The organism is Aquimarina gracilis, assembly GCF_035285365.1.
GTDB lineage: Bacteria > Bacteroidota > Bacteroidia > Flavobacteriales > Flavobacteriaceae > Aquimarina > Aquimarina gracilis.
On the sequence record NZ_JAYKLX010000010.1, the window covers coordinates 115,344 to 230,686 of the forward strand.

Annotated in this window: 94 protein-coding genes and 1 tRNA gene (2 of these 95 cut by a window edge); 41 read left to right on the forward strand and 54 right to left on the reverse strand. The window is 35.1% G+C overall.

Annotated elements, in window-relative coordinates; all coding sequences use genetic code 11:
* The 9 genes from U6A24_RS20055 to U6A24_RS20095 all read right to left on the reverse strand — a co-directional run.
* A protein-coding gene (locus tag U6A24_RS20055; protein ID WP_324181802.1) for a T9SS type B sorting domain-containing protein crosses the window boundary here: on the reverse strand, positions 1–7,752 show its 5' portion. It extends 3,870 nt beyond the left edge of the window; the window shows 7,752 of its 11,622 coding nt (coding positions 1–7,752); it begins with the start codon at positions 7,750–7,752; the stop codon falls past the left edge of the window.
* A 19-nt stretch (positions 7,753–7,771) separates the two neighbouring features.
* Positions 7,772–11,401 carry a PorP/SprF family type IX secretion system membrane protein gene (locus tag U6A24_RS20060; protein WP_324181803.1) on the reverse strand — a complete coding sequence of 1,210 codons (3,630 nt, stop codon included), beginning with the start codon at positions 11,399–11,401 and terminating at the stop codon, positions 7,772–7,774.
* Positions 11,402–11,405: 4 nt separating this feature from the next.
* Complete coding sequence (locus tag U6A24_RS20065) at positions 11,406–13,511, reverse strand: T9SS type B sorting domain-containing protein (protein ID WP_324181804.1); 2,106 nt, start codon at positions 13,509–13,511, stop codon at positions 11,406–11,408.
* Between the two features lie 570 nt (positions 13,512–14,081).
* Entirely contained in the window at positions 14,082–14,612 is a 531-nt protein-coding gene (locus U6A24_RS20070; protein ID WP_324181805.1) for an OmpH family outer membrane protein, read from the reverse strand.
* A 229-nt stretch (positions 14,613–14,841) separates the two neighbouring features.
* The gene (locus tag U6A24_RS20075; RefSeq protein WP_324181806.1) at positions 14,842–15,693 is read right to left on the reverse strand and encodes a class I SAM-dependent methyltransferase; all 852 of its coding nucleotides are present in this window, start codon (positions 15,691–15,693) and stop codon (positions 14,842–14,844) included.
* A gap of 297 nt (positions 15,694–15,990) precedes the next feature.
* Entirely contained in the window at positions 15,991–16,470 is a 480-nt protein-coding gene (locus U6A24_RS20080; protein WP_324181807.1) for a hypothetical protein, read from the reverse strand.
* Positions 16,470–18,341, reverse strand: a complete 1,872-nt coding sequence (gene mnmG / locus U6A24_RS20085) for a tRNA uridine-5-carboxymethylaminomethyl(34) synthesis enzyme MnmG (protein ID WP_324181808.1) — start codon at positions 18,339–18,341, stop codon at positions 16,470–16,472. Before mnmG ends, U6A24_RS20080 begins: the two co-directional genes overlap by 1 nt.
* An 88-nt stretch (positions 18,342–18,429) precedes the next feature.
* Positions 18,430–18,849 (reverse strand): rRNA maturation RNase YbeY, encoded by a 420-nt coding sequence (ybeY, locus tag U6A24_RS20090; protein WP_324181809.1) that lies wholly within the window; start codon positions 18,847–18,849, stop codon positions 18,430–18,432.
* On the reverse strand, positions 18,842–22,282 hold the full coding sequence (locus U6A24_RS20095) for a DUF4175 family protein (RefSeq protein ID WP_324181810.1): 3,441 nt from the start codon (positions 22,280–22,282) through the stop codon (positions 18,842–18,844). Before U6A24_RS20095 ends, ybeY begins: the two co-directional genes overlap by 8 nt.
* Before the next feature lie 312 nt (positions 22,283–22,594).
* Between U6A24_RS20095 and gltX the strand changes: the two genes are divergently transcribed.
* The 4 genes from gltX (at position 22,595) to U6A24_RS20115 (ending at position 26,219) form a co-directional block, all read left to right on the forward strand.
* Positions 22,595–24,106 carry a glutamate--tRNA ligase gene (gene gltX, locus U6A24_RS20100; protein ID WP_324181811.1) on the forward strand — a complete coding sequence of 504 codons (1,512 nt, stop codon included), beginning with the start codon at positions 22,595–22,597 and terminating at the stop codon, positions 24,104–24,106.
* A 128-nt stretch (positions 24,107–24,234) separates the two neighbouring features.
* Positions 24,235–24,414, forward strand: coding sequence for a DUF4177 domain-containing protein (locus U6A24_RS20105; protein ID WP_324181812.1), 180 nt, complete (start codon positions 24,235–24,237; stop codon positions 24,412–24,414).
* A 66-nt stretch (positions 24,415–24,480) separates the two neighbouring features.
* Positions 24,481–25,431: an SPFH domain-containing protein gene (locus U6A24_RS20110; protein WP_324181813.1), complete on the forward strand. Its 951-nt coding sequence runs from the start codon at positions 24,481–24,483 to the stop codon at positions 25,429–25,431.
* Positions 25,432–25,709: 278 nt separating this feature from the next.
* Positions 25,710–26,219 (forward strand): hypothetical protein, encoded by a 510-nt coding sequence (locus U6A24_RS20115; protein WP_324181814.1) that lies wholly within the window; start codon positions 25,710–25,712, stop codon positions 26,217–26,219.
* A 58-nt stretch (positions 26,220–26,277) separates the two neighbouring features.
* Here U6A24_RS20115 and U6A24_RS20120 read toward each other — a convergent pair whose 3' ends face one another.
* Positions 26,278–28,320, reverse strand: a complete 2,043-nt coding sequence (locus tag U6A24_RS20120) for a glutamine--tRNA ligase/YqeY domain fusion protein (RefSeq protein ID WP_324181815.1) — start codon at positions 28,318–28,320, stop codon at positions 26,278–26,280.
* Between the two features lie 115 nt (positions 28,321–28,435).
* On the opposite strand from U6A24_RS20120, the gene folB reads away from it, so the two are divergent.
* Positions 28,436–28,792 (forward strand): dihydroneopterin aldolase, encoded by a 357-nt coding sequence (gene folB, locus U6A24_RS20125; protein WP_324181936.1) that lies wholly within the window; start codon positions 28,436–28,438, stop codon positions 28,790–28,792.
* A gap of 95 nt (positions 28,793–28,887) precedes the next feature.
* A tRNA-Cys gene (locus tag U6A24_RS20130) sits at positions 28,888–28,958 on the forward strand.
* A 36-nt stretch (positions 28,959–28,994) separates the two neighbouring features.
* On the opposite strand, the gene U6A24_RS20135 is transcribed toward U6A24_RS20130, so the two are convergent.
* From U6A24_RS20135 to rnr, 3 genes are read right to left on the reverse strand one after another with little or no spacing between them, the layout of a single operon-like run.
* Positions 28,995–29,690, reverse strand: coding sequence for a LysE family translocator (locus U6A24_RS20135; RefSeq protein ID WP_324181816.1), 696 nt, complete (start codon positions 29,688–29,690; stop codon positions 28,995–28,997).
* A 37-nt stretch (positions 29,691–29,727) separates the two neighbouring features.
* A complete protein-coding gene (locus U6A24_RS20140; RefSeq protein ID WP_324181817.1) occupies positions 29,728–30,402 on the reverse strand; it encodes a head GIN domain-containing protein in 675 nt (224 codons plus the stop codon).
* 59 nt (positions 30,403–30,461) lie between these two features.
* The gene (rnr, locus tag U6A24_RS20145) at positions 30,462–32,660 is read right to left on the reverse strand and encodes a ribonuclease R (RefSeq protein WP_324181818.1); all 2,199 of its coding nucleotides are present in this window, start codon (positions 32,658–32,660) and stop codon (positions 30,462–30,464) included.
* Positions 32,661–33,131: 471 nt separating this feature from the next.
* Between rnr and U6A24_RS20150 the strand changes: the two genes are divergently transcribed.
* The 4 genes from U6A24_RS20150 (at position 33,132) to U6A24_RS20165 (ending at position 35,734) form a co-directional block, all read left to right on the forward strand.
* The gene (locus tag U6A24_RS20150; RefSeq protein ID WP_324181819.1) at positions 33,132–33,371 is read left to right on the forward strand and encodes a DUF2007 domain-containing protein; all 240 of its coding nucleotides are present in this window, start codon (positions 33,132–33,134) and stop codon (positions 33,369–33,371) included.
* A gap of 564 nt (positions 33,372–33,935) precedes the next feature.
* Positions 33,936–34,370 carry a ribose 5-phosphate isomerase B gene (gene rpiB / locus U6A24_RS20155; protein ID WP_324181820.1) on the forward strand — a complete coding sequence of 145 codons (435 nt, stop codon included), beginning with the start codon at positions 33,936–33,938 and terminating at the stop codon, positions 34,368–34,370.
* A gap of 3 nt (positions 34,371–34,373) precedes the next feature.
* Positions 34,374–35,285 carry a cation diffusion facilitator family transporter gene (locus tag U6A24_RS20160; RefSeq protein ID WP_324181821.1) on the forward strand — a complete coding sequence of 304 codons (912 nt, stop codon included), beginning with the start codon at positions 34,374–34,376 and terminating at the stop codon, positions 35,283–35,285.
* A 2-nt stretch (positions 35,286–35,287) separates the two neighbouring features.
* Complete coding sequence (locus U6A24_RS20165) at positions 35,288–35,734, forward strand: GNAT family N-acetyltransferase (RefSeq protein WP_324181822.1); 447 nt, start codon at positions 35,288–35,290, stop codon at positions 35,732–35,734.
* Positions 35,735–35,810: 76 nt separating this feature from the next.
* On the opposite strand, the gene U6A24_RS20170 is transcribed toward U6A24_RS20165, so the two are convergent.
* Both U6A24_RS20170 and U6A24_RS20175 read right to left on the reverse strand, forming a co-directional pair.
* Positions 35,811–37,214: a DUF5689 domain-containing protein gene (locus tag U6A24_RS20170; protein ID WP_324181823.1), complete on the reverse strand. Its 1,404-nt coding sequence runs from the start codon at positions 37,212–37,214 to the stop codon at positions 35,811–35,813.
* A gap of 11 nt (positions 37,215–37,225) precedes the next feature.
* On the reverse strand, positions 37,226–40,084 hold the full coding sequence (locus U6A24_RS20175) for a TonB-dependent receptor (protein ID WP_324181824.1): 2,859 nt from the start codon (positions 40,082–40,084) through the stop codon (positions 37,226–37,228).
* 154 nt (positions 40,085–40,238) lie between these two features.
* Between U6A24_RS20175 and U6A24_RS20180 the strand changes: the two genes are divergently transcribed.
* On the forward strand, positions 40,239–41,285 hold the full coding sequence (locus U6A24_RS20180) for an endonuclease/exonuclease/phosphatase family protein (protein ID WP_324181825.1): 1,047 nt from the start codon (positions 40,239–40,241) through the stop codon (positions 41,283–41,285).
* 40 nt (positions 41,286–41,325) lie between these two features.
* Here the strand turns inward: U6A24_RS20180 and U6A24_RS20185 are convergent, their stop codons facing one another.
* Positions 41,326–41,577, reverse strand: coding sequence for a hypothetical protein (locus U6A24_RS20185; RefSeq protein ID WP_324181826.1), 252 nt, complete (start codon positions 41,575–41,577; stop codon positions 41,326–41,328).
* A gap of 111 nt (positions 41,578–41,688) precedes the next feature.
* Positions 41,689–43,524 carry a cation:proton antiporter gene (locus U6A24_RS20190; RefSeq protein ID WP_324181827.1) on the reverse strand — a complete coding sequence of 612 codons (1,836 nt, stop codon included), beginning with the start codon at positions 43,522–43,524 and terminating at the stop codon, positions 41,689–41,691.
* Between the two features lie 347 nt (positions 43,525–43,871).
* Here U6A24_RS20190 and U6A24_RS20195 point away from each other — a divergent pair, with 347 nt between their 5' ends.
* From U6A24_RS20195 to U6A24_RS20230, 8 genes are all read left to right on the forward strand, one after another.
* A complete protein-coding gene (locus U6A24_RS20195; RefSeq protein ID WP_324181828.1) occupies positions 43,872–44,732 on the forward strand; it encodes an MBL fold metallo-hydrolase in 861 nt (286 codons plus the stop codon).
* A 13-nt stretch (positions 44,733–44,745) separates the two neighbouring features.
* Positions 44,746–46,419: a S8 family peptidase gene (locus U6A24_RS20200; RefSeq protein WP_324181829.1), complete on the forward strand. Its 1,674-nt coding sequence runs from the start codon at positions 44,746–44,748 to the stop codon at positions 46,417–46,419.
* A gap of 8 nt (positions 46,420–46,427) precedes the next feature.
* Positions 46,428–48,260 carry a M1 family metallopeptidase gene (locus U6A24_RS20205; RefSeq protein WP_407654075.1) on the forward strand — a complete coding sequence of 611 codons (1,833 nt, stop codon included), beginning with the start codon at positions 46,428–46,430 and terminating at the stop codon, positions 48,258–48,260.
* Positions 48,261–48,308: 48 nt separating this feature from the next.
* Entirely contained in the window at positions 48,309–48,686 is a 378-nt protein-coding gene (gene rnpA / locus U6A24_RS20210) for a ribonuclease P protein component (protein ID WP_324181830.1), read from the forward strand.
* 43 nt (positions 48,687–48,729) lie between these two features.
* Positions 48,730–50,352, forward strand: coding sequence for a S41 family peptidase (locus U6A24_RS20215; protein ID WP_324181831.1), 1,623 nt, complete (start codon positions 48,730–48,732; stop codon positions 50,350–50,352).
* A 339-nt stretch (positions 50,353–50,691) separates the two neighbouring features.
* Positions 50,692–53,661, forward strand: a complete 2,970-nt coding sequence (locus U6A24_RS20220) for a carboxypeptidase-like regulatory domain-containing protein (protein ID WP_324181832.1) — start codon at positions 50,692–50,694, stop codon at positions 53,659–53,661.
* A 225-nt stretch (positions 53,662–53,886) separates the two neighbouring features.
* A complete protein-coding gene (locus U6A24_RS20225) occupies positions 53,887–54,402 on the forward strand; it encodes a CPBP family glutamic-type intramembrane protease (RefSeq protein WP_324181833.1) in 516 nt (171 codons plus the stop codon).
* 152 nt (positions 54,403–54,554) lie between these two features.
* A complete protein-coding gene (locus U6A24_RS20230) occupies positions 54,555–54,809 on the forward strand; it encodes a hypothetical protein (protein ID WP_324181834.1) in 255 nt (84 codons plus the stop codon).
* A gap of 56 nt (positions 54,810–54,865) precedes the next feature.
* Here the strand turns inward: U6A24_RS20230 and U6A24_RS20235 are convergent, their stop codons facing one another.
* Positions 54,866–59,482: a T9SS type A sorting domain-containing protein gene (locus U6A24_RS20235; RefSeq protein ID WP_324181835.1), complete on the reverse strand. Its 4,617-nt coding sequence runs from the start codon at positions 59,480–59,482 to the stop codon at positions 54,866–54,868.
* A gap of 334 nt (positions 59,483–59,816) precedes the next feature.
* Here U6A24_RS20235 and U6A24_RS20240 point away from each other — a divergent pair, with 334 nt between their 5' ends.
* Positions 59,817–60,542, forward strand: a complete 726-nt coding sequence (locus tag U6A24_RS20240) for a hypothetical protein (RefSeq protein ID WP_324181836.1) — start codon at positions 59,817–59,819, stop codon at positions 60,540–60,542.
* 93 nt (positions 60,543–60,635) lie between these two features.
* On the opposite strand, the gene U6A24_RS20245 is transcribed toward U6A24_RS20240, so the two are convergent.
* Together U6A24_RS20245 and U6A24_RS20250 are read right to left on the reverse strand one after the other, a co-directional pair.
* A complete protein-coding gene (locus tag U6A24_RS20245; protein WP_324181837.1) occupies positions 60,636–61,121 on the reverse strand; it encodes a hypothetical protein in 486 nt (161 codons plus the stop codon).
* A 144-nt stretch (positions 61,122–61,265) separates the two neighbouring features.
* Complete coding sequence (locus U6A24_RS20250; protein WP_324181838.1) at positions 61,266–62,237, reverse strand: endonuclease/exonuclease/phosphatase family protein; 972 nt, start codon at positions 62,235–62,237, stop codon at positions 61,266–61,268.
* Between the two features lie 124 nt (positions 62,238–62,361).
* Between U6A24_RS20250 and hflX the strand changes: the two genes are divergently transcribed.
* Positions 62,362–63,570 carry a GTPase HflX gene (gene hflX, locus U6A24_RS20255; protein ID WP_324181839.1) on the forward strand — a complete coding sequence of 403 codons (1,209 nt, stop codon included), beginning with the start codon at positions 62,362–62,364 and terminating at the stop codon, positions 63,568–63,570.
* Positions 63,571–63,573: 3 nt separating this feature from the next.
* On the opposite strand, the gene U6A24_RS20260 is transcribed toward hflX, so the two are convergent.
* Positions 63,574–64,599 (reverse strand): DUF3078 domain-containing protein, encoded by a 1,026-nt coding sequence (locus U6A24_RS20260; RefSeq protein WP_324181840.1) that lies wholly within the window; start codon positions 64,597–64,599, stop codon positions 63,574–63,576.
* Between the two features lie 128 nt (positions 64,600–64,727).
* Between U6A24_RS20260 and U6A24_RS20265 the strand changes: the two genes are divergently transcribed.
* Complete coding sequence (locus tag U6A24_RS20265) at positions 64,728–65,168, forward strand: GNAT family N-acetyltransferase (RefSeq protein WP_324181841.1); 441 nt, start codon at positions 64,728–64,730, stop codon at positions 65,166–65,168.
* A 47-nt stretch (positions 65,169–65,215) separates the two neighbouring features.
* On the opposite strand, the gene U6A24_RS20270 is transcribed toward U6A24_RS20265, so the two are convergent.
* The 9 genes from U6A24_RS20270 to U6A24_RS20310 form a co-directional block, all read right to left on the reverse strand.
* Positions 65,216–66,136, reverse strand: coding sequence for a DUF3078 domain-containing protein (locus U6A24_RS20270; protein WP_324181842.1), 921 nt, complete (start codon positions 66,134–66,136; stop codon positions 65,216–65,218).
* 221 nt (positions 66,137–66,357) lie between these two features.
* A complete protein-coding gene (locus tag U6A24_RS20275) occupies positions 66,358–66,867 on the reverse strand; it encodes a DUF2480 family protein (RefSeq protein ID WP_324181843.1) in 510 nt (169 codons plus the stop codon).
* The gene (locus U6A24_RS20280) at positions 66,867–67,304 is read right to left on the reverse strand and encodes a PaaI family thioesterase (RefSeq protein ID WP_324181844.1); all 438 of its coding nucleotides are present in this window, start codon (positions 67,302–67,304) and stop codon (positions 66,867–66,869) included. The genes U6A24_RS20275 and U6A24_RS20280 overlap by 1 nt, the downstream gene beginning before the upstream one ends.
* Before the next feature lie 28 nt (positions 67,305–67,332).
* Entirely contained in the window at positions 67,333–67,659 is a 327-nt protein-coding gene (locus U6A24_RS20285; protein ID WP_324181845.1) for an SUF system Fe-S cluster assembly protein, read from the reverse strand.
* A gap of 51 nt (positions 67,660–67,710) precedes the next feature.
* Positions 67,711–68,133: a SufE family protein gene (locus U6A24_RS20290; protein WP_324181846.1), complete on the reverse strand. Its 423-nt coding sequence runs from the start codon at positions 68,131–68,133 to the stop codon at positions 67,711–67,713.
* Between the two features lie 40 nt (positions 68,134–68,173).
* Positions 68,174–68,884, reverse strand: coding sequence for a DUF4377 domain-containing protein (locus U6A24_RS20295; protein WP_324181847.1), 711 nt, complete (start codon positions 68,882–68,884; stop codon positions 68,174–68,176).
* Between the two features lie 39 nt (positions 68,885–68,923).
* Entirely contained in the window at positions 68,924–69,937 is a 1,014-nt protein-coding gene (locus U6A24_RS20300) for a zinc metalloprotease (protein ID WP_324181848.1), read from the reverse strand.
* Positions 69,938–70,155: 218 nt separating this feature from the next.
* Positions 70,156–71,301 (reverse strand): poly(ethylene terephthalate) hydrolase family protein, encoded by a 1,146-nt coding sequence (locus U6A24_RS20305; protein ID WP_324181849.1) that lies wholly within the window; start codon positions 71,299–71,301, stop codon positions 70,156–70,158.
* Positions 71,302–71,613: 312 nt separating this feature from the next.
* Positions 71,614–72,828: an aminotransferase class V-fold PLP-dependent enzyme gene (locus U6A24_RS20310; RefSeq protein ID WP_324181938.1), complete on the reverse strand. Its 1,215-nt coding sequence runs from the start codon at positions 72,826–72,828 to the stop codon at positions 71,614–71,616.
* A gap of 78 nt (positions 72,829–72,906) precedes the next feature.
* Between U6A24_RS20310 and U6A24_RS20315 the strand changes: the two genes are divergently transcribed.
* Positions 72,907–74,259 (forward strand): serine hydrolase domain-containing protein, encoded by a 1,353-nt coding sequence (locus tag U6A24_RS20315; protein ID WP_324181850.1) that lies wholly within the window; start codon positions 72,907–72,909, stop codon positions 74,257–74,259.
* 54 nt (positions 74,260–74,313) lie between these two features.
* Here the strand turns inward: U6A24_RS20315 and sufD are convergent, their stop codons facing one another.
* The 5 genes from sufD to U6A24_RS20340 all read right to left on the reverse strand — a co-directional run bounded on the left by sufD (position 74,314) and on the right by U6A24_RS20340 (position 78,783).
* The gene (sufD, locus tag U6A24_RS20320; protein ID WP_324181851.1) at positions 74,314–75,627 is read right to left on the reverse strand and encodes a Fe-S cluster assembly protein SufD; all 1,314 of its coding nucleotides are present in this window, start codon (positions 75,625–75,627) and stop codon (positions 74,314–74,316) included.
* Positions 75,628–75,720: 93 nt separating this feature from the next.
* Positions 75,721–76,473, reverse strand: a complete 753-nt coding sequence (sufC, locus tag U6A24_RS20325) for a Fe-S cluster assembly ATPase SufC (protein WP_324181852.1) — start codon at positions 76,471–76,473, stop codon at positions 75,721–75,723.
* Positions 76,474–76,510: 37 nt separating this feature from the next.
* A complete protein-coding gene (locus tag U6A24_RS20330; RefSeq protein ID WP_324181853.1) occupies positions 76,511–76,927 on the reverse strand; it encodes a hypothetical protein in 417 nt (138 codons plus the stop codon).
* A 27-nt stretch (positions 76,928–76,954) separates the two neighbouring features.
* Entirely contained in the window at positions 76,955–78,400 is a 1,446-nt protein-coding gene (gene sufB, locus U6A24_RS20335) for a Fe-S cluster assembly protein SufB (protein ID WP_324181854.1), read from the reverse strand.
* Positions 78,401–78,453: 53 nt separating this feature from the next.
* Entirely contained in the window at positions 78,454–78,783 is a 330-nt protein-coding gene (locus U6A24_RS20340) for a HesB/IscA family protein (protein ID WP_324181855.1), read from the reverse strand.
* 271 nt (positions 78,784–79,054) lie between these two features.
* On the opposite strand from U6A24_RS20340, the gene U6A24_RS20345 reads away from it, so the two are divergent.
* Together U6A24_RS20345 and thiL are read left to right on the forward strand one after the other, a co-directional pair.
* Positions 79,055–79,573, forward strand: a complete 519-nt coding sequence (locus U6A24_RS20345; protein WP_324181856.1) for a PPC domain-containing protein — start codon at positions 79,055–79,057, stop codon at positions 79,571–79,573.
* Between the two features lie 80 nt (positions 79,574–79,653).
* A complete protein-coding gene (thiL, locus tag U6A24_RS20350; RefSeq protein ID WP_324181857.1) occupies positions 79,654–80,700 on the forward strand; it encodes a thiamine-phosphate kinase in 1,047 nt (348 codons plus the stop codon).
* 1 nt (position 80,701) lies between these two features.
* On the opposite strand, the gene U6A24_RS20355 is transcribed toward thiL, so the two are convergent.
* Together U6A24_RS20355 and U6A24_RS20360 are read right to left on the reverse strand one after the other, a co-directional pair.
* Positions 80,702–80,971 (reverse strand): hypothetical protein, encoded by a 270-nt coding sequence (locus tag U6A24_RS20355; protein WP_324181858.1) that lies wholly within the window; start codon positions 80,969–80,971, stop codon positions 80,702–80,704.
* A gap of 209 nt (positions 80,972–81,180) precedes the next feature.
* On the reverse strand, positions 81,181–81,960 hold the full coding sequence (locus U6A24_RS20360) for an alpha/beta fold hydrolase (RefSeq protein ID WP_324181859.1): 780 nt from the start codon (positions 81,958–81,960) through the stop codon (positions 81,181–81,183).
* A 37-nt stretch (positions 81,961–81,997) separates the two neighbouring features.
* On the opposite strand from U6A24_RS20360, the gene brnQ reads away from it, so the two are divergent.
* Both brnQ and U6A24_RS20370 read left to right on the forward strand, forming a co-directional pair.
* Positions 81,998–83,272, forward strand: coding sequence for a branched-chain amino acid transport system II carrier protein (brnQ, locus tag U6A24_RS20365; RefSeq protein ID WP_324181860.1), 1,275 nt, complete (start codon positions 81,998–82,000; stop codon positions 83,270–83,272).
* 116 nt (positions 83,273–83,388) lie between these two features.
* The gene (locus tag U6A24_RS20370; protein ID WP_324181861.1) at positions 83,389–84,732 is read left to right on the forward strand and encodes a cytochrome-c peroxidase; all 1,344 of its coding nucleotides are present in this window, start codon (positions 83,389–83,391) and stop codon (positions 84,730–84,732) included.
* On the opposite strand, the gene U6A24_RS20375 is transcribed toward U6A24_RS20370, so the two are convergent.
* The 9 genes from U6A24_RS20375 to U6A24_RS20415 form a co-directional block, all read right to left on the reverse strand.
* The gene (locus tag U6A24_RS20375; RefSeq protein ID WP_324181862.1) at positions 84,729–85,112 is read right to left on the reverse strand and encodes a VOC family protein; all 384 of its coding nucleotides are present in this window, start codon (positions 85,110–85,112) and stop codon (positions 84,729–84,731) included. The two genes, U6A24_RS20370 and U6A24_RS20375, sit on opposite strands and share 4 nt — an antisense overlap.
* Before the next feature lie 72 nt (positions 85,113–85,184).
* Positions 85,185–85,844: a hypothetical protein gene (locus U6A24_RS20380; RefSeq protein ID WP_324181863.1), complete on the reverse strand. Its 660-nt coding sequence runs from the start codon at positions 85,842–85,844 to the stop codon at positions 85,185–85,187.
* 157 nt (positions 85,845–86,001) lie between these two features.
* Positions 86,002–86,640 (reverse strand): hypothetical protein, encoded by a 639-nt coding sequence (locus U6A24_RS20385; RefSeq protein WP_324181864.1) that lies wholly within the window; start codon positions 86,638–86,640, stop codon positions 86,002–86,004.
* A gap of 46 nt (positions 86,641–86,686) precedes the next feature.
* Positions 86,687–88,543 (reverse strand): hypothetical protein, encoded by a 1,857-nt coding sequence (locus U6A24_RS20390; RefSeq protein WP_324181865.1) that lies wholly within the window; start codon positions 88,541–88,543, stop codon positions 86,687–86,689.
* Positions 88,544–88,588: 45 nt separating this feature from the next.
* Positions 88,589–90,502 (reverse strand): hypothetical protein, encoded by a 1,914-nt coding sequence (locus U6A24_RS20395; RefSeq protein WP_324181866.1) that lies wholly within the window; start codon positions 90,500–90,502, stop codon positions 88,589–88,591.
* A gap of 52 nt (positions 90,503–90,554) precedes the next feature.
* On the reverse strand, positions 90,555–92,003 hold the full coding sequence (locus U6A24_RS20400; protein WP_324181867.1) for a hypothetical protein: 1,449 nt from the start codon (positions 92,001–92,003) through the stop codon (positions 90,555–90,557).
* Positions 92,004–92,162: 159 nt separating this feature from the next.
* A complete protein-coding gene (locus U6A24_RS20405) occupies positions 92,163–92,480 on the reverse strand; it encodes a hypothetical protein (RefSeq protein WP_324181868.1) in 318 nt (105 codons plus the stop codon).
* Between the two features lie 97 nt (positions 92,481–92,577).
* Positions 92,578–94,242, reverse strand: a complete 1,665-nt coding sequence (locus tag U6A24_RS20410) for a tetratricopeptide repeat protein (protein ID WP_324181869.1) — start codon at positions 94,240–94,242, stop codon at positions 92,578–92,580.
* Between the two features lie 144 nt (positions 94,243–94,386).
* On the reverse strand, positions 94,387–95,682 hold the full coding sequence (locus U6A24_RS20415; protein WP_324181870.1) for an aminopeptidase P family protein: 1,296 nt from the start codon (positions 95,680–95,682) through the stop codon (positions 94,387–94,389).
* 133 nt (positions 95,683–95,815) lie between these two features.
* Between U6A24_RS20415 and U6A24_RS20420 the strand changes: the two genes are divergently transcribed.
* On the forward strand, positions 95,816–98,668 hold the full coding sequence (locus U6A24_RS20420; RefSeq protein ID WP_324181871.1) for a VPS10 domain-containing protein: 2,853 nt from the start codon (positions 95,816–95,818) through the stop codon (positions 98,666–98,668).
* Positions 98,669–98,776: 108 nt separating this feature from the next.
* Here U6A24_RS20420 and U6A24_RS20425 read toward each other — a convergent pair whose 3' ends face one another.
* Positions 98,777–98,953, reverse strand: a complete 177-nt coding sequence (locus U6A24_RS20425; protein WP_324181872.1) for a hypothetical protein — start codon at positions 98,951–98,953, stop codon at positions 98,777–98,779.
* A 116-nt stretch (positions 98,954–99,069) separates the two neighbouring features.
* Positions 99,070–100,722: a helix-turn-helix domain-containing protein gene (locus U6A24_RS20430; RefSeq protein WP_324181873.1), complete on the reverse strand. Its 1,653-nt coding sequence runs from the start codon at positions 100,720–100,722 to the stop codon at positions 99,070–99,072.
* A gap of 295 nt (positions 100,723–101,017) precedes the next feature.
* Here U6A24_RS20430 and U6A24_RS20435 point away from each other — a divergent pair, with 295 nt between their 5' ends.
* The 5 genes from U6A24_RS20435 (at position 101,018) to U6A24_RS20455 (ending at position 105,364) form a co-directional block, all read left to right on the forward strand.
* Positions 101,018–101,956, forward strand: coding sequence for a helix-turn-helix domain-containing protein (locus U6A24_RS20435; RefSeq protein WP_324181874.1), 939 nt, complete (start codon positions 101,018–101,020; stop codon positions 101,954–101,956).
* A 297-nt stretch (positions 101,957–102,253) separates the two neighbouring features.
* Positions 102,254–102,823 carry a hypothetical protein gene (locus U6A24_RS20440; RefSeq protein ID WP_324181875.1) on the forward strand — a complete coding sequence of 190 codons (570 nt, stop codon included), beginning with the start codon at positions 102,254–102,256 and terminating at the stop codon, positions 102,821–102,823.
* 206 nt (positions 102,824–103,029) lie between these two features.
* The gene (locus U6A24_RS20445; RefSeq protein WP_324181876.1) at positions 103,030–103,425 is read left to right on the forward strand and encodes a DUF2721 domain-containing protein; all 396 of its coding nucleotides are present in this window, start codon (positions 103,030–103,032) and stop codon (positions 103,423–103,425) included.
* Between the two features lie 45 nt (positions 103,426–103,470).
* A complete protein-coding gene (locus tag U6A24_RS20450) occupies positions 103,471–104,925 on the forward strand; it encodes a PAS domain-containing sensor histidine kinase (RefSeq protein WP_324181877.1) in 1,455 nt (484 codons plus the stop codon).
* A gap of 25 nt (positions 104,926–104,950) precedes the next feature.
* A complete protein-coding gene (locus tag U6A24_RS20455; RefSeq protein ID WP_324181878.1) occupies positions 104,951–105,364 on the forward strand; it encodes a response regulator in 414 nt (137 codons plus the stop codon).
* A 46-nt stretch (positions 105,365–105,410) separates the two neighbouring features.
* Here U6A24_RS20455 and pyk read toward each other — a convergent pair whose 3' ends face one another.
* The 5 genes from pyk to U6A24_RS20480 all read right to left on the reverse strand — a co-directional run bounded on the left by pyk (position 105,411) and on the right by U6A24_RS20480 (position 109,755).
* Positions 105,411–106,838: a pyruvate kinase gene (gene pyk, locus U6A24_RS20460; RefSeq protein ID WP_324181879.1), complete on the reverse strand. Its 1,428-nt coding sequence runs from the start codon at positions 106,836–106,838 to the stop codon at positions 105,411–105,413.
* Positions 106,838–107,329 carry an IPExxxVDY family protein gene (locus U6A24_RS20465; protein ID WP_324181880.1) on the reverse strand — a complete coding sequence of 164 codons (492 nt, stop codon included), beginning with the start codon at positions 107,327–107,329 and terminating at the stop codon, positions 106,838–106,840. Before U6A24_RS20465 ends, pyk begins: the two co-directional genes overlap by 1 nt.
* Before the next feature lie 181 nt (positions 107,330–107,510).
* Positions 107,511–108,251 (reverse strand): ribonuclease III, encoded by a 741-nt coding sequence (gene rnc, locus U6A24_RS20470; RefSeq protein WP_324181881.1) that lies wholly within the window; start codon positions 108,249–108,251, stop codon positions 107,511–107,513.
* Complete coding sequence (gene fabF, locus U6A24_RS20475) at positions 108,251–109,504, reverse strand: beta-ketoacyl-ACP synthase II (protein WP_324181882.1); 1,254 nt, start codon at positions 109,502–109,504, stop codon at positions 108,251–108,253. The genes rnc and fabF overlap by 1 nt, the downstream gene beginning before the upstream one ends.
* Before the next feature lie 17 nt (positions 109,505–109,521).
* Entirely contained in the window at positions 109,522–109,755 is a 234-nt protein-coding gene (locus tag U6A24_RS20480; RefSeq protein ID WP_024768509.1) for an acyl carrier protein, read from the reverse strand.
* Between the two features lie 181 nt (positions 109,756–109,936).
* Between U6A24_RS20480 and purN the strand changes: the two genes are divergently transcribed.
* On the forward strand, positions 109,937–110,509 hold the full coding sequence (gene purN, locus U6A24_RS20485; RefSeq protein WP_324181883.1) for a phosphoribosylglycinamide formyltransferase: 573 nt from the start codon (positions 109,937–109,939) through the stop codon (positions 110,507–110,509).
* A 147-nt stretch (positions 110,510–110,656) separates the two neighbouring features.
* On the forward strand, positions 110,657–111,292 hold the full coding sequence (locus tag U6A24_RS20490) for a ribonuclease H family protein (protein WP_324181884.1): 636 nt from the start codon (positions 110,657–110,659) through the stop codon (positions 111,290–111,292).
* 77 nt (positions 111,293–111,369) lie between these two features.
* On the opposite strand, the gene U6A24_RS20495 is transcribed toward U6A24_RS20490, so the two are convergent.
* Complete coding sequence (locus U6A24_RS20495; protein WP_324181885.1) at positions 111,370–111,741, reverse strand: helix-turn-helix domain-containing protein; 372 nt, start codon at positions 111,739–111,741, stop codon at positions 111,370–111,372.
* 304 nt (positions 111,742–112,045) lie between these two features.
* Here U6A24_RS20495 and U6A24_RS20500 point away from each other — a divergent pair, with 304 nt between their 5' ends.
* The 6 genes from U6A24_RS20500 to U6A24_RS20525 all read left to right on the forward strand — a co-directional run.
* On the forward strand, positions 112,046–112,225 hold the full coding sequence (locus U6A24_RS20500) for a hypothetical protein (protein ID WP_324181886.1): 180 nt from the start codon (positions 112,046–112,048) through the stop codon (positions 112,223–112,225).
* A 74-nt stretch (positions 112,226–112,299) separates the two neighbouring features.
* Positions 112,300–112,902 (forward strand): hypothetical protein, encoded by a 603-nt coding sequence (locus U6A24_RS20505; RefSeq protein ID WP_324181887.1) that lies wholly within the window; start codon positions 112,300–112,302, stop codon positions 112,900–112,902.
* A 19-nt stretch (positions 112,903–112,921) separates the two neighbouring features.
* The gene (gene gwsG / locus U6A24_RS20510) at positions 112,922–113,902 is read left to right on the forward strand and encodes a grasp-with-spasm system ATP-grasp peptide maturase (RefSeq protein ID WP_324181888.1); all 981 of its coding nucleotides are present in this window, start codon (positions 112,922–112,924) and stop codon (positions 113,900–113,902) included.
* On the forward strand, positions 113,892–114,107 hold the full coding sequence (locus tag U6A24_RS20515; protein WP_324181889.1) for a hypothetical protein: 216 nt from the start codon (positions 113,892–113,894) through the stop codon (positions 114,105–114,107). Before gwsG ends, U6A24_RS20515 begins: the two co-directional genes overlap by 11 nt.
* Positions 114,088–115,164, forward strand: coding sequence for a grasp-with-spasm system SPASM domain peptide maturase (gene gwsS / locus U6A24_RS20520; protein WP_324181890.1), 1,077 nt, complete (start codon positions 114,088–114,090; stop codon positions 115,162–115,164). Before U6A24_RS20515 ends, gwsS begins: the two co-directional genes overlap by 20 nt.
* Positions 115,165–115,293: 129 nt before the next feature.
* Positions 115,294–115,343: the 5' end (the start) of a PfkB family carbohydrate kinase gene (locus U6A24_RS20525; RefSeq protein WP_324181891.1), read on the forward strand. It continues 880 nt past the right edge of the window; the window shows 50 of its 930 coding nt (coding positions 1–50); it begins with the start codon at positions 115,294–115,296; its stop codon lies beyond the right edge, outside the window.

A 115,343-nucleotide genomic window follows, 5' to 3' on the forward strand; every position in this document is an offset into this window, starting at 1 on the left:
AATTCCCGAAGTAAGTTCAACTTGAACAACACCGTCGGGATCGTTACACGTTGGTGGTGTTATAAATTCTGCATCAAATTCAAGAGGATCATAAACTCTTATCGTATCACTATTTCTACAACCATTGGCATCTATAATAGTTACTCTATACAAACCTGCCGAAGTTACGGTAAACTGGAACGTACCCGCATCGGTATCTGTAAACGTTCTTGGTACATCGGTAGGATCTTCAGAGTCATCGATTTCTATTTCATAGGTATACGAAGTACCTCCTATTAAAACTCCATCGATACCAGATACCGTAAACGTGTAGTTATTATCATAATTACATGGATCATCTACAAACGGCCCTGGTGGCGGTGGCGGTACAAAACTAATCGTTGGTTCTGTATCCATTGCTGCAACAACTCTTTCGTATCCGACAATACAATCATTATCATCTATCGCCGCAATATAGAATGCAGTACCTGCTGTACTTCCTAAGTCAATTGTATTAGTAGTACTAATCACCGTATTTGCCGCTGCTGGCGCCGTAAAATTGGCAGCAGTCAAAGCAGCAAATGCAATAGCCGGAGATCCTGCTATTTCATCAACTCTTAAATATAGGTAACCGTCTGTTGTTCCACTAGTAAAAGGATTACCTCCGGTTGTAGTCATTGTAACTCTAGAAGGTTCATTACAGTTACCTTGTAATTCTGTTCCTGCTGTAAGGTCAAGTGGTTCTGCTTCTTCAATAAGAAAATCAGCAGAAGCTGTAGAACATCCACGTCCCCCTCCGGCATCCTCGGTTACTCTAATATAATATCGCCCTGGGGGTAAACCTGTAGCGCCTATAGGTGCTGTAAAAGTGTTAGTGTTTATTGGTACCGGTCCTCCTGGAGCCGCAACTGGTCCTCCCGAAAGTACAATTGCATTGTCAGAAAGTTGACGCACTTCCCAGGTTAATGTTGTTGGTATGGGGCTATAATTATCTACTGTAAATTCTATTTCTCCGTCATCTGCATTTTCACATTGCTCTGGTACTGGAGTTCCCAAAACAATTGTTGGTGCAGCTGGTGGTGGAACCTGTCTGGTTATAAAGAAACGACATCCTGATCCGCTGGTATCCACTACTTCAAAAGTATAAAATATTCCGAAATCAAGTTCGCCTGCTAAAGTTGTGTAGGTGTTTCCTGCTAATAATATTGGTCCAATAGGTCCTAATTCACTATTGTATGAAAGTTCATAAGGTCCTGTACCTCCAATAATTGTAAGATCTACTATAGCTCCGGTAATACAATCAGAACCAACTGCCAAGTTTAGGTTTAAATCATTAGCAATATCTGCAATAGTAAAATCGAAATCTTGAGAACATCCATTATCATCGGTTACTATAACTGTGTAAATTCCAGGATCCAAATTTGGATACTGAATTTGATCTACTGCAGTTGGATTGGCTGGCGGAGGAGATACTGGCAGTATAGCCGTTGTAACCCCATCTTTAATCAGCTCATAGGTTATAAGTGGATCATCTGCATCTAATGAGGCATCCGGATTACCTCCATCTATTGCCAAGGTAATTTGCCCAGGAGTTCCAATATTTCCTCCCATTCCGTCAGGGATACAATCAAGATCATCTCTTGATACTTCGGAAATTGTTATAGGTTCTGGTGAAGTAACATTTACAGTTCCATTATATATACATCCCTTATCACTTGTAATCGTATAGCCATAAGGTGCTAAATTATTAGGAGCAATACCACTAAAGCTCGTCTGAGCAGAAGTAACTGGTATGGGGGGATCACTGTTAAAACTAATTGTATAGTTATCAGGACCATTTATGTTAACAATAACTTCTCCCGTATCATCCGCACATAATAGCGCTACATCTGCTGCACTAAATATTGGATCTACCGGAGCAGTAAGCTCTACAGGCTCTGAGATTGCCTTACACCCACGCCCATCAGAAATTCTAAATCTATAGATTCCTGGAGTCGCAGTATTAAAAGTAAACGTTAGTCCGGGTCCAGAGATGGTTGTTGGATTAAACGTTGCTCCATTATCTGTAGAAACCTCAATAATATAATTTGTTGCCGGAGAAATTGGTGCGTAACCGTTCGAGCGTGTCAACAATATTTCTCCTGCTTGATCTGGATCTCCCGGATCACCAGAAGCATTACACAGAATATCTCTCACAAAAGCAGCGGTTAATTCTATAGGCTCTTCTATAGTAATATCTACCGGCGTAGAAGCACATCCTTTACTATCGGTAACTATAAATTGATACACCCCGGCCTGATCTAATGCAGGTGGTGGCGTCGTGCTAAATGTTGTAGGCGCTGCTATTACCCCTAAACTAGTAGAGGGGATTACTAATGTTCCATCTCTTGTAACTGTATAGAAATGCTCACCTGTTCCTGGAGTAGTAATATCAATCTCGAAACTTACTGTATTGTCTGGGAACGTTTCATCGGCATTGATACCTAAACAGTAATCTACAGTCCCTTCGGCTATTACAGGATCTGTTAATGCAATAATATCAGGAACTGTTTGTTCTGCAGAAGAACAAGTAGTTGTGCCATCGGTTACAATAATAACATATCCTGTTCCTGCAGGTACATTTTCATAAGGTTGATTTATCGGTCTTGATGGTCCTATTGGTGTACCTCCTGTTGTTGGCGAATCATCATATAAGATGTATGTATATCCTGTACCACTTCCTCCTTGAACATTACTTATAGTAACTGTATTTCCTGTTGGACAGGTTTGTTCTACTGGGTCTATATCAAAAGTTATTGGATCAGGTTGTGTAATGGTAACTTCTCTTTCAGCAAAACAAGAAGTTGCCACGGTAGCACCACTAGCAGGGTCTATTACTCTAATAGTATAAGTTCCTGCATCTAAAGCCACATCACCACTATCAACTGTTGTGGTTGCCGTACTTGAAGAGCCTGTGAATATAGGTGTTGCTGTACCAGGTACTGGAATCGCACTATCATATATTTCAAAATTAAAGGTCGGGAACAATGAAGTATCCACTGTAAAAGAGAACGCTCCGTCGCTGCCTCCATTACAACTTACTTGGCTATCTTGTGCCGCATTTAAAATTGCAATTTCATTAATTAAATCTCTAAATAGTGTTGTATTTGCAGAACACTGATTATCTGTTCTAGTAGCTGTAATTGTATACGTAACATCTCTATTAAAAGTAAGTGCTTGCACTCCTGCCGATGTGGTGATGCTGAAGGTTGCAGGACCCGAAGCTGGTGCAGGGCTTACTGTAAAATCAATTTCCACTCCATTGGTTACATCTGCAGCAGATAGGGCTGGACTGGCAGAAACATCGACCACAAACGTTTGGTTAATACAATCTGCATCTCTCTCGTTGGCTACAACTACACTATCAAGATCCAATAACGGATCGATATCTACGGATTCTGGTACTGCACAATTAATAGCAGCTGGATCTCTTACATAAACAGTAAAACCTGTTTGAGCAGTAGCAACATTGATTGTTACCGTTCCCGAACCTGGAACCGCGTTCCACGTTGCCATTGGATCTGGGTCCAAAGACCATTCCCATGTTCCGGTGCTTCCTCCCGCAAAATTGTTTATGGTTACTTGTGCATCTTCATCTCCTGTAACACAAGTCAACGGTTTTGTTACATTGGCATCAAAAGAGACTGCGGTAACGCCACCAATATCATAGGTTCCATCTTCAATTGGACAAATATCGGCTGCAGTAGGATCTGTTGTGTTGTTATGCGACACTCGTACCGTATACCCCGTTCCACTAGGTACATTGGCAAACGTAAATGGTCCAGGAGAAGGGAAAGTCACTCCTGTTGCAGTTTGTGTAGCGATGGGAGTGTTTGTATTATCTAATAACTCGAAAGTAAAGGTTCTTCCGGCTACATCTGATGCTGGATCAAGTGTTACTTCTATTCTTCCTAAATCTGTTGGACATAAAGGATCTACCGGATTTACACTTTGAATCACTATAGGTTGATACGGTTCTGGGCCTCTTACTTCAACTTCAATAATACATCCATCGGTTACACTAGTATCACTTACCTGGTATGTAAATATATCTGCCGTTGTAGCCGTATCTGGAAGCGTAAATGTATTATTTGTGCTAAACACACCTCCCAATTCTGCAAATTGATAAGGTCCGGTCCCTGATGAAGTCACTACAATCTCGACAATGGCTCCAGAGGTACACGTTGGCGGAGCCGTAATTCTAGCTTCAGCAGTAAAAGCAGGAGCTGAGTCAATTATAACTTTTGGTAAAGTTGGATCGTCTAGTGTTGAATATACACACTCTGGATCTGGGTTTCTGTTGGAAACGATTTCGATATCATACGTTCCCGGATCCAAATCTCTAAATGCAAAGTCTCCGTTTGATGCATCACTGTTACCACTAACAAGGTCAACATTATTTGGTCCTCCAACTAATCGATATTCATATTGAGGAATACCTCCAATAACTTCAACAAATACATCTCCCAGCCCATTACCGTTATCATTATTAACACAGGTTGGATCTACAACCCTGATTCTAAATTCAGGATCAAATGATCTTACAGTACCATCTATTTCATACACACAGTTAGGGAACGCTGTATCTATTGCATAAACTGTGAAATCAAATGGATTTGTTTGAAAAGTAATAGGAAAAAGACCATCACTATTTGTAAATAAAGCCACATCTGCCACTGTAGGTGCGGGGTCGCCTTGAGGTCTAATTAAAAATCTATAGGTGTCGCCAGGTGGTATGTTATTTACCTGTACCGATCCATCATTATCACACTCCATATCAACAACATCTACAAGTGGTTGATAATCATTTTTGTTAACATCAAAATAGAATACCTGCGTACATCCACCATCAAACTCTACCACCACTCTATATTCTCCCGCGGTATCAAAATCAAGACTTGTTGTTAATGGTGGAGTAGCAATGTTTGTCCAATTTGCAATAGCATCACAACCACCCGTAATAGCAGGACAGTTGTCGTCTCTATCCAAACAAGCATTATTGGTAAGTTCTTGCCACGTAATATTAATAAGGTTGCCTGGCACAAAACCAGTATTTAATGTATATGTTTGATCACCACACAAGTTAATTTTGGCAAGTGGTACGTTACAACCTCCATTGCTATCATCAAAGTACTCAATGAAGTCTTCGAAATCCGGATCCATAGGATCAGCATTATCTTCTAATGGATGAGCAATTGTCGTAAAATCTGTAACTGTAAACTCTTCGGTAAGTGTCATACAGGTCCCATCTGAAGGATCTGTATCTTCTTTGATTACGGTATACACTCCCGCAGTACCTGTTGGAATATTAACAACATTAGTAGTAGTTACCTCCGAAAATCCATTAGGGCCAGACCAAGTATACCGGTCATAACCGTCACCAGCTACTAATTGTAGTACTCCCCCACAAAAACTCACGTCGCTAGGACATGCAGGTACGTTTGCCAAAAAGTTAGTTGCCAAACCATCGGTATTACCACAGGCCAATAAGGCACTACTACTTGGATCATCAGTTACCGTTACCCCAGATAATATACCTGTATAGGTTGCCTGCGCGACATTGTTTATTTCATCAGAACATGCATCTCTTAATGAAAGACAATCTGCAACTAATTGTACCCTAAAGTCTATCGTTAACTCTCCTGTACCTGGTATGCCAGGTTCACTATGCGTTAATAAGTTTGGCGGTATCGAAAACTGTATGGTTTGTACACCACCAGTACCCACACCTGTAGATGTATAGCTAATAGACGGTATTGTACTGAGGTTCCCTGTAGGATTTGCCGCTATATCAATGCCATCGACACTAACAAGATCAACATTGGCAGGTAGAATATCATCTACAATCACATTGCCATTATAATCCTCATTTCCTGTATTCTCTATTCGTAAGCGATATATCAATTGATCTCCAAGCTCTACAGACTGATTGTTAATTACAGTAGATAAATCACTTGGGTCATACACTTCTTTTAATATCCTAAGCTCTGGAACTATTTCTTCGATTGAGAAGACTGTCATAAAAGCCTGATAGGTATCTCCATTTGTTTCTAATCGAAAATCTGCGCTAGTAGCACCATTCGGAATAAGATCTTTGGCATCATTTTCTAGCTCAAAAATATCACTATCAAAACCAAGGGTATTTGCTGATGCCGGATTACGGTTTGTAGTTACCACTCCATCCAAAGATATCGAACTATTAAAAAAGTTATCTTGAGGGTTTGCAGCGTTAAAAATGTCTACATAGTTGTTGGAAGTATTCTGGATCTGTAAGTTATCATCGTCAATACCACTATCTCCTTCAAGCGTAGCCGCACCAAACCTTACATTTACCGGATTAGGCGCTGGTAGTGTTCTAAATCCAGAAATGGGTAAGTCTACAGTAGAGGCGCTACTACCCCCTTGTATTTCTCTAAATCCATCAAAAACCGAGATAAACCTGTTTACTGCAGATACATCGGGGTCACTATAAATAACTACAAGGGTCCAACCCCCAGTAGCACCAGAAACACCAGAGGTTACCCCAACTGTTGCTTTCATATTACCAACTGTATAGGTACCATACCCATTGGCTTGTACTATGGATGTTACATCTGCATAACACACATAGGGTACGTTATCACTAGCTGATGTACCTGGGTTTGTTGCCGAGTTAAGATAGCCATCATAAATTACACCTCCGTGCGTAGTTGTAGGCACTCCATTTACATCAATAACCATAGTACCTGCTTGTGGCGCTATAGCGTTATATGTTACTGCTCCTGGGGCACCAAATCCAAAAAGAATATTCTGAAAATCGGCTGTACCCGTTTTTCTAGTATCATTGGTTGGTAATCCCGTTTCTTGCTCATCACCTGTAGTGGAAAGTGTAGCGTTTACCACTTCGGTTTCTGCTAATAATTCTGTAATAGGGTTTTGAGAACCACAACAAAAAAAGTTATTGTTACCCATACTTACTGAAGGAATGGTAATTGTAGTAGTACCATTACCTGTAAGTCTATGTAAATTACCATTATCATTTATCAATACAACCCCTACCGCACCAGCATTCTGCGCGTTAACTACTCGTTCTCTGTCTGAACATCCTCCACTACCACTTTGTATCACAGCAATGTTACCCGCCAACTGTGCCCCATTGGTTATAGAACAACCATTTGTGGGTTGTGCTACAACTAAATTGGCCGATGCAGGACTAAGTCTAATATTTGAAACATCATTACTAAACTCACTGTTCCTTACAAAATATCTTCCCCTGAACTGACTATTATTGATGTTTAAAATAGTATTAGAATCGCTATCCGTAATTCCATATACTTGAAAAACATCTACCTCATCAGAACTATAATTATTAGGCGAATCTTCTCTAGCCAAATAATAGTTCGCACTCCAATATAACCCCGCATAAATGATCTCTGTACATCCAATATTCGGATCTTCCAGATCGGCACTACTCGAACTAAAAGTAGTATTGTCACCATCAATATCAATATATGATGTTTGAAACGATGAACCGTTATTGGTGCCTAATGTATTATAGTCTCCATTGGGATCCTGGATTCTACCATGAATAGCATTACCAATCATTAAGACATCTCCTTTGGTAGAAATATCTTGTCGGGGTCTAAAACCTTGCTGACCAAACAACCCAACGGTACTTAGTAACATAATTAGTACCAGCGTGAGTCGTTGACAGTTTCCTTTATTCATAATGAGTGTTAAAACTTTGGATTTCATCGCCATCTTCTTTTGGGGGTTATTGTATTTTCAATATATATAAATCACCACTGTATGAGTTGTTTACGTTAGAGAACAAGCTCTGTTTTGCTTCATCAAGATTATCAAATCTTTTTAGGTAAACATATATATAATTATCTTTTGGGTTTCTGAAATACTGAGGCTCAAGACCTTGATCTCTTAATTTGGCCATTCCTCTTTCAAAATAGTTCTCTCTCTTGAAAATATTGGTAATTAAGTAATATCCATTTTCAATATTATGGCCTCCGATATACGATAGACTCTCGGTTAATACCGTGTCGTCTTTTACAGTATCTGTAATTAGCTTCGTTTCTTGTAACAAGCGTTTAAACGATTCTACTCTACTCTTGGCGATATGCAGTATCCACATCTCACCGAAGTATCTGTTATCGATATTGCTTAGATATTTTCTTGCCGCTTCATCCTTGTCTGTGTAGCTTTCAATAGCAACATACTGGAATTGATTCTCAGGATTAACAATGATTTGCGAATCATTAAATCCTAAATCTTTTAGTGTACTTGTAAATTTCTCGGCATACGTTCCTCCTTTAAATACGTTACCAATTAGGTAATACCCCTCTGGATAACCAGGAATAAATTTGGTAGCATATTGCGCCTGAGGTCTTGTAGCATCGGCAAACTTCACAAACCTGTTACTAGCGGTTAAACGTTTAGAACTTACAGGGTCCGAATTTTTGGCTTCTTCTGCATCATCGTTCATGTTTACCAGAGATTCTAATAATCTATTAAACCCTCTCTTGTCTACATTAAGACTAGTAGTTAATAACGAATCTCTACGTGCAAATATCTTACTAGACACACGGGCGTTATTGTCTAATTCTTTCTTGATTTCATCAAGGCCTTCTTCATCCTCACTTGATGCGGCCGCTGCTGCCGCTGCCTCTTGACGTCTTCTTTCTTCTTCAGCCAAGCGTGCTGCCTCTGCTGCTGCATCTTCTTTTGCCTGAATTGCCGCGTTAAGTTCTGCGGTCAAGCTTTGCTTATCTGCTTCTGGAAGAATTGTACTTGATTGTACAATTTGAGCCTGGTTTCTAAGCGCATCTAATTCGCCAGTGGCAATAACCTGTCTGGTTTGCGTAATTAACTCTTGTACTTGACGCTGCTCCTCGGCCAAACGGGCTGCTGCCGCTTCTTTCGCTTGGATTGCCGTATTAAGCTCTGCGGTTAAGCTCTGTTTATCAGCCTCCGGAAGAATCGTACTCGCCTGTACAATCTGTGCTTGATTTCTAAGCGCATCCAATTCGCCAGTAGCAATAACCTGTTGGGTCTGCGTGATTAATTCCTGGATCTGACGTTGCTCCTCGGCCAAACGGGCCGCTTCGGCCTCTGCTGCTAATCGTTGCTCTTCAGCCAAGCGCGCTGCCGCCTCTTCTTTTGCTTGGATTGCTGTATTTAATTCTGCAGTCAAACTCTGTTTATCAGCCTCTGGAAGAATTGTACTTGATTGTACAATCTGTGCCTGGTTTCTAAGCGCATCCAATTCGCCAGTAGCAATAACCTGTTGGGTCTGCGTGATTAATTCCTGGATCTGACGTTGCTCCTCGGCCAAACGGGCTGCTTCGGCCTCTGCCGCTAATCGTTGCTCTTCGGCCAAGCGTGCTGCCGCTGTTTCTTTCGCCTGGATCGCCGTATTAAGCTCTGCGGTTAAACTTTGTTTATCTGCTTCTGGAAGGATCGTACTCGCTTGTACAATTTCAGCCTGGCTTCTTAAGGTTGCCAAGTCTCCGCTGGCTACAATCTCTCTGGTCTCTCTAATTAATTGCTGAACGCTACGCTGCTCCTCGGCCAAACGGGCTGCTTCAGCCTCTGCTGCTAATCGTTGCTCTTCGGCCAGGCGTGCTGCCGCATCTTCTTTCGATTGGATTGCTGTATTAAGTTCGGCCGTTAAGCTTTGCATATCAGCCTCCGGAAGAATCGTACTCGCTTGTACAATCTGTGCTTGATTTCTAAGGGCATCCAGATCGCCGGTAGCGATGACCTGTCTGGTTTGTTCTATTAGCTCTTGCACCTTACGATCATCCTCGGCTTGTTGTACTGCTATCTGGCGTTCGATTTCTTTTTGCGCAGCCAATCGCTCCTCTTCAGCTTTCTGTTCGGCTTCTTGGCGTTCTATTTCTTTCTGTGCGGCCAGTCGCTCTTCTTCTTCCTGCTGTTGTGCCGCCTCGGCTTCTCTTGCTTCTTCTTCTGCAGCAATCCTTGCTTCTTCTGTTTCTTGCTCGGTAACTTCTCGTTCAATATCTTTTTGTGCAGCAAGTCTTTCTTCTTCAGCCTTTTGTTCTGCTGTTTGACGTTCTAATTCTTTCTCTGCTGCTAGTCGCTCTTCTTCAGCCTGCTGCTCTGCAACTTGTCGTTCTAATTCTCTTTGCGCAGCCAATTCTTCGGCTTCCTTATTAAGCAGTTTTACTTCTTCTTCACGTTTTAATTCGAGTTCGCTAGCTGCTTTTGCTTCTCTTTCTTTAGCCTCGGCAATAGATCTTTCAAGTTCGCTCATGGCTCTTTGCTCTTGTGTTGGTATTTCGCCATTTTGCTGAAGATCTCTAATAATTCTATTTTGTTCTAATATTTCTTTTTTCAACCTTCTTATTTCAGAATCTCTCTCTTCATAAGCTTTTTGTGTACTGGATTTAGGTCCACTTCTTCTTCCTCTAGGTTTTTCGGTTACAAAATTATAAGCGAGCCCGATCTCATGAGTAGAACCAAAATCGCTGGTATCCCCTAAACCCATTTCATACGTATATCCTACAGAAACATTTTCGGTAATATTACCACCAATACCCACAGATGCTCCATAAAAACTATTATATCCGGCCTGAGCCCAGCCCAATTCGGGTAAGTCTACAATTACATTACCTCCATATCTAAGACTTGAATCAGACTCTGCATCGTCTGCACTGGTAAGCATATTGGCATATGCCATACCACGAATTGTCTTGTCTGAACGTCTTTCTAAACTTGTAGTATACATAACATGACCAGTAAATGCCATGTTGTCGGTGAACAATTCGCTAGCACTTAGGTTATAAGCTGCCAGGTTTACAACCGAAACACCCACATCAAACTCTGCATAGTTAAAGTTAACACCGGGTGTTAATTGAAAAACAGAACTGTTCTCATAATTTAGGATTACCGGGTCGGTAACCTCGACTCCATTGTTTAGCAACGTACTTGTCGCAGAATCTATGTTAGACTTTATTCCACTTTGAGAAAAACCTAGGTTTAATCCAAAAGTGAAGTTCATATCATCGTCCAACTCCAGGTTGTAAGCAAAGTTGGCTATTCCTCCAAAATATCGATAAATACCTTCGTTTTGCTGATGTAAACCTATAGAAACCCCTGTTTTTTCATCAAAATTTGCAGTATAATTTATTAAATATGTTTGCGGATTGTCATTAAAACCGGCCCATTGGGTTTTATTATATACATTAATAGATTTCTTATTTTCTCGAACCAAAGAAAAGGTTGGGTTAAAATAAAATCGATTATACTTTACCAAATTATGGGTGGGAATATCTGTTGGAAGTACACCGTAGGTTGATGTACTTTCGTCTTGTCCCTTAACTTGACTAAGAGATAAACACACTATTAATAAAAGTAATTTTCTGATCATAAAACTATCTCATTACCGTTATCGAACCTTTTCTGACTACGGAATTATTTTTTGTTATTATATAATAATATATCGGATTTTGACCTGAGGATCTTGAATTCTCTAATGGCCAATTGTTCTGATAACCAACTCCTATAAAATCTACCTGTCCACGTGTATCGTATATAGTAACTTCAACATCTTGTTGATTTGCCAATGATGAAGGTAGTATCCATGTATCATTTTGACCCGCACTTCCAAATGGAGTTATAACATTTGGGATGATTTCAGACACACCTACCGGAGTTCCTATTGTAACTGTTGGAGTATCAAACGAACATATTCCTGAAGAGATCCTTACAAAATAAACTCCTTCTTCGGTAACCGTTATTGTGTTTCCGGCACTATCTGAAATCAACTCTTCAACCCCATCAACAACTCTAAACCACTCATAAGAATAGTTTGGATTTTGAATAACCGATAAAACGACAGAACCACTATCCGGTATGGTAGTGGAAGAAGCTTGAATTTCTATATTGGAAGGTATCGTGGTTAACGTGAGTATATTGGATACGATATCTGTAAATTCTCCTGTTATCAAATCTGCCCTGAGCGTATAATTTGCATTTTCTTCGGAGGTGTCCACGTCTAATGTTGTCGTTGTTATCCCCGTGGGCTGATCATCTTTAAACCATTCAAAATTAAAGAGGTCATATTGATTGGGGGTAAGCGATATCTGGGGCGGAGCACCACTACCACTTTGGGTAAAACCAAACATGTCTTTTATTTCGAGTGTGATCGAACTATCTTCACAGGTAAAATCATCAGATGGGCCAATTTCTAATCCAATAGCAACGGGTGAATACACGTTGGTATTGGAGTTTAGCATACTTAAACAACTGTCATCTGCCAAAATATCAATACCATATGTCCCGGGATTACCTATGTCTATCGACACAGTAGGCTCTGTTAAAGTAAGAATCCCGGTAAGTGGGCTTGTATCCCTGAACCATTGAAATGTACTCGTTGCAGGTGAAACCGGAGCATCGGTAGTTACTTCGAGTGTAATTGTTTCTTGTGGTAAAATAATAATATTTTCAAGCAAGGGAACCGTGATTGTCGATCCATCATTAATTACTCTTGCAGGTGCGGTTGTTAACGTACAATCTTCACTATAGGTTACCTGAAGAGTATACATGCCGTCAAAATTATTATCGGGCAGGTCATAAGAAGTATCTGTTGCCCCTTCGATTAAAACATCATCTTTAAACCATTGATATGAATTTCTAAAATCTGTAATGCTAGAATTCAAAGTTTTATTGGTATCCTGCGGACAGAAATTAATACTTGGACCCTCTAAGATACTTACATCATCTGGATCAATAAGTTGAACTGTTAAATTATTTGTTCTGGAAGAAGGAAACTGTGGATTACACGCTCCCAAATTTATCTGAGCATAAAAAACTGCAACTCCACTGGCGTCAAGGTCATTTTGAGTAACATCAAGACTTGATCCTGTTTCATTTGGGATAAGAGTTCCTCCTGGGAAACCTCCTCTAAACCACTGATATTCGAAATCATCTGGATTAACATCGCTGCCATCATCGATATCTGTAGCCGTAATCGAAATAGTACGCACAAAATTGGTTACATTACATAAAATAACATTTTGTGTGTTATTAATTCGTAATGATAAATCATTTCTGTAATAATAAATTGGTATGGGATCCGAACTTGCACTTGGTATTCCGGTTGAAGAAGTAACTACTCGAATTCTATAGTTTTCACTACCTGTGCCTTCGGGGATTTGAACATTTTCAAAACGAATATCTTGTTCGATTGATGTACCGTTATTTGGACCATTGGCTCTAGCCAACTCTACAGGGCTGTCGAATCCTCCTGTTGTGTCTGATAATTCTAAGATAAATTGATTGTCGGAAGGAAGCGCATCACCTGGTGATAAAACGGCAACTACTGTAAAAACATCACCTGGTTCACTACAAACTGTGGAGAGGGGGCCAAAATTATTCACAAATTCTGGTGCCTGAACTGTTCGTTGCGCAAAAAGTTCACAACAATTTATGAACGAAAATGCGCAAATTAGCAATATTAGGTTAAGTTTTTTCTTCATGATATCGCACTTAAATTATGGGTCGATATGCTAATATTAACTTAGCGATTTGGGGCGCTTGTTAATAATATTGTTAATATATTTTTTACCAAGTCATAAAATTATAAATTAAATGTTTATATCAAACTAAAATTTAATGTTTTTTTGTAATAATTTTCTGACCTTTAGTTTATTGCCCCATTTTGGCTGCTGTTTTCCAAAATCTTAAAAACATCTTAATATACATAAATTTTTGTTAATCAGCATTTTGTATTGATCTGAAAAAACCGATTCACCAAGTCACCTAAGCTAAAATCTCCCCCTTTTTTCCTCTTAAAAATGCCCGAAAAGGAAAGATATCTATCCAAATCTTAGAGATTTTTGTGTTTTTTTTACGATGAAAAAAACCCAAAAAAGGCAACTTTTTTCGATTAAGTGTAATAATTCGAATCGAAAATTTGACAACAAATAGACAAAAATCTTAGAAAAATCTCGCACAAATCTTTGCTCATTTCCAGCTGCTTTTAACCAATAAAAAAACCTCGCCGAAAACTTTCAGCGAGGTTATTAAAATTGTATAAAAAAGAGTTACTATTTTTCTTCAGAAGTAACCTCTTTTCCTCCATTTAGCTCTTTGATAATTTCATCAGTTAGGTCCAATTCTTCCTTACCATAAAGGATATTACTTACTTCAGTATCACCATATATATAGGTATACCCATTTTTCTTACCATATTCTTTTATAAAGTCCTTTACTTTAGCAATAATAGAGTCTATTTCCTTTTGGCTTCCTTGTTGAAGTTCCTGCATCTTTTGCTGCTGTTCTCTTTGCAACAATTGCTGTTTCCCCATTAATTCCTGTTCTTTTTTCTCTCTATTCGACTTAGACATAGACTTCATGATATTTTGATACCCTTGTACCTCAATCTGAAACTGTTTTGCCTTTTCTTCGAGCTCTGCACGTACTTCGTTATTTTTTTTTGTCCATTTTTCCTGAGCCGCTTTCATTTCAGTAAAATCAGAAACAACTTTGGTGTTATTAACAAAACCTGTTTTAACGGTTTGTTGATTACAAGAAGCAAGAATTAAAACTGCACTTGCAATCCATAATATTTTTTTCATGTTTCAAAAATTAAGTTCTGGGCAAAAATATCAAAGTTCACTTGATGATGTTCATTAATACCCTCTAAATAATTAATGTATAATAAAAAACAATTGTTTTTATCAAATAAATAGTTAAAATCTATTAAAAAGAGTCGAAAATAAAACGATTTAAGGGCCTTTTAAAAAAAAGCAATGAGATTTAGCTTAACCAGATAAAAAATGCATCAAAACGTCTTTAAAAGAAGAATTACTTCTTTTTTAGTACATAAATATGCGAAGAAAACTCTTTAGTTCGATTTCCTTCTAAATTAGATCGCAAACCAACCGAAAATGCTTTCAAAAAATTCATTTTACCCGTTTTATACTTTTCTGATAACAAGGAAACATAAAAAGAATCAAATTTCATTGGTAAAACGCTTTCCAAATTAAACTTCTCATTCGCAAAAAGTTTTTGTATCGATTTTTTAGAAAAATGCCAAAGATGTCGCGGAACATCATATGCCGCCCAAAAAGATTTATAAAATTGCGCATCATAGGATTTATAGTTCGGTACTGCTATGATTAGATGTCCATTTGGTTTTAAAAGCCGCTTTAGTTCTTTAATTTGACTTTGCAAGTCTGGCACATGTTCTAGAACGTGCCACATGGTAATAACATCAAACGTAGCATCTTTATAATCTTTGGTTTCAGAATCCAAATTCATTTTTTTCTCTTTTGCCAGCTTCCTGGCTTGATCATTTGGTTCTGTTCCAAAAACCAACCAATTCCTGCTTTTTGCAGTCACCAAAAAGTCCCCTGTACCAGCACCGATATCCAAAAGTTTACCAGGACCATTATTTAGTTTAGAAATAAGGGTTACCTTTTTCTTTAGTGAATACACTTTTACTAAATGGTAAAGTTTCTCAAAAACCGAACGCTTCGCATCTGTATGAGAAATATAATCTTCACTTTCATAATATTTACCCAAATCCTGATCCTTTGGTTTTGGAGAAGTAAACAACATATCGTTATTAGAATCATATAGAAGTTGAAAATCTTCTCCAGACACACTATAATCTTTGCAGGTCATAAAAACATTTGCGTTTTGTTTTTCGTTCATTCTTTTTACTAATGCCTTTTTGGAATTAAAAAACTAAGGCAAAAGTATTTCTATTCAGGTCTTTTTCAAAATGTATTCTCTATAAACTGATCAAATATAAACTTAGGATACTAAATTTTGATTTTGTTGAAGTTTGTTGAGTCTTACTTTTATACATTTCCTGCCAAAAAGTAACATTACTCTTTTACACAAATTTTATTCTTCTTGGATGTAGTGACAATTTTGAATTACAAGGTTGCTTTAAGGTCGAAATACTAAATTATACTTATCCTTTTTTTAACATTGTTCCACGTGGAACTATTCTTTGGTTGCATCATAAACTTCAACATTAAGTAATTCACTTAACGCATTTGCCTTGTTTACTGCTTCTTCATATTTATTTGTTTTATACAAGGTAAAATTTTTGTTTCCCGTGAAAAAACGAACTACTATCTTATCATGCTTTTCTTTTGTTCCTAAAGCGCCTATCGCTCCCCAATCATTATCCAATTTAAAAGAAGCCGAAAAAACCGAAACATAATCTGGGAAATCTAAATCCAATTTTGTCTTAAAAAGTATAATGTCAAAAACTGAAAACAATTTTTGATTATTAAAATCGGAATTAATTTTATAGGAAACCGAGAAACCGAAAACAACTATTGAAATCGTAAAAAGCAAAAGTCTTGACAAAAGAGGTTCTGAAATAACTAACAGATACAATACAGAAAAAACCAAAACTATAAAAGAAACTATTTTACCTTTAAGCGCTCTTTCTTGTTTACAGATTATGCTTTTCATTATCTTCCCATATAAACTAAAAGAACCGAAATATCGCTCGGCGACACCCCGCTAATTCTTGATGCCTGTGAAATGGTCGCCGGTCTTATTTTCGACATTTTTTCACAAGCCTCGTAAGACAATGACTTCAATTTTGTATAGTCAAAATTCTCTGGAATCTTAATATCTTCTAGTCGGTTAAGTTTATCAGCATTATTTTTTTCTTTTTCTATATATCCAGAATATTTAACTTGAATCTCTGTTTGCTCTAATATCTCCTTGTCAAGTTTATGTTCACTAATATATTCTTCTACTTTATGAAATTGTCTAACATCTTCAAGTGTTATTTGAGGACGAGCAAATAACTTAAACATCTTTCCGCTTTGTTTAACAGGAGCCGACTTTTTGGCTTCCAAAACTGGATTAGCTTCTTCGGGTAACACACTTGTGTCTTTAAAGAACTGAACGAAATTTTTAGCCTTCTTTTCTTTCTCTTCCATTCTTTTCATTCTATCATCTGAAGCCAAGCCAATTTCATGTGACATCGGCGTTAATCTAAAATCTGCATTATCTTGTCTTAAGAGTGTTCTATATTCTGCTCGCGATGTAAACATTCTATATGGCTCTTCTGTTCCTTTTGTGATCAAATCATCAATTAACACCCCAATATACGCTTCACTTCTTTTAAGAATAAAAGCATCTTTTTCCTGGACTTTCAACGCAGCATTTATTCCTGCAATTAATCCTTGAGAAGCCGCTTCTTCATATCCTGTAGTGCCGTTAATTTGTCCGGCAAAAAACAAACCTGAAACCAATTTGGTTTCGAGTGTATGCGTTAACTGTGTTGGCGGAAAATAATCGTACTCGATTGCATATCCCGGTCTAAAAAACTTTACATTCTCGAATCCAGCTACAGACCTTAATGCTCTAAATTGAACATCCTCTGGTAATGAAGTAGAAAATCCATTTACATAAACCTCGACAGTATTCCAGCCTTCGGGCTCTACAAACATTTGGTGTCTTTCTTTATCTGCAAAGCGATTTATCTTATCCTCTATAGAAGGACAATATCTGGGCCCAATACTTTTTATTCTTCCATTAAACATTGGAGAACGATCAAAACCTTCTCTAAGCAAATCATGCACCTCAGGTGAAGTATATGTCATAAAACAAGATCGCTGCTCTGTAAGCGGTTTTGTCAACGCAGTGTAGCTAAACTTTTCTGGATTCTCATCTCCGGGTTGCTCAATCATTTTTGAAAAATCCAAAGATCTTCCATCAACTCGCGGTGGTGTTCCTGTTTTCATTCTTCCAGAATCAAAGCCTAAACCCACAAGTTGTTCTGTAATTCCCGTTGCAGCTTTTTCACCCGCTCGTCCTCCTCCAAACTGTTTCTCTCCTATATGAATTAACCCATTTAAAAAGGTTCCATTGGTAAGCACAACGGTCTTTGCTTTTACTTCAATTCCTAGAGAGGTTTTCACTCCTTTTATTTCTCCATTCTCTACCAAAAGACCACTGACCATTTCCTGATAAAAATCCACATTAGGTGTTTGTTCTAAAAGCAGTCTCCACTCTTCAGCAAAACGCATTCGGTCACTTTGCACCCTTGGACTCCACATCGCGGGTCCCTTTGACTTATTTAACATTTTAAATTGGATCGCAGTTCTATCACTTACGATACCACTATACCCACCAATCGCATCAATCTCTCTTACAATTTGTCCCTTTGCTATTCCTCCCATTGCGGGATTACAACTCATCTGTGCAATGTTTTGCAAATTCATAGTTATAAGCAAAGTGCTACAACCCAAATTTGCGGCTGACGCCGCGGCTTCACTTCCTGCATGTCCTGCGCCCACGACGATCACATCATATTCCTTCTCAAACATAACTTTCTTTCATTGTTCCACGTGGAACATTATACATTTTTATAATACTATTTTTGTTCCACGTGGAACAAAATATCGGCTTGCTTTTTTATTGTTCCACGTGGAACAATGCCATTTTCTGGTCTTCTTTCCTCCTCATTATCATTTCCTCTTCTTTCGTTTTGTCCTTATATCCACAAAAATGTAACACTCCATGAACCATAACTCTTTTTAATTCTTCATATACGTCTACGCCAAATTCTTTGGCGTTTTCAACCACCCTCTCATACGATATAAAAATATCACCATGCAGTTCATTTCCAATCGTATTATCAAAACTTATAATATCAGTATAAGTGTCATGGTTTAGAAAATCCTGATTAATTTTTAAAAGATATTCATCATCACAAAAGATATAGTTTATATGTCCTTCGTCTTTGTTTTCAGAATTTATTACACTGCCTATCCATGCGGAAAAATCCTTCTCATTTATCGTTTCTATTTCTGTTTCATAAAAAAAACTAATCATGATCTTTCTTGAAATACTCTTGTACCTTTTGTTTGTAATTTTGCCGCAAAGGTAATACTTGTCTATTTAATATCTCAGTAGTATTGAAATATTGTTTTGCCTTCTCGAGCTGTTCCCTAATATCGTTTTCAAACTGAACCTGATTTGTCTTGCTTTCTCTTTTATCTTCTTCTCCCTGTTGCAAGGTTGCATCTTCTAATTTTAACAATTCATGTTTGAGATCTATCATTTTTGAAAGGGTGTTTTCATTAAACCCTTTCTCCAACAATTCTTGCTCTACCTGCTCCATTCTTTTAAGGAGATCACTTCCTATTTTATTACCCAAACCTTCTTCCTTTATTTTATCTTGAAGTGCATTTCTAAGCTGTTGTTGCTCCTTATAGATATTATATAATTCTCCATTCAAGTCCTCATTAAATTGTTCTTCCCGTTCTCCGTTACCTTCACCTTCATTTCCTTTAGAGCCCCCACTTTTTTTCTTGCCTTTTTCCTGAGACTTCTTCCCTTCGTTATCACCACTTTTATCACCTGATTTCTGTTCACCGTTGTCACCTTCCTGACCTTGACTATCGCCTTCTTTTTCCCCTTTCTTTTCACCAGGCCTTTTGCCTTTTTCGGCACCTTCTTTCATCTTTTCATTAAGCTCTTCTTGTTTCTTAATGATATCAGGTAACTGAAATTCATTTTGGCCAGAACCACTTTTCCCCTTACCCGATGCAGACATGCTGTTCTGCATTTGGTCCAAAGTTCTACTCAATAAATACGCCAGGTCGTTGGCACCAGTTATTGTGTACCGTTGATTAGCCGCACCTTGTACAATTTGATTTTCTGCAAGCTTCTCTAATGACTTGTCAATATTAAATTCTATATCTGTAAGCTTTTGTGTAACCTCTTCGGTTATCTGCGGCGTCCTTAACGCCAACGCATATAAACTATCATCGATATGAATGAAATTTTCACGCAGCACACTTTGTCTTTTCAACTTCTCTGAATACGTAGGATTGTCCTTATTTATCTTTTTAAAACCAGTCATGAGATTTTCTTGCTCGAAAGAAAAATCCACCAAGTTGTCCAACACCTGTCGTAGCATTTCCATGTCTTCCATTTGTTGTTCTTCGCCAGACATTTGCATTTGCATACTCATCTTATTGCTCATCTGCTTCATTTTTTGAGCCGCGCTTTTTTGGTTCTTTTTAGCCTCAGGCTTATTCTCCTTTTCTAAATTATCACTTGCTTTTTGTTGCTCCTCATTAATTTCTTTTTCATCTTTTTTGTTCTGATCCAAGCTCATGGGCTTTTTCAAATCTTCATTTTCCTTTCTTAGGTTTTCCATTTCCTTTTGAAACTCCTCAAAACTTTTATTCAGTTCATCCTGCTTTTCTTTTGTATTTTTCTCTTCATTTTGTTTAGATAGTTCCTCCTGTTTTTTTGCTAAATCCTCTAGTGCTTTACTTAGTTTTTCGTGTTTTTCTATCACATAATATCTTTTGGTAAGCTCTAAAAGTTGCTCTAGGTTTTTCTTTACATTTTTATTTTCTTTTGCTAAATCTTCGAGTTTTTCAGTTAATTCTTCTTTTTTAATTTTATCAGAAAGCTTCTCTATTTCTTCTAGCAGTTTTTCATTCTTTCGCAATTTTTCTTCATTCCTTTCCAGTCGTTCTTTAAGTGCATCCTTAAATGGTTCTTCCTCTTCCTTTTTATCAAACTGTTCAAGGTTATCCTTCAGTTTTTTAGAAAAATCTTGCATCATTTTTTCCTGCTGCTTTTGTCTTTTCAAAAAATCCTCAAGTTTCTTCTTATCGTTGAAGTCTAATTCCTTCTTTTCTTTCTGTAATTTACTTAAGCTTTCGAGTTCTTTTTCCTGTTTTTTAAATTTATCCAGTGATTTATCCAGGCCAGAAATTGCTTCATTCTGTTCCTGCAGTAATTTATTCTCCAGTTCCTCTTTTGTGAGTTTAATGAAACTAAAAATCTGGCTTCTTGTGCTCTTATACTTGTTGATTGCATCATTATCAAAAACCTCAAAATAAAACTCATATTCTTTTGCAGCTACTAGATCAAGATCTGATGGAAAAGCATAAATAAACTCATCAAAATTAGAAGCGCTTACCGCCAAATTTTTATACTTCTTTTCGCTTTCATTTTCAATATCGTAATATACCAATCTAAGCTTACTAAGTCCATAATCATCACTTACCCTTCCAAAAAAATACAACGTCTGATTATCCAAAGAATCTTTTTCTGATTTAAGGTTTAGTTCAGGGTACTGATCTTTTACTACATTTAAATTAAATGTGAGATTATCATAGTTCTTTACTTCACTATTGGTAGTGGTTATTTCATAATCCATATTGGAATACAATTTCTTTTCGCTATAAAAAGAGTTATCTTCTTTACGTAGAGATAAGATTGTGTCTTTTGTCTTTATTTCAACCTTATCGGTATTTCTGGTGTAGACCGTCCAGCTTACTTTAGTTCCCTCTGGTATAGTAGCATTTCCAGAACTCTTTAACACTTCATCTCTTTTTCTAGTATAAGCCGGATAATCCAATTTCATTTCAAAATTCAACAAAGCTGGCACAGGAACAACGGATAATTCATAAGGCATAGACGTAACTTCATTCGCGCTGAGCACAAAATCCAATGACTCCCTGGGTTGGATAAATGTATATTCAAACTCGCCAACAGCAGTATTCTTTAGAAAATACACTTCATCATTATAGGCAATAGTAACACTCTCAGGTAAGATCTCTCCGGCTACTCTAACTTTAAGAATATAATCTTTATTTTCAAACGCCTTCAAGTTATTATTCACCAAAAAGAATTCGAATGGCGCCGGAGGTTGATACGCCACCTTATAATTAACTACTCTTTCATAACTATCTGATATCCAACTTGTTTTATTAAATAACACTAAGATCAAAAATAAACCTATCGGTATTGCAGCATATTTCAGATATCTCACATTTCTTTTAATATTTATAGCCAATTTGAACGGTACTGGTCTTAATTGTCCAGATTTCTGTTCAATACTCGCCAAAAGCAATGCCGACGAAGACCCATTATCACTTAACTGTAATAAATTCAGGAGCTTGTCATTAACCTCAGGAAAATGATTACCAATAATAGTAGATGCCTCTTTATAATCAATTCCCTTTGTCAATCTAAATAACTTGGTAATAGGTAATAAAATAAACTTAATAAACAAACCAGATTCGACAACGATAAACAACCAAAATAAAATCGTTCTGCCTATGCTATTGAGCCACAGAAAATTTTCGATCATTAACGTAAGCAAAAAATACAACAACCCTATAGCAAAAAACAGTATGAATCCCTTAATCAATTCATTGACATAATACTTCTTAATAAACTTTTCCAGCTTTCCTTTTATGTGTTCAAAATTATCCATCAAATAGCTTTCCTTTGTCATTAACCTTTAAAACTACGATTTTATTTTCAATACCGTTGTTATAGTTATGATAATTCAGTTTCACCGTATCTAATACATTATCTTGTCTATATTCTTTTATTCCCTTAACAAGGTATCCTTTAGTTATACTAAATCATATCATTCCTCTTACAGCTCTAAGATTAAAACTTCGTAATGTTTCACGTGAAAAATTCATAATCCAAAAAATTAAGAAACCCTAATTTCCCATCCAAATTGGTTTTAATAGCATATATAAGATCGTATCTTTGCCATTCTATTTTGAATACTTTTTTAGTTCGTAAAACATAAATTATGACAAAGAACATTAGGGTTCGCTTTGCTCCTAGTCCAACTGGTCCTCTACACATTGGAGGTGTAAGAACCGCTTTATTTAATTATTTGTTTGCCAAAAAGCGTAATGGTACTTTTATCCTGCGTATCGAAGATACCGATCAAAGCAGGTACGTTCCTGGAGCAGAAGATTATATAAAAGAAGCTCTAGACTGGTGTAATATACCCTATGACGAAGGACCTGGTAAAGAAGGCAATTATGGGCCCTATCGTCAAAGTGAACGTAAACATCTTTACAAACAATATGCAGATCAACTAATAAATAGTGGTAATGCCTACTATGCATTTGATACCGCCGAAGATCTCGATAAACATAGAAAAGAGCATGAAGCTAAAGGCAATACCTTTATATACAATTGGCACAATCGAAAAAAATTAACCAATTCATTGTCATTGTCTTTCGATCAAGTACAACAGCGCATAGCCAATGGAGACTCATATGTTATTAGATTTAAGCCTCCTCAAAACGAAACGCTTCATTTGACAGACGAAATTCGCGGTGACATAAAAATAGAGACCAACATTCTAGACGATAAAATATTATTTAAAAGTGACGGTATGCCAACGTATCATCTTGCTAATATCGTTGATGATCATTTAATGGAAATCTCCCATGTAATACGTGGTGAAGAATGGTTACCTTCTTTAGCTCTACATGTTTTATTATATCGCTCACTAGGCTGGGATGCTCCTCAATTTGCACATCTTCCTCTAATCCTTAAACCTATTGGTAAAGGAAAATTAAGCAAACGCGATGGAGATAAAATGGGATTTCCGGTGTTTCCGTTACAATGGCAAGATCCAAAAACCAATGATATCTCTTCGGGTTATCGAGAAGATGGTTATCTGCCAAAAGCCGTAATAAACATGTTAGCATTTTTAGGTTGGAACCCAGGAACCGAACAAGAAATTTTTTCGCTTCAGGAGTTAATAGAGGAATTTGATCTAAAAAGAGTTAACAAAGCGGGAGCAAAATTTGATCCCGAAAAAACCAAATGGTTTCAACAACAGCACTTACAGCTTACCGATTCTTCTTTACTCTCTAATCACTTTACAAAATTACTTTCAGAAAAGAATATATCTACAGAATTGGACGTAACAAAAATTATTGATGTGGTTAAAGAAAGAGCAACATTTCCCAAAGATCTTTGGGATCTCGCTCAATTCTTTTTTATGGCACCAACCGAGTATGAGGAGAAAGCTGTTAAAAAAGCCTGGAAGGAAGACACACCAATGCTAATGCACGAGTTGGTAAGAATACTAAATGACATTACCGATTTCTCAGAAAACAATGTCTCTAGTATTGTTAAAAGCTGGATTAAAGGCAAAGAGATCGGTTTTGGTAAAATAATGATGCCCCTTCGTATTGCTTTGGTAGGCTCTTTACAAGGGCCAGATTTGTTTTTAATTGCCTCGATGATCGGCAAACAAGAAACAATTAGGAGAATAGAGAATACTATAGAAAAGCTATAGTTTTAAAATACACTAGTATGTTTTGAACCGTTGTTCTTATACAGAACAGCGGTTTTCTATATAGTACATTTTGTAACATTTCTATATCTATATATACTGATATTGTATACACTAAAAACTTCTAATCAATGCAAAAACAATACAAAGTACTAAAAAGATCAAACATGTGGTCTACCGAAAAACTAAGAAAAGAAGTTGAAGACACTTTAAATAAAGTATCAAAAGAAGGTTGGGAAATTGTTTCGGTAGCCTTTGGGTCTTCAAGTAGCTCGGGTATGTCTACAGCCATGATAACTATTTGTAAATAACTACAATCTTTCACATTTTATACCTAAATTCATTCTTTCTAAATACTAACTTTTAAACAAAAAATAATGGGTCTATATTTAATTCCACTAGTCATTTTCGGTTTTATTGTTCTTATATCAGGAATATTTACCGTAAAACAACAAACCGCTGCCGTCGTTGAACGTTTCGGTAAGTTTTTAAGCATAAGAAACTCTGGCTTACATTTCAAAATTCCTGTTTTCGACAGAATAGCTGGCCGAATTAATTTAAGAATTCAACAACTTGATGTAATTGTAGAAACTAAAACAAAAGATGATGTGTTTGTGCGCCTTAAAATTTCGGTTCAGTTTCAGGTAATTAAAGAAAAGGTGTATGATGCTTTCTATAAATTAGAAAATCCACATGACCAAATTACATCTTATGTATTCGATGTTGTACGTGCCGAAGTTCCTAAAATGAAACTTGATGATGTTTTTGAAAGAAAAGATGACATTGCCATCGCAGTAAAACAAGAGCTTAACGAGGCTATGGTTAATTACGGATACGATATCATTAAAACACTCGTAACCGACATTGACCCGGATTTGCAGGTAAAAGAAGCGATGAACCGAATTAATGCAGCAGAACGTGAAAAGGTTGCTGCCGAATATGAAGCAGAAGCAGAACGAATTAAAATTGTAGCCAAAGCCCGTGCCGAAGCAGAAAGTAAAAGATTACAAGGTCAAGGTATAGCAGATCAACGAAGAGAAATAGCTCGCGGTCTTGAAGAAAGTGTCGACGTGTTAAATAATGTTGGAATTAATTCGCAAGAAGCATCTGCCTTAATTGTAGTAACTCAACATTATGATACCCTGCAATCTATTGGTGAAGAAACCAACAGCAATCTTATTTTGTTACCAAATTCTCCACAAGCCGGAAGTGATATGTTAAATAATATGATCGCATCTTTTACTGCCTCCAACCAAATTGGTGAAGAAATGAAAAGACAAAATGCCAAAAAAGGAATTAGTCGAAAAAAACCAGATTCAGAACAATAAAAATGAACATATAAAGTTTGTTTCTAAATCCGGTCATTAAAAAAGATCGGATTTTTTTATTTTTTGTAAAAAACCAATTTTTTTATACAAATAATCAATTTAGAGCTTTTTAAGGGCATTTTGGTAAGCACAGAAATAAATTGTATTCTTTTTTTTTTAAATTGTCTTAAATTAGCTCATATAAAACAAGTTTTAATAAATAAAAACAATCATATTCAAAAATCGATAAAGACATACTATAGTTTGAAATATATGTATATTTGCGTAAAATTATCCCCATGAAAAATTACTTAATTATTTTATTATTTATTTCTGGAAGTGTTTTTTCCCAGAATATTAAAACATTAAAAAAATCCGCATTACGCGATGCAAAAGCCGCCACACAAGCCTCTGTCGATAAAAATTTAAGCAATATCCTAAAATATACACATCCGAAAGTTTATAAAGCCTATGGAGAAAAGCAGTTAATGGAGACCATGGATGAGATTTTTAGAACTATGGATGCGCAAAATATAAAAATTGTGAGCTCTAAAATCGATGAAATTAGTGATATAAGAAAAGAAAACAGAGAATATCGTTGTTTGGCAAAAACAACAACGAAAATGAATTTTAATGGTAGGTCCGTTACTTTAAAAAGTTCTTTGTTTGGCTTTTATAACGATAAAAACTCTCAGTGGTATTTTGTAGAATCTAATAAACTTCTAGATGATCCTGAAACTCAAAAACTGTTTCCAAAATTTAAGACAGAAATTGAAATTCCGATCGATGAGCATATTGAAGATAATTAAAAAACTATACTCTCTATAATTAAAAAACCCTTGATTTATAATCAAGGGTTTTTGTTCTTTATATGCTATATTTCTCTTTTAAAATCAAAGCTTCTGCCTGCAATAGCTCATTTTTATCATCCACTGCTTTAAGAATAAATTCTTTTGCCAATTGATTTGGTATCAAAACTTTATCTTCAAGAATAACGCCCAAGGAAATCATTGTGACTATTCTTGTACCTACCTTTTTTACAGCTGTGTTATAAAGAGGTTCAAGTTCTTCAACAGAAACCTTCTTTGCAGTTTCTTTTATCTTTGTTTTAAGCGCTTCTCGCTTTTGATCTGGTAAATTTGTATACTTCTTCCCTGCTCTTTTGATTTCTTCTATTGCAGGTATTTCTTTTTGGGTATTTGGCTGTTGTTTATTGTTATTTTGTGATGTTTGTTTCGGCTTTACTTTTGCCCAGGTATCTCGTAAACCAACAGTTTTATTAAACACCAATGCCTTAGCATTACTCTCCAAATCCACATTAAAATATCCAAGTCTTTGAAACTGAAACTGATCTAATGGTTTAGCGCTTTTTAAGCTTGGTTCTACATAACCTGTAATTACCCTTAAAGAATCTGGATTCAAAAATTCCATAAAATCTTTATCCTTATGCCCGTCTGGTGCCTCATCATTAAACAATCGATCATATATCCTCACTTCAGCAGGAATAGCATGCGCAATTGACACCCAATGCAATGTCCCTTTTACATTACGCTTTGATTCCTCGGTACCACTACCCGACTTACTCTTAGGATCATAGGTACAATGAATTTCAGTAATATTTCCATTATCATCTTTTACAACATTCTCACCCTTAATAATATATGCATTTTTAAGACGAACTTCTTTTCCCAATGTTAATCTAAAAAATTTACGGCCTGCTTCTTCTTTAAAATCTTCTCTTTCAATATATAATTCACCAGAAAAAGGCACTTTTCTAGATCCTGCAGTTTCATCTTCAGGATTATTTTCGGCATCCAACCACTCTTCCTCTCCCTCTGGATAGTTAGTAATAACCAACTTTACAGGATCCAAAACGGCCATCACTCTGGGTGCGGTTTTATTAAGATCTTCTCTAACGCAAAATTCTAAAAGTGAAACATCAATGACGTTTTCACGTTTTGCTACCCCTACAGTCTCTACAAATTTCCGAATAGATCCTGGCGTATAACCGCGTCTTCTTAATGCAGATATTGTAGGCATTCTAGGATCATCCCAACCCGAAACAACACCATCTTCTACCAATTTGAGAAGCTTACGCTTACTCATAATGGTATAACTTAGATTAAGTCTTGCAAATTCCCTTTGTTTGGGTCTTATATTGCTGCTATAAACCTGATCCAAAAACCAATCATATAATTTTCTATGTGGCTTAAACTCTAACGAACACAAAGAATGCGAAATATTTTCTATATAGTCACTTTCGCCATGAGTCCAATCATACATAGGATAGATACACCACTCATCTCCTGTTCTATGATGTGACTTTTTAAGTATTCTATACATCAAAGGATCACGCATCAACATGTTGGGATCTGTCATATCTATTTTGGCTCTTACTACATGTTCTCCTTCATCAAACTCTCCTTCCTTCATTTTTCGAAAAAGATCCAAATTTTCTTCTACAGAACGGTCTCTGTATGGACTATTGGTTCCTGGTTCTGTGGTAGTTCCTTTTTGTTCTGCAATCGCCTCTGCAGACTGAGAATCTACATATGCCTTTCCATCTTTTATTAACTGGATCGTCCAATCATATAACTGTTGAAAATAATCTGAAGAATAGCACTCTTGGTCCCATTGATATCCCAACCACGTTACATCTCGTTTTATTGCATCCACGTACTCCTGCTCTTCTTTTGCCGGATTTGTATCATCAAAACGTAAGTTGACCGGTGCGTTATACTTAAGTCCCAATCCAAAACTAATACCAATTGCCTTGGTATGACCAATGTGTAAATATCCATTGGGTTCGGGTGGAAAACGAAATCTAAGATCTTTGCTATCCATTCCGTTTTTCAAATCTTCTTCAATAATTTGCTCTATAAAATTGAGCGATTTCTTATCTTCTGTCATTACATATAAAATGAGCTACAAAACTACTAAAAATCTCATCTTGTAAAGCAACAAAAAAAGGGTTGTTTTCCGGTGTGCAGATAAAAAGAAACTTTTAACTTTGCTAAAAAATTCTGTGGGATTAATTAAGCTAAAGAATATTAAGATTTATGCCTATCACGGGTGCCTGGTTGAAGAGAAAAAAATAGGTTCTGATTATAGAGTAGATCTAAAGATAAAAGCCGATCTTACCAAATCTGCTGCAACAGACAAATTGAGCGACACCGTAGATTATGTACATCTTAATCATGTTGTAAAAGAAGAGATGGCTATTCGTTCTAAATTACTAGAACATGCGGCAGAACGTATACTGGTTAGAATATTAAAAGAAATTCCTTTGGTACAAAAAGCGACTATTGATGTTTCAAAAATTAATCCCCCTATAGGAGGAAATGTTGAAATGGTTACGATTACAAGAAGTAAAAATCGTTAACTTTGCATAATAATATTCTTCGGAATTGCATTTAATGTAAAATCATTTAAGAAGTATTCATAAATTTTTTTACATTTGCCAACCGACCAAAAATTGGTGTCGTGGCCGAGTGGCTAGGCAGTGGTCTGCAACACCATCTACAGCGGTTCGAATCCGCTCGACACCTCAAAAAAAATCCTGTAAGTAATTTTACAGGATTTTTTTATTTAAACTTTGACTCAGGTCTTATTTTCTCGATTCTATCCTGTATTTTTTGTTCTACCTCATCAGGAACAACCCCTTTTAATATCAAAAATGCACCAAAAACCACCATCATAATACTTATTATTCTTTTGATAATATAGGTTCTTTTTGGCGTAAGTTTTCTTTTAAGGCGCTTTGCCAAAAGCATTTTAAAAACATCAATAAAAAGATATGTACCCAAAACAACACTAAAAAAATAGAGTATTCTATTGGTATCCATATCCAATTGAGGTCCAATAACAATAATAATACTTAACCAGAAACCTAAAACACCAATGTTTATGAAATTGAGCAAAAACCCCTTTACAAAAAGCATCAAATAATTATGCTTATTGATAATTTCTACAGATGTATCCCTAAGTTTGTTATAATTCTTTTTCTCTTGAATAAATGAAATCACACCATAAGTAGCCAATAAAACCCCTCCAAAAATAAACAATGCAGGGTCATCTTTGATCTTTTCCAGAATTTGATTGGTAGAAAAATACGCAATAAGAATGAAGGCAATATCTGCAAAAATAACTCCTAAATCTACCGCCAAAGCAGCTCTGAATCCTTTTATTGCAGCTGTTTCTAATAGTACGAAGAAAACTGGTCCGATTAGAAAAGCTAATAAAAATCCTAAAGGTATAGCAGCTTGAGCATCTTGAAGCATTGGGTATCCAGGTGTTTCTTACAAAGTTAAAAACTACTTAGTTAACTTCAATAATTTTTCCACCTAAAAGTTTTTGCGTATCCATTTCTCTAGGATTCCCATATATTCTAATGGTTCCACCGGCATTGGTATTGGCTTTCATATAATTTTGTGCATTCACCTCGGCAGTACCACCTGCACTTACTTTTACCTGTGTATCCTTGGTTCTAAGATTACTGGCATAATACTGGCCACCAGAAGTAATGGTTACCTCCTGCTCTTTTGCTTCTCCTTTTATTTCAATTTCTCCTCCGGTAATTGCTTTAGCAAAAATAAATCCAGCTTCGACTTCGGCTCTTATACTTGCACCTTCTTGTGCTCGTAGGTCTAAATTCTCGGCACTAATAACGCCTTTGGCTTTAACTCTTGCTCCTTCGTTCACATCAATTTTATTAATCTGGGTGTAGTACACGGTTACTTTGGTGTTATTATTATCCCATATATTATCAAGCGACATTCTTATTTTTAGAAGACTTCCATTTTGAACTACATCTACTTCTCTTCTCTTTATACCCGTAACTTCTACTCTATTTTCATTCCCTTTAATTAAAGTAACCTGAATTTTATCAAATACCTTCAATTCATTAAAATCTCTAACATTTTTTGTTATAACATCTTGAGCTTGTATAGTTGCTGCAAGAATAAATGCTGTTATGAACATTAATTTTTTCATCGCCCTAAAAATTTAAAATTAAACCTAAGATTTATGTGTTTTATATTAAAAAGTTAGTATTACTCTATCTCGTTTCTACCTCCTAAAAGTGTAAAATCCAAATGTCTTTTGACTAAATCAGCATTCTTTACCTTTACATACACTTCATCACCTAATTGATATATTTTCTTTGATGTTTGCCCAATAACAGCATATTCATCTTGATCAAAAATATAATGGTCATCATTTATGTCTTTCAGACGAACCATTCCTTCACATTTATTGCTTATAATCTCTACATAAATTCCCCATTCGGTAACACCAGAAATAACTCCCAGGAATTGCTCATCTTCATGATCTTTCATAAACTTAATCTGCATGTATTTTATAGAATCTCGTTCAGCACTAGCCGCTAGGTTCTCCATAGAACTGCTATGATTACATTTTTCTTCATATTCTTCCTCTGCAGCAGATTTTCCTTTATCCAGATAATGTTGCAACAAACGGTGTGCCATAACATCTGGATATCTTCTAATAGGTGAGGTAAAATGTGAATAATAGTCAAACGCCAATCCATAGTGGCCAATGTTATGCGTAGTGTATTCAGCTTTACTCATACTTCGTATAGCAAGCGTATCTACCAGGTTCTGTTCCTTTTTACCTTGGACATCCTTTAATAAACCATTTAGGGACTTTGTGGTTGTTTTTCGATCTCGAAGGTCTAGTTTGTATCCAAATCGACCGATGATATTTTGTAAGGCAGCTAGTTTTTCATCATTGGGTTCATCATGAACTCGATAAATGAATGTTTTCTTAGGATTTTGTTTTCCGATGAATTCTGCCACCTTTTTATTTGCCAGAAGCATGAATTCCTCGATAAGTTTATTTGCGTCCTTAGAAGTCTTAAAAAATACGCCTACGGGTTCGTTGTTTTCATTTAAACTAAATTTTACTTCAACTTTGTCAAAAGAAATTGCTCCATGTCGCATTCTTTTACCACGCATGATCTTTGCTAATTGGTCCAGTTTAAGAATTGCATCGGCTATATTCTGATCGCTTTTATATTCTTTACCTGTAAGTGAAATATCGGCCGGAATAATATTTTCTTTAGTTTCTATAATATGTTGCGCCTCTTCATATGCAAAACGAGCATCAGAATAGGTAGCCGTTCTGCCAAACCATTGATTCTTGATCTCGGCCTTGTCATTTAATTCAAAAACGGCTGAAAAAGTATATTTCTCTTCGTGAGGTCGTAGTGAGCAAGCGTTATTCGATAATACTTCGGGGAGCATAGGAACAACCCTATCTACCAAGTACACCGATGTTGCTCTTTCATACGCCTCATCGTCCAAAATGGTACCAGGAGTTACATAGTGAGAAACATCTGCAATATGAATTCCTACCTCATAATTCCCATTTTCCAGAACCCGAAATGACAACGCATCATCAAAATCTTTAGCATCTTTTGGATCGATAGTAAACGTTAAGATATTTCTCATATCCCTACGTTTTTTTATCTCAGATTCTTGTATACTGGTATCTAGCTGATTAGTATATTCTTCGACATCTTCAGGAAACTCATACGGAAGGCCATATTGCGCCAATATTGCATGAATTTCGGTATTATGTTCTCCTGGTTTACCCAGTACCTTTACAACCTTACCAAAAGGTGAATCTGCTTTATCTGGCCAATCTTCAAGTTTTACTAAAACCTTATCTCCATCTTCGGCTTTTCCGATCTTATTTTTTGGAATAAAAACATCAGTATACATTTTAGGGTCTTGCATATTTACAAATGCATACTTCTTTTGGATCTCAATTACTCCAACAAACTCACTCCTTTTACGTGTAATGATTCTAGATATTTCGCCTTCACTTTTTCCTCTGCGCTTTCTACGATACACATATACTTCTACTTCATCACCATGCAGTGCTTTATTTAAGTTATTGCTTGGAATAAAAATATCATCATCAAGATCCTCTACTATTACATATCCACTACCTTTTGCCGTGATATCCAAAATCCCGGTATAGGTATTTATATTGGGTATAATCTTAAATTTTCCTCTATCAACCTCTTCAATTTGTTTTTTTGCCGCTAATTGTGCTAACTTCTTAATTATCTGATTTCTACTACTTGCATCATTTACTCCAAACTTTGCTGCAATTTGTTTATAGTTGAATGTTTTACTGGGTTCAGATTTTAATATTTTGAGTATTCCTTGGGTGATATTCTCTATTTTGGGAGACTTTTTTCTTCTTCTACTCTTTCTTTTCATTAATATCAATTATGTTATATATGATAAAAGTACAGCTTATCTTTTAACATTAGTAATTTTAAGTTTAAACTTTTATTAATCCCTAAATCGTATAACTGTTTAATAATAAAAAAATGCATTATTTGTAAATCAAAGGTTTACATTTAAAAATTCTAAACAAACTTGATCATTTCTCTTAAAAATTACTTAATTTTATTACACTACTATTCAAATCAAAACGTTTTGTATTTTAATCAACTATGCCTAAAATCAAAAAAATACATAAGATTATAGTATTCTTCGTTCTAATTTTTCTATTAGGCATATATTCTTTTACTCTTTACATAAGCAACACAATCGATCAGAAAAAAGAAACCGTTCAAGAATATGAAACCACGGGATCTGGTAAATTGGATAGAGAAGCAGTTCAGATAAATTAGATTCTTTTTTATATTTTGTATATTTAGATAAACCTATATCTAAACATTCTTAATGAAAGATTTTGTTATCATAAAGACCTACACTTATCCACATGAGTATGCGGTTCTAAAACTCCTTTTAGACCAAGAAGGAATTTCTTATTTCTTTGAAAATGAAACAATGATAGGTGTTTTCCCCTTTTACTCCAACGCTTTGGGCGGAATCAATCTTAGAGTGCACCTAAAAGATAAAAACAAAGTACTTCAAATCATTAATGATCTAAACACTAATTCACATTTAAGAATAGTCTAAATTCTATACTCAATTTTACTTTACAAATTAGAACAGTTTTCAACATATACTATATATATCTTTTTTTCTTTTTAAAAATTTAAAACTAAAAATGATGATTATAATGTAGTGTGGATAGCGGTATAACTTTTTGATATTTTATTTGTTTTTTTGGTTAGCTTAAATTTTCAGAAACATATAAACAAGATATTAATATGTTAATAGCCTGAAAATGTTCTAAAAGTAAAATTTAATTAACAGTTGTTAATAGGTAATAAACACATTAAAATTTTAATATTTTTACGGTAAAACCGTAGTTTATAACATTGATTTAACATTTGAAAACTTATCCAAAAAAAGGTGAGTTTTAATTTTGATTTGTTTGAAAGATCCTTGTATTCGAATAAAAAATAAAATCACCAAAAAAACTTTCTGAATTTTAGGAACTATTTATTCACATCTAGTGTTAACAGAAGAGTAGTAGTTATTAACATTGGGGTAACATTACGTTAAATAATTGATTTTTTGGATATTACTTTTTTTGGATTGAATTATCTTTGTTGAAACAACAAAAACACATAAAAAATGAAAATAGCTATCGGAAACGATCATGCAGGAACTGCATATAAATTTGCAGTTGTTGAATACTTAAAATCAGAAGGAATCGAGGTGACTAACTATGGTACAAACGAAGAGAGTAGTGTGGATTATCCTGATTTTGTACATCCGGTAGCAAAAGATGTTGATGGTAAAAAGGTAGATTTTGGTATTTTAATTTGTGGAAGCGGTAATGGAGTATGTATGACTGCAAACAAATATAAAAATGTACGAGCCGGGCTTTGCTGGACAAAAGAAATAACAGAATTAACGAGACAACATAATGATGCTAATATCATATGTATTCCTGCAAGGTTTACATCACAACCTCAGGCATTAGAGATGGTAAAGACATTTTTATTTACAAAATTTGAGGCAGGCAGACACCTTAACAGAGTAAATAAAATACCGATGTGTATTTGACATATGACACACCATCACACTCATAATCATTCACATCAAAAACTTACCGGGCGTAATTTATTATTTTCTATTCTTTTAAACGTTGGTATTACTGTTGCCCAGGTAGCAGGGGGATTAATATCGGGTAGTTTGTCGTTATTATCGGATGCCTTGCATAATTTTAGTGATGTACTTTCTCTGATAGTTAGTTATTTTGCCAATAGGCTTGCTAAGAAAGAAGCATCAATCAAAAGAACTTTTGGTTTTAAAAGAGCCGAAATTATGGCAGCATTTATTAATGCTGCTTCTTTAATGATTATTGCAATTATATTGATTTTTGAGGCTATAGAACGCCTTCAAAACCCTCAAAAGATTAGTGCTCAGATTGTGATTATATTATCTGGTATTGCAATTTTAGGAAATGGACTTAGTGTTTTGCTACTGCGCAGGGATAGTAAAGTAAATATGAACATGCGATCGGCATATTTGCACCTTATAACTGATTTGATGGCATCGGTAGCAGTATTAATAGGTGGTTTGCTAATGCGATATTATGAGATTTTTTGGGTGGATAGTGTTCTTACGTTTGCTATAGCTGTTTATCTTATTATTGTTGGATTTGATTTATTAAAAAGGTCATTTAAAGTATTAATGCTATATACACCAGACACAATAGAAGTGAAAGAAATTGTAGCAACAATTAATGGGCTCCCAAAAGTAAAAAGTATACATCATGTTCATGTTTGGCAACTTAATGAGGAAGAAACGCACTTAGAAGCTCATATCGACTTTCAAGAAGATATTCAGGTATCAGAATTTGGAAATATACTTCATGAAATTGAAGCTATATTACAAGAACAGTTTAATATCAATCATGTAACATTACAACCAGAATATGGCAAAAAGGATAATAAAGATATAATTGTACAGGATTAATTATGGGTCTTAGATTTGAAGTTAAGCGTTTTGATGAGTTGATTACGCCAGAATTATATAAAATTTTGCGCTTGCGCGCAGAGGTATTTGTAGTAGAACAAGATTGCGTTTATCAAGATATTGATAATAAAGATCAAAAAGCTTTACATGTGATTGGATATAAAAATGATAACATCGTTGCTTACACCAGGATTTTTGAAGCAGGAAATTATTTTGAACAAACCAGTATAGGACGTGTAGTCGTTTCAGAAGAGGAAAGAAAGTATGGTTATGGCCACGATCTTATTAAAGAAAGTATTTGGGCTATAGAAAAGCATTTTGGTGCCACAGATATCAAAATATCTGCTCAGACCTATCTAAAAAAGTTTTATGAGACCCATGGGTTTCAACAGATAGGAGAGGAGTATCTTGAAGATGGAATTCCGCATATTGGGATGGTGAAATCATAATTATCAATAAGTTTAATCGTAGAAACCCCAAAGTTTCTAAAAAAGGACCTCAGGATCTTTGAATAAACAAACTAAGCTACTGTCCTTTTACTATAAAATTATCAATATGGTAGCGAGTAGTTGCTCTAGGGTCACCACCTATATACCTAAAACCTATTCTAATACGCCCATCTAAGCATGATAAAGGTATTGGGCCGGCTGGAATGCTGTCGCCAAAACCATTTAAAGGCCCACGAGGAAGGTTTGCATCCAATTTTATCCAAGAAGTTGAATGAATGTTACCTGTATAATCATTAGTTACAAAAACTTCCAGAATATTGCCATTATCATACCCTGCTTGCACATCAAAATTCAAAATTTCACTAGTTGAAGCATCCAAATCAATTTCTGGAGTTATTAACCATACCTCGTATATAGGTTCTTTTGATCTAAACCCAGTAATTTGTGCATATTGGTTATCGGCAAAGTCACCAATTTCAAAATCCAGCATACCTCCAGCAATGTTGGTATTGATCCACCCCAGATCTTTAAGGTCTTTGGTTTTTAATCCGGTGAAACCCTCTTCAAACAAAGTGTTGGTTCCCTGATCGGTAGAAGGGCATTGTAAGACTTCTGGGTCACAACGGCTTTCTATATCAAAAACGAGACCCTGTGGGTCGTTTAGTACCAAATTAAAAGCTTCGCCCAAAAAATTTTTAGTGAGAATCCCGGTAAAACTTCCTTGATTGTTGGGTAAAGTAAGCCCTTTAAAATCAGAAAAGGTACTGGTGCTTAAAATAGTTTTTTGCCCAGTTTCACAACTTTCAAGAATTCGTTCGCCATCAAATTCATCATTAGGCTCTGCAGCAAGCGTAAAGGCGTTGTTGTCTAAAACAATATTTTTATTGAATTGAAGGTTGTTCATTTTTATATAAAGATTTAAAAAATGGTCGGCAAAGTCTTCCATTGTAATTTCCAAAGGAGTAATGGCAAATACTTCAGAAGAACGAATTATAAATTCACCTACAGAAAAAGAAGGAATAGCCCGTACTGTATTACCGTCTAGAGCGCCCAATGTTGGAAGTCCATTTTCTAAACCAACTGATAAACCATCAAGCTTAACAAAGACCTTTCGGCCAAATTCAAAAGATGTATATAAGGGTGCATTGTCAATTAAAACTCTAATTCCAGCGGTTGGATTTACATTTTTATTTTGAATAATAAGTTCTTTAAAAAAATTACCCCCTTTATCGCTGGACACTACATAACCAACTAGATAGTTGTTTGTGTTATTAAAAATAGCCTTTGCGTTTTCTCCTTCCTTTTCGATTTGTTGATTCATAATACCCAAAACGGCTTCAATATTTATTACGGTTCCATTAATAGACGGTTCTTCTATAAGTAATGGAGGGGTTGCAAAATCTTCTTCTGGAGTACACTTTGTGACAAGCAAAACAGTTATTAGTCCACATGCCGAGATTATTAATTTTTTAATATCCATATTGTTTTTTGTTAAAATCGTATATAAAAATTGATATAGTAAGAAGTACCAAATCCAAAGAAATACTTTGGACCAAATACAGGTGTTTCCCTTTGGGATTCTTCTAAAGCACGTTTGTAATTTGCATTTCTGGTTTGTTCAAAACCACCGGTCTTGTATTGTTGGTTAAGGATGTTATTGACCGAAGTAAAAAAACCGACATAATACTTTTTAATTCTCCAGGACTTACCACCTATTGCGTTTACCAAAAAGTAATCATCAAAACGCTCTTGTTTTAATAAAGATCTGGCAATAGTATCGTCATAACCATTAAAAGGAAGTCCATCAACATCTTGATTGAAATTAGATGTTCTGGCAAATGAACTTACATTAATAAAAGCATTAGAAAAATAGTTGGTGGTGGCACCAAACCACCAAAAATTGGGGTCTCGATATTCAAAACCTACCTGAGCCGCATTTTGAGGGCCACCAGAGAGATAATAACCTTTAAGGGCCGATTTTCCGAAGGTTCGAATTCCTTGAAAATCGTTAAAAACTTCACTAGTGCTGGCCAAGGCAAGATCGGGATTGTTGTTGTAAGTAAATTGACCGACCGCAGCAACTCCTTTAAGCTTTAGAGTAGGGGTAACTTGATATTCCAAACCTAATTCTCCCCCAACATACTGTTTGTCAATATCTGTTAGAATTTCCTGAACAAAACCAGCTCCAGATCCTGAAATTGCTTGGGTAAAAAAGAATGAAACGTTTGATGCATCTAGAATTTTGGTGTAATAACCTGTTATTTTTGCTCTGATTTTTGAAGACTTAAAAATATAACTGGCGTCTATGGTTTCAATTTTTTCATTTTCTTGCGTCTTACCAATTAATTGAGAAACAGGAGCATTGCTTTGTCTGGCATTTGCAAAAGCATTTCTTATTGTAGGTGATTTGGTAAAATATGCTGCGTTAAGATTAATAGAATGATAACCATGAATTCTGAAAACACCCCCACCTTTTATTCCATAATTTTTGAAGTTGACCTTTGGGCTTTTTCCAAAGGATTGTATACCGGGAAAATATCCGTTCTCAAAAAGACCATTTCGTTGATATGAAGTCTGAGTAACATCACCAGCCAGGAAAAAATCTAATTTGTTAAACTTGAATTCGGCTTGTACAAACCCATTAATAGTTGAGGCATACATTTCATAGTTGTAGTCATATCGATCACCTACTTGTACAATTCTATTAGGGTTTTGCAAGTCACTTTGCGCCCTGTTAATAAGTTGCGATGATGATAAGCTAGAAGAGGATAGGGCAAACAAATCAATATCCAAAAAACCAGAACCACCTAACAAGTCTTTAACTTCAGCAAAGTTTTCACTTTTAAAATTTTGGTACCTAATAGCCGAATTAATTGATATGTTTTTATGTATTCGACTGTTTAAAATGATGTTACCACTAATCTGAGTATTATCTGTTCGATCATCGTATAAAATATAGGTAGCATTGCTTCCTAGTGAAGCGTTTTGCTGATTTGCCTGTATTAAACGCTTCCAATCTAATTGACCGTCGTTAATTAAGTTTTGTTGAGCAAGAAATGCATTTTGATAGTCTGCAGCGGTTGGGTTTTGATCTTCAAGGAAAGAGCTTGGTAAATTGTCAGGATGAACGGGATTTATATTGGCTCCTCTTCCACCTCCAAGATATGTATTTCCAAAAGCAGATGAAATTAGATCACTACCTCCTGTATCAATCCTAGAATTTGCGATTTTTCCTGTTTGAAACGCAATATTGGTATTTACCGTTGTTTTTTTTGTTGCGTTCCAGTAGTGGTTTAACATAATTACAGGCTCTTCCACAATTCGCTCTCTAGAATTTCTAACATTTCCTTCCAAATAACCCCAATTAGGATTATAAGTGGCTCCCTTTATACGAAAAACTTCTTCAGTAATTGCTGTTGATCTACCACGGCGATTTGGTGTATAAAATGCGGTAATGTTTAGACTATGATTGCTGTTAATTTTCTTTTCTATGGAGGCAAAAAAAGAATTAGAATCGTATCCCGTACCATCTATGTATCCTTGTTCTCCAAATCGCCGGGATATAGATGCCGAAAAAGCCCAACCTTTTGCAGTAATACCAGAATTATAAGTAGCCATTACCCTGCCTTGGTAACTTCGATTAGAAGAGGCATAGGAAATTCTTCCTCCTTTTCTGTATTTGGAAGCTCTCATGATTATATTTGACGTGCCCAGAAGTTCACCAAAGGCATAGTCATTTTGCGAAACTCCAAAAGCAAATTCCTGGTTACGTTGCACGTCGTTAAGACCGCCCCAATTGCTCCACTGCGGTCTTCCATCTAAAAGCTTATTCATCTCGATGCCGTTAATTAGAACCTTGCTGTTTTCATTTTTGAGCCCTCTGGGCTTAAAGAATGTTGTTCCAAAGTCAAATGCTGCTGCATTTAGGAACACATCTCGATTGGCCTGTAATAGTCCAGACATATTAAAAGAGATATCATTTTCATCATCTAGATCGGTATCAGAAAGAGCTATTGTTCCTATTTGATTTTGCCGATTATCAAAATCATGATTTAATTCTATTATTCTTAAATCCAATACTTCATTTTCGTTAATTACAATCGGAAAACGTTTGGTTATATATCCTTTGGCTGAAATTATCAGGATTTGCTCTCCCAAAGGGACGATAGAATCTTTAAAATCAAAAGCTCCAAAGTCATTGGTAAAACAATACACATTTGTTTCTTTGATATGAATTTTGGCTGTAACAACATTTTCACCTGTAACAGCGTCGATGATTCGTCCTTTCACTATTGTTTCTTGAGCATTTATATTTGAGACAAAACACAGGATTGTGAATAAAAGGAACATTAATATGGTTGGCTTGGTTACCATTTTCTAATTACATTTTAACTTTAAGTGGTTATTGTTGAGATAATTAATTCAACACAGTGCAATTATAATGTATGCCAGTTTCATTTTTTGAAACTGAAAAAAGAAATCTTTGTGTTTTAAAATTCAGGATATGATTTCAAGAAGACTTGTTCTAATTATTATAATCTCTTCAACGACTCTGATATCACAGGAGAAGAAAATTTATAACATTCAAACAATAGCATTTTACAATCTTGAAAATCTTTTTGACCCCCAAGACGACCCAATGACTTTTGATGATGACAGAACACCACAAGGAAAAGATCACTGGACAGAAGAGATATATCGGCAAAAGATTAAAAATATGGCGTTTGCCATCTCTAAAATAGGAGTTGATATTTCAAAAAACGCTCCGGTTATTTTGGGAGTTTCAGAAATAGAAAATAGAAAAGTGTTGAAGGATCTTGTTAATAACCCTACGCTTTCAAAAAAGAAGTATGGAATTGTTCATTTTGATTCTCCAGACAGAAGAGGAATTGACGTAGCATTATTATATCAGAAACCATTGTTTAAACCAAAAAACTCACAAACACATGAGCTGATTCTGTATGACAATGATAGTAATAAAAGAATTTATACCAGAGATCAATTGGTGGTGAGTGGTTATCTGGATGGAGATTTGATTCACATTATAGTAAACCATTGGCCGTCGAGAAGAGGAGGAGAGGCTCGAAGCAAATACAAAAGGGAAAAGGCAGCACTTTTAAATAAGAAGATCATTGATTCTATTTTTTCAATAGACCCTTATTCTAAAATCATTACCATGGGCGATTTTAATGATTACCCTACCGATTCGAGCATAAAAAAAATTCTGAATACAAAGTCTAATGTAAAAAATGTGTCTTTAAAACAATTGTATAATCCCATGATGAAAATGGCGAAAAAAGGTATTGGTACGCATGCATGGAGAGATAATTGGGGTATTTTTGATCAGATTATTGTTTCTCATGAATTTTTGAGAAAAGATTACTCCTCATACAGATATTACAAAGCCGGGATATTCAATGAAGATTTTCTTACCACTCAAAAAGGAAAGTACAAAGGATATCCTTTCAGAAGTTTTAGCAGTGGCAGTTTTACAAATGGGTATAGTGATCATTTCCCGGTATACATTTATGTTATAAAAGAAAAAAGGTGACCATATTGGTCACCTTTCTTTTTATGCTTTTTTGTAAAAATTACAATCCAATGGTAATCGTACCAGAACAAAGTGTATCTGCATAATCTTCAAACGATGTGCCTTCAGGAAGTGTAATAGTTTCAGACTCACCACCTCCAGAGGTAGTTACTGTTCCGTCTCCATTATCACATATAGAAATAGGAATAGTTAATACTTCACATTCTCTACAGTTTCCGCCATCGTCGTCATTTCCACAAGAAGTAAATCCAAGAGTTAAGGCAAATACAGCCACATACATAAGTTTTTTCATAATCTGGGGGTTTAATTTTTTAACAGCCCAAATATATGAGAATATATCTTATTAACAAATTTTTATGTTAAAAAAAGCTTTTTATCGATAATTTATGAGGTTTTATCGATGCTATTTCACAGTTTCAATATCGATCGGTTTCCCGATGTAGGCAAGAAAACTATCTTCTTCGACCTGTTGTATTTCTTGGCTGTATGAAGAAATAATACGTATGTTTCTATTGGCATCTTTTATAAACAACGGAATAATTTCGTTGTCCTCTTTGGTAACATCGATAAGGGTGTTATAATGTTTTTGACCTTGTATTTTTATCTCTTGTATCCCAGGATATTTTTCGGCCAGGGCAATAAGTTTAAAATAATCATCGGTATGAGAAAACAATCCTTCTTGTGGATTATTTTTTGGATCTTTCATTTCTTCGGGAGTGATTAACCTAAAGGATCCGTGCTCCCCAAATTGATCCCTGAACTTATTAATTGCATATTTATTAATATCACTATTTGCAGTTAGTGCCATTAGGTATCCAACATCGTTGAGTTCGATATTATCTTTAAGTTGATCTCCGTAAATATTTCCTTCTATAGCTTCAAGCCCCAGACTTTTGGCTTTATTAATATTATCTCTATTGTTATCTACCAAGACGACATGACGATTGTTATTTCTTATGTAGGCCGCAATAAGCCTAGAGACTTTAGACGCTCCTATAATTAAAATACCTTCTGATTTTTTTAGAAAAACCCCTACCAGTTTGGCAAAAAAACGTGCCGTAGTAGCATTTAACAAAACCGTTCCTAATACGATCATAAATACCAATGGAGTGATATATTCTGCACCAGAGACACCATCTTTATAAAGTTTCAAACCAAATAAAGAAGCAATACCTGCCGCTACGATTCCGCGGGGTCCTACCCAGCTTATAAATAACTTTTCGTTGGTTTTGAGACCAGATTTTGATGCGCTTAAAAATACGCCCAATGGTCTTATAATAAAAACTACCACTGCAAAAAGCGAGACAGCTTTCCAGTTAAATACAAGTTTTAAATCTTCAATATTAATATTAGCAGAAAGCAGAATGAATAATATTGAGATAAGAAGAACGCTTAAAGATTCTTTAAAATATAATATTTCATTAAGATTAGGAAGGTTTAAATTTCCTAATACCATTCCCATTACTACTACCGAAAGCAAGCCAGATTCGTGGGCAAAAATATCAGATAATACAAAGACACCCAATACTGCTGCCAGAGTCACTACATTTAATAAATAATGAGGAACAATTTTTCTTCTAAGTGAAAAAGCAAGAGCATGAGCAAAAGTGAATCCATAGGTTAGGCCAATAAATACAATTTTTCCAAATTCTATAAGTGCTGTTAGGGTAAACTCTTCACCACCACCTATTCGAATAAATTCGAAGACCAAAACGGCTACCAACGCACCAATGGGATCAATTAATATCCCTTCCCATTTTAAAACTGCCGACACATCTTTTTTTAGTGGAATATTCCTTAAAATCGGTGTGATAACAGTAGGTCCTGTTACAATAATCAACGATGAAAATAAAAAAGAAATTCGCCAGCTTAGGTCAAATATAAAATGTGCTGCCAAACCTGCTCCAAAAAAAGTAACGACAACGCCCACAGTAATTAATTTGATAATTACGGGACCAACGTTTAGAATCTCACTACGTCGAAGCGTGAGTCCACCTTCAAAAAGGATAATACCTATGGCCAAAGAAACAAAATAGAACAAGCTTTCTCCAGGAAACAACCCTTCTTGACCGTTCCAGATAGGTTGTATAAGTTTGGTGCCGTCCTCGGTATATAAAGTTGCAATTGGACCCACTAGGAGCCCTATTAAAATAAGTGGTAAAATTGCTGGGATTTTAAATTTCCACGCTACCCATTGCGCTAATATTCCTAGTATTACGATACCCGCAAGCTCTATCATATTTTATGTATAATCCGAATTATTAATGGGAAAGATCGTAATTTTTTTAAACATAATAGAAATTCCTTTATTTTATAATTTGAAAAATTAAGATTATATTCTGTTCCTTAGGTAGCAAAGTATCAATAATTTTTAAGGAACTTTGTGATAAGATTTTTGTTTTATGACTACTGCATTTTCAAGGGTTATAAGCAAGTAATAGTTGAAATTGTGTTAAAAAGTATAAAAATTAAACCCTCATCCTTGCCTTTTTTTCTAATTTGCGAAAATTTTATCTGATACAAAAAGAAATTAAGAGGATAGAATTTGTGCTTATTAAACAATTTGTTCATAAAATAGTTGACTAAATGAAGTTACACCCCATAAAAGCTGGAAACTTTAAACTTGATGGTGGTGCCATGTTTGGTGTAGTACCAAAGACATTATGGCAAAAAACCAACCCTGCCGATCAAAACAATCTAATAGATATTGCAGCCCGATGTTTATTGGTAGAAGATGGGGATAGATTAACGCTTATCGATGCCGGAATGGGAGATAAGCAATCTGAGAAGTTTTTTGGGTATTATTCGCTATGGGGTGATGATAATTTGGACAAGTCTTTACAAAAAGCTGGTTTTCACAGGGACGATATTACTGATGTATTTATAACGCATCTTCATTTTGATCACTGCGGGGGTGTGGTGCAATGGAACAAAAATAGAACGGGTTATGAATTGGCATTCAAAAATGCCAAAATATGGACCAATAAAGAACATTGGCGATGGGCCGTAGAACCCAATGCTAGAGAAAAGGCTTCTTTCTTAAAGGAAAATATTTTACCTATTGAAGAAAGTGGACACTTAAATTTTATAAACAGGATCGATCCAACGTTTCAAAAAAACTCAGAAATAGGTTTTGGCGTACTATTTGTTAATGGTCATACAGAGAAACAAATGATTCCGCATATCGAATACAAAGGAAAGACAATAGTCTTTATGGCAGATCTTTTACCCACAGCAGGGCATATACCATTGCCTTATGTGATGGGATATGACACAAGACCGCTATTGACATTGGACGAAAAGAGACTATTTTTGGATAATGCAGCCGATAATGGTTGGTATTTGTTTTTGGAGCACGATGCTCATAACGAAATTATAACAGTAAAACATACAGAAAAAGGTGTGCGTCTTGATAAGGTGTTCACCTGTAAAGAAATATTTAATTAAGAGAATGCAAAAAATGGCCCTATCAAAAAGGATTTTAACAGTAGTTTCGGCTTCAGCAATTTTGGCAAGCTGTGGTGCTCCCGCAATAATTTCAACCCCAATAGAGAATATAGATTCTGTCCCATTAAAAAATAGTGAATTAACAGAGGATCAATTAAAAAGCTGGGCATTTTCCGACCTGGTAACTGACACAATTCCTGGGATGAGTATAGATAAAGCCTACAACGAGATTATAAAAAACAGGAAAGGGCAGACCGTTATTGTTGGTGTGATTGATAGTGGTGTAGATATAGAGCATGAAGATCTTAAAAACGTAATTTGGATCAATACCAAAGAAATTAAGGGAAATGGAAAAGACGATGACAACAATGGGTACGTAGATGATGTTTATGGGTGGAATTTCTTGGGAGATACCGAATGTGAAAATCTGGAGTTTACCCGAATTATGAAAAAACTGAAACCTAAATATGAAGGAAAGTTTTTGTCATCAGTAGCAGAAGAAGATAAAGGAGAATACCAAAATTATATCGAAGCCAAGGCCGAATTTGAAAAAGAATACCAAGAAACTTCTTCAAACAAGTTTCAATATGAGCAGATATTACAGCAAACCAAAGTTTCTCATGAATCGGTTACTAGTATTTTAGGTAAAGAAAATTACACACACAAAGAGTTGATGCAATTAGAAACCGAAGATAAAGAGGTGGAGTATCACATGGCTTTTTTGTCTCAAATGTTTAGCTTTTTAGAACCAGGAGATACTATTCCCGAATTTATTGAAGCCATTACATCCGATTTAGGAATTTTTGAAGAAAAACTATCATGTGACTTAAACCTTGAGTTGAATGCTAGAAAAAACGTTGGCGATAATGTAGATGACATTAAAGACGTAGGTTATGGTAACAACAATGTGATGGGACCAGATTCAACCAAAAAAGGGATAAAACATGGTACACATGTAGCGGGCATTATTGCCGCAGAAAGAAATAATGGCATAGGTATGAATGGAGTGGCGAAAAATGTTAAGATTATGGCAGTCAGAGCAGTACCCAATGGTGATGAATATGATAAAGATATTGCACTTGCCATTCGTTATGCCGTCGATAATGGGGCTGAGGTAATCAATACAAGTTTTGGAAAATACTTCAGCACACACCCAGAATGGGTTCGAGAAGCTATAAAATATGCTGCATCAAAAGATGTACTTATTGTAAATGCAGCTGGAAATGAAACTGAAGATCTAGATCAAAAAGCTGTTTATCCTAATGATCAATTTGATCAGGAACCAGAAGTAGCAAACAACTTTATTACTATTGGTGCTCTAAATTTTGAATATGGATCAAACTTGGCTGCCCCGTTTTCTAATTATGGAAAAAATAATGTAGATGCCTTTGCTCCAGGAGTAGAGATTTGGGCTACTACGCCAAATAATTCGTATGATTTTCTTGATGGGACCTCTATGGCAGCTCCTACTGTTGCAGGTGTAGCGGCATTGATAAGATCCTATTATCCAAAACTTAAAGCATTTGAAGTAAAAAAGATACTTATGGACAGCGGCCTTAACACAAAAACCGATGTTGTAATAGGTAGAGACCCTAATAAGATCAAAAGCTTTTCAGAGTTATCAAAATCAGGTAAGATGGTGAATCTATATAATGCACTTATCATGGCCGATAAAATGTCTAAATAATTTTTTGAATGATGTTAAAAAAAATTGCCCACATAGTTTTCCTTATTGCATTTGCAACTACTGCACAAAATAACACATCGTATTGGCAGCAACATGTCGATTATACGATGAACATTGATATGAACGTCAAGAATTTTCAATATCAAGGAACACAAGAATTAGTATATACCAATAACTCTCCCGACACGTTGAACCAGGTTTTTTATCACCTGTATTTTAATGCATTTCAACCGGGTAGTGAAATGGATGTTCGCTCTATAAACCTACCGGATCCAAGTCCAAAGATTATGGACAAAATAAGCAAACTGAAACCCAAAGAGATAGGATATATAAAAGTTTCCTCTTTATCTCAAAATGGAAAAACAGTACAACACAAGACCGTGGGGACTGTATTAGAGGTGATGTTAAACAAACCAATTTTACCTGGAGAAAAGGCAACGTTCTCAATGCAATTTGAGGCGCAGGTACCAAAACAAATACGCCGTTCTGGTCGTAACAATAAAGAAGGTGTGGCCTTGTCAATGACACAATGGTATCCCAAAATGGCCGAATATGATTTTGAAGGGTGGCATGCAGACCCCTACATAGCAAGAGAGTTTCACGGTGTTTGGGGGAATTTTGATGTAACAATAAACATCGACAAAGATTACACTGTAGGAGGTTCGGGCTATTTACAAAACCCTAATGAGATTGGGCATGGATATCAAACGCCTGGAACCAAAGTAAAACATAAAACCGATAAATTGGCTTGGCATTTTAAGGCTCCAAATGTTCATGATTTTGCATGGGCGGCAGATCCAGAATACATACATGATTCGGTTAAGGTTCCAGACGGACCCACACTTCACTTTTTGTATAAAAACAATGAAGAAATTATTGATAAATGGAAAGATCTACAGCCAAAAACTGTAGAACTAATGCAATATTTTAGTGAAAAAATAGGAAAATACCCATACGATCAATATTCTGTTATTCAAGGAGGAGATGGCGGTATGGAATACGCCATGTGTACATTGATTACCGGAGAGCGAAACTTTGGTAGCTTGGTGGGCGTTACAGCTCATGAAATGGCGCATTCCTGGTTTCAGCATATTTTGGCAACCAACGAAGCCAAACACGAATGGATGGATGAAGGATTTACCAGTTACATTTCGACGCTTGCGATGAACGAGGTGATGAAACAGAACAACCCCAACTCTCTCAAGAAAATGTACATCGATTATTTTCAGTTGGCAATTTCGGGTGTAGAACAACCACAGACCACACATGCCGATCGATATGCTCATAATTTTGCATATGGGAACTCGGCATACTCCAAAGGAGCTGTTTTTCTATCTCAATTAGGGTACATTATAGGAGAAGATAACCTTGCAAAAACGATTCGCAGGTATTACGACACCTGGAAATTTAAGCATCCAACGCCCAATGATTTTAAAAGGGTAGCAGAAAAGGTGTCAGGCATACAATTAGACTGGTATTTAACAGATTGGACCCAAACCACCAATTGGATAGATTATGGGATCAAAGAAGTAGCAGAAAAAGATAATGTTACCATAGTTACTATAGAACGTATCGGTTTAATGCCTATGCCGTTGGATCTTTATGTTGAATTTAAAGACGGCCCAGTAGAGTCGTTTTATGCACCTTTACGAATGATGCGCGGAGAAAAGGAGAATCCTATTCCTTCAATAAACAGAACCGTATTGGTAGATTGGCCCTGGACCAACCCAACATATGTGATAGAGATTCCGAAACCAATTTCAGAAATAAAAGCAATTGCCATTGATATAACAGGCACAATGGCCGATGTAAACCCTAGTAATAATACATATCCTAATTAGGGTTTTGGTTTCTTGTAATACAAATCTTATCATTACTTTTATTGCCTCATGAAGGCGACGTTTAATAAGAAAGAGAGACTAAAGAGTAAAAAGGAGATAGAACTACTTTTTTCTGAGGGAGAAACAATTTCTAACTATCCAGTTAGGTTGGTATATCGAAAAACTAATTTTGAAGATGAGGTTACGATCAAAGCAACGGTTTCGGTAAGTAAACGTCATTTCAAAAGAGCGGTAGACCGCAATCGTATAAAACGTTTACTTCGTGAAAGTTATCGAAAAAATAAGTATCTTGTACCCAACACTACACATCAATTCACTTTTATGTTTTTATATTCGGGAAAAGAAATGCCTGAGTATCAATTTATAGAATCTAAAGTAAAAGGAATATTGCTAAAATTTGTTGAAAAGGAGATAAAATCAGAATAATATATAGCCCTTTTGGCGTTGCATTCATATAAAAGACACACTCATGAAAAAGAAAATAATCTTACCTGTACTGGCCATCACCATCTTTTTTACGACGGTAAGTTTTAAGTCAGATTTTTTTGAAATAGCCAAGCAAATCGAGATTTTCACTACCATGTTTAAAGAGTTAAACATGAATTATGTAGACGAGACTAATCCAGCAGAGCTTATGGATACGGCTATCAAGGCAATGTTGGATGATTTGGACCCGTATACCAAATATTGGAACGAGCAAGATGTCGAGGCTTCAAAAATTAGAAATGCAGGAGAATATACAGGTATCGGAGCTTCAGTAAAAACCATCAAAGATAAAATTATCATTATGGAACCGTATAAAGATTATCCGGCAGATAAAGCTGGCCTTAAAGCGGGTGATGAAATTATTCAGATTGGAGATATCGTTGTTGCCGATTTTAAAGAAGATGCTGGTGAATTACTTAAAGGTGCTAGCGGAACTAAAGTAGATATCAAATACAAAAGACAAGGAGAAACCAAAACCACGGTATTAACCAGAGAAGAAATAGAGGTAGATGCAGTTCCTTTTTATACCCTTTTGGAAAACAATATCGGGTACATTGTATTGTCAAAATTTAATAACAAAGCCTCTAGTGAAACAATTGATGCGCTCAAGGACCTTAAGGCAAAAGGAGCTAATAAAATCATTTTAGATTTACGCGGTAACCCTGGAGGGTTGTTAAGTGAAGCTATTAACGTGACCAATATTTTTGTTCCCAGGGGAGCGTTAATAACCACGACCAAGTCAATTGTAAAAAAATATAATAAAGAGTACTTTACTAAAAAGGATCCGATTGATATTCAAATCCCGTTAGTTGTTTTGGTAAACGGAAGAAGTGCCTCGGCTAGTGAAATTGTTGCCGGAAGTATCCAGGATCTAGATAGAGGAGTGGTTATTGGAGCCCGAAGTTTTGGTAAGGGATTGGTACAGCGGCCAAAGAAGTTAACCTACGGAACACAACTAAAAATTACAATTTCACGATACTATACACCTAGTGGACGCTGTATACAGGCACTAGATTACTGGAACCGTGATAAAAACAATAACGCTGTGCGCATTGATGAGAAGGATTTTAAAGCCTTTAAAACCAAAAACGGGCGAACCGTGTATGATGGAGGAGGAATACAGCCTGATATTGAATTAGAAACGTCAAAATACAGTGATATTACTACAGCGCTATTAAAATCTGACGCTATTTTTGGTTATGGAACGAAGTATTACTATGCTCACCAACTTCAAAAAGCCGAAGATTTTAAGTTTACAGATAAAGATTATGAGGATTTTAAAGAATTTGTAAAACAAAGTGATTTTAATTTTGAAACCAGGACGGAAAAATCATTTAACAAAGCATTGCGTACTGCTAAAGAAGAAAAACTTGATGATGAAATAGCTGCTAGTTACAACTCTCTATTAGGAGCAATTAAAGCATCCAAAGAAAAAGCATTAGATACCCACAAAAATGAGATCGTAGCTTTACTTACCGATGAGATTATCAAGCGATATTTTTACAGAGAGGGATTGTATAATTACTACGTAAATCACAATCCAGAAGTAGCAAAAAGTAAAGAGATACTTAATAATAAAAACGAATACCAGAAAATCTTAAAGTAGAAGTTATTTTTTAAAAAATGTAAAAGGCCTATCGTTTTGATAAGGCCTTTTTTTGTTTCTCTTTTTGAACAATGCTTTTTTTCGGCCAAGTGTTCTAACTTTTGCTTTTCGAGACCTGTTAAGGTAACACTACCTTGCATTCGAGATTATTTAAATGATCTTGTAAGCTCAGAAAATCAAAAAAGAAGAATACTCCTTAAGGCTAAAAAAATCGAAACTCTTAAATAACACCTCAAACCATTGCTAATACTAGGTTAAATAGCTTGTTTTATATTTTGAATAGAAGTAATTTACTGAAAGTTAGTTAGTTGTTGTTATAGAATTCTTAAAAATAAACGTATGAGATTAAAAACGTTACTCCTTCTATTTCTTCTAGGTCATTATCACTATGGAGTTGCTCAATATGAGTTTACTATCGATGCATATATCTTAAATGAAACTACAAAAGAGGCTGTGCCCTATGCCAATATTGGCTTTATCGAAAAAGGAATTGGTACGGTAAGTCAAGAAAACGGTAATTTTTTTCTACAATACGACAAGAACACCATCGGCGATGATGAGGTTTTACAAATATCGAGTATTGGCTATAAAACTTTAACCTTAACCCCCAAAGAATTATATCGACTCTTAGAAAAAGATAATAAGATTTATATAGAACCCGATATTGTTGCTTTGGATACCACAGTTGTTTTTGCCGAGAAAAGAAAGAAAATGACTATTGGCGCCGATGATTATCCTAGAAAAATTATGGGTTATTGGAAAGAAAAAGAAGCATTGGGAGGTGAGATTGCCACGCCCATAAAAATAAGAAAGAAAAATACCAAATTAGAGAATTTGAAATTCTACATTCTAGAGAATAACAGTGACAGCTTATTGGTAAGAGTAAACATCTACAAAACACAAAAACGAAAACCTGGCCCAAATATACTCACCAGCAATATCTTTCATACAATATCCAAAAAGGTAGGCGAAGAGGTCATCGATTTATCTCCATATAACATTGTGGTAGATGATGATGTAATTGTAAGTTTAGAGCTGATAAAAGTGTATGGCGATGAAATTGGTTTTGCCATTTGTGGTATAAATAATGGTAGAATTTTCCTTAAATATATTAGTCAAGATGTCTGGCAACAGTCTTCAGGAGTGAGCATTGCCTATAAAATGGATGTTTCGTATCCCCTATCATCCGATAAGTTCAAGAAACGAAAAAAACCCGAGGATATCGTATTGTATTGGGACACTTCGCTGTCTCGAAGAGATGCTAATGAAAGAAAAGAATTAGATTTTTTGAAACAATATTTTAAAGAGCTACAGGAAGCAAAAGTGACTTTTGTTCCTTTCTCAGAATCGATCATATCGGCTAAGACATTTGATATAAAACGCGGAAACATTAACCCCTTATTGTTAGAGATTAATAAACAAAAACATAATGGAGGCACCAGCTTTGAAGATCTTTTTAGTGACAGCCTAAACCCCGATCAATACTTAGTATTTACCGATGGTCACAACACTTTTGGAGACCATAAGTTTATTTATGACACCCCTGTATTCTATATCAATAGTAGTGTTCGAGCCAATGATAATGACCTTCAAGAAGGAGGTATTTCTAGTGAGGGGTACTATATTAATTTGTCAAAAACCTCATTGTCTACTGCTGTAAAATGCATCCTTCATGATGTTGAAGATAGGGCCATTTACAATAATGACACCACCAAAGAACAAGTATCTGGGCTTGTGCAAACCATGGACAGCATACCTATACAAGGTACAAATGTATCTATCAAGGGGACACTAGTAGAAACCGAAACAGATGCCAATGGTAAGTTTACCATAAATGCAAAGCCAGGGGAAATCTTGGTTTTTAGATCCTTTGGGATGGAAACCAAAAGCATGGTGTTGGATGCTACAAAAGATATTATAATAGCTTTAAAAGCTAAATACGATCCTCTAGACCAAGTTACTATAAAAGCGAAGAAGGCTCCAGAAATCATCGAACCGACCCCTCTTAAATTAGAAAAAAGAAAGGCAGGTTATGCCCATTATACTATGTCCAGAGAAGAGGTTCCTAAGTCTGCGATCTTTTTTTACGACGTGATTCGTGGCAGGTTTCCTGGTGTAACAGTTACGGGGGTTGGGGTAAATACTTCTTATAGTGTTAGAGGTGCCGCGTTAAGATCTCCGCTTTTTATCCTAGATGGTGTTCCACTTAATGTACCACCAAATTTATTACTTGCCTCGCAAATAGAAAATATTTCTGTGATAACTTCACTTTCGGGGACTATGAAATATGGACCTCAAGCTGCAGGAGGAGTTTTTATTATCACAACAGATGTTGGGGATAAAAGTAAACTTGAAAAAATAAAAGATCCGGAAAGATCTCTTTTGGTACAGGGTAACGACTACAACGAATCGCCATTTATGATGAGCCCCAACAAAGGAAAACCTGACTATTTGAATGGCCTTTGGGAAAGTAAAACCTACGCCGAAGCCAAAGAGCAATACTTTTTGTTGCGAGAAGAGTATTTTAATGAAATTCCCTTTTATATATATACTACCGAATATTTTTATAGATGGGATCGGCAATTCTCGAAGCAAATTTTATCGAATTTGGCAGAGTTGTCCTCAGATAATTATAATGCACTTCGAACTCTGGCCTTTTATCTTGAAGAAAGAAATGAAAAAGAAATGGCATTACAAACCTATGAGAAAATAGCTGCTCTAAAACCTACCTATGCCCAATCATATCTTGATTTGGCTAGAATTTATAAAGAAAACAACCGTTTTAAAGAAGCCTTTGAGCTCTACAAAAGAATATTCGAAAACGATGATGAAAACATTGATTTTACCCAGCTTATCGACCAAGCAGAATCTCAGTTAAGGCACCTTTTAAACAATCATAGATCCGAGGTACCCTATACCGAGATGCCAGAACCATTTCTTGTTGTCAAAGGTGTCCCCGCACGGATTGTATTTGAATGGAGCGATCCATTGGCAGAGTTTGAACTGCAGTTTGTTAATCCACAAAAAAAGTATGAGAAATGGACTCATGTACATAAGGAAAATCCAGAACTTTTATCGAGTCATGTAAGAAGTGGAGTCACCTCCAAAGAGTTTTTTGTAGATAATTCCTCAATGGGAGAATGGAGTATCAATATTAAATCTTTTGATGAAGCTTCAAAACTCAATCCTGCTTTTCTTAAATACACGATCTATAGAAACTATGGTCTAAACGATGAAACGAAAGCAGTAAAAGTAGTAAAGCTGTATAATCAACAACAAAAAGTGGTGTTGGATAGATTTAGCTTATGAGTAGTGCCTAGTAAATCTGAGTTATATAGCCTAGCTATTTTATGAATACCGACAAATAAAAAGTGTTATTCCATACACAGAATAACACTTTTCTCATTTTGACATTAGGAAACTTATTGTGTTTTACTGAATTTTTCTTTTTTGACTAAAACGGCAAGTTCTTTTCTCTTTTCAAGGCAATAAGTAGTACCTTGGTGGCTATTTTATTTTTCAGCTGCAATAAACATGATGATTAAGAACATAGTTTCATACCTGATTTCTTGTAATTATTTACGTTTTATTCTCGTTCTTTATGTATTTTTATTCGTTTTCTTCATCTTACCAATCGAAGGAATAGAATATCTATTTCAAATAGATAGCACTCAAAACAATAGTATAGTCCACGAGATAGAAAGCTTTTGGGTATTACTACTGGTCACAATAATTTTGGGACCAGTAATAGAAACATTAGTTTTTCAAGTATTTCTGATTAGGGCATTTATTATTTTGGGTGAAATATCATTTGGCGACAAAACCAATAGAAATACAATTTTGATTGTTTCGATATTTCTGGCGGCAGCGATATTTGGAGTGTTACACTTTTATAGCGTGTTTTATACCGTTTCAGCATTTATTTTAGGGTTATATTTTGGGTGGATATATTATCTGTGTATACAACGGAAAGCGCATCCTTTTTTCGCAATATTTGTAATACATGCCTTATACAATCTTACCATTCTGGGAATAGAAAAATGGGTCTAAACCACATTAAATAAACTTAGATTCACCTTCTTGTTATCAATTTTTCATGAGAGATCTGTAAAAGCTGTTAAATTCTGGTTATAAAGTAACTATAAAACATTTTATAGCGAATTACGTTTAATACACTGTACAAACTAATAAAATGTTGTATCATGCAAACTTTAAAAAAGTGGTTCGTCTTAACACTGTTTTTAATAACTGTAGTTGCTTGTGGTGACAAGAAAAAAGAAGGAAAACAACAAAAAATTGCAAAGAAAACAACGGTAACCACTGTAAAAAAGAGTCCGAAAAAGACAGTAATCAAAAAACTATCTAAAAAGGAACTTAGAAAATTAAAAAGAGAACAACGCAAACGAGATCGCGAAGCCAAAAGAAGAAAACGCGAACTAGAAAAAAAGAAAAAATAGTAAATAAAAAAGGGCCGAATTCAATTCGGCCCTTTTCTTTGATATGTGACTAGATATTAATTTTTAATAATCTTCTTGGTAATATTTAAACTTCCTTTTTTGTCAAAAGCCTTGACCATATAAAATCCATTTGGGAAACGACTCATATCTATAGTTAACTTAGACTGCCCTACATTTAATCGTATGGTTTGCGCATATACCGTTTTACCAGTAACATCGGTAACCAAGACATCGATATCACTTTTGGCAAGTACATTAAAATCTACAAATAGATCATTACGCACCGGGTTTGGAGATACGGTTACTTTCACTTCTTCGAGACCAAAGCCTTCTTCCATTAATTCACTTTCAAAAGCTGTTGGGTTTTCAGCAAGTGTAGTAGCTGCTTTTCTTGCAAATAGATTTTCTCCATTTTCAAGACAAACAATAGCATCCAGGTCAAAACCATCGGCAAACCAAGGGAAAATATTTTTGTCGCTGGTGTCAACAACCTTGATATATTTTGCTGAAGATAGATTACCAGCAGCAAGGTCAAATTCTCCATCCTGGCAAGTGGTTCCTAAAGAAACAAATTCTACACCATCTTGAGATGCAAAAACCTCGGCAGTTTCTGGGAAATAGTTACAAGGAATGTTACCAAAGAATCCAGTAGATTCAAACACCGCAAATTCATTAACATCTTTATTGTCGAAGATTTCATTATTAAGTTCGATGGTTATAGATCCACCAAAACCTAAACTTACAAAATCGAAGAATTTTCTTTCGTTTGGCATACCAATAGCACGTTCTGGATAGCTTCTTAGCCTTGAAATTCTTCCGCCATCTCTTCTTCTTCCTTGTTCGAAAGCCACTACAGATGCACCGGCGCACTCGTTATCTACAAATGGTCTTTCTAATAAAAATCTGGCTGAAACCGGGAAGTGATCTGAAGTTGTAAACGCATAATCTGCATCATATACTTCATAATGCACAGTAACAGAGTTTTCTATATAAGCATCATTAAGTTCGTTGGTAATCGCGATATGATCGATCATATTTTCTCTAAATACAAAAGAACGTAATCCAGCTTCACTTAATGCAGAAGAAACGATATTGTAATTAGCAGTATCATCTACATATTCCTGAAAACTTGAAATTGTTGAGGTAATATCGGCTACAGTTTCATCAACATCGTCATTATAGTCTCCTAACAATATTACTTTGTTATTTGCAAAATTTACATCTAGAGAATCCTTTAATACTTCAACATCATATTTACGCATATCATAACGAGCTTGAGCATCGTTACCACTATTGGCCCTAGCGTGTAGTGCAACAAGGTCAATACGCTCTGTAACCCCATTTATGGTTACATCGGCAGTCATAAGAAATGGTAATCTACCACTAGCAAAGAAACGCGAGGTTTCATTAGGGTAGTCTGCAATTGCAGAATCATCACCACCATTATAAAGTGGGTGAATTGAAGTAAACATGGCTCTTGTGCTTACTACATTTACAGTTTCAGTATTATAGATAAAACCTAATTTCTGGAAAGGAGGAGTACCTCCTGGATTAGAGAAAGCATCAGACAACACATAATCGTATCCAGGCAATTGAGCCACTAACTCTGCAAACAAGGCATCATCTGCAATTTCTTCTACGGCATAAATATCGGCTTTTAGTTGCTGAAGTACTGTTGCCGTACTATCTCTTTGAATAGCATCAGACATTGGATTTTGTCCTACCGGAGAATTGTTTTCGTCTCCAAACCATTCAATGTTCCACGCCACTACATCAAAAGTGTCCTCTTTTGGGAAACCAACTGTATCACCTGGCGGAACAAATTCTACCGCACAAGAAATATCTGCAAGTTCTCTAGGCAATAATTGGAAAAATTCTCTAAAGCGGCCTACAACACCAGTAATTTCTGGACAGGTTACCGGTTGAACTTTACCAACGATAGATTCAACATCATTATCAATACGCAATTCTCCTGTTCCACTTGCATCGGTAAGGGTAAAGTTTGAATTTCCGAATAAAAGATCCCCAGGGTTTGGGAATGTAGTATTAAGTACTCTAACCAATTCTCCTGGATGGTTGGCAAGCTCTGTGAGTGTAATTTCTTGTGCGACTATTGGATTGTTTGGAATACCGTTATTAACTACTTCTACAACTGATCCAATCTGAACCTGATCATTAAATGCAGCTCTTACTCCGGTTACGGTAATAGAGTCTCCTACTTTAAGTGCGGCATTGGCTTGCACCTGCTCATCAAAAACAGCTATACCACCTGTTGAATCCTGAATAAATGCTGGACCATTAAAACTATCGGTTACTGTAAGCACTCCAGCAATAGTAACAGGAGTTCCTTCGGCGGCAGCTCTGGCTTCTGCTATAGTAATAGGTTCTCCCGGAACAACTATAACACCGTCATTGCTTACCCCAGGAGTAGGAGCTTTGGCAACATAGGTAATGGTATTACGAGCTCCACCTTCTCCGTTTGGAACTCTTTGAAGAGATTCAAAATCTTTGCTTCCGTTGGCATTTTCGTTTACTTGTGGTTGATCAACATTTAGTAACACCAACAACTCGGCATCATCACTATCATCGGTATCATATACGATCGCATCAATAATATTATCAGTAACTACAGTAGTTCCATTAGGGAAACTAGTGGCATCTCCAAAATAAAGTACAACGGCATCTGCTCCGTTCTGAAAAGTGTTTCCGGGTACAACAAGATCTACATTAGCAACATCAGCATTACCGATTACAAAATATCCTTCGGCATCAGTTGAAAATCCATCTAAATCAAAAGCATTGTAGCTGGTATTGTTACTTCCGTTATAGTTTACCAATACGAATCCATCTAAAGCAGTATTTCCTGTTCCGCCATCATATAATTCGATAAACTCTAAGGTGTCAGATCCTTGTGTATCGGCATCAAGTTCGTTGATAATAAGATTTACTACCTCGGTAGCATTGGTATTTGCAGATCCAGGAGTAGGAACCGCTTGGGTATAGGTATTTGTATTTCTTTGTCCGCCAGACCCATTTGGAAAACGTTGTAAGGAATGAAAATTCTTATCTCCGTTACCATCTTCGTTTATCTGTGGCTCACCGGTATTCAGTAATACTAAAAGCTCTACGTCGTCACTATCATTAGTATCATATACAATAGCATCCAATAGGTTGTCCGTGGTTACCACAGTTCCATTAGGAAAGCTGGCAGCGTCTGCTTGATAAAGAGCTACAGCATCTGCACCATTTTGTAATCCGTTACCAGGAAAGGTAATAGATACGTTTGCAACGTCTGGATTCCCGATTACGAAATATCCATTTGCGTTGGTTGTAAAACCAGTTAAATCATAAGTCGCATAGCTCTGATTGTTTGAGCCATTATAGAATACTAAAACATGTCCGTCTAAAGCAGTATTTCCAACACCACCATCAAACAGCTCTACAAATTCAAGAACATCAGAGCCCTCGGTATCGGCATCTATTTCATTAATAAGCAATACGGCATCTTCTCCGCCACCATCTTCAATAACTACATTTTCGCGATTAGGAGTATTTACTGCTTCTCCTGGCTCGGCCATAACGGTTGGAAAGCTTGGCAATCCGCTACCATCAAAATCATTTCTTGTCCAATCGGTGTTGGCATCTGTATCGGTTGCGTTTGGAAATCTTGACGCACCACCTACAGTGAACGAAATTCCATCAAAAGATTGTAATAAGGTTACACTAGCATAGTTAAGATCACTAGCTCCTCCATCGTTTACTCCAATATCATCTATAACTTCTTCCCAAGGAGTAACATCAAAAACACCATCATCATTGGTGTCAAGGTCTTCATTTAAACTTCCAGTAAAATTTTTAACCAATAACAAGGCAACAGTTCCATTTTCATATGTATTGCTAGCCAAAGGAGTGGTAAAGTATCCATTTATATCGGTTGTACCTAGTTGAATTACTTCGTCGATAGTACCAGCAGAATTGCTATCACCATCTATTTCTAATAACCAATATTCACTTAGGCCTGTTTCTATCCCTGCAACAACCTCTACAAACTCATCGGTATCTGATCCTGTATGGTTAAATACAAATTCATTGATCATAGGAATAACAACTGGTGTACCAAACACTTGATTAGTATTTACAGCTCCATACGTATTTGCTGTAGTAACTTCCCAAACAAAATCTGCAGCTGTAGTCCCTGCTCCAGATAACTGTAAAGAAGCTCCAACGAGAGTACTGCCAGATTCGGAAACTCCAATATCTGTACTAGTTTGTCCGGATGCAGGACCATTGGTAGCTGTTAAAACGCCTTCGTAACTTAAAAATTGAACTACGGCATTGTTATTATCTACCAAAGCAATCCCATCGGGTGCTCCATTTTGTAGCCCGTTGGCAGGAAGTATTTCTACCACGGTTCCAAAACCATTTTGTTGATCGGTTAATGTTCCCGAAAGTGCAATTGTGTTGTAAACTGTTCCGTTTGATCCATTGTAAAGGACAATACTCCAATCGGTAAGATCTGTTCCTGCTGCACCTGCGATTTCGACAGCTTCATCTACGTCTGTACTTGCATTATCATAATGTATTTCATTAATAAATACAGACTGTGCAATCCCATTTTGCTTCCCCAAAAAGCATAAAGTAATAAATGGAATTAAAAGTAATTTTAATTTCATGACAATTATTTGTTAGTGTGATTTTTTGCGTAGCGCAAGGTATGGCATTATAACCATTTGATCACCCTACTAGTGTTAAAAAAATATCAACAAATTAGTAACAATAGTCGCAGCCCTTTATTCATCAACTATTTGAGGTATAGCTGATTATAAAGCTTCTTATGTGTTTTGATAGCAGATATGCACGAAAAGGGTAAAATCACCCCTTTTAATATGGGATTTTAAACTCTTGAATATTGACTATCAACGCTTTATGTTTGTAAAAGGGATTTTACAACATCAATTGGGAATTGAATCTTATTAACAATTTTATTAATCAAACATACAAATCGAAATGAAAAAAGGGGGGAATTTCATTGGAGTTGTTGGGGTAGCATCATTTATGTTTTGTATAGCTTCTTGTGAACAACCAGATGGAGGAACAGATTTTATAAATACTAACGAACAGGCCGGTTTTATGAGTACAACGGGTAACAGCAACCAGATTTTAGAGAATAAATTTGAAGCTCAATTACCATTATTACACATGAAATTAAACGGAGATTTAAGTGAAGAAGAGGCGGCAGCAAGATTTGATGAAGTGGTGGCAGAATACATGAAAAACAACGAGAAGTCTGATAAAGCTGTTAGCACAGAGTGGTATTATAGAATTGCTACACTTACAGGAACTCAAGCAGGCAATGGTACAGATGGCAATGTAAGAGCCTCTGTATATTTTTATACAGATAAAGGAGCGCATAATGCAAAGAATATTGTCCTGGATTATCCTGACATAGATGAGCGAGAATTGGGAAAATGGGATTATTATCTTTTTAAAACGGCCTTCCCGAACCAAGCGGTAAGTTGGGTGAAAGTTGGAGCGTCAAATATTCAATTGCAAGGTACAGATGCATGGTTTGTAAAACAATTTCACACGTATATGGTTACTTCAGATCAAACTGTACCTGCTTCTGGCACTACCAATATATATACATTTCCTAATGTTTGGTTAGATAATAACTGCGCTGATTGTTGGGACACATATCAAAGACGAGGAGGATATGGAAAATTAGAATTTTAGTTTTAGTTAGTTATAGTAGTGTAAAAGACCAAAGCCAAGGAATAGCTTTGGTCTTTTCTTAAAACCAATTACAAACAATGCAATTAAAACAAATTAATTATTCACTACTACTGTTTTCCATTTTTTGCTATACGATGTACCCGTATTTTTATTGTACATCTGAAATCCAATTCTCCAGATGGCCGAATTACCATTCCCATGGGTTGGAAATTTTGCGGTTACCGTACTGGGTTGATTGTTATAGGTCTTTTTATGTTTCCATGAACCCCCAGACCATACTTGAAATCGAACCCTAAAACGTCTTAAGCTACTCGGCACGGTGTTTAACTCGGTCTGAGTTAAAATATAACTGTAAGTAGCACTCTCATAGGCATCAACATTAGAATCGCCATAGATACCTGGTGCCAAACCAATAACAATAAAATCTTTGTTCTCTTGAGTTTCTACAATTTTTACTTCATTTTTTTCTTGAACCAACGCTTCGTTTTCATCAACCTCAGACAGGTCTGATTTGCTACAAGATACGATTAGAATCCCTACACATAAAAGCGCCAGTTTTTTTAAATTTTGTGTTTTCATATTTAAAGTTTTTTAGTTTATATTGGCGAATATATTGTGTGGTAAAAACAAAAAAGTCCGAATAGTTTGAATTTCAAACTATTCGGACTTTTTTAGGGTTGTTCACCTGTTTTCTGGGCGGCAAAACACCTTTGAATAAGTTCTTTATTCGTTGTGCTTAAGTCTTATGTATACTGGAAAATGATCGCTATAACCGCCCAGGTATTTTCGACCCACATAGGTTCTAAAAGGGTTACCCTTATACCTGCCCTTGTAGATTTTTAAAAAGTCTTTGTCGAAAATAGAAGCGTCAGAGAAGCTGTGTTTTCCTTTTTCATATTTATGAAAATTATTACTGAAGATTATCTGGTCAAACAGATTCCACTGACTTCTATAATTTAAACTACCACTATATCTTGTAAGTAGTTTTTCCATTGGGTTAAAAAGATCGTTTCTTACCAGGTTTTTAATGCTTTCACTAGTTGGGTCATCATTAAAATCACCCATAATAATAATTTTGGCTTCACTATTTTCTGAAGTAATTTGTTGGACTACTTCTCGGTTTTTGTCTGCAGCGGCCACACGTTTGTAAGAGGTGAGTTCTGCACCATCTCGTCTTGATGGCCAGTGATTGATAAGGATGTTTACTTCCTCGGTATTAAAAACTCCTTTTACCCATAAAATATCTCTTGTATAATCTCTCTCACCTTGTTGGTTGTCTACCAAAACAGGGATATTCTCTGAAGAGATGACTTCAAAATGTTGTTTTTGATATAATAAACCTACATCTATACCTCGCTCATCGGGAGAATCATAATGTACAACACCATAATTTTTATTTTTTAAGTGTTTGGTTGTAATGAGGTCTTCTAGCACTTTTTTGTTTTCTACTTCGGCTACACCAACTAGTATTGGAGCCTTTCTTGTTTTTGTAAAACCTATATTCGAGATTACAGTACCAAGTTTAGAGATCTTTTTTTCGTAACGTTTACGAGTCCAACGTTTTTCTGAGTCGGGTAAAAAATCTTCGTCCAATATGCGAGGGTCATCTTTGGTGTCAAACAAGTTTTCAAGATTATAAAATGCTACGGTATAGTGATTTGTATTTTTTTTCTTGAAATAAAATTTATTGGCCATTTCGTCTAATTTTTTTAATAATCCCCATCAATAGTAGGCTTTCAAGTATATAATTGTCGTATTTTTGCAAACTACTATTATAGTACAAGATAATAAATTAAGAAATAGAAGATAAACATATTGCATGCTAGAGAGGAAGGAAATTGCATACGAAAAAACTGTTTTAATAGGGATTGTAACCAGAAATCAGGACGAAGAAAAACTTGAAGAATTTCTGGATGAGCTAGAATTTCTTACCTATACTGCCGGAGGCGAAGTGGTAAAGCGATTCACTCAAAAAATGGATATGCCAAATTCTAAAACATTTATTGGTACCGGTAAAATGGAAGAAGTGCAGGCATATGTAGAAGAGCATGAAATTGGGACAGTTGTATTTGACGATGAGCTAACTCCGGCTCAATTACGCAATATCGAACGTATTTTAAAAGCAAAAATTATAGACAGAACCAATCTGATTCTCGACATTTTTGCACAGCGAGCGCAAACCAGTTATGCGCGCACTCAAGTTGAGTTGGCGCAGTATCAATATTTACTACCCAGGTTAACGGGATTATGGACACACCTTGAGCGACAACGAGGGGGTATTGGTATGCGTGGTCCTGGGGAAACTGAGATCGAGACTGACCGTCGTATAGTACGTGATCGCATTTCTTTACTCAAAAAGAAATTACTCACTATCGACAAGCAAATGGCAACACAACGAGGTAACCGTGGTAAGCTAGTTCGTGTGGCTTTGGTGGGATATACCAATGTTGGAAAATCTACCCTTATGAATGTAATTTCAAAAAGTGAAGTATTTGCCGAAAACAAACTTTTTGCTACGCTCGACACTACGGTACGAAAAGTGGTTATTGGTAATCTTCCTTTTTTGTTGACAGATACAGTTGGTTTCATAAGAAAACTACCTACGCAATTGGTAGAAAGTTTTAAAAGTACGCTGGATGAGGTGCGCGAAGCAGATTTGTTGTTGCATGTAGTAGATATTTCACACCCACAGTTTGAAGATCATATAGATTCTGTAAACAAGATTCTTGGAGAAATCGACTGTACAGATAAACCAACTATTATGGTGTTTAATAAGATTGATGCGTATCACCATGAGACCATCGATGATGATGATCTAACTACCGAAAGAACCAAAGCACATTACACCCTTGATGAGTGGAAACAAACCTGGATGAGTAGGATAGGGGACAATGCCTTATTTATTTCGGCTATTAACAAGGAAAACATGGAAGAGTTTAGAAAAAGAGTATACAAAGAGGTGAGAGATATTCATGTTACTCGTTTTCCATATAACAATTTCTTGTATCCCGAGATTGTAGAAGAGTAATCTTTAGAATTTGTAATCAAGCCCAATACCAGTAACCTGACGTATTTGAAATGCACTAGTGGCGTTATCGTCATAAATGCTCTGGAACACAAAGCTAAACGAAATGTAACGGTTAATCTTTAGGTTTAGATTAAAGGTATAATCCATATCAACATTTGCAGGATCTTCGATATAGTTCGAATACAGGTTTAGTATATTTTCTACAGTAAGGTTTTGTGTGATAGAAAACTTAAGATTGGCGGCAAGTGCGCCTCCAAACTCAAATCGGGTACTTTCACCGGCATCTACACCAAAGTAATCTCCGTCTTGATATCCTTCGACATTGGTAAATTCTTTATCTACAAAAATCATACGTGAAGTAACTGGAGCAATATTAATAGAAAGGTCATCACTTTTTTTCCATAATAACCCAGGACCGGCTTGTATAAATGCGGGTGAGAAAAAATGAGTTTGTTCTATACGGATGGTTTCATCGGTATCAGGATCAGTACTAAACTCATATCCTTTATCAAATTGAGATAAGAAATTGGCAAAGAAAGAATAGTTCCAATTGCTTTCTTTGATTCGTTGGCCTAGTCGTGTGTTAAATTCTATACGGTCATTGGTTTTTCGGGCAAATTCTTCATCTTTTAAAAATGAAAGACCATAATCTGCCAGAATTTTATTATCCCACGTGAGGCTTTTTCTTTTATAATTAAACTCATAATTCGCTACTGCATTCCCTGCAATGTTAGAAGTACCCCCTCCTTGCCAATCAAAATTAAAAGCAGATTGGTTAAAGAGTAATGAGAACTTTCCTTTGGTTTTCCACCCAATATGTTCTTCTTTTTGTTTTTTGGGAGTTATTTCTTTTAAAATATCTTTTAACACAATAATATTAAGGTCATTGGGAGTCGATTTTAGGATGCTGTCTAGGGATTTTTTTAGGTTAGATTGTATAGAATCGAGCTGCTTTACCTTTTTTTCCTTTTGGCAGAAGGTATGTGTTATATAAAAAAGAAGAAAAATAGTTACAAAAACCCTTTTCATAGATCTTTTGTTACAGGGGTAAACAACAAATATACAAGATGCGAGTAGCTTTTTCAAATGGCAAAACGATTAGTTCTTAAAAGCTTATATAGTTGTTAATTGAAGTATATTCGTAATATATGTTAGAAATGGAAATAAAATTTGTTAAAGCCCAAGAAGAGGATAAAGCTTTTTTCTTGAATTTGAGAAAGCAAACCATGAATGAACACTTGGAAAAAGCGGGCATCTATTTGTCAGAAGAAGAACATAAAGGCAGGGTAGATAAAAATTATGACGGTTCTTACATCATCTCAAACTCTTTTAACAAACTAGGTCTGTTGAAATACATTGAAGAGGATACCAGGATAGAAATTTTGCAGTTACAAATACTACCAAAGTTTCAAGGCAATGGTATAGGAAAGCAGGTACTCAATAAAATGATTTCGAAAGCCGAAACAATGAAAAAAGACCTGTTTCTAAAAGTTTTAAAAGATAACCCTGCAAAACACCTTTATAGGCGTTGTGGATTTAAAATTATAGGCGAGGACAATTATGAGTTTTTTATGCAAAGAAGCAATATTACGGCATAAAAAAAGCTCATCAATTTGATGAGCTTTTTTAAGTTAAGTGTTAGTTACTAAAATCCATAGTTTACACCAAGCCCAAATACCTGACGTACTTGTACCGCTCCAATAGCATTGTCGTCATAAATTGCCTGGAAGGTAAGATTGGTTGATAAATATTTGTTGATAGTCATCACTACATTAGCAGTATAATCGATATCTACATTTTGAGGATCTTCAAGATAGTTTGAGTAAAGGTTTAGGATATTTTCCATTGATACATTTTTCATGATATCAAATTTTGCATAAGCATTTACTGCGGCACCAAATTCGAATCTAAAAGTATCGTTGGCTTCTACACCAAAATATCCACCAGCATCATTAAAAGCATCGATAGCGGCTTGATCATCACCCACATCGGTAAATGCGCCATCTACAAAAATGAATCTTGCTGTAGCAGGAGCTATATTTACTTTAAAATTGTCACTTTTCTTCCAAAGTATACCTGGCCCCAATTGTAAGTATGCTGGAGAGAAAATATCTGTGATTTCTGTTCTTGTTTCATTTCCTTCGGCATCGGTTCCAAATTCATAACCCGGTGCAAACTGCGTTCTGAAGTTTAAGAAAAAGGAATAGTACCAGTTTGTTTCTTTGATTTGTTTACCAAGTAAAGAGTTAAACTCAAAACGGTCGTTTGTTTTACGAGTAAACTCCTGATCTTTAATTTTGGTTAACCCATAATCTGCAAGAATTTTATTGTCCCATGTCAAACTTCCTTTGCGATAGTTAAAATCATAAGAAATAGAAAGGTTTCCTGCAATGTTTGAAGTACCTCCTCCAAGCCATTCGGCATTAAAAGCCGATTGATTGAATAGAAAACTGATGTTTCCAGCTCGTGTCCATCCATCTTTTGGGCCTTCTTCTTTAGTTTCTTCTTGTGAAAAAGCAATGGTAGAACTTACTAATAAAATTAGTGTTAATAGTGTTTTTTTCATTTGATAAGTAGTTTTTAGAGTTGATCAGACGATTACTCTAGTCAAGAGGGGTATATGCCAAACAATTCAATTTTTAGAATACATTTGGCATACTTAACCAAAATAAATAATCTGTATAAAATTTATGTTGGCAAATATATTTTAAGAAACGTTTTTTGTTTTAGATAGAAGATGTCTGAAAGCGTTTTTTCGACAAAAGACAAAATTAAACGACAAAAGACTTATTTGCGCTTATATAGTGGTACCGAAGAACAGGCTTCACCATACATTATACTTTTGGCAACGGGTTGTAATTTTTGTATTAAAGCGATATATGCTCCTTCGGGTACAGGCTTGTTGGCACATCCTTTTATGATTAATAACTTGTCTTGATATGTTGAAACATCAAGGTTGCTTATAATTTCGGTGTATAAAACAGTTTCTAAAGCCTCTAATGTACCTACGGCAATTTTTTTGGCATAAGGGATCAGTGAGCTTGTTAATAAAAGATAAGCCCAGCCGGGGATAATGGCATCGGTAGAACAGGTAAGTGCTATATATTGATCTTGATATTGGCTCCAATCATGATCCTTTGCCTGTTGCCTGAAGTCTTTTTCTCTTAAAAGAAGCCCTTCATAGAGCCAGTCTTTTATATCAAAGAGAGTGCGCTTTCCTTCAGGATAATACGCTTCTAGGTCAAAAGTTATTAGGTTTTTATTGTTTGCAACTCTATTTATTATTTCTTCGGCCATTATAGATATCCTATTTTTTCTGATAATTCGATTTTACTTTTTGCAAAATTTCCAGTTCCAAAAGCAATTTCTTTACCATCTTCGTTATACAAAGTAGACTCTGCTACAAATATATTTCTTGATTTAAACTTTACTTTACCAATGGCGGTAATAACACCTTTATTTACGGGACGAATCAAGTTAATGTTAAATGATGTTGTAAGCACAAAAACATCTTCAACAATAGAATTTACTGCAAAAAAAGCAGCATCATCCAATAATTTAAAATATACAGAACCGTGAATAGCTCCTAAAGCATGAAAATACTTATCTGATATTTCTAAACTAATTTCAGCAATTTCTTCTGAAATTTTAACTTTGGTTGTATCAAATATTTTGGTATTAACTTTTGCCTGTAAATACATTCTTTCTAATTTATCATAATGTGCCTGATTCATATAAGAAAGGATGTTTTATAGTTAAAAATTATAGCATTCCTAATTCTAGTTTTGCTTCTTCGCTCATCAAGTCCTGGGACCATGGCGGATCAAAAGTAAGTTCCATTTCGACATCATTTACGGCATCCAAAGACTTTACTTTTTCTCGTACTTCTTCTGGCAATGATTCTGCCACAGGGCAATTTGGTGATGTAAGTGTCATCAAGATCTTTACATCATAATCTTCATTTACAAAGACATCGTAAATTAATCCAAGTTCGTATATATCAACAGGTATTTCGGGATCATAAATAGTTTTAAGAACTCTTACGATCTTTTCTCCTAACTCGTTTGTGTCTATAGCTGTTTTGCTCATTATTTCTTAATATTTAGTCGACCATTACTCTTGTGGCCTAACAAAAAGAGATTAGTTTAATTGTGTTTGATAAGCAATCGCGTACATTTTTAATTGTTTTATCATGCTTACCAAACCATTTGCTCGTGTTGGAGATAGATGTTCTTTTAACCCAATCTCGTCAATAAATTCAGTATTTGCATCAATAATATCTTTTGGATGTTGTCCAGAAAATACGCGAATAAGAATAGCTATAATTCCTTTGGTTATAATAGCATCACTATCTGCGGTAAATTCTATTTTATCGTCTTTCATTTCGGCATGAACCCAAACTTTACTTTGGCAACCTTTAATGATATTATCGTCGGTTTTATATTTTTCATCAATTAACGGGAGAGACTTTCCCAATTCGATCATATACTCATAACGCTGCATCCAGTCATCAAACATGCTAAACTCATCAACAATCTCTTCTTGAATTTCTTGTATGGTCATTGTCTACAAATTTTCAACAAAAGTACAATAAGAATAGTTGCTATTCAATACTTTCTGACAATGATAGTATAGTATTAACTAATTGTTTTATTTCTTCTGGAGGATTTCCATGATCAAAACCATTTGAAGTAAAAATTTTGGTTTTATATGAGATTTTTAATTGTGCGTGAGCTGCCCCATCAAAAAGTCGCTTATCTGTTGGAGCTTTTAATGCGTTAATTGTATTTAGATCTATATTTTGAATAAGCGATTGAATAGTTTCCCAATCTTTTTTTGAGCATTTTCTTGAATCAATTGTTTTAAGGTTTCGATCGATTGTTTTTTGGATGAATTTTTCGCTTACACTAACCTGAAAAAACGTCCCTCTGGATACAGCTTGATACTCAATACTTATAATATCACTTTGAGACTCTTGGCTTTTTGCAGGTATGTTTTGAGCGATAGAGTTGTCTTTTTCTTTTGAGATTATTTTTAATAAAGAATATTGTAAAGAAGACTCATCTGCCAGAGGGTTTTCTGTTTGGGTGATCACAACCTCCAATTGATAGGCATACCCTTCTTCATAATTAAAACCTTCGATGGTATCATAAAAATAGCTCCATTGGTCGGTTGGGTTTTCTTTGTACAACATACATTTTTGTGGAACCACACCTTCACAGTTGGTCAAATGATTGGCGATATAGATTCTTTTTGTCTCCTGGCATGAAGAAAACAGAAAAACCAGACTAAGTATCAGAACAAACTTATACATATGTGAATTTTAGATTTTTAAAAATAGCATTTAAAGTAGTTATTGTATCAAAGGTTTTGAAAAACTTTCTCGGGGTCCTTCTTCGGCAAAAACAGCTCTCATTCTATTTTTTTGACCTTCGGTAAACATATGCATACACACATCATCGGTGTAATCCATATAATTCATGGTCATATCATTGGTATTACAACGCACAGTTGGATATGAAGGACAACCAAAATTAGGCCCATCTGATAGTGGTGTATCGTCAACAAAATCATCCTGTGAGCAATTACCATCACCCCAAATATGCCTTAGATTAAGCCAATGACCTACTTCATGAGTAGTTGTTCTGCCTTTATCAAATGGTGCAGTTGCAGAACCCATTGTACCAAAAAACTGGGGAGAAATTACAATCCCATCGGTTTTTGGATCGTCACCTGGGAACTGGGCATACCCTAGAACTCCGCCTCCGATATTACACACCCAGATATTTAATTTTTTTGATGGATCAATGACATTTGAACCTCCATTGGAAGAAAATTTCATCTGGTCATTGGTTCCCCAATCTGTTCTAGTAGAAGCTACACGTATTATGTCATCTAATTCGAACCTAACCTGAGTGTTTGCCGATAGACCTAAGAATTCTTCAGGGATTTGGCTAATGTCGGTATTAGTTTTGGTAAAATCCTGATTTAAAACATCAATCTGAGACATAATTTGTTGCTTACAAATATTTTCTTCGGGCTTACTATAGATTACATGCACAACAGTAGGAATAGTAATAGTATCCAAATCCATCATTTTTCCGGCTTTCCTTAGCTGGATAAATGAGTCACATTGCTTTTCTATAGTTTCCATATTGGATTTCAAATTCGGGTTTTTGATCATATGTCTAATCAAAACATCCATGGTACCACATCTTTTATTGGGATCTATACCGGCAATTTTATACAATGTTTTAGCCTTTTCAGCGTCCATACATTCTGGTTCTTCGGCAGTGGGTTTTCCGCTGGGACAACCTAGACATAAAAACAACGAGAGAATTATTCCTGAAATTATTAACTTTTTCATGTTTAAGAGTATTATGCTATATCAACGAAATAAAGAAGGTCATGTTTTATGTTTTAACGGAAACAATGAAACATTTAACAAATTGATTAACAAATTTTTAGTATAAATTCAATTGTACTCTAATTTAACAATTTATAAGGTGAAATCAAATAAAATGAGGGAGCAAAAGCCCCCTCATCTGAAAACAACATTCTATACAAACACAACTATTAACAATGTTACTTTTGGATTAAAATCTTTTTGGTAATACTAGTTTTACCGGCATATATTTTTGCCAAATAATGACCTGGTTTCATGCCAGAAACATCTATATGATTCTTTTTTGAGCTGCGAACAAGCTGGCCATTCTGTCCATAAAATTCTACTTTTTCAAACGTTTGGTTATCCAATATTTTAATATTTAACACCTTATTTGCAGGATTTGGAAATGTTGTTAATTCAATCTTTGCAGGTTCATAAATTGCTACAGGATTATTACATGTGTTTTCTGAAGTAACATCTTCCGAAGTGGAAAGATCTACTAGAAAGGTTTGTTGAGCCCCTAGATCTCCCTTTAACTTGTAATCCAACCACGAGTTTAAGAATTGAAATGTAATAGCTTGTTGTTGACTTCTGGATATCTGAATATTTCCAGAAGAACTGTTTTCACCAAAATCGCAGAAAAAGTTGCTATTGGCATAATAGCAATGAGCACCCCCTGTAATGTTTATAATGTATTTACAATCAGACCCCAGATTGTTGTAAATGGGAATATGATGCTCTTGGGGGGGAGTAACCCCATCTGCGGTTCCCGAAAATACGATAGCATCTTCTGAAACTAATGACGCAGGTGTTAATGTATCAAATCGTAGTAGAGCGGGAGCAAAAGTAACCAAAGTCTCTACTTCTACTAAAGAGGCGGCAACTGTGGCTGCACCGCCTCCCATAGAATGACCGATTAGTGCGGTTTTATCGTCGACTATACCAAAAAGAAAAGAACTTTGGTTAGTGTTTTCTGCTTGTATCGCATTGACCATAAAAGCCAGATCTTTTGAATAGGCATCGTGGTTGGCAAAAAACGACCCTTCGGTATTTACAAAAACGACAATGTACCCCTTTGGAACCAGTTCATCATAAATGTTTTCATAAGCATCAGACCCCATGACGAACCCATGTCCTAGTACAATGACAGGAAATGAACCTTGGGGTGCTTCGGCCTGATTGATTTGAGTAATTTTTGGGTAGTAAATTCTTGCATTTACTCTTCTGTTACGTCGATCAGAATCTCTGAAGGTTTTAGAGCTTGAACTTATTTCATAGTCTTGCGCTATACCGCTGCAAACTATAAAAAAGATAGACATCATACTTAACAGTACTTTTTTCATAATATATTTATTTATTGGTTAAATTGATTCTGTTAAAGTTATCCTGAAAAAAGGTTTTTTGCAAGAATTATCTAAATTATTTTAACATTTTGTCTAGATATTTAGTCGTTATTGACTTATTTGTAAGTGATTGATAGATAGGTTATTATTTTATGATTTTAACACTATTGTTAGGATGAGAGCGTTTTTCTATTCAAAATTGAGATAGAAAATAACCAGTAAAAAAAGAGAAGATTTTTTAAATTGATAAGAGGAAATTTCCCCAAAAATTGAATAAAGTTTCCCCTTATTTCCTGTCTAGGGTATGAAATCTTAAGAAAGCATCATCTTTGCCTTTTTAACCGCTTCAACAAGTGCATCAATCTCTTCTTTGGTATTATAAAAAGAAAATGAGGCTCTTACTGTACCAGGTATTTTATAAAAATCCATAATGGGTTGCGCACAATGATGTCCGGTTCGTACTGCTATTCCGAGTTTGTCCACAATAGTACCGACGTCATAAGGGTGTATATTTTCAAGATTAAAGGAAATTACCGATGTTTTGTTTGGTGAAGTACCATATATTTTTAGTCCATCGATCTCCAAAAGCTTTTCGGTACCATAATCTAGTAGTTCTTTTTCGTATGCTGCGATATTATCAAAACCTATGGCATTCATATAATCCAGAGCTGCTCCAAAAGCAATACCACCACAAATATTTGGCGTACCTGCTTCAAATTTGTGTGGAAGTCCGGCATAGGTGGTTTTTTCAAAAGTTACTTGCTCTATCATTTCGCCGCCACCTTGATAAGGCGGTAGTTTCTCTAGCCACTCGGTTTTTCCGTAAAGTATCCCAACACCCGTCGGTCCACAAAGCTTGTGCGCAGATGCTACATAAAAATCAACATCCAATGCCTGTACATCGGGTTTAATGTGAGGACAAGATTGCGCCCCATCAATAAGTACTGCAGCGTTAACTTTATGAGCCTTTTCAATGATTTCTTCAATAGGGTTTATGGTCCCTAATGCATTAGAAATATGATTCGTAAAAACAAGTTTAGTTTTATTTGAAAGCAATGTGTCATACACATCCATAAGCAATTCCCCTTCTTCATTCATAGGAATTACCTTCAAAATGGCACCCGTGCGTTCGCAAAGCATTTGCCATGGCACAATATTGGAGTGGTGTTCTAGTGCAGAAACGATGATTTCGTCTCCTTCAGAAAGAAGATTTGTAAAACCTGTAGCTACAATATTGATACTATGGGTAGTACCCGAGGTTAAAATGATTTCGTGTGCCTGTTTTGCATTAAAATGCTGCTGTACTTTTTTACGAGCCACTTCATAAGCATCTGTGGCTTCTTGAGATAATGTATGTACTCCTCGATGAATATTTGCATTGTAGTTACTATAATAATCTACAATGGTGTCGATAACAACTTGTGGCGTTTGTGAAGTGGCCGCATTATCAAAATATACCAAAGGTTTTCCGTTTACTTCTCGTTTTAGGATCGGGAAATCTTCCCTGATTTTATGTACATCAAACATTGCAATTTCTTTCTGCAAAAGTAATAAGTATTTCTAATTAAGATTAGCTATTTTTAGTATGGTTTAATCTTTTTTCTTATGAAGCGATTTAAAAAAATTATTGGTTTCACATTTTTGTTTCTTTTTCTGGCGATTTGCATTACAATTACTCTTAATTATCCCAAGCTTACAATCCTTACAGGCTACTCTGCCAAGCACATGAACTCTTCGGTGTTTATAGGAAATAGAAGCGTAGAATTTACCGATACAAAAGACAACAACTTTGCCCCTGTTCATTTGGCTGATGATGTGGTTGACATGAAAACCAAGACATCGATTGCTTCGGTTTTTGGTCTCAAAGAAAGAAAAGCAATATATAGGGACGGAGTAGGAAGTGTATTAATTAATGATGACTTTGATGAAAATAAAGTCATTCTTAAACCTAGAAGATCTAAAATCGAAACAGGATTACCATATCCTTATGGAAATTTACCTCAAAAGGATACTATATTTAATACTATAGCATATGACCAGATAAATGCAGCAGTCAATTCGATTTTTGATAAACCAGGTGAAGATATACAGAAGACAAGAGCTATTATGGTCTTATACAAGGATCAGATTATAGCAGAGAAATATATCGATGGCTTGGATCGAAACTCCAGACTACCAGGATGGTCTATGACCAAAAGTATATTGGCAACCGTATATGGGGTTTTACAGAAACAAGGAGGAATTGACATTTATTCGAAAGCGCCTATAAAAGAATGGCAAAATGATGATCGAAAGAAAATTACAATCCATAACCTATTACAAATGAATTGTGGGTTGGAGTGGGACGAGGACTATGGTTCAATTTCTGACGCAACCAAAATGCTGTACCTGGATACCGATATGACCAAGGCTCAAATTCATAAAAAGGCAATTCATAAACCCAATGAATTTTGGTATTACTCTTCAGGAGTGTCTAATTTATTATCCGGGATTTTAAGAAATCACTTTGATAGTTACCAGGAATATCTGGATTACCCCTATCGCGAATTTATTGATAAAATCGGGATGAACTCAATGCTTATCGAAACCGATCTGGCAGGTAATTTTGTGGGTTCTTCTTATGCTTGGGCAACCGTTAGGGATTGGGGTAAGTTTGGTTTATTGTATTTACATGAAGGTAACTGGAATGGCGAGCAGATTTTCACTAAAGAATGGGCAGAGTATGTGAAGACTCCAAGTCCAACATCTGATGGTGATTATGGTGGTCATTTTTGGTTGAATGCTGGTGGATTTTATCCTGATGCACCAAGAGATATGTTTTCGGCTAACGGATATCAGGGGCAACGTGTATTTATAATCCCTTCAAAAGACTTGGTTATTGTACGTTTTGGATTGATAGGGGATGCAGGAGTTGATTTTAATACATTTTTAAAAGAAGTAGTGGCCTCGGTAAAATAATAAAAAAAAGCCAGGCATTACCCTGGCTTTTTTGTTTAAGTTTTTTGAAATCTATTATAAATCGAAACCAATATCTACATTGAGCTTATTAGCTATTAATTTATTGATTCTGCTTTTTAATTGAGGGATTTTTACACTTTCCAAAACGTTATTTGCAAAGGCATACATCATCAAAGCTTTTGCTTCTTTTTCTCCAATACCTCTAGACCTCATGTAGAACAAAGCATTTTCGTCTAATTGCCCAATGGTACAACCATGAGAACATTTTACATCATCGGCAAAAATCTCAAGTTGAGGTTTTGAATTAATTGTTGCTTTATCACTTAGCAAGATATTATTGTTAGATTGAAAAGCATTGGTTTTCTGAGCTTCTTTATTAACGATAATTTTTCCGTTAAAAACTCCAGTTGCTTTTTCGTCAAAAATACCCTTATAATCCTGATGACTTTCACAATTTGGCTCGGTATGATGCACCAATGTATTGTGGTCTACGTGCTGTTTTCCTTCAATAATGGTTATCCCATTAAGCACAGAATCTATACCTTGTCCTTTTTGGAAGAAATTCAGGTTATTTCGCGTAAGATTTCCACCAAAAGCAAAAGTATGTACAGATGCCAAACTTTGCGCCTGTTGATCAATATAAGTATTGTCGATCAACGATGCATTTTGGTTATCATTTTGAATTTTATAGTAATCCACTACAGCCCTTTTGTCTGCAAAAATCTCGGTAACCGAATTTGTTAAAACCGGATTTTCGGTTAGACTTTGATGGCGTTCGATGATCTGAACATGAGAATTTTCTTCAACAACGATCAGGTTACGAGGTTGCAGTAATTGAGATGACTCTTTTCCTGTAGAAAAATGTATGATTTGGATTGGTTTGTCGGCCAATTTATTTTTTGGAATATAGATATAGGCTCCCTCTTGAGAGAAAGCAGTATTTAAAGAACTAAGCCCATCTTTATGAGCAATTTTATTAAAATAGTTCTCGATAACAGGTTTGTATTTATCCTTTGTTAATGCAGAAGACATTAGGCAAACATCTATCTTGTCATGTGTGGTTTCAGACAAATGCGAAGAATAACGACCATCGATAAATACTATTTTATAGGTGTCAAGATCATGTAGAAAGTATTTTTTTACATCCTTGAATTCTAATGCATTTTCTTCCTTTGGAAAAACACTGTAGTCGTGCTTCAATATAGTATTAAGAGAAGTGTATTTCCAGGCTTCTTCTTTTTTGGAGGGAAACCCTTTTTCTTCAAAAACTTTGATGGCTTGTGTTCTAATATCATGAACAGGTGCATCCACATCGACTGTGTTTTCAAAGGCCAAAAAAGAGGATACTAATTTTTCTTTCAATTCCATGTTCCTAGTGTTTGTTGTTCGTTGTTCGTTGATTGTTTTAGAGAGCTAAAGACCTAATTTCTATAACTATCAACCATCAACGATAAACTAAAATTAAGCGTTTATCTCTTCTTTAATCCAGTCGTATCCTTTTTCTTCTAGTTCTAATGCTAATTCTTTGGTACCAGATTTTACAATTTTACCATCATATAATACATGCACAAAATCGGGGACAATATAATCCAATAGTCTTTGATAATGAGTAATTACAACGATGGCATTGTCATCACTTTTAAGTTTATTTACGCCATTGGCTACGATACGCAAAGCATCGATATCCAGTCCAGAGTCTGTTTCGTCTAGAATAGCAAGTTTTGGCTCCATCATGGCCATCTGAAAAATTTCATTTCTTTTTTTCTCACCTCCCGAGAACCCCTCGTTAAGAGAGCGCGATAAAAATTTACGATCGATCTCTAGTAACTCAGATTTCTCACGAATTTTTTTCAACATATCTTTGGCGGGCATTTCTTCAAGGCCTTGTGCTTTTCGAGTTTCGTTGATCGCCGTTTTCATAAAATTGGTAACCGTAACCCCAGGAATTTCTACCGGATATTGAAACGATAAGAAAACGCCTTTGTGCGCTCGTTCTTCGGCGGCCAATTCTTCTATATCTTCTCCGTTCAAACGAATTTCACCTTTGGTAACCTCGTAGTCTTCTTTTCCAGCAACAATACTTGCTAATGTACTTTTTCCAGAACCGTTTGGGCCCATTATAGCATGAACTTCTCCTGCCTTTACATTTAGGCTAAGACCTTTTAAAATTTCTTTTTCTTCTACGCTAGCGTGCAAATCTTTTATTTCTAACATGCTCAATTCTTTTATCTATAAAATAGATATGTTGTATTTAATTTTCTTTTTGCTCTAATGAGTCATTAGCACTTTCTTCAGTTTCGGCCGAATTGATTTTTGTTGGCAATTCTGAAGTAGGAGCGCTGACCCCAATAATTTCTTTTATCTCAACGATTTCTTTCCATTTCTCTACACCGTTGGTATCATTTGGCTTGACAACCCCCTTTATAACTACAGGGACCATGTCATATTCTTCTCTTTGTAAGGGCTCTACTTTTTTTGCAAGCTCTTGGGTTATATCATTAATCACAACCCCATAAATAAAATCCTTTCCCATAATTACTGCCGCACCATCAATCAAAATAAACTCTCCACGAATTAAACTTGGCTCAATATTTTCTGTTTTTGATTTTTCTTTTTTACACGAAAAAATTAATAAGGTGACAGCAATGAGAAGGAACGATTTTTTCATTAATACAGATTTGATGGTTACACAATATTAGCCCACAGAACCCTCTAGTGAAATTTCAAGAAGTTTTTGAGCTTCTACAGCAAATTCCATAGGCAATTTGTTTAATACTTCTTTGCTGAAACCATTTACGATCAAGGCAATCGCTTTTTCGGTATCGATACCACGTTGGTTACAGTAAAAGATTTGGTCTTCACCTATTTTGCTAGTAGTCGCTTCATGTTCTATTTGAGCGGTCTTGTTTTTTGCTTCTATATAAGGAAACGTATGCGCACCACATTCATTGCCCATCAACAAAGAATCACATTGTGAAAAATTACGCGCATTTTTTGCTCTGCTATTTATTTGTACCAATCCACGATAGCTGTTTTGTGATTTTCCAGCAGAGATCCCTTTAGAAATAATGGTACTTTTGGTATTCTTACCCAAATGTATCATTTTGGTTCCTGTATCTGCTTGTTGAAAATTATTGGTCACAGCAATCGAATAAAACTCGCCTACAGAATTATCTCCTTTCAGCACACATGAAGGATATTTCCAGGTTACTGCAGATCCTGTTTCGACTTGTGTCCATGAAATCTTAGCATTGGTTTCGCAAAGCCCTCTTTTGGTTACAAAATTGTAAACTCCTCCTTTTCCTTCGGCGTTACCAGGATACCAATTCTGCACGGTAGAATATTTTATCTCTGCATCGTCCAGTGCAATCAATTCCACAACCGCTGCATGTAATTGATTTTCGTCACGTGAAGGAGCGGTACAACCTTCAAGATAGCTTACATAACTTCCTTCATCTGCAATAACTAGTGTGCGCTCAAATTGTCCTGTCCCTGCTTGATTAATTCTAAAATACGTTGATAATTCCATAGGACATCGAACTCCTTTTGGAATATAACAAAACGAACCATCACTAAATACAGCAGAGTTTAATGCTGCATAAAAGTTGTCTTTTTGAGGAACTACGGTTCCAATATATTTTTTTACAAGATCCGGATGTTCCTGTATTGCTTCCGAAATTGAACAGAATATAATTCCTTTTTCTGCCAAGGTTTCTTTAAAAGTTGTTGCTACAGAAACAGAGTCCATTACAATATCTACTGCAACTCCAGCCAATTTCTTTTGTTCCTCAAGTGAGATCCCTAGCTTTTCAAAAGTTTCGAGTAACTCGGGATCTACTTCATCAATACTGTTATATTTTGGCTTTTTGTTTGGCGCAGAATAATAGGAAATGTTTTGAAAATCTGGTTTTTCATAATTTACATTTGCCCACTCGGGCTCTTCCATCTGTTCCCAAATTCGAAAAGCTTCAAGCCTCCATTCGGTCATCCATTCCGGCTCTTCTTTTTTCTTAGAAATTGCGCGTACAATATCTTCATTAAGCCCTACAGGAAAGGTATCGGATTCTATGTCGGTATAAAATCCATATTCGTATTCCTTGGTCTCTAATTCTTTCTTTAAGTCGTCTTCTGTATATGCCATCTTTCTATTCCTGAACTTATTTCAGGATCTTTTTTACTAAAATCCAGGTATATTTATAATGAAAAACTTTCTCCACACCCGCAAGTTCTGCTTGCGTTTGGGTTGTTAAAAACAAAACCGGTACCGTTTAAACCTCCAGAATATTCAAGGGTAGTACCAATGAGATATAGGAAACTTTTCTTGTCAACAATAATTTTTACACCATTGTCTTCAAAGACTTTGTCTCCTTCTTGTTGTGTTTTATCAAATTTTAAGTCATACGATAAACCAGAACAACCACCGCTTTTTACACCTACTCGTACATAATCGGTAGTTGCATTGTACCCATCTTCATTCATCAATTCGACAACCTTGTTTTTTGCTATGTCTGATACCTTAATCATAGGGTGTAATAATATAGATTAATTCTAAATGAGTTGCAAATATACTACATAAGTAGATTGTATTCACAAAACCTAACATATATATAACACATGTTAAAATAGGGATTAGTTATAAAACGTCTCTACAAAAATAGGATTGTGTCTTTTGTTTTGAGTATTCTGCAAATTGAAAATAACTGATAAATAAGGTTTTATAAAAAAAGGGGGTAACAAAATCATACTTGTGTTGATATAAGAGTAAACAAGGAAAACACATTAAATTTTTTTAATCATGAAAACGCAAATTTTAAAAGCTCTATTAGTATTAAGTATCATATTTTTTGTAAGTTGTTCTAATGATGATGATGCTACACCCGTAGATACGGGAGTTACCTTATTTGAAAAAGAAGGGGAATGGGATTGCGAGATAGGTCACACCTGCGAGGATATCTATCAATTTGAATTTAAAGAGGGTTCTAGAATATCGATTAGTATAGATAATGTAACCGGTTCTTCTGTGGTATCTCTAGATCTTGCTGCCGATTTTGGGCAATTTGGCGGGCCTAATATTCTTAACGAAGGCGCATTATCGTATTATGGATGTACCGGACAAGATGGCGAAGTGTCTCTAGCAAATATCCTTATCTCTGAAACAGGAACATATAATCTGGCCATAGCCAGAGATTGGGGTCTAAGTGCTGGATTTGATGGAACTTATAAATTAATCATTGTATCCGACACCTCTTTTACTGAGGGTATAGCACCTACCAATGATACTGAAGTACAAAACTATGTAAGAGAATGCTTATAATAAAACCTACAAAGAATTAAATCCCGATTTTTCGGGATTTTTTTATGAAATAAAATGACTTTGTTACCTACCTTTGCAGCATGATTGAAGATAAAAACACATCGCGAACACCTATATCAGAATTAGGTGAATTTGGTTTGATTAATCATCTAACTAAGAATTTTAAGATAACTCAAAAAACTACTGATCTTGGTATTGGCGATGATGCAGCTGTAATGGATTTTAAAGGCAAAAAATGTGTTCTTTCTACCGATTTATTACTTGAAGGAGTGCATTTTGATCTCGCTTATGTCCCTTTAAAACACTTGGGGTATAAAGCTGTAATCGTAAATCTTTCTGATATTTATGCAATGAATGCTATCGCAACACAGGTAACCGTTTCTATTGCAATATCGAATAGATTTCCCCTGGAAGCTTTGGAAGAATTATATGCGGGTATCGAAACGGCTGCCAAGTTATACAATATTGATGTTGTAGGTGGAGATACAACCTCATCAACTACTGGTTTAATCATTAGTGTAACCGCTGTCGGATATGCAAATAAAGAGGATTTGGTATATCGTAGTGGAGCTGCAGACAATGATCTTTTGGTAGTTACTGGTGACCTTGGTGCTGCCTACATGGGGTTACAAGTATTAGAAAGAGAAAAGCAAGTATTTGAAGTAAATCCAAACTCACAACCCGATTTAGACAGGTATACTTATCTTATCGAAAGACAACTCAAACCAGAAGCCAGAAAAGATATTCCAGAACTACTTAAAGCACTTGATGTAAAACCTACAAGTATGATCGATATTAGTGATGGGCTATCTTCAGAAGTGATACATTTATGTAAGCAATCTAAGGTTGGGGTGAATTTGTATGAAGAAAAAATCCCATTAGATCCTGCTGTAATATCTATATGCGAAGAGTTCAAGATAAACAGTACTACGGCTGCACTAAACGGAGGAGAAGATTATGAATTATTGTTTACAATCAAACAAGAAGATTATCCAAAGATTAAAGCAAATCCTAACTTAACCGTTATTGGGCATATGACAGATGAAAAAAGTGGAATTGGGTTGGTAACCCGTGCCAATGAGAAAATAGAGCTTAAAGCTCAAGGGTGGAATCCAATAAAAAAATAATTTACGAAGCAGCCTGAAAAGAAGTGCCAGATTTACGTCGTGCTATTTTCTTTGCATGCACAGAAGCTAAAGCATCATTAATTTCTTTAAGCTTAGGAGTCATTACTTCTAATCGACCTCTGCTGTTTGTGGTAGCTTCTTCACCGCAATGAGTGCAGCAATACTCTTTAATATGATGTGTTACTTTTTTGCTAAGTACGTAGTTGTGACCAAAAAGAGAGCAGTAAATTTTGGAGAAGGAAAATGCGGAGTTAGGGGTAGATTTTTTCATTATTTTCTTGGGGTATTAGTTCATAGAAAAGCGTTAAAGGTTCATTATCAATACAATAATAATATTTTTTTTGTTATTAACAACACATTTGTAAGAAAAAGTTGTCTTTTGTTTTTGTTTTTTAACAAAAAAAGCCTTTTTTTAAGGGTTTTTGTCCTTAAAATGCGTATTTCATCTATATTGACTCTGTGTTGTTTTTTTAACCGCAACTAAAATTTTTGCAAAAATTTTTGCAACGCTAACACTAGATTTTCTTTATTTTCGATATAGGTCATATGACCTCCATCAAAACTTATGAGGTTGGTGCTGGATTGTTTAGATTCTATAACATTCTGATCATGAGTTAAAACAGGATCTTCTTTTCCAGAGAAGATAACTTTTGGACCAGTAAAAGAAGATAAAACCGAAGTACGGTCCTTTCTAATTTTCATTCCCTCCAAAGCCGATATTATTCCTTGTAAGCTGGTTTTTGAAGCCTCTTTTTTGATCGCTATAATTTCTTCAGAATACTTTAATCGATTTTTTTCTGCAAAAAGGTTGGCAATTGCCATACTCGTATAAGCATTCGGATTTTGCTTTACAATGTCGATTGCCCGTGTGCGATTCAGTTTTCGTTCTTCATTGTCAGGAAATGAAGTAGAGTTAAGAAGTACTAATCCAGTTATCAGGTCAGAAAAAAGATCTGTTAATGCTAGAGAGACATATCCTCCCATAGAGTGACCAATAAGAATCGCCTTGGCAATTTCAAGATGATCCAAAGCTGCCTTTACTGCAAGAGCCATGTCTTCCATAGTGTGAATATAACCAAGTGACCCCGTTTCACCATGACCCAACAGATCGATAGAAATACAATGGTATTTATTAGAAAAAAAAGGAATCATTTCTTTCCACATAGTAGCGTTCTCCAAAAAGCCATGTAAAAAAACAACAGGATGACCCTGTCCAGCGGTATGATAATTTATTTTAATCCCTTTATATGTTAAAATCATTTTGAAGTTATATTTTTAGGCACATAAACCTAACTAAATGAGATTTAATAAAGAAACTTTCGTTGCGGGATTTGCATTATTTTCTATGTTTTTTGGTGCAGGAAACCTAATGCTGCCTCCACTTTTGGGATTTAAGGCAGGAGATGCATGGTTCTTGGTAACTCTGGGATTTGTGGTTTCTGCGGTTGTTATTCCTTTGTTAGGAATTTTTGCTCACGCCAGATTGCAAGGCACGATGCAGGATTTTGCCAAAAAAGTGTCACCTACATTTAGTTTGATTTATTGCATATTGGTATATGCCATTTCTATAGCATTACCATCTCCCAGAACCGCTTCGGTTACGCATGAAATGGCAATACAACCTTTTTTCGAAACCAGTTCATGGGTAACAAGTAGTATATATTTTGCTTTGGTACTACTTTTTGTGCTTAATCGATCAAGAATTTTAGGGCTATTGGGTAAGTTTTTAAGCCCAATCATATTTATCGTTATTCTTAGCATTATTTGTATCGGTATTTTTTCGACACAGGCAGACATTAACCCTTCTGATTTTAGTATGCCTGTTATTAGTGGCTTACTAGAAGGATATCAAACCTTTGATGCCATTGGAGCAGTTGTAGTAGGAGGTGTGATCATCATTTCATTAAAGATCAAGGGAGAAGAGAATGCGCAACGTAATAAAAGTCTAATGATAAAGTCTGGAGTTGTGGCAGGAATCGGTTTACTGCTCATATATGCCGGAATGATTTATACCGGCGCTTTATTTAACAAACAATTTGATGCTGATATTGCCCGTACAGAATTACTATCGGGTATAAGTTTAAAAACGCTGGGTAATATCGGGAAGACTCTGTTGAGTATTTTAGTAGCTTTGGCTTGTTTTACTACTGCTGTAGGAATTATTACAGGAACCGCAGATTTCATGAAAGGAATCTTCGGGAATTCTCAAAAAATGTACGTGTTTACAGCCATTATCGGAAGTGTTTTAGGAGTGTTAATGGGTCAATTTGATGTACATTATATTATTGACGTTGCTGTTCCTGCCTTAATGTTTATCTATCCTATTACTATTATTTTAATATTTCTTAATGTTTTACCAGAAATAATAACTGCTCCACTAGTTTTTAAAGCGGTTGTTGTAGTTACTATAATATTCAGTCTACCCGACTTTTTGGCTTCAATAGGAATGAAGGAACAAGTACAGCCAGTATTAGACGCTCTTCCTTTTGGTAATTATAGCTTGGCCTGGTTATTACCGGCGCTAGTAACATTGGTGATTGCGAATATCTTTTTCCATCTTAAAAAAGAGTGATTTCAGGGTTGGATTTTGGGGTGATTTCCCCTTTTTGGTTCTGTTGGATTTTGGTACTTTCGTATCCAGAAAACAACCACAAATTATAAGCAAACCCATAAAATCATAAGTGACTTATGAAAAAAATAATTACTCTTGCTAGCATCGCATTTATTTTAATTTCATGTAACAAGGACGACAATTATGTGCCTATTGAATCTAATCTTGACACCGAATTAAAAACACTTCTTACTGATGTTTCTGAAGGAAAAGGCCTTACATATTTTATATTTCCCGATAGTGATGACTATGCTAATATTCCTCAAGATCCTCTAAACCCAATTACAAAGACCAAGGTAGATTTAGGGAAACTATTACTGCACGAAACTGCTCTTGGTAGAAATCCAAAGATTGAAGAAATGAAGGGGACTTATTCTTGCGCATCTTGTCACCAGGCAAATGCTGGATTTAGTTCTGGATTGCGCCAAGGAATAGGAGAATGTGGAGTTGGTTTTGGGATAAACGGAAATGGAAGATTGATCGATCAAAGTGTTCCTATTGATTCAGTAGACATTCAACCGCTTCGTTCGCCAACGATTTTAAATGTGGCGTATCAAGACGTGATGCTTTGGAATGGGCAATTTGGCGGTACAGGAACCAATGCAGGTACCGAAGCCAGTTGGGAAAATATCCAAGAGAACTTTCTTGGTTTTGAAGGTGTTGAGGTACAAGCCCTAAAAGGACAAGGAGTTCATAGATTACTGGTTGATACCGAATTTGTAAACATACACGGTTATAAAGCAATGTTTGATGAAGCTTTTGGCGAGGTACAGGAAAGCGAACGTTACAGCGCGATAAATGCTGCCCTGGCTATTGCTGCTTATGAAAGAACGTTGCTTGCCAATAAATCACCTTGGCAAGAATGGTTAAAGGGAGATAACGATGCTATGAGTGATGATGAAAAAAGAGGAGCAATTGCCTTTTTTGGTAACGGAAAATGTTATGAATGCCATACTGGGCCTGCACTTAATGATAAAGGTTTTCATGCCTTTGGAATGGATGATTTTGATGATTCCGGCCTGGCAATCGTTCTTGATGACGCAGGATTTGATAATGTAAAAAAAGGAAGAGGAAGCTTTACCAAGAAATCACAGGATAACTACAAGTTTAAGACTCCAACACTATACAATATAGTAGACAACGGGTTTTATGGTCACGGAGGAACATTTACATCTGTAAAAGAGGTCGTAGCCTATAAAAATAATGGAGTGCCTCAATCTACAGAAGTTCCGGCAGAAAATTTGGCGAAGCAATTTGGAAACATTAACCTAACTGATCAAGAAATTGAAGACATTACTGCTTTTATCGAAATTGGATTACGTGATCCAGATCTAAACAGATATGTTCCTGAAACAGTAAACTCTGGTTTTTGCTTCCCAAATAATGATGAGCAATCCCAAAACGATTTGGGTTGTAATTAATTTAAAGTAGCGATCCACCAGGTATTGCCAAATGGATCTCGAAAACCAGCTCCACGGGCTCCATGGTCTTCTTCCATAGGTTCCATAAGGGGCTTTGCACCAGCATCAATGGCTTCATAATACGTTTGATCAGTATCTTTTACGTATACATACATCGATCCAGGGTGTGCAGGGTAATTGGCAGAAGCTTCGGCAAGCAAAATGGTGCTATCACCGATTTTGATTTCTGAATGTTGTATGCGGTTATCAACATCCAAATTGCGGATCATTTCCTGGGCATTAAAGATCTTACGAATAAAATCAATAAAGTCCTCTGCTTTTTCTACTACCAGATAAGGCATTGTTTGTTGATGACCAGCCGTAATTTTCATTCGTTGCATAAGAAAAATGAGAGTTTTTATTGGTAACGAATGAATGCGATGAAATATTCTATACTTCTGAGTGAATTTTAGTCAAAAAGATTTAACGGGTTTTTCCAAAAAACGCTCGACGCCTAATTCTTCAAAACTAGTTCCTAACTCTGTAAAGGCATCATCAAATGCATTATCAATACTGTAGGTATGATATCCACGAAGGTAAATTCTTGATAACTGTAGATTTAAATCTAAAAAATTTAAATAACTATGTGTTTCAATTAATTCAATTTGATTTTGCAATACGTCAAGTAACGCATCTCTGGCAGCACAATTATTTTTTTGGTAGGCATATACTTTTTCTAAATCCTTAATCAAATCAATATCAAAGTATTGTAAAACACCTTTTTTGTGAGCTGTAGTATACGCAGTATTTTGAAACGTAAATTGGTCGCATTTACAGAAATAAGCTTGTAAGTACATACTTCTGAAAAGATCTTTGTAATGAGTACTGTCAATAGGTTTTTTTCTATTGATTACTCTATCACTTACAATACTATCAAGCATTTTGTCATAATCAGAAAGGTCTTTGGTAAAGGATTTAAAGCTCATGAAGTTTAACTTCAATTCTGCAATAATTTCTTTTTTAGACGATGTTGCGTTTCTACTATTTTCTTGGATTTCCAATATTTTTTGTAACCATAGGACAAATACAATGACGACAAAAGTAACAAAACCTTGTAGGAGTTTTTTTTTCATAATAGAATATTCATATATCATAAGTTGCAATCATTAACCTGAACTCATTTCAGGTTCTCATCATAAATGATTATTTATGAGCATAATGAGATTCCGAAATAAATTTGGAATGACGCTAAATAATGACAATAGTATACTGCACTAACAATTTTTTATATCAATTATCCAAAACATTCAAAATCATATCGGTGTTTGAAATCATACCGTTAACAAATACAGATTTAGGTATTTCAATTTGATGATCTGTAAATGATGTGTTAGGATAAGCCTCATTGGTTAACACTTCTGTATAATTTTCGGGTCTGGGATTTTCACTTTCGATTAATACAACATAGTTAGTGTTAATGGTTTTTATTTGGTAAACTTTTTTCATAGTGGCTATTAGATCTCCCTCTCCAAGTTGTTGTAAAATGATTTTCTGTTCCTGCCTATTTTTAGCCATAAAAGAATCTTGATACGCTGCGGTACTTTTAATTTCAGAATAAAAACCAATAGAAACAGCCAGAAGAATTGTTAAAGTAATCGTAGCAAAGCTCCAGTAACCCCATGTTGGAACTTTTAGATTTCTTCTCATTTCTTCTGCCGTTTCTTTGATCTCAGTAGTCCAATCAGATTTTTTTATATGCTTACCCGTGTCGGTACAGATTAGTTCGGTTACTTTTTTAGGAAAAAGGAAAAATGAAGCCTGCACATCCCTACGTATTAATTGAAGTAACACTTTACCAGATGAGCAATTTTGAGTTAACAAATTAAACTCACGTTCTTCAATGATATGTTCTTTAACCGATATCCACATGACTTAAATTTTTAGGGTTTATATTTTTTAGGATGTTACAAATATTCTAGTTAGAAAGTGACACATTATTCCCATTATCTCTTAATGTTTGTGCATCTACAAGTGCTTGGGCAGATGCATCTCCTTTAATCGAAATTCTCTTTCCGGTTATGGCAGGGGTAATATTTACAAGTCTTGTAAGGATTCCATCAATGGCTGTAGTAGAAAGGCTACCACGAAGCCCTAGTCGCATACTTGTAAAATCTTGAACAGAAGATAAGTTTAGAGCGGTTATGGAGGTCTCAGAATCAACATTTAATTCAGAAAAAGTAGCAAGATTTCCAAAGTTAACATCTGCCAGAAGTGCTTCACTAATCTCTATACGTCTAATATTGGTAACCGTTTCAAGACTGGGGAAAGCAATAGTAGCTATAGTGGTATTGTTGTTTATTCTTAAATCTGTAAACGTATCACTACCGGTTACTGTGGTTAAAGATGGAAATGAAAGTGATGTTAAAGTACTATTTCCTGAAATGGTTGTTCCTGAATTTAGGGTAGCAAGATTTGAAAAATCGATACTGTTTAACATACTGTTATTTGAAATTGTCAAACTAGTTCGAGTATCTGAAACCCCAAGAGAAATTAACCTTGGGAATGCAATAGTTTCTAACCCATCATTATTTGATATGTTAAGGTTGGCATTTAAGTTTGTTAAATTAGAAAAACTAATAGTGTTTAAATTTTCGTTTTCTGAAATCGTAATAGAAGCGTTTGTGTTTTCTAACCCATCAAATTGTACGCCTGTTAAAGCAGGGTTTTCTGAAATTTGAATGCTTTCAGTAGAGCTTAGACTTGGAAGCAAAATAGTATTTAAGTTTTCGTTTTCTATAATGCGCACCCTTCTTGCTTCTTGCAAGGCACCAAGATTTATAGTTGTTAAACTACTTTCAGAAATATCAAGTGACGAAATACGTAATAAACCAGGAAATGTAAGCGAGGTTAATCTAGGGTTATTTCGTAATGTAAAAGTATTTGTAATCTCCTCGACAGCGTTTGCTTCAAAAAGGGTTAGACTGTCATTGTTTTCAATTCGGAAACGCTCAAACTTGCCTATTGCCCCAAGATTTACGGTAGTTAAAGTCTCATTACCTCGGATGGTAACACTAGCACCATCTTCTCGGGTATTGGCAAGTAGTGGAAAATTTATCGTCTGTAAATCCTTATTAGTTTGAACAAACAAACCGTTTATCGTTTCAAGTTTAGGCAGGTTTATTTCAGAGAGTTTAGTTTCAGAAATTGATAAACCTCCAATAACTTCTAAATTTGATAGATCAAGAGTCGTTAAACTTTCTAATTCTTGTATATTCAGACTCCCGGTGTTTTTAAGTGCAGGTAGAGTAAGCGCCTCAAGCGCAGGATTTTCTTCAAAATCTAATCTGTTTGAATTCGTAAGATTATTTAAACTAACAGAGTTTAATGCAGCGTTATTTTCAATTTTAATAGATGGTGCGGTTGCCAAATTTTCAAAGTTTACCATTGTCAAAGCGTTGTTATCCTCGATAGAAATATCCTCAATAACAGATTCCAAATTGGGTAAGGAAAGACTTTGTAGATTTTCATTATCTCGTACTTCTATTCGTATCAATTTTGAAACCTCTGTAAGATCCAGGGTTGTTAGATTTGTAGTGTTAATAACCAAAATAGAGTGAGTGTTTTTCCCGAAATTCTCTGCGGCAATTTCTGCAGCTTCTTCATCCGTAATGTCCCCTGCAAATACTACGTATTCTAATCCAACATCAAAGCCATTTGTACCATCAGTACCGTCCTGACCATTAGCACCATCAATACCATCTTCGCCATCACTGCATGAAAAAGCTATCATGGTTATCGTGATCATAAAAAGTCTAAAGATTATATGTTTCATTTGTTTCCTTTTATTTTTAATTGAATTTAACTGCTACTCTTACTATTAATTTCTTATCGTTACCGAGTTGCCGTTTGCTCTTAACGTTTCTACTTGGACTAAGGCCTCAGTAGAAAGTGTACCTCGTATTACAATTCTTTTTCCCATAATTTCAGGAGTAATACTGACTAATCGGGTTAGTACATCATCGAGAACCGTGGTGGATAGTCCACCAGTGCTATCCAAATCTAAGGCACTAAAATCCTGAATTGAAGAAAGGCTAAGCGATGTTAACAAAACGGTCGAATCGATATCTAATTCTGACAAGGTTGTAAGTGTACCAAAGTCCACCGTTTCGAGCATATCTTCAGAAATATCGATAGTGTTAATAGAATTAACCACTTCAAGATTTGGAAATGAAATATTTGAGATTAAACCATTATCATTAATTCTGAAGCTAGGACCTCTTTCATTTCCAATGTTGGTTAACAAAGGAAATGTGATTTCTGTTAAAGCAGTATTACCTGTGATTGTGAGTCCCAGAAATACAGTACTTAAATTCGGGAAATCAACATTGGTGACCAGCGGGTTATTAGAAATATTAAAATTGGCTCGAGTTTCACGTCCAATGGTGGTTAACATCGGAAAAGATATTGAAGTTAGAGCAGCGTTGCTGGCAATCGAAAAGTTTGATAAAGAGGTTTCTAAACTTGGGAAAGAAGCAGTCTGTAAACTTTGAAGAGCGCTAACGTTAAAAGAACCTTCATTACTTCTTAAAAGATTAAACTCAATATTTTCGAGAGCTACATTTTCAGAAATAAATATTCCGTCTGAACTTATAAGTTTTGGGAAAGCCAAACTGGTTACGAGGTTGTTTTCTGAAAAGTAAATATTAGAATTCCCTTCCTCCAAATTTGGGAAAGTTACGTTCGTTAAGGCTTCATTTTCTAAGATAATAATATTGGTGCAACTTGTAAGACTTGGAAATGCTATAGAAGTAATTCTCGGGTTCGAGCGAAACAAAATACCAGCAGTGGATGTAATTGCCCCGGTATCGATAATAGTTAAATTATCATTATTGTTGATAACTAGATTTCCAGGGTTGGTTAAACTTGTAATATCAATTGTTGTAAGGATACTATTATTCGTTATATACAAACCAGGTCCTTCTAGATCAAGATCATCGTTATTAAATCGAATACTCTGAAGGTCTGAATTATTATTTGATAATACTGGGAGGTTGATGGTTTCTAGATTTTCATTGTCAGAAATTCCTATAGCCCCATGAGTGATTAGATTAGGAATATCAATAATTTCTAATTTCGGGTTTTCTCGTATTTCTAAGACATTAGTAGACTCCAAAGCGTTTAAGCCGATTGAAGTTAAATTCTCAAGGTTTAAAATCGATAATCTACTTATTATATCAATTAATGATGGTAAATTGACATTTCCTAGTAATGGATTTTCAAGAATTGAGAGTGTTTTTATTCTAGTTAAGTTTCCAAAATTTATGGTATTCAATACACTATTGGAATTGATAGAGAAACTCCCAAAAGTATTTATCAAACTAGGAGCATCGATACGCTCTAAGGATTGATTGTCACTTATAATTACCTCTTCGTAAGTAAACTCTAAATTTGGTAGTGATAATGTTTGTAGATTGTCATTATCGATAACCTCAAGTCGTACTAGCGTCGAAACTTGAGATAAATCCAATGTAGTTAGGTTCGTTGTATTTTTGATTAGTAGTGTATGCGTATTTTTCCCGCTAATTTCAGCAGCAATGGCGCTTGCCTCATCATTGGTTATATTTCCAGAGAACACAACATATCCTAATCCATTATCCGCACCGCTTATACCATCTGTACCATCGATACCATCTGTTCCATTCACACCATTTTCACCATCTTCGGGACTACAAGAAAAAGCCATTGCCACTACTATGGTTATTACAAAAATTCTAAGGAATGTATATTTCATTATTAAATGCTTTAGTTTTACTTTTTTAAATATTGATGTACTTGTTAAGGGGTTAATCTGTAATAGATACCTCGTTACCATTAGCTCGTAGGGTTTCAATATCAGTTAAGGCTTGTGCCGAAGCTGTACCAATTAATGAAATTGAGGTATCTGTAATTGCTGGGATGATGCTCACTAATCTACCTACAATAGTATCTATTGCCACTGTTGACATCCTGGTAAATCGTAGTGATGTAAAATCTTGAATAGCAGATAGACTTATACTAGTTAATGTAGCATTTGAACGAACGGAAAATGAAGAAATCGTGCCGAGCTTGTTAAAATCTAAGATTTCTAAACCGTTCGATCTAATATCAATACTTCTGGAAATGTTATCTCCTAAGTTTTCTAAGTTTGGAAAAGAAATACTTGTGATAAGGTCGTTGTTCCAAATTCGGAAAGTAAAACTATTTTCTGTTCCAATTGAGGTTAGTAAAGGGAAAGAAAGACCTGATAATACATTATTATCTGTAATTTGGAGCACGCGACCAATGGTTTCTAATTCATCAAAATTGGCAGTTATCAATGCTTCATTTCTATTTATATCTATAGTCTCAACACTTTTCAAATTAGAAAAAGAAGTACTTGTCAATGAAACATTACTTCTAATTCTAATTGTAGAATTAACTGTTACCAAAGCATTCATGTCCAGTATAGTCAAACTTGGATTATTAAAAATAGAAATGCTCCCAACCTCACTAATATTACCAAAATCTACGGTTTGTAGATTTGGGTTATTTCCTAAAGTAAAGGAGTTTTCGTTTTTGATATTGGTCGATTCTAATAAAGGTAGACTTATGTTTTCAATCAGTGCATTACTAGAAAGAGAAAGCCCCAATAGTTCTGTTAAGTTAGGAAGATCTATCGTAGCTAAATTCTCGTTACTTGTAATTGACAAAACACCTATTTGAGCAACCATTGGCAAACTTAAACGCTGTAACAAGGGTTGCGAAGAAAAAGAAATATTTTGTGCACTGGTTAGATTAGGTAAGTTAATTGAAGCCAATAATTCGTTACTACTAATTGTAAAACTACCCAATGCAGTTTCAAGATTTGGAAGATCAATACTTTCTAATAAAGGATTGTTAATGATTTGAGCACTCTCAAAAGTAGATTCTAAATCTGGCAGGTTGAGGTTTTGTAGATTTTCGTTGCTATTGATCTCTAAAACTGCCAATGATGATACTCCTGATAAATCTATAGTTGTTAGATTTGTTGTATTGGTAATTGAAATCGTATGCGTGTTTTTACCTAAATTTTCGTTGAGACTTGTGGCAGCCTCGTTGTTGGTAATATCCCCCGAAAGCACTATGATTCCAAGGCCATTATCTGGACCATCAACTCCATCAGCACCATTAACTCCGTCAGCACCATCGATACCATCCATACCGTCCTCACCACTACAAGAGAAAGCCGTAATTGCCAAGATTATCAAAAAACATCTAATGAATTTACTTTTCATAATTTATAAGATCTAGGTTTTAGTTTTCTAAAATTGATTTGAAATGATTTTGATCAAATGTAGGCGAGAAGCATTGTATAAAAGTGCCAGATTATAATTTGGGACATGTAGTTTTTCGATACATAGTATTTAATAATATCTAGGTAATAGATACTTTTCTTACCAAAAACAGATGTTCGGAAAAAAGGTAAAAACTAATACGAAATATACGGTAAGTGTAGACAAGAATGCCGCAGTAAGAAAGCGTATTATGTTTGAGGAGTTGGGTAAAAACACAATAGTGCCTATGCTTATCGAGCCAACGATAAAAACCAAAAAAGAACCAAAAAATATAACAAGTATCCAGAATCCTCCAAGATAATCTCCTCCTGAAGAATTACCACCATTACCAAAAACATCTAAAGTAAAAAAAGATAGACTCGCAAATAGAATAGTAAGTATGAGAAGTATAATGAATAGTATTTTCAGAGTTTTCATTATGCTAGATTTATGCATTCTATTAGAATACTTCAATATTTTTTGGGAAATAAAAAGAAATACTGGATAAAAAAGTACCAAATTATAAATTGGAGCTTTAATTTCTGGTTAAAGTATTTTTTTTCTGAAATTCTGAAGGAGTAAGTCCAACAAGATTCTTGAATACTCTGTTAAATGATGTTTTACTAGGAAACCCAGCCTCATATCCAATAGCCAGGATTTTGTAGTTTTCGTATTTTGGATTTTTCATCATTTTTTTTGCCATATCAACGCGATATAGATTGATAAAGTTGTTGAAATTCTTTTGAAAACATACGTTCAAAACTTCGGAAAAAAGATGTACACTCATTTTTAAGTTATCTGCAATATTTGATTGTTTGATCTCATGATCCAAAAATGGTTTCTCTTTTTCCATATAGTTTAGAATGAGCTCCATATATTTTTGTTGATCTTCTGGAGTAATTGAAGTCTTTTTGGTTTGGTTTGTATTCACTTCTTCTCCAGAGAATTCCTGTTTTTGAATCCTTTTTGCCAACCCATTCAGCTTATCTTTTAGTGCTTCATTTTCATTTTGTAATAATAGTTTAGCACCTTGCAATTGTAAAGACTCTTGGGCTAGTTTTTGGCGTCTTTTATAATACACAAATGAGGATGCAATTAATACAATGATTAAAAGTACTCCTGCAAAAATAGATACCCTTTTTTCCTTGCTTAGGAAGCGTATGGATTCCTTTTGTTTAGATATAATATCAGATTTTATCTTAGATTCTTTTTCTAGTTTTAGTTGTTGTGCTTTTGAAAGTGTTTTTAAGTACTTCTCTCGAGTATCTGTAAAGGCTTTTTGTTCTTCTAAAGAGCTTTTTATACTATCTAACGCTTCGTAGGTTTCAGCTAGATATTGATGCGCCTCCATCTTTATATATAAAAAATTACCTTGTGTAGCTATATTTCTGGCCTTTTTTAATTTCGGAAGCGCTTTAGTTGGGCGATTTAATAAGTAATAAGATGCCCCCATGATCACATTGGCAGAAGCTTCGAGTTCGACAGATTCATTTTCATCAATTCTATCCAATGCTTTTTGGCTATTTTCTATTGCTTGATCATACTGTTCCAAATAACGTTGACATTCAGAAATATTAATTAATGCTCCGATGATTTTATCATTTCGATTCATTTTTTCGGCAATACTCTTCACCTTAAACATGTATTCCAGAGCTTCAGCATAGTTGCCTTGATTAAGATTTGCAGTTCCTAAGGAGTTGTATGCCGAAATAATAAAATTATCTGGATTTTCTTGATATTTAGCCAACTCAACAACCTTTGTCATAGAAATTTTTACCTTTTCATAATCCTCAATATGATTATATAGATTTCCAAGGTTCACTTGCACTAGAAGTCTTGAATATGCATTTTCTGGTAAAGTTTCACTTAGTTTTTCTGCTTCAAGATATCGCTCCAACGATTGATCATATTGATCTATTTGCTGGTGATAAATAGCTAGGTATACTAAGGCTGAGATCTGATCCTCTTTTAATTCGTTGGCTTCTGCAATGTGAAATATTATATGACTGTATTTTTGAAATGCCTTTAAATCACCTGTACGATGAGATTTACTTAGCAATTGTTTGTATTTGGCAACACTATCTTGTGGCGAAGCTATTTTTTGATCATACAAAGAAAGATCAAGGTCAGTTTGACCTTGGGAAAAAATCAAAGTAGTCTTAAAACAGATTGTAAAAAATAGATAAAGGGACTTTGGCATGTTGACTCGGCTCTACTTATTTTCAAAGTACAGTCAAAGATATTGCTTTTAGAAGGTTTATAAGAAAAATTTTTCCTCAAAAACAAAAAGACCTGTCAGGTTTTAAAAACCTGACGGGTCTAAAACGTTTTACAATAATTCAGCCTATGACTGATTCATCAGTTCTTCAATCTCTTCTGCTTCAATAGGAATACTGGCCATAAGATTAAAGGGCTCTCCTTTTTCCTGAATCACCACGTCATCTTCTAATCGAATTCCAAATCCTTCGTCTGGGATATAAATACCAGGCTCTACGGTAAATACCATGTTTGCTTGCATAGGTTCGGTTAAAATCCCATAGTCGTGTGTGTCCAAGCCAATATGGTGGGAGGTGCCGTGCATAAAATATTTTTTATAAGCCGGCCAATCCGGATCTTCATTTTGTATATCGCTTTTATTCAGTAACCCGAGACCAAGCAGTTCTGAAGTCATAATCTTACCTACCTCAACATGATAATCGGCCCAAATAGTTCCAGGAACCAACATTTTGGTAGCCTCGTTTTTTACTCTTAGCACTGCGTCATATACTTCTCTTTGGCGCTTTGTGTATCTACCTGAAACAGGGATGGTTCTGGACAAATCACTGGAGTAATTAGCATATTCTGCAGCTACGTCCATGAGGATAAGGTCACCTGCTTTGCACTCTTGATTGTTTTCTATGTAATGCAGTACGTTGGCACTATTACCACTGGCAATGATTGGTGTATAGGCAAATCCCTTTGATCGGTTATTAATAAATTCGTGCAAGAGTTCGGCTTCGATATTATACTCCCAAACACCAGGTTTTACAAAGCTTAGTAACCTGCGAAATCCTTTTTCGGTTATATTACAAGCGACTTGCATAAGATCCAGTTCTATAGGATCTTTTACAGAACGCAGGCGTTGTAATATTGGATTACTTTTCGCTACAGAATGAGCAGGATATTTATTTTTCCACCATTTTGTAAAACGGTCTTCGCGAGTTTCAGTTTCTACGTTGGATCTGTAATGTTCGTTTGTGTTTACATATACAGTCTCACATTGGGTCATTACTTCAAAGAAAATCTTTTCCAATTCATCGAGCCAATACACGGTTTTGATACCTGATACTTCAAAAGCTCGCTCTTTGGTAAGTTTTTCTCCTTCCCAAATGGCAATAAGCTCACTAGTTTCTTTCAAAAGCAAAATCTCTTTATGCTTTTCATTGGGAGCATCAGGAAAAAGAAGCAGTACACTTTCTTCCTGGTCAACACCACTTAAATAGAAGATGTCACGATGCTGTTCAAAGGGCATAGTACTATCTGCACTTATAGGATAAATATCATTACTATTAAAAACAGCAATACTATTTGGCTTCATTTGCGCAGTAAAATTCTTTCGGTTTTTAATAAAAAGATTGCGGTCTATTGGGTGGTATTTCATGGTATCGTAATTACGTAGTCATTATGGATTTCCAAAAATACTAAAGCATACAAGATGTATTGTTAAACAATGTCTAAAAATTTTGAGATTGTTTTAACAATATCTACTTTCAGCCCACTAAATTACAGTCAAAATGAGAACACAAACATTTGCTTTATTTTTCTTTATCACATCATTAACCATTTTTGCACAACAACCGGCAACAAATTCTGATGATATTCTAAAAGGACTATCACAAAAAGAGGCAATGGAAGTTTCATCAATAGTTAAAAATGTTCCTTTTAAGAATATTGGTCCATCGGTTATGAGTGGGCGTGTTGTTGATGTAGATGTTAATCCGGATAATACTACAGAATTTTATGTTGGATATGCTTCTGGTGGTTTATGGTATACTAATAATAATGGAACAACGTTCGAACCTGTTTTGGATACAGCCCAAACAATTAATGTAGGAGATATTGCGGTAGATTGGAAAAATGGAACAATTTGGGTAGGTACAGGAGAAAACAATTCGTCAAGATCTTCGTATGCCGGGGTAGGGATATTGAAATCGACAGACAAAGGTACAACCTGGGAAAATGTTGGATTGCAAGATTCACATCATATAGGAAGAATTGTTATAAATCCTAATAATCCTAACGAAGTTGTTGTGGGTGTTACGGGGCATTTATATTCACCTAATGATGAACGAGGGGTGTATAAAACAACAGATGGCGGAAAAACCTGGAAGAAAACACTTTTTATAAATAATCAAACGGGAATTATAGATCTTGCCTTTGCCCCCAATAATTTTAACGTGATGTATGCCGCTGCTTGGGACAAGGATCGCAAAGCATGGAACTTTACGGGAAATGGCACTGGATCAAGTATTTATAAAAGTACAGATGCGGGGACGACATGGAGCAAAATTTCATTGGAAAATAGCGGTTTCCCGACAGGAGATGGTGTAGGAAGAATTGGTTTGGCAGTTTTTGATGAAAATACGGTATATGCGGTACATGATAATCAGTTTAGAAGAAAGAAAAGTGATGCTAAAAAAAGCACAGATAAATTAACAAAAGAAGACTTTAAAACCATGTCTGCAGAAGATTTCCTGAAAATTGAGGACAAAAAATTGAATAGTTTTTTAAAAACCAATGGTTTTCAAGAAAAATATAGAGCAGATAATGTGAAACAATTAGTAAGAGGCGGTACCGTACAACCTATCGATCTGGCCAAATATCTAGAAGATGCCAACTCAATGCTGTTTGATACTCCTGTTATTGGTGCTGAAGTATATCGTAGTGATGACGGAGGGAAGTCTTGGTCAAAAACACATGAAGATTTTCTAGATGATATTTTTTATAGCTATGGATATTATTTTGCGCAGATTCAGGTAAATCTTAGCGATAAAGACCACATTTATATAAGCGGAGTACCAATTTTAAAGTCCAAAGACGGTGGTAAAACATTCAAAAGCATTAGTGCAGAAAATGTACATGCCGATCACCATGCCTTGTGGATCAATCCCAAAAACCCAGAGCACCTTGTAAACGGGAATGATGGTGGAGTAAATATTACCTATGACGATGGAGAGAATTGGATCAAAGCAAACCAACCAAATGTGGGTCAGTTCTATGCGATCAATGTAGACAACGAAACCCCCTATAATGTTTACGGAGGATTACAAGATAACGGTGTTTGGGTAGGAGCTCATAATAATAAAGAAGATGTATCCTGGCACCAAAGTGGTCATTATCCATGGGAAAGCATTATGGGAGGAGACGGTATGCAGGTGCAAATCGACAATAGAGATAGTAATATCGTGTATACGGGATTTCAATTTGGAAACTATTTCAGACTTAATAGAGCAGTAAACAAACAAACCTATATTCAGCCTAAACATGAATTAGGAGAATCACCCTATCGCTTCAATTGGCAGACCCCTATATTGCTTTCACCTCATAACCAGGATATCTTGTATTTGGGAGGCAATAAATTAATGCGTTCTATGAATAAAGGTGATGATTGGACCCCAATTTCAAATGATCTTACTGCCGGCGGGAAAAAAGGTAATGTTGCTTATGGTACGCTTACTACCATTTCAGAATCACCATCACAATTTGGTTTGATTTATACCGGTAGCGATGATGGTTTGGTATATGTTACCAAAAATTCGGGAGGAAGTTGGACCAAAATCTCAGATTCTTTTCCAAAGGAATTATGGGTATCCAGAGTAATTGCCTCAGTTCATAAAAAGGAAAGAGTATACGTTACCTTAAATGGGTATCGTTGGGATGATTTTAAACCTTATGTATATGTAAGTGACAATTATGGAGCGTCATGGCAAAGTATTGGTCAAAACTTACCGGTTTCTCCAGTAAATGTTATCAAAGAAGACCCTCAAAATGAAAACGTATTGTATTTGGGAACCGATAATGGAGCTTATGTCTCTTTGGACAAAGGAAAAACATGGCAAGCTTTTTCTAAAGAGCTGCCTAATGTTGCTGTACATGATTTGGTGGTGCAGGAAAAAGCAAATGATTTACTGCTTGGTACGCACGGTAGAAGTATTTATAAAACCAATGTAGAAGCGATACAACTACTTGACGATAAAATCATCAACAAATCGCTTCACATTTTTGAAGTGCCGGTAATTAAATGGTCCGAGCGATGGGGAGTTTCATGGAGCAAGTGGTTAGAGGCCTATACCCCATCATCTACCATTAAGTTTTATACCACTCAAGCAGGAGAATATACTGTACAGATTACATCAGAAAGTGGTAAGACACTACAGGAGTTTACAACAAGTGCAGATAAAGGTCTTAACTATATAGAATATGACCTTACCATTACCGAAAAAGGAAAGAACATATTAGAAAAAGAGTATGAAGATGAAGAAGTATCAAAAAGGAAAAACGGAAAATATTATTTACCCGTAGGGCAGTATTATGCTAAGATTTCTAATAAAGAGTCTAGTGAGAAAATTTTGTTTGAAGTGAAATAATTTACGTAAAGAGAATTAAAATTAAAAACCCTTCAATTTTTTACTGAAGGGTTTTTAATTTATATAGATTATTAAAACTATATTCCTATAATCGTCGGTCCCGAAGGATCAGCCTATCAAATATGTAGGACATTGGTTATGGGTAAGTTTTATAAAGATACCTGTACAACCTGGGCCTCTACTTTTGGGATCTGTAACGAACCCTCCTTTAACCAAAGACATATTATCCAACGTTGCAATGCTAAGCTTTTTAAGGCTTAATTTTTTCCCCTTTACATTTTTCATGATTGTTGATTTAATTAATTACTTTTTCATTCCCTGCAATAAAGATAGAATAAAAAGACAATAACAATTTGTAAATTAATGTGTTATGAGTCTGGATTCCCAGAATTTCGATAAAATTAAGAACGGTCTATGCTATTCAATTTTTTAATAAAGTAGGAAGTTTTTATCCCGGTAGTTTTTTTAAAGGCAGACGAAAAAGACTCGGCCGTATTAAATCCCATTTCTTCGGCGATGCCTTGTATAGTATAGTTTTGTAAAGCTTTATCAGTTTTAAGGCGATCAACGGCATAATTAATCCTCAAGTCATTAATATAGTTAGCAAAATTCTTCTGCTTATGGTGATTTATAACTTTGGATAAATACTTTGTATTGGTCTTAATATCCTTGGCCAGCGAGGTGGTGCTTATATTTTTTTTCAGGAATTGTTTTTTTTCTTCAAATAATAAAAGCTTATTTAAAATTTGTTCAACAACTTCTTTGGGCACACCTATATCGTCCTTAGATTTTTCTTCAGAAACCTTGGGGGCATTCTTTTGATGCATAAGCTCCTCAAACTTTTGCTGATATATCCTCCTTTTTTTGTATTGCCAGTATAAAAATAGACCTATAAGACCAGAAAAAAACAACAAAAGAAAAACCAAAAAGTTGAGGTTTTTATTATCACCTTTTAGCTCATTAATGAGTTTCTCTTTTTCTTTAAGCAAAATAGGCGTATCAAATTCTTTAAACAGCCTGGACGCTACAAAAGAAGCTTCACGATTAACTATGCTATCAAATCGCAGCAATTTATTGATATATGCTAATTGCTTTTCTTTTTGATCATTGGCTTTATAAAAGTTGATCAAGTGTTCATATCCTTCTCTTACTTCTAGAGGGGTTATCATTTTTTTTTGAAGCACAGAATCTACAGTCTTGAAATACTGTTGAGCAGCATCGATATCATTTTCTAAAAGTTTAAGTTTTCCTAAATAAAATGCTGCCAAGGCTTGATTTTCTTCTGTTCCTGCTCCGTTTTTATCTATAAGTTTTACCCCTTTTAAAATACTGTCTTGTGCGACTTCATACTCTTTTTTAAAGAATAGATTAATCCCTTCATTAATGATTATTGTAGCATAAAACCTTTTATAATGATAATCAGATCCAAGTATGGTTTGAATAGCCTTTCGATGAATTGTAGAGGCAGAATCTAGTTTGTTATTATAACGGTAGGATGTTCCTAAGGCAATAGACGACTTTGTAAATCGCGTTGTGTCTATAGGTTGCTTCTTACTATTTCGGATATGATTGTCCCTAAAAAGAGGAAGCGCCTCATCATACTTTCCAATTTCTGTTTTGATAAGGCCAATATTGTGTTTTGTGATATAAATATACTCGATGTGGTTTACTTTTTCGGCAAGAGGTAATGCCTTAAGGTAACTGTCAAGAGCCTTTGAATAATTCCCTTTTTTCATATAATAGCCGCCTTTAAACGAATACGCTTCTACAGGGTATGTTTTATCGCCAAGCCCCTTACTTAATTCAATAGAACGGTTAAGCAATTTTATTTTTTCAGATTCTTTTTCAGAATAATAAGATAGCAAGCAATAGGCTTGCGCCATTTTGATTTGATTATTCTCTTGCTTTGCTTTTTTAAGAAAAGAATACAAATAGGTTTTTGAAGTTAAAGTATCTGGCCAGGTTTTGATATAATCTTTATACAATTCGTCAAAACTTAATTCTTGCAAAGAATCGGGAGTTTTAAAGGTATCAACCAAATTTTGACTATACATATGGTAGGTTCCAAATATTAAAAAGACAACAAGTCTCTTTATAATAAATGAAGAAAAAAGGAAATATGTACGTACAAGTTTCAAGGGTAATTTTTGTGTTGGTAAGCTTAGTTAGTTGTTTATAAAGATACTACTTTCTGTGTTTTTTATAATCTCATCCGGTTTATAATTAATTAATTGAAAATCAAATATTTGTGTCTATTTTTTAATCTGGAAATTCTGAGAATTTCGAGAAATTTGGTTTGTTTTTGATGGAGTTATGCGTCTATATTTGATTTGGACAAAAAGATCAATCATGTCAAAAAACAATCAAAATAAAAAAGTAAGTTTTGACCCTTTGGTTCGCGATTTTGTTTTCTCTAAAGATACCATGTTTAAACATTACGCAACCAGAGAAACTATAACTGTGCTTAAGTATTTTGCTACTTCTTTATTCGGAAAAAATAATCTTGATGAGGTACTTTGGGACATTCTTGAAAATTGCATTGCACAGCTCAAGCTAGAGGATTGTGTCATTTATATGATTAATAAAGAAAGAACTTTTTTGGTGCAGAAAGCAGCTTATGGACACAAAAATAATGGTCAAAAAAAAGTGATAAGTCCCATCAAAATTAAGCTTGGTCATGGGATTGTTGGTAGGGTTGCCCAAAGTGGCAAGTATCAATGTATTTCTGATGTGACTACCAATGCAAATTATATTGTTGATGATGAATCTCGAATGTCAGAATTATCGGTTCCAATTTTTGTAGACGGTAAAGTAGTAGGTGTTCTGGATTCTGAACATTCTAAAAAAGATTTTTTTGGTAAGGATCATATATTTCTTTTCAGACTTATCGCAGATTTATTAAGTAAAAAACTAAAGCAGATCTACAACAAAGGGTATTGTACTCTTACCAAAGACAATATATATTTCAAAGAGCTTGACTTTTTAATGAAAGAGGCCAAAATGTACAGAGACCCCAATCTTGGATTAGAAAGTATGGCCAGGAAACTTAAAATTAGCAGTAACTATTTATCCCAATTAGTCAATAAACTTAGTGGGTATAATTTTGCCGATTATGTGAATCGGTTCAGAATAGAAGATGTAAAATCAAAATTAAGAAACCCTAGTTTTGTGCATTATACCATTATTTCTATCGCATTAGAAGCAGGCTTTAATTCGAAATCTACATTTTATAGTGCTTTTAAGAAGTTAACCGGCATTTCTCCCAAAGAATATAGAGTATCTGCTTAATGTGTCCGAATTTCTTGAATTTCAAACTTTCCGGACATCCTCTATTCCATTCAGAATTACCTTTAGTTTTATTTTCAATGACGTGATGATTAGGTTTTTTGTCCAATTGCTTTTCATTACTAAGGATTCTCATTAACTAACCTAAAAACAAAGTGATGAGGATCCTTTTTTTGATTTCTGTGCAACAGGAAAACCCCCTTAAATATGTCCGGATTCTTTGAAATTCAAACTTTTCGGATATCCTCATTTTTTACTCTAATTAGGTTTGTGTTATTAACTTTTAAAAATTATATAAAAATGAAAGCAATAACAAATTTAGTAAGGCTTATAACAGTAATGATGTTATCTGTTATTCTCTTTTCCTGCTCTGATGGTGAAGATGGAGCTATTGGTCCAGAGGGGCCACAAGGAGAGCAAGGGCCACAGGGTGAACAGGGTCCCCAAGGTGAACAAGGGGAGCAAGGAGATCCCGGAACGGCAAATGTGATGTATTCTGATTGGATTGCACAGGAATTCGATGAAGAAGTAACCGATGGCTTTGATGCCTTTAATATCGAAGACTCAGAAATCACGCAAGAAATAAAGGACACAGGAGTGGTTTTGGTATTTGGAAGACAAGGAAGCACTGTTTATCAGATTCCACTTACGCTTAATGGAGGGATAAACGAAAGCTATTTTTTTAGATTACTTAGTCCGGGCATTCTTAATATCGCGGTAGAAGGCGCCAATGGAGTTAATAATATTGGAGCTCCTTTCCTAGAAGAATTTAGATATATAATTATTCCAGGAGGAGTAGCGAGATCAGGAATCGATTTTCAAAACATGTCTTACGAAGAAATAGTAGCATTTTTTGATCTTAAAAAGTAAATAAAACACAGACTCGATTACTCCTTAGCAATTGATGCAACCCCTTCATATTCTATTAACCATAGATTTATGAAGGGTTTTTTATTTGTTTTAAGCAATTAGGCTTCAAAATCTCGCTAATGATCTCAAAATAAAAACAACAAACAATGCGTTGACAAAGAAATATAGTATCTTTTATTCATTATTCGAAGATTAAATAGCCAATTATGACACTTACCATGGGGATTCCCGCCTTATTATTTCCAGCAATATCACTAACAATGTTGGCATACAATGCCAGATATTTGGCAATAGCCGCTTTAATTAGACAATTGCATAGCGAGTATGTTGCGACACCTTCAAAAAATATTGGTTTACAGATTAAAAATTTAAGGAAACGATTATGGTTAATTAGAAACATGCAGGCAATCGCTATTGTAAGTTTTCTCACCAGTGTAATTACCATGTTCTTATTATATGTAGAACAAATAAATTGGGCCAATTTGGTTTTTGGAGTAAGTTTACTGTGTCTTATGGTTTCACTTTTTTTATCTTTTATCGAAGTTCAGATTTCTACCAAAGCACTATCAATCAGGTTGGATAGAATAGAAGAAAATAGGTGATAAATTCTTATATTGTAAGAAAAAAACACTTGAAATTTCTCTTGAATGCTTCAGAACGAGCTTTTTGATAATGTTATACGGGATTTTAATGCTGGGTATTGGGAGTTACATAATGATCCAGACAAAGAAGAATGGTCTCAGAAGTTTTATGAAAGTATTGGATATGTGCCAGAGGAATTGGATCCTTCAATAGATTATTTCCTTGAAAATTTAATTCACCAGGAAGATGTAGAGGTATTTAGGGATAATTTTCTTAACTACAAGAAAAATAGCGTAAACTTCAAGCAGCATATTAAAATTCTTACCAAAAAAGGAGCCTATAAACTGTTTAGATGTGCTACCAATGATGAGTTGCCGGTTAACATCAAATCTGAAATAAATCTATTGTTCTTTTTTGAGATAAAGCTCGAACCAGAGCACCATACCATAGCCAAAGATAATTTTTATTATAAAGAAACTGCCCAAATGACTGCTACGGGGAGTTGGTATGTAGATTTTCAGAAAAGAAAAAGTTATTGGGATTTTGAAACAAGAAGAATCCTGGAATATCCAGATGACTATATACCTTCTCTAAAAGATTCTGCAAACTATTATGCCGAGGATTGCCAGCAACAGGCTGCAGACTGTTTTTTTAACTGTGCGATGGCGGGAACTCCTTTTAATACCGAAATTAAAATGGTAACAGCCAATAAAAGGGTTTTTTGGGTTAGAGCCATTGGAAAACCAGTCTATAATGAAAACAAAGAAATAATTGGGATAAGAGGGGTTTTTCAAGATATAGATGATATTAAAAGAAAAGAATTACGACTTCAAAAGTCAATGGATATTATAGCTTCACAAAACTCCAGGTTATTCAATTTTGCACATATTGTATCTCATAATCTAAGATCTCATACCAGTAATTTATCATTATTGGTTCAATTAATTGAAGATATCGATAATCCTGAAGAGAAGATAGAATTAGTAAATGAAGTAAAACAAATATCCTATAGCTTGAACACCACAATCGAACATCTTAATGAGATTGTAGCCATTCACACAAATAAAGATCAGGAGAAAAAGAATATCAGGTTTCAAGACTGCCTTAATGTGGTTTTAAACGGAATTGGGCAAATGATAGCCCTGAGCAAGACAAAAATTGAAGTAGATTTTAAAGAACTGGAAGAAATAGCATACATACCCGCCTATATGGAAAGTATACTATTGAATTTAATTACCAATTCTATAAAGTATAAACACGTAGACCGAGATCCGATTATTCAAATTAAGTCATATACCGAAGAGAATAACAAGTACTTAAAGATTACTGATAATGGAAGAGGAATTGATATGAAATTATTTAAAGACAAGGTCTTTGGTATGTACAAAACATTTCATTACAATAAAGATGCCGTAGGAATAGGCTTATTTTTAACAAAAAATCAAATTGAATCGTTAAACGGTACCATTTCTGTAGAAAGTGAAGTGGACCAGGGAACGACCTTTATAATAGAATTTTAAATAAACTCATAACTCCCCTTTTATAATGAGTAGTAAAATAGGACTCGCGTGTATTATCGATGACGATAGTATGTATGTAAACCTCGTAAAAAAGATTATCGAAGCAAAAAATCTTTGCCAAAACCTTATGGTATTTAAGAATGGAAAGGATGCGCTTAGTTATTTTGAAGTGATTTTAAATAATTTAGACAAAAACAGCATCCCAGAAATTATCTTTTTAGATATTAATATGCCAATCATGGATGGATGGGAATTTTTGGATAGCTTCACCAAGATCAAAAACAAATTAGGAAAGGCCATCACGCTTTACATTGTAAGTTCTTCAATTAATCCGGCAGATATAGAAAGAGCAAAAAACATTAATACTGTGAAAGATTATCTTATTAAACCAGTGACCATAGATGATCTGGAAGCAATCTTCCTTAGCCAAACGGTATAAAAAAGGGCCTATTTGGGCCCTTTATGATATTTGTAGTTATGCTCTTTTAAACTTGAGAAACCCGTAAGGTATTTACCATACCTTTTGAAGTAATTGGCATTGCCGCAAGGTTAATTAACATATCTCCTTGTTCAACAAAACCACGCTCCATTGCTATTTTATTAATATCCTCAACGGTCTCATCGGTACTTACAAACCTATCATAGAAAAAGGCTTTTACTCCCCATAATAGATTAAGTTGAGATAGAATTCTTTTATTACTGGTAAATACCAAAATATGTGCGTCGGGTCTCCAGGCCGATATTTGAAAAGCCGTATATCCACTATTGGTTAGTGTACAAATTGCCTTGGCCTCTATATCGTTGGCCATTGTAGCAGCATGATAACAAATAGACTTTGTTATAAATCTATTGGTTCTAATATGTGGAGGATTTTGAGGAACCGTTATTAGTTCAGACTTTTCTACACTTTTGATAATTTTGGACATGGTCTCTATTACCTGTACAGGGTATTTTCCAACCGATGTTTCTCCAGATAACATTACGGCGTCTGCGCCATCCATTACCGAATTTGCAACGTCGTTTACTTCAGCACGCGTCGGAGTAAGGCTGTCGATCATGGTTTCCATCATCTGTGTTGCTATAATCACTGGTATCCTAGCAGTTTTTGCCTTAAGCACTAGCTTTTTTTGAATCAAAGGAACCTCTTGTGCTGGAATTTCTACTCCCAAGTCTCCTCTAGCAACCATCAAACCATCGCAATAGGCTACAATTTTATCAATGTTTTCTACACCTTCCGGCTTTTCGATTTTGGCAACAATTGGTATTTTGTGTTCGCTATGCTCTTTAATTAGATCCTGAAGATCCATAAGATCCTGTGCATGGCGTACAAAGGATAAAGCAATCCAGTCTACTTCTTGCTGGCAAGCAAAAATGGCATCTTTTACATCTTTTTCGGTTAATGCGGGCAAAGAAATCTTGGTATTAGGAAGGTTAACTCCCTTTTTGGATTTTAAAGGCCCTCCTTGTAGCACTTTAGCTTTAACACTATCTTTATTATTAGAAGAAACAACTTCAAAAATCAATTTACCATCATCAAGCAATATACGTTCTCCGGTCTTTACATCCTTAGGAAAGCTTTCGTAGTTCATATATACTTTTTCTGCCGTTCCTTCAAAAGGTTTCCCGGTAACAAAATCTATAGTGTCACCATCATTAACAACAATATCGCCTTTCATGACACCAACTCGCAATTTTGGTCCTTGTAAATCGGCCAATATTGCCACATTATACCCGCACTCCTCGCTTAGTTTCCGTATAATTTTTACGCGCTCTTTCACATCATTATAATCGGCATGGGAGAAGTTTATTCTAAAAACATTTACACCAGCCTCCATCATTTCTTTAAGAGTCTCTTTGCTACTCGTAGCGGGTCCAAGGGTAGCGACTATTTTGGTTCTTTTACGTTTTGGCATTATTCAAATATTAAGTTGTTCTTTGATTTTAGGGTTGTATACTCAACAGTATATGCTGTAATAATTTGAGTAACATCAAGTATTTTTGACAATATGGGTTTACTCATTAATGTTGTAGATTCGGTCTCTATTTTTAAGAAGTAATCCACATTTTTTAATTCTGGAATCAAATATTTGGTTACAAAAGTGTCTTCAGTGGTGGCAAATAATCCCTGAGTAGCAGGTTTCTTGGCTTCTATTTTAACACTAAACTTATTTCCCAAGAGATTATAAGTACTATATTGAAAATGATCATCATATTGATACAAAGGAAAATTTGCCGTCAGATCGTCATACTCAAAATTAATATCTTCTCTTTTTCTGAAAAGATGTAAATTAAGTGTTTTGTTCAATAGAAAAGCTAACCGATATGAAGGTAATGAACTGTGAATGGCTATTAATTCATAATCATCATCTTCTAGGGTGTCTAAAACTAACTTTTGAATAGCCACTTTTAACTAATTTTGTTTTCAGAATTAACGCGAAATATACAAATAAAATACCCTAACAACTTTAATAAAACATAAAGATATTCACCGAAAACGATTGAGTTAGTATCTTTTGGGTCAGTTTTTTACGATCTTTCTAAATAAGAGAGGTTTTTTCTAAGAAATATCAATTAAGATGAACCATTTACTGGTTAGAAGTTATTCTGGACTGAAATGCGAAAAAAGCTCTTTTTGAAGCCTTTTCTTCTGCTTTTTTCTTTGAAGTTGCTCTAGCTTTGGCCACTACTTTTTCATCGATCCATAATTTTACAGCAAAATGTTTCATTTCATCTTTGCCTGTATCTTCATAGATCTCATAATTAAATGCTTTTTTCTCTTTTTGACACCATTCGATCAGTAAGCTTTTGTAACTTATAATTTGTCCTTCCAAACTTTCGATATCAACATAAGGATTGATAACGGCTTCTTGTATAAAGCGTTCGCAATAGCTAAATCCTCGATCAAGATAAATGGCTCCGATTAATGATTCAAATAGGTTTCCATGAATATTTACTCCAAATTGAGATTTTGGAATATTGGTTCGTACCAGATCGATTAGTTTAAGGTCTTTGCCTAGTTCATTAAGGTGTTTTCTACTCACTACTTTGGCTCTCATTTTGGTGAGATATCCTTCATTTCCTTCGGGAACTTCCTTGAATAAATGTGCAGCAATAACACTACTTAACATAGCATCTCCAAGAAATTCTAATCGTTCATAATTAATCGCGTTCCCCTTGGGATCTTTTAGATTAAGAGATCTGTGGGTAAACGCTTTTTCGTATGGTTTAATATTTTTGGGTTTGAAACCCAATATTTTTTGAATTTTGGAAAAAAAATTCCCGTTCTTTTCAGAGCGGGAATTTAATATGTTACGAATAACGTTCATTATTCATCCAATTTTTTAAATAACACACAGGCGTTATGGCCTCCAAAACCAAATGTATTACTCATTGCGTAAGTGATATCACGTTTTTGAGCTTTGTTTAGGGTCAAATTCAAGCTAGAATCTATATTTTCATCCACGGTAGAGTGGTTGATTGTAGGTGGCACAATACTGTTTTGCATCGCAAGAATAGAAGCAATTGCTTCTATAGCCCCTGCAGCACCAAGTAAGTGACCTGTCATAGATTTTGTTGAATTGATATTGATGTTAGGAGTATGTTTTCCAAAAACTTTAGTAATGGCTTTCAATTCTGCAACATCTCCCAAGGGAGTAGATGTTCCGTGTGTGTTTATAGCATCTACCTGTTCTGGTTCTACACCTGCATCCCTTAAACAATTAAGCATAACACGTTCTACACCAATTCCATCTGGATGTGGAGCTGTCATATGATAAGCATCACTAGACATTCCTCCTCCAATAACTTCGGCATAGATTTTAGCACCACGTGCTTTTGCGTGTTCATATTCTTCAAGAATCAAAGCTCCTCCTCCTTCTCCAAGAACAAAACCATCTCTGGTAGCGTCAAAGGGTCTGGAAGCTGTTTCTGGGCTCTCATTTCTTGTAGATAAAGCGTGCATCGCATTAAATCCTCCCATACCAGCTATAGTAACTGCTGCTTCGCTTCCTCCGGTAACAATGATATCACAATGTCCTAAACGAATATAGTTTAGCGCATCGATCATGGCATTTGCCGAAGAGGCACAAGCAGAGACTGTAGTATAGTTAGGTCCCATAAAACCATTACGTATAGAAATATGTCCAGGGGCAATATCGGCGATCATTTTAGGAATGAAGAAAGGGTTGAAACGCGGTGTTCCGTTACCTTTGGCATAGCCAATTACTTCTTCCTGAAAAGTCTCTAATCCACCAATTCCGGCACCCCAGATGACACCTACTCTAAATTTATCAACCTTTTCAAGATCAATTTCAGCATCTTTTATTGCCTCTTCAGAGGAGATAATAGCATACTGAGCAAATTTATCTAGTTTGCGTGCTTCTTTTCGATCAAAATAGTCTGTGGGATTGTAATTTTTGACTTCGCAAGCAAATTTAGTCTTGAAATTTTCGGTGTCAAAGTAAGTAATAGGAGCGCAACCGCTCTTTCCATTTACTAATCCATCCCAATATTCTTCAATATTGTTACCAATAGGTGTTAGCGCACCTAGGCCTGTGACTACAACTCGCTTTAGGCTCATACTTTGTTGTGAAGTTATTACTTTGCGTCTTCAATATAAGATATTGCTTGACCAACTGTGGCAATGTTCTCTGCTTGGTCATCTGGAATCTGAATATCGAATTCTTTTTCGAATTCCATAATCAATTCTACGGTGTCTAGCGAATCTGCGCCTAGATCATTTGTGAAGCTAGCTTCATTTACAACCTCGTTTTCGTCTACACCTAATTTGTCAACGATTATCGCTTTTACTCTTGATGCAATGTCTGACATAATGTTTAATTTTAATTTTTAATTTAGGAGGCAAAAATAAAAAACTTTATTTTAAAACCCCATAATCCCGTAAAAATGTGTTTGTGTTTTTATCAAATATAGGGAAGTATTAGGTTTTTTGCTGCCTAAAATTGAATAATAATTGTTTTTTTGTGCTCTCTAATTAACAACCTTTCATATTATGAAGCGTATCGTAATTTTTGCTTCCGGCTCTGGTACCAATGCCGAAAATATCATTAAATACTTTCACGAACGAAAAAATGCCGAGGTGACACACGTTTTCTCTAACAGCCTGCGTGCCAAAGTTTTAAAACGTGCTTATGACCTTGAGGTAAAGGCGTTGCACTTTGACAGAGAGGCATTTTACGACACAAATGATGTGCTTAATATTTTAAAAGACGCAAACCCTGACCTAATTGTACTTGCTGGATTTTTATGGATTTTTCCCAAAAAAATTATCGATGCTTTTCCTAATAAAGTAATTAATATTCATCCAGCTTTATTACCAAAATATGGCGGAAAAGGTATGTATGGACACCATGTTCATGAAGCTGTGATAAGAAATAAAGAGATAGAAAGTGGGATTACGATTCATTATGTAAACGAAAAGTATGATGAAGGAGCAATAATTTTTCAGGCAAAAACCGTAATAAACGAAAATGATTCTGCAGAGGATGTGGCAAAAGCAATCCATAAACTAGAATATAAACACTTTCCGGTCGTTATTGAAGAACTTCTATTTCCTGAAAAATAGTAGATAGTGGTTAGTCGTTTGACTTTAGTTTTTGAAATAGAGGCTAAAAACAAACGAATTAATTCTGGATAAGACCAATGAATAGTCAATGAATTTATATGTTGAGAACACACAAACTACTACCCACCATAAACTAACAACTAAATAATGGCTAAAAAAGAAAAATTTTATGTAGTGTGGGAAGGCCACAGACCTGGTATTTATACCAAGTGGGACGATTGTAAAGCTGCAGTAAAAGGGTACCCAAATGCAAAATATAAGTCTTTCGAATCGTTTGACGTTGCCAAAAAAGCATACAATGGAGATTATGAAGATTATAAAGGAAAAGCAAAACCTAAGAAAGCACTTACTTCAGAACAATTGGCAAAAATAGGTGAACCCAATTTATATTCTATTGCTGTAGATGCAGCGTCAAGTGGTAATCCAGGTGTTATGGAATATAGAGGTGTAGATACCCAAACCGAAAAACAGTTATTCCATCAAGGACCATTTAAGCAGGGAACCAATAATATAGGAGAGTTTTTGGCATTGGTGCATGGGTTGGCCTATCTAAAAAAGAAAAATAGCGATCGTATACTATATTCTGATTCTAAAATTGCTATTGGATGGGTAAAACAAAAAACTTGTAAAACCAAACTTAAGAGAACTAGCAAAAATGCTGCAATGTTTGATTTGGTAGATCGAGCAATACAATGGCTCAAAGAGAACACCTATACTACCAAAATTGTAAAGTGGGAAACCAAAGCATGGGGTGAAATACCGGCAGATTTTGGAAGAAAATAATCGCTAGGACTCTGTAGATTAGTTCTATTGCTATTTTGGCATGCTGTAGCTATAGGATTGCGGTCTAATAAATTGGCTTAAAACTTAATTTTATTAGAGAGTTGGGCAATCAATCGATCTTTATCTTGTAATCGAGCTTCATACAATTCAATAATTTTATCGGTTTTATCTTTGTTTTCTTGATATAGATTTTGTACTTCTTGATGGCCAATGGCTTGGTCCGAATTATTTTGATGGTAAATATTGTTTGCTTTAATATCTAGCAAATCTGCAATAGGGGTTTCTAATATTTCGGCTAATTTAAATAATCGCTCTACCGTAAGTTTGGTTTCATTTTTTTCAAGCTTACTATAAGCTACTTGGCTTATATCAAGTTCTTGGGCTAAATATTCATGAGAATATCCTTTTTGTTTACGGATACTTTTTATTCTTTCTAATACACTTTCCATAACCATAAGTTATAATAATTTTACCAAAAGTAATGAATTTATATTAAAAGTTATTAATAAGCTAAGGTTGTTTATATAGATTTGCGCTTAGTTTTTGATAAAACTATAAGACTTACCCCTTTTCAATTTTTTTACAAAAAAAATCTCCAGTCCCGAAAAATGAAACTGGCTACTAGTATTATTGTAATTCAAACAGCAGAATTTTGATTCTAGTTTTTGTTTATAATAAAATTTGTTGCGCAACAAATAGGCGGAAACCGAAAAGCCTATAAAAGAGTAGGTGTTTTAATTAAATATTTTAAAAATGAAAAAATTAAAAGATTTAAATTTGAATGTTATTGAAGACAAAAATGCGTTGACTATAAAAGGTGGATGTGAAGGTAGAACAACTAAGAAAACCGAATTTGTAATGGATCCAGGATGGATGTTTGGAGGAGAAATTGTTGAATATGGAGATTGGGAAGATGATGGTTGTTGTGAATAAGTAATGTGAAATTTTATTGATAGCCTGTCAATGCTGGTAGGCTATCAATTTTCTTAAAATTTAAAAATATATTTATGAAATTTTCTGTAAAGATTCTTTTAATTCTATTTGGCATTTGTTTTACATCATGTCATACAGAATCAAGGCCCAAACCCTTTAGTATAGAGCAATCAAATTTGGATATCGATTCGTTAATAAACTCATTAAATACTACAGGAAAAAAAGAAAAGTTTCTTATCAAGATAGATCACAATGATCAAGATGCTCGGAACCCTGATAGAGCCAATGAAATTCTAAAAAGAAACAAGTACAATAAGAGCTCATATGAATATAAGGAGTATTTATATAGAATGATATATGTTGATAGTATTAACTTTGTAAAAGTTAAAAAATATCTGCAAACCTATGGATATCCTACATTTAAATCTGAAGATTATAGAGTTGGCTCGGCGATAAGGCTGGTTTGTATGCACCAACCCACATATCAAAAACAGCTAGAGTTGTTCCCCTATCTACACAAGGCCTATAAAGATAGTCTTATTGAGGCAGATAGTTTTTCTTTTCTACTCAACAACATGCATAGGCATAAGTATGGTGATAGTCATCCCCATGCGATAACTAATGAAGAAAACATAAAACAATTATTAGAAAAATTAGGGCTAGAAGATACTTTTTAGAGATTATCTATTTATTATTATGATACTTATTTGTAAAAAATATAAAGAAAAGAATGAAAGTTATGAAGAGGTTGTTGACTGGTTGTCTTATAATAATGCTCAATTCGAATTTCTTTCTGGCAGACATCATTATGAAGATGGTAAGGATTGGTCTATAGAACTAAATAATACCAAAGATAATTCGAGTCAAGATTTCTCTAAATACAAAAGCGTATGGTTTCGAGGCTTTTTACAGCACAATACCCATCTTTCATCAATTTTTGATACCGTTGAATGCTCAAATAATAATGTAGCAGAGTTACGTTGGCGTCTTGGGCAAGAAATAAGTAAGACAAATACTCAAATCTTTAATAATTTTAAGAATGCATTTCAGCTTCCCAATCCAAAATCGACCAAAGTAGATAAATTCTCAAATCTTCGTCTGGCAAAAAACCTTGGTTTGGAGATACCTCCTTCAATAATTACTAATTCTAAGAACGACTTGAAAGCTTTTTTTAGGAAACATAAAGAAATTATAACAAAACCTCTGTATGAAACTTTAAACTTCGAAGAAGATGATAGTTTCATTAGCTTCAAGACAGATAAAATTGAAGAGTCAGAAATTTATAATTTACCGGATACTTTTTTTCCATCTTTTTTTCAAGCTTATATAGAAAAAGATATAGAACTCAGGGCTTTTTATCTAGAGAGAGAGTTTTATACAATGGCTATATTCTCCCAATTAGATCCAATGACCAAAGTAGATTTTAGAAATTACAATGAAGATAACCCTAATCGAAAAGTACCATATTTGTTGCCAAAGGAGATCGAAGAAAAACTAAAAAGATTAATGAAAGAATTAAATCTTAATACGGGGTCTATTGATTTAATTAAAAGTCCAGATAAAAAGCATATTTTTTTAGAAGTAAACCCAACGGGACAGTTTGGCTTTGTTTCAAAAGCGTGCAATTATTATATAGAAGAAAAGATTGCTAAAACATTAATAAAACATGACAGCTAAAAAAGAAACATTTTTTAAAAATTATCTACATAACCTCCCTTTTTTCTTTAGAAATCATAAAACAAAAGAACTACAAATTTCCAAGGATTACAAAACCACTTATTCTGATAAAATACCTATGTATCAATCGGAACTTGTAGAGTGTAAATTACCTAACAAACCCATTTCAAAATTACTTACATTTGATGAACAAAAAGACTTTTAGACTATTCTCAAATTGTATAATCGTTAAAGGGGCTTCGTTGGCCACAATTTGTGATCTTCATCGTGGCAAGGTGTATTCCATTCCATTGCCATTAGCAGAATTTCTCGAAAAGACTAAGAATAGTAGAACTTTGGAAAATATTCAAGAGTTCTCAAATGAAGATCAGGAAACCGTAATAGAGTATTTACAATATCTTGAGAGTAATGAACTGGGGTTTTGGACGGATGAACCAGAAAGATTTCCAAACCTGAACCTCCAATGGAAATCCCCCGAGTATATAAATAATGCTATTATAGAAATAGAACAGTTGGATAATACCGATATAAAAAAAATTACTACTGCTCTGACCAATTTATACTGTAAATACATTGAACTAAGATTGTATAAAACTGTAAGTCTAGACAAAATTTCTTTTTTCGTAGAAAATTGTTCTGAATCAGTCATAAGAAGTATTACTGTTTTTTTACCATTTACTCCTGATTTAGATATTGAAGAAATAGAAAATCTATCAATTAAATATCCAAGAATAGTTCTTTTTGTATTACATTCTGTTCAAGAAAAATACACTCTTTTAAAAACGAAAAACCCTAAAATTAGGTTTGTTTCTCGCACTATAGATAATCGAAACCATTGTGGAATTATTGACCCCAAATTGTTTTCAATAAAAATCCCCGTGTTTACAGAATCGTTAAATCACAATTCGTGCTTAAACAAAAAGTTATCTGTCGACATTGATGGAAATATTAAAAATTGTCCATCCATGTCAAAATCATTTGGAAATGTAAAAACACATCTACTAGAAGAGGTTGTTAACTCTAGTGATTTTCAGAAAGTTTGGAGCATTAACAAAGAGAAAGTCAATATTTGCAAAGATTGTGAATATAGGCATGTATGCACAGATTGTAGAGCATATGTTGAAAACCCAGAAGATCAATTTTCTAAACCGCTTAAATGTGGATATGATCCCTATACTAACACATGGGAAGAATGGAGTACCAATCCTTTAAAACGAGAAGCATTAAAATATTATAATTTCCAAGAGTTTTTAAATGGTTAATTTTCCAAAGAACTAAAACAAATCTTAGGTGAATTACCTGCAGATTTCAGAATAAAATAAGCTTCTACAATTATCTCTCTACTACTTAAAAGTAAAACGTATATTTGCAAAAAAATTATACGCTATTTTATGAGCAAATTATTGATTGTAGGCTCTGTTGCCTTTGATGCAATTGAAAC

Coding starts and splice junctions, on each gene's coding strand:
- U6A24_RS20060 (WP_324181803.1), bottom strand. CDS start 11,401: ATGATCAGAAAATTACTTTTATTAATAGTGTGTTTATCTCTTAGTCAA.
- U6A24_RS20065 (WP_324181804.1), bottom strand. CDS start 13,511: ATGAAGAAAAAACTTAACCTAATATTGCTAATTTGCGCATTTTCGTTC.
- U6A24_RS20070 (WP_324181805.1), bottom strand. CDS start 14,612: ATGAAAAAAATATTATGGATTGCAAGTGCAGTTTTAATTCTTGCTTCT.
- U6A24_RS20075 (WP_324181806.1), bottom strand. CDS start 15,693: ATGAACGAAAAACAAAACGCAAATGTTTTTATGACCTGCAAAGATTAT.
- U6A24_RS20080 (WP_324181807.1), bottom strand. CDS start 16,470: ATGAAAAGCATAATCTGTAAACAAGAAAGAGCGCTTAAAGGTAAAATA.
- mnmG (WP_324181808.1), bottom strand. CDS start 18,341: ATGTTTGAGAAGGAATATGATGTGATCGTCGTGGGCGCAGGACATGCA.
- ybeY (WP_324181809.1), bottom strand. CDS start 18,849: ATGATTAGTTTTTTTTATGAAACAGAAATAGAAACGATAAATGAGAAG.
- U6A24_RS20095 (WP_324181810.1), bottom strand. CDS start 22,282: ATGACAAAGGAAAGCTATTTGATGGATAATTTTGAACACATAAAAGGA.
- gltX (WP_324181811.1), top strand. CDS start 22,595: ATGACAAAGAACATTAGGGTTCGCTTTGCTCCTAGTCCAACTGGTCCT.
- U6A24_RS20105 (WP_324181812.1), top strand. CDS start 24,235: ATGCAAAAACAATACAAAGTACTAAAAAGATCAAACATGTGGTCTACC.
- U6A24_RS20110 (WP_324181813.1), top strand. CDS start 24,481: ATGGGTCTATATTTAATTCCACTAGTCATTTTCGGTTTTATTGTTCTT.
- U6A24_RS20115 (WP_324181814.1), top strand. CDS start 25,710: ATGAAAAATTACTTAATTATTTTATTATTTATTTCTGGAAGTGTTTTT.
- U6A24_RS20120 (WP_324181815.1), bottom strand. CDS start 28,320: ATGACAGAAGATAAGAAATCGCTCAATTTTATAGAGCAAATTATTGAA.
- U6A24_RS20135 (WP_324181816.1), bottom strand. CDS start 29,690: ATGCTTCAAGATGCTCAAGCTGCTATACCTTTAGGATTTTTATTAGCT.
- U6A24_RS20140 (WP_324181817.1), bottom strand. CDS start 30,402: ATGAAAAAATTAATGTTCATAACAGCATTTATTCTTGCAGCAACTATA.
- rnr (WP_324181818.1), bottom strand. CDS start 32,660: ATGAAAAGAAAGAGTAGAAGAAGAAAAAAGTCTCCCAAAATAGAGAAT.
- U6A24_RS20150 (WP_324181819.1), top strand. CDS start 33,132: ATGAAAGATTTTGTTATCATAAAGACCTACACTTATCCACATGAGTAT.
- rpiB (WP_324181820.1), top strand. CDS start 33,936: ATGAAAATAGCTATCGGAAACGATCATGCAGGAACTGCATATAAATTT.
- U6A24_RS20160 (WP_324181821.1), top strand. CDS start 34,374: ATGACACACCATCACACTCATAATCATTCACATCAAAAACTTACCGGG.
- U6A24_RS20165 (WP_324181822.1), top strand. CDS start 35,288: ATGGGTCTTAGATTTGAAGTTAAGCGTTTTGATGAGTTGATTACGCCA.
- U6A24_RS20170 (WP_324181823.1), bottom strand. CDS start 37,214: ATGGATATTAAAAAATTAATAATCTCGGCATGTGGACTAATAACTGTT.
- U6A24_RS20175 (WP_324181824.1), bottom strand. CDS start 40,084: ATGTTCCTTTTATTCACAATCCTGTGTTTTGTCTCAAATATAAATGCT.
- U6A24_RS20180 (WP_324181825.1), top strand. CDS start 40,239: ATGATTTCAAGAAGACTTGTTCTAATTATTATAATCTCTTCAACGACT.
- U6A24_RS20185 (WP_324181826.1), bottom strand. CDS start 41,577: ATGAAAAAACTTATGTATGTGGCTGTATTTGCCTTAACTCTTGGATTT.
- U6A24_RS20190 (WP_324181827.1), bottom strand. CDS start 43,524: ATGATAGAGCTTGCGGGTATCGTAATACTAGGAATATTAGCGCAATGG.
- U6A24_RS20195 (WP_324181828.1), top strand. CDS start 43,872: ATGAAGTTACACCCCATAAAAGCTGGAAACTTTAAACTTGATGGTGGT.
- U6A24_RS20200 (WP_324181829.1), top strand. CDS start 44,746: ATGGCCCTATCAAAAAGGATTTTAACAGTAGTTTCGGCTTCAGCAATT.
- U6A24_RS20205 (WP_407654075.1), top strand. CDS start 46,428: ATGATGTTAAAAAAAATTGCCCACATAGTTTTCCTTATTGCATTTGCA.
- rnpA (WP_324181830.1), top strand. CDS start 48,309: ATGAAGGCGACGTTTAATAAGAAAGAGAGACTAAAGAGTAAAAAGGAG.
- U6A24_RS20215 (WP_324181831.1), top strand. CDS start 48,730: ATGAAAAAGAAAATAATCTTACCTGTACTGGCCATCACCATCTTTTTT.
- U6A24_RS20220 (WP_324181832.1), top strand. CDS start 50,692: ATGAGATTAAAAACGTTACTCCTTCTATTTCTTCTAGGTCATTATCAC.
- U6A24_RS20225 (WP_324181833.1), top strand. CDS start 53,887: ATGATGATTAAGAACATAGTTTCATACCTGATTTCTTGTAATTATTTA.
- U6A24_RS20230 (WP_324181834.1), top strand. CDS start 54,555: ATGCAAACTTTAAAAAAGTGGTTCGTCTTAACACTGTTTTTAATAACT.
- U6A24_RS20235 (WP_324181835.1), bottom strand. CDS start 59,482: ATGAAATTAAAATTACTTTTAATTCCATTTATTACTTTATGCTTTTTG.
- U6A24_RS20240 (WP_324181836.1), top strand. CDS start 59,817: ATGAAAAAAGGGGGGAATTTCATTGGAGTTGTTGGGGTAGCATCATTT.
- U6A24_RS20245 (WP_324181837.1), bottom strand. CDS start 61,121: ATGAAAACACAAAATTTAAAAAAACTGGCGCTTTTATGTGTAGGGATT.
- U6A24_RS20250 (WP_324181838.1), bottom strand. CDS start 62,237: ATGGCCAATAAATTTTATTTCAAGAAAAAAAATACAAATCACTATACC.
- hflX (WP_324181839.1), top strand. CDS start 62,362: ATGCTAGAGAGGAAGGAAATTGCATACGAAAAAACTGTTTTAATAGGG.
- U6A24_RS20260 (WP_324181840.1), bottom strand. CDS start 64,599: ATGAAAAGGGTTTTTGTAACTATTTTTCTTCTTTTTTATATAACACAT.
- U6A24_RS20265 (WP_324181841.1), top strand. CDS start 64,728: ATGGAAATAAAATTTGTTAAAGCCCAAGAAGAGGATAAAGCTTTTTTC.
- U6A24_RS20270 (WP_324181842.1), bottom strand. CDS start 66,136: ATGAAAAAAACACTATTAACACTAATTTTATTAGTAAGTTCTACCATT.
- U6A24_RS20275 (WP_324181843.1), bottom strand. CDS start 66,867: ATGGCCGAAGAAATAATAAATAGAGTTGCAAACAATAAAAACCTAATA.
- U6A24_RS20280 (WP_324181844.1), bottom strand. CDS start 67,304: ATGAATCAGGCACATTATGATAAATTAGAAAGAATGTATTTACAGGCA.
- U6A24_RS20285 (WP_324181845.1), bottom strand. CDS start 67,659: ATGAGCAAAACAGCTATAGACACAAACGAGTTAGGAGAAAAGATCGTA.
- U6A24_RS20290 (WP_324181846.1), bottom strand. CDS start 68,133: ATGACCATACAAGAAATTCAAGAAGAGATTGTTGATGAGTTTAGCATG.
- U6A24_RS20295 (WP_324181847.1), bottom strand. CDS start 68,884: ATGTATAAGTTTGTTCTGATACTTAGTCTGGTTTTTCTGTTTTCTTCA.
- U6A24_RS20300 (WP_324181848.1), bottom strand. CDS start 69,937: ATGAAAAAGTTAATAATTTCAGGAATAATTCTCTCGTTGTTTTTATGT.
- U6A24_RS20305 (WP_324181849.1), bottom strand. CDS start 71,301: ATGAAAAAAGTACTGTTAAGTATGATGTCTATCTTTTTTATAGTTTGC.
- U6A24_RS20310 (WP_324181938.1), bottom strand. CDS start 72,828: ATGTTTGATGTACATAAAATCAGGGAAGATTTCCCGATCCTAAAACGA.
- U6A24_RS20315 (WP_324181850.1), top strand. CDS start 72,907: ATGAAGCGATTTAAAAAAATTATTGGTTTCACATTTTTGTTTCTTTTT.
- sufD (WP_324181851.1), bottom strand. CDS start 75,627: ATGGAATTGAAAGAAAAATTAGTATCCTCTTTTTTGGCCTTTGAAAAC.
- sufC (WP_324181852.1), bottom strand. CDS start 76,473: ATGTTAGAAATAAAAGATTTGCACGCTAGCGTAGAAGAAAAAGAAATT.
- U6A24_RS20330 (WP_324181853.1), bottom strand. CDS start 76,927: ATGAAAAAATCGTTCCTTCTCATTGCTGTCACCTTATTAATTTTTTCG.
- sufB (WP_324181854.1), bottom strand. CDS start 78,400: ATGGCATATACAGAAGACGACTTAAAGAAAGAATTAGAGACCAAGGAA.
- U6A24_RS20340 (WP_324181855.1), bottom strand. CDS start 78,783: ATGATTAAGGTATCAGACATAGCAAAAAACAAGGTTGTCGAATTGATG.
- U6A24_RS20345 (WP_324181856.1), top strand. CDS start 79,055: ATGAAAACGCAAATTTTAAAAGCTCTATTAGTATTAAGTATCATATTT.
- thiL (WP_324181857.1), top strand. CDS start 79,654: ATGATTGAAGATAAAAACACATCGCGAACACCTATATCAGAATTAGGT.
- U6A24_RS20355 (WP_324181858.1), bottom strand. CDS start 80,971: ATGAAAAAATCTACCCCTAACTCCGCATTTTCCTTCTCCAAAATTTAC.
- U6A24_RS20360 (WP_324181859.1), bottom strand. CDS start 81,960: ATGATTTTAACATATAAAGGGATTAAAATAAATTATCATACCGCTGGA.
- brnQ (WP_324181860.1), top strand. CDS start 81,998: ATGAGATTTAATAAAGAAACTTTCGTTGCGGGATTTGCATTATTTTCT.
- U6A24_RS20370 (WP_324181861.1), top strand. CDS start 83,389: ATGAAAAAAATAATTACTCTTGCTAGCATCGCATTTATTTTAATTTCA.
- U6A24_RS20375 (WP_324181862.1), bottom strand. CDS start 85,112: ATGCAACGAATGAAAATTACGGCTGGTCATCAACAAACAATGCCTTAT.
- U6A24_RS20380 (WP_324181863.1), bottom strand. CDS start 85,844: ATGAAAAAAAAACTCCTACAAGGTTTTGTTACTTTTGTCGTCATTGTA.
- U6A24_RS20385 (WP_324181864.1), bottom strand. CDS start 86,640: ATGTGGATATCGGTTAAAGAACATATCATTGAAGAACGTGAGTTTAAT.
- U6A24_RS20390 (WP_324181865.1), bottom strand. CDS start 88,543: ATGAAACATATAATCTTTAGACTTTTTATGATCACGATAACCATGATA.
- U6A24_RS20395 (WP_324181866.1), bottom strand. CDS start 90,502: ATGAAATATACATTCCTTAGAATTTTTGTAATAACCATAGTAGTGGCA.
- U6A24_RS20400 (WP_324181867.1), bottom strand. CDS start 92,003: ATGAAAAGTAAATTCATTAGATGTTTTTTGATAATCTTGGCAATTACG.
- U6A24_RS20405 (WP_324181868.1), bottom strand. CDS start 92,480: ATGAAAACTCTGAAAATACTATTCATTATACTTCTCATACTTACTATT.
- U6A24_RS20410 (WP_324181869.1), bottom strand. CDS start 94,242: ATGCCAAAGTCCCTTTATCTATTTTTTACAATCTGTTTTAAGACTACT.
- U6A24_RS20415 (WP_324181870.1), bottom strand. CDS start 95,682: ATGAAATACCACCCAATAGACCGCAATCTTTTTATTAAAAACCGAAAG.
- U6A24_RS20420 (WP_324181871.1), top strand. CDS start 95,816: ATGAGAACACAAACATTTGCTTTATTTTTCTTTATCACATCATTAACC.
- U6A24_RS20425 (WP_324181872.1), bottom strand. CDS start 98,953: ATGAAAAATGTAAAGGGGAAAAAATTAAGCCTTAAAAAGCTTAGCATT.
- U6A24_RS20430 (WP_324181873.1), bottom strand. CDS start 100,722: ATGTATAGTCAAAATTTGGTTGATACCTTTAAAACTCCCGATTCTTTG.
- U6A24_RS20435 (WP_324181874.1), top strand. CDS start 101,018: ATGTCAAAAAACAATCAAAATAAAAAAGTAAGTTTTGACCCTTTGGTT.
- U6A24_RS20440 (WP_324181875.1), top strand. CDS start 102,254: ATGAAAGCAATAACAAATTTAGTAAGGCTTATAACAGTAATGATGTTA.
- U6A24_RS20445 (WP_324181876.1), top strand. CDS start 103,030: ATGACACTTACCATGGGGATTCCCGCCTTATTATTTCCAGCAATATCA.
- U6A24_RS20450 (WP_324181877.1), top strand. CDS start 103,471: ATGCTTCAGAACGAGCTTTTTGATAATGTTATACGGGATTTTAATGCT.
- U6A24_RS20455 (WP_324181878.1), top strand. CDS start 104,951: ATGAGTAGTAAAATAGGACTCGCGTGTATTATCGATGACGATAGTATG.
- pyk (WP_324181879.1), bottom strand. CDS start 106,838: ATGCCAAAACGTAAAAGAACCAAAATAGTCGCTACCCTTGGACCCGCT.
- rnc (WP_324181881.1), bottom strand. CDS start 108,251: ATGAACGTTATTCGTAACATATTAAATTCCCGCTCTGAAAAGAACGGG.
- fabF (WP_324181882.1), bottom strand. CDS start 109,504: ATGAGCCTAAAGCGAGTTGTAGTCACAGGCCTAGGTGCGCTAACACCT.
- U6A24_RS20480 (WP_024768509.1), bottom strand. CDS start 109,755: ATGTCAGACATTGCATCAAGAGTAAAAGCGATAATCGTTGACAAATTA.
- purN (WP_324181883.1), top strand. CDS start 109,937: ATGAAGCGTATCGTAATTTTTGCTTCCGGCTCTGGTACCAATGCCGAA.
- U6A24_RS20490 (WP_324181884.1), top strand. CDS start 110,657: ATGGCTAAAAAAGAAAAATTTTATGTAGTGTGGGAAGGCCACAGACCT.
- U6A24_RS20495 (WP_324181885.1), bottom strand. CDS start 111,741: ATGGAAAGTGTATTAGAAAGAATAAAAAGTATCCGTAAACAAAAAGGA.
- U6A24_RS20500 (WP_324181886.1), top strand. CDS start 112,046: ATGAAAAAATTAAAAGATTTAAATTTGAATGTTATTGAAGACAAAAAT.
- U6A24_RS20505 (WP_324181887.1), top strand. CDS start 112,300: ATGAAATTTTCTGTAAAGATTCTTTTAATTCTATTTGGCATTTGTTTT.
- gwsG (WP_324181888.1), top strand. CDS start 112,922: ATGATACTTATTTGTAAAAAATATAAAGAAAAGAATGAAAGTTATGAA.
- U6A24_RS20515 (WP_324181889.1), top strand. CDS start 113,892: ATGACAGCTAAAAAAGAAACATTTTTTAAAAATTATCTACATAACCTC.
- gwsS (WP_324181890.1), top strand. CDS start 114,088: ATGAACAAAAAGACTTTTAGACTATTCTCAAATTGTATAATCGTTAAA.